Origin of the sequence: Confluentibacter sediminis (assembly GCF_003258355.1) — a bacterium.
In the GTDB taxonomy this organism is placed as follows: Bacteria; Bacteroidota; Bacteroidia; order Flavobacteriales; family Flavobacteriaceae; genus Confluentibacter; species Confluentibacter sediminis.
In genome coordinates this window covers 57,672-173,014 of sequence record NZ_QKPO01000005.1, presented here as the reverse complement: position 1 = coordinate 173,014, position 115,343 = coordinate 57,672, and the positions used below count along the sequence as shown (strand labels likewise).

Below are 115,343 nucleotides of genomic sequence, written 5' to 3'. Positions count from 1 at the left end.
AGGGTGGTTAGTTGCCAATGAAGGCGCATTAACAGTGGCTTTAGACATTACTATTACTGATGAATTACGAAAAGAAGGCATTGCAAGAGAACTTGTAAACCGTATTCAAAATTTGCGTAAAGATTCAGGTTTTGAAGTTACCGATCGTATTGATGTGATGCTTGAAAAAGATGAGAACATGGCACAAGCAGTACACTCGAATTTAGAGTATATTAAAACAGAAACATTAACAGAAGAACTTGAAATTATAGATCATATAAACAACGGTATAGAAATTACTTTTGATGATGTAAACACCAAGTTGTTTATACAAAAACACTAAAATTATGGCTATAGAAAATACAGTAAGGTACTCAGACAAAGATTTGGCAGAGTTTAAAGAGCTTATACAGGACAAAATAGTGAAAGCACAGCACGATTTAGACCTTATAAAAAGTGCTTACATGAATAATCTTAGTAACGGTACCGAGGATACATCGCCAACGTTTAAAGCATTTGATGAAGGTAGTGAGGTAATGAGTAAAGAATCTAATTCGCAATTGGCAATTAGACAAGAAAAATTTATTCGCGATTTAAAAAATGCTTTGATTCGTATTGAAAACAAAACCTATGGTATTTGTCGTGTTACAGGAAAACTTATCAATAAAGAGCGTTTAAAATTAGTGCCACACGCAACGTTAAGTATCGAAGCAAAAAATATGCAATAGTTTTAAATGAAGTTATATATTTGAAACATCCACTTTATAAGTTTAATTAAGGAATAGCATTATAATGGATGTTGCATGTAACCAAATTCAAAATATTAGAAATACATGAAACGTCTCGATTTAAACCGAGACGTTTTTATTTGTCATTTATGTTAAAGCAGGAAGCTATATTGTAATAAAAATTAATGTCTTTAAAAAAATCCATCTTTCTTATCATCATTGTTTTGCTTATTGATCAAATAAGCAAAATATATGTAAAAATGCACTTTCAACTTCAAGATAGCATTCAAGTTTTTAGTTGGTTTAAAATCTTTTTTATTGAAAATGAAGGCATGGCGTGGGGAACCAGAATTAGTGATTTTGTGTCGTTTGTGTCTGAGAGATCTGCAAAAACAGCATTAACCATATTTAGGATCATTGCCATTTTTGGTATTGGGTATTGGTTGTATGATGCTACAAAAAAGCAATCGTCTACCGTATTAGTAGTAGCTATTGCGTTAATCTTTGCAGGTGCTTTAGGTAATATTATAGATTCTGTTTTTTATGGTGTTTTTTTTAATGATAGTTATTTAAATGTTGCCACATTTTTACCTCGCGAAGGTGGTTACGACACTTTATTGCATGGGAAAGTAGTAGATATGCTTTATTTCCCTTTATACAAAGGCTATTTGCCTGAATGGTTGCCTTTTTATGGAGGTCAATTCTTTACGTTTTTTGAACCCGTTTTTAATGTGGCCGATGTAGCCATTAGCACTGGTTTTATTATGCTTATTGTCTTTAATAGAAAAGCATTTCCTAAAAAATAGTAAACCAAAATATTAGAAGTAAGTATTTTTCCTATATTTATATTTTAATAAAATTCTTTCAAACTCTCAATTAATGAAAGGTAAACTGCTATTCGCTATTTCATGCTTATTTTGTATTTCAAACCTAGCTTTGTCTCAAAACACATTCGATATTGTTTTTAATGCCAACGATAGAGACCAAAAATGTAAAGAGTGTATCAATGCATTCAACCAAAAACCAAAAGAAGTAAGTTATTCAATTTTAAGAGAAAATGATAATCTTTATTTTGAAGTAAACGATAAGAATTGGTTTAACTTACTGTTTAAAAATACAGATGATGGGATTGCTATAGATATTGTTTCGAAAGACAGATACGATTGTGGGATTGAATCTATTAGTAATACTCAGATAAAAGGAATTTTACTTAAACCTATATATTCTAAAGAATTGCAAAGTGGTTTAGAATCTACTATACAAAATACATTTAGAGTAAAAGTTGGTATCATACCTAAAGCTCTTCTAAAAGACGATTTAGAATATAATATACTTTTTTTAGGAAGAAAAAACCTCTGCCAATATTACATTACTTATGGTTTGGATTACTACTCATGGGATTTATTGGATATGGGAATGTATTTGGATTATTTAACCTATGACACAAAACAAATAAGATCATCGGCTCAAGATGGTTCTGCAATTAGAAATAAAACGTTAAAGTTTATAATACCTTTTGAGAAGAATAAATCCAATTATTCGCAAGCAGATATTAAACCAATTTATGACTCTTTAAGGACGACAGACTTTGATATTAAAACTTTAAATATTAAAGCATATTCATCTATTGAAGGAGTTTCCAGTCGTAATGCAGAGTTGCATGAACAACGAGCAAAAAGTATTGTTGCTGCATTGCAGGCATTTCAAAAGCCAACTATTAAAACAGTTGTTTCTTCATCTGAAAATTGGGTGGAATTTTTTAATGATATTGGGGAAACTAAATATGAGCATTTAAAGTTGTTAACTAAAAATGAAATTAGAAAAATTATGGCTGGCCCTATTTCAACAGATATGGAAAATATTTTAAAAAACCATAGAAAGGCAGTTGTTGAATTAGAGTTGGAAAAGAAAGAAAAAAATAAAGTAGAATCTGCAAATATGTTGTTAGCGGAGTTTAACAGTAGAATTGCAGAAGGAAAACTTGATAGAGCGAAAGAAATCCAAAATTCAATTTTTGAAAAAATCAAAGCACAAGAAGCTTCTGCTACTATTTTGCAAGACATGAAAATACCGAAGCAGGTTAAATATGCCAAAATAATCAATAAAAATATTACATATAAATATATCCTGAATGAAAGACAGGCTTTAATCGTTTATAATGAATTGCTTGATCTTGAAAAACTAGCGCCTAAGGAAGGAGAGCTAAAATATAACAGGGTAGCTATAGAGATTAAACTCTGGAGAAATAAGGCTATAGATATTGATGAATCTAAATTAATAAAGGACATAAACGATTTAAAAAAATATGGAATAGATAATTCGCTTATTTCAAGAATGATGGTAAACTTCCACATTGTAATCGCTGAAAAATTAATGAGAAACAGAGATTTTGACAATAAAGAAAAATCGGTTGATTATGTAAATGATAATTATAAAAATTTCTCTTTGTCTAATTATGATTATTTAAGTTTAGCTCAGTTTTTTAGTATCTACGGTAATTCTAATTTTGCCGTTAAATTATTGGAAAGAAAAGCAAGAAGTATTGATATTGATGAAGATTTATTGTTTTACTATTTAAATTTAACTTTAATTGATAAGAAGCTGACCCAAGATCCAAATTATAGAACAATTTTACTTAATGCCTATAATTTAAATAATCAACGATTTTGTAAACTGTTTAATTCTGTAGATAAGGGAGGCGTGACATTTCAGTTATTATCTAATGAATATTTACGAAAAACTTATTGTGAAAATTGTGAGAATTAAAATTTATATACCCGCTCAGGGGTTACACAATAATCTAATTTAATATCATTTTTAAAAACATCATCAATACTATCTTCGGCTTCAAAAAAAGAGAGTCCAACTTTAATAGTGTCAGGTTTGCAATCGTTTAAAAATCTATCATAAAAGCCTTTTCCGTAGCCAACACGGTTGCCTTTTTTATCAAACGCTAACAAGGGAACAAAAACGACTTCAATTTTGTTATTGGTGATTTCTATACCATCCACAGGTTCAGGAATGTTATATGCATTTTTTTTAATGACGGTGTTATCCGTTAGTAGATAATGTGTCATTAACATGGTTTCAAAATCACTTTTTGAGAGTACAATATGTTTATCCTTTCCCGAAAGAATATTCAAAATATAATCTGTATTGACTTCTTTTTGTTCTTCAATCGTTAAAAAAGTATGGTAAAAAGAAGCATCCCAAATAAACAGATAGAAACATCTTTTTTACGGTTTTTCCACAACCATAATTCTGCTTTTTTGATGAATTACATAAATTGAGACAATTTTTGTGTAAGAAAATAAAATATTGTTTTTAAGTTTACGGTATAGCAATCCTCTCTTAGATTATTAATAGCATAAAGATTTAAATAACCGACCTTTAATTTATGCTCATGAAATTTTACTTAAAAAATTACCTTAAAGTTGGAATTCTCTTTTTCGGAATTTCCTTAATTATCACCAATTGCCAAAAAGAAGATGTTAGACCAACAGAAACACAAAAAATTGAACAACCACCAGCCAGCATTTCAATAAACTATGTTCAAGGAGAAAACATCCCAAATATTCTAAGTCTTTTAGATCCTGATTATAGTTCTTATTCAAAGGCTAATAGCTCAAAATCCACTACCGTTCCCTCACCCTTTGGAAGTATTTCGATTGAAAATATCTTAGAGGTCATCGATACTCTGGGAAACCAAAATTATTCATTTTCGCTCATACCAATAACACCCAAGCCCAATTCCATTTTCAATCTTGTTGTAGGCAAATCAAATGAAGCTACTGATATGGCGATCGTGGAATACCGGATGTCCCCCGATTTTGCGGAAGCCTATTACAACGGCACTAAATCAATGGGAGAATTCACGGGAAGTATCATAACATTTCCTTTTAATGCCGCTGCTACTAACATGTTTTCAAAATCCAGTGGGAACACCTGTGTACAGAATATTGATGAAGTTGTTAACTGTGATCAAATCAATGTAGATAACGGCACTGTTGTTAGTTCAGGTGGTAGTGGCAATACTGGAACAACGGGAATCGGTGGCACCAATACCTACACTGGTGGTAACGGTAGTGATGTGACCCAAGATTATGGTGGAGGCTCTGCTTCTTGGGTTTGTTCATGTAATGAAACCCATGCCTCTCCGTCAGAGTGCAATTGTACAAATACAACTGGCGGTGCTGGAAGCCGAGGTGCCAGGGGCGCATGGATAATAACGCTTCCCGATAGCCACACAAGCAAATCCAGCAACACTAAGGGTAAGAGTATTACTGGCAGTTGTTGTGATGGTGCCAATTTAGATGGCAGCGTGGGGATTAATGCCTACAGGACAGAACTGGCCAATAGCATCTCGCTTATATTAAGGTTATTGAACACATCTGAGGAAGCCATTTGGCTAAACAACGATGCCACCGTGGGACAACTGACTTCAATACGTGATTTTTTAGCAAGCAACAAGGGTTCTGTTGAGGCTAAAGGGTTTGCTAAAGCCCAAATGGCTATTGAAATTTTGACCGATCCCCAAAAAATTAAGCTAGAACCTAAAAACGGAAAACTTAACAATAGAGATGACCAAGAATATACCCATTTCGGTTCAAATGGCACCTATAACGTCTACCAGTTAAAAGATGGATCTAGAGTCTTGAAAAGCCCGTGGCCGCTCAAAATAAATACAGATGGAAAACTTGTAAACGACACAAGTAATCAAGATACAGGAGAGTCTTGGTATATAAAGCCCATAGGAGAGTCTTTATGGTCAAATTACTTGTTAAAAGAGAGTATCAACCTATCCGAAGAACTAAGAAAAACAGCTTTACTAACAGGTACCGCATTAGCAAAGGCTATAGGAACTTACGTTTTGCCCATAGAAGACATCAAAATACTCATAACAGGTTCAGATTTTGACGGAGAACAAGTATCCCGCTTGCAAACTGGTGGCTTTATGATTGTTGGAGTTGTGCCTGGTGGAAAAGTTTTAAAACCTTTAAGCAAAGGTACAGGTAAAATATGGAAAATTGTTATCAAAAACGGCGATAAAGTTTTTTCCAGAAGCGTTAAAGAACTTACCGAAGAAACCATACAACATTTCGATAATTATGCAGAAGGTGCTAGAGACCTTCTACAAGAAGCCCTAAGAAAAGGCGATATTCTTGATGATGAAATTATTATTGAGATTGGACAGGAAATCTCAGACCTTTCTGCTAAAAAAGGTAGAAAACTTACTTGGGAGGAAGTTAAAGTCCTATTTAAACGTGGACAGGATTTTAATAATAAGGCAAGAGAATTACGTTGGTATAAGTATAATGAAGTTCATTTGACTAATGGTAAGCGGCTAGATGGTTATACCTTAAATAATGGAGGAGAAATTGTTTCACGAAAGGCAACAGATTTGGGCAATATTAAATTTTCTTCCTTTGAAAATTACCTAAAGGAAATGCGCCAAAAATACCCAACAGGAACACAAATTCGATCCAATAAGTACCCAGAGATAGATGGTCAATTTTTACTTGGAAAGCAAATATTGGAAATCCCTGCTAGTAATCAGAGTTTATCAAATATTCAGACATTTATTGATTTTGCAAAAAATAATTATCATATTACAATCCGATTTAGACCTGAATAATAATGGCAATAGAAAATAATATGATTAAATTGTATGATGATATAGACTTTTGTTCTAGATACAAAGACATCGCAACAAAATATAAAGTAGAAAACAGAGATAATCGATTAAAAAAAATTGACAAAAAAAAAGTTTTGGAAATCTTTGATAGCTTAGGTTATGAAGCTATTTTTAACACTAAAGAAAGTTTTTACAAAGTTAGGATTATTAAATTCGAATATGACTTCTATTTTCACGTAGATATTAGGTCAGGATTATATGAATTAATATTTGGTGTTATATGCAAAGACTCGAAGAAGCATATAGGTGGCGTAATAGCTGATGTATATGATGATATATTACGAGTAAAACAGATTGAAGAAGAATCAATGTCTTTACCTTCATTTAGTAATTACGAAGAATTAGAGTCAATGTTAAAAGAATCTTTGTCATTATTCGTGGATTTTAAGGTAGGAGTGCTAAAATTGAAACCTTAATATGAAGATAAACCACTTAGTAAATATGCTAGGTGGTTTTCTCTTATTTTCTTATGAAGAAAATCTATCCCGTAAACAAAACATCGGCAGATACTCATCCTCTAGCTAAAATTGCGTTTAATTCTGATAAATTTTATGACTTGCAAAAAGCTTTTAGTGTATCACAAAATTCATTAGAAAACGCATGGAAATCTGTAAATTCAGGAATCCCAATAAATTTACATCAACAAATAACGGGTAATCAAAATAGATTATATTCGGCTTTTGCTAAAAAAGCGAAATTTTAACAATTGAAAAAATGGCTGAAATAGAAATACAAGCACTCATAGATGCAAAGATTCCTAAAGATATAGCAACTGGTTGGGTAATAAAAGCTCTAGAAGATTTAAAAATACAAGGAGTAAAAGTAATAACCAATATTCCTTGGAACGGACTTAATTAATTAACATAATCATATGAATTCAAATCAAGAAATCTTAGATGACTTTGGTCGTCTTTTAGTTAAAGAAGTTTATGACGACCAACTAAGATTCATCAATAATGACATTAACGATCTAAAACAGACAAAGCAGTTTGAAAATTTATTTTATAATTTAAATGAGCAAGGTTTTAATGAATTAAAATTGTACACTAAAGAAATTTTAAGTGGTTCTTTATTTAATTTTTTAAGAGTCTTTGAAGAAAATGAACAATTCAAACTCTATTTTGAAGAAAATGAACAAAAAGTAAATTTAGTCAAAATTAGCGAAATGCTTAAAGCAGAACCTGCCATAGAGAATGGTTGGATAGAACGTTTTAGTAAAGAATTAAACAATGAAAAGTAATAATCCTTTAAAAGTGGGTATCATAAATGTGATACTCACTTTTCTTTTTTTGTCGTTATTAATTCTTTTTAGCAAATTAGAAAACACTATTCTTATCATAATCACTATACTTATTATTCTTTTAGCTACTTTTTCTAGCTTAAGAGGATTATTTTTATGCATAAAGAGCATTAAAAATGAAAGTATCTCAACACGTATTTTTTTGTTTGGTATGATATTAAATTTAACATGTCCCTTAATATTAGGATTGTTATTAATGGCTAACTTAACAGATATCATAAAATTATTTAGTTTATAATTGAGTAAAGGAAGAAATTGATTTCCATAATTATTGTAGACAGACTAAAAATGAAATTAACCTCTAAAAAGTTTTATGATATTTGGTAATACATAAAGCTTAACATATGATGCTTGGAATATATTACCTTTAAAAATAAAATATGAAAAATAAATTATTGACAGTAATTTTTGCTTTAGGAACCGTTATTGGATTTTCACAAAATAAGAATATTGAAATATTAAACACACAAAATGATAAAGGATTTATTGTTAGTGTGATTAATAATAGTAGCGTTCAACAAGAAGTTACACTAACAATAGTCCCTACAAATTTAACTGGGTATAAAGAGCCTATTACAAAGCTTGTGCCATCAAAAACCACAATAGAAATAATAAAACTTTTCTTTATAAAGAATAAAGGAGGAAGTTTTAGTACAAAATATAGTTATAAGCCTAGCTTGACCGAAAAGGAAAAAATAGCTTACAATAAGAAGCTTGAAGAAAAAATTAAAAATGATATAGGAAATATAGAAAAAGGAATAGTAGTATTTTCAAAGGATGGCTGTTCAAGATGCCATTATACAACTAGTTTTTTGCTCGATAACAATATTGATTTCAAATTAATTAATGTTACTAAAGACGATAAACAAAACCTGTTTATGTGGGAATTATTAAAAAAAGAAAACCCTATTATTAAGAACCTCACAATGCCAGTAATACTTCTAGACGGAAAGATTTCATATAATATTGATGACTTAAAGGGGTTTGTTGGTAAACTTAAAAATAATTAATTACTTTTTCAAAACCCATAAACCCCCTCAGGTGTTACACAATAATCCAGTGTGACATCACCTTTAAAAACATCATCAATAGCATCTTCGGCTTCAAAGAAAGAGAGTCCTATTTTAATGGTATCTGGTTTACAGTCGGCTAAAAATTTATCATAAAAACCTTTGCCATAACCAACACGATGGCCTTTTTTATCAAAAGCCAATAAAGGCACAAAAACCACTTCAATTTTATTATTGGTAATTTCTATACCATCAACAGGTTCGGGAATGTTGTAGGCGTTTTTTTTAATCACCGTATTATCCGTTAGTAAATAATGCGTCATAATATGAGTTTCAAAATCACTTTTCGAGAGTACTATATGTTTATCTTTTCCCGAGAGAATGTTTAAAATATAATCGGTATTGACTTCTTTTTGTTCTTCAATCGTTAAAAAAGTATGGTAAAAAGAAGCATCCCAAATGGGCAATTTTAAAAGTTTATTGGCAATGGACACACTTAAATGGTCAACATCATCCGTAGATAATTCAGAACGAAGTGCTTTATATTTTTTTCGTAATTCAGCTTTTAGCATGCTATTATTAACGTTTAAGTTTAGTGCTTATGTGAAATAAAGCATCTCCCTGATAAACAATGGGTGATTCGTTCACATTAATAATATAGCCAGTGTTATTGGCTTTTACAAAGTGATTAAACTTACCAAAAGGGTCGGTAATGGTGCCTAAAATATCTTTTTTATTTACCTTAATTCCAATTTTAACCGAAGGTTTAAACATGCCTGAGTATTTGGCACGTTTCCAAGTGCTTTCATTAATATAAATAGATTCTTTGGTGGGTTTTGTTACTTTAAAATTGGTCTTTAGCATACCAAAGTGTTGTAATATACGCTTAGCGCCTTTAATGCCCCAATTCGTAATGGTTTCGTCTATATGAAATGATTTACCACCTTCAAAGAGCAACATGGGTTTGCCTAATTTATGACAGGTATTTCTGAACGATTTATTTAAATTTTTAGAGTATAAAACAAATGGTGCTCCAAATATTTTTGACAAATCATTAAGTTCTTTATTTTCTTTGACGAAACGAAGTTGCGGCGCATTAAATCTACCGGCACTTCCTGTGTGGTAGTCTATAATTAAATCGACATGAGGAATGATTTCATGAACCAATTTATAAGCCACCCTACTAGCTAAGGAGCCATTTTCTGTGCCGGGAAAAACGCGGTTTAAATCTCTACCATCCGGGAACTCACGTTTTAAATTGATAAAACCAAAAATATTAATGACAGGAATACAAATAATAGTGCCGCATTTTGGTTTATTGATACCAGAAGCAATAAGTTGTCTTACAATTTCAACACCATTTACTTCATCGCCATGAATCCCAGCTGTAAATAAAATAGTAGGGCCCGGCAATTTAGAACGTTCCACAATAATAGGGACATCAACGGTTGAGGTGGTGTGGAGTTTGGCTAAATCTAAACTTATTTCTTTGCTTTCGCCTGGCATAATGGTTACTCCAAGAATATGTAAAACGTCATTTTTGGCTGTAATCATTTAAATATAAATTTTATGAATGTCTATTTCTTTCAATATAAGTAATGATGCTTTTCGCTATATTTTTACCACTGGCTTCTTCAATACCTTCTAATCCAGGTGTCGAATTGACTTCTAATAATAAAGGACCTCTAGCAGATTGTAACATGTCTACTCCGCAAACGGGAAGTTTTAAAACTTTTGATGCATTCATAGCTAACTTTAGCTCTTGCTCATTTAATTTTATAACATTGGCAGTGCCACCTCGATGTAAATTAGAACGGAATTCACCTTCTTTGCCTTGGCGTTTCATGGCACCAACCACATGCCCATCCACAATAAGCGCACGAATATCGGCACCTTTGGCTTCTTTTATAAATTCTTGAACGATCACCCGTGCTTCTAAACCATTAAAAGCTTCTAAAACAGATTCGGCAGCGTTTTTGGTTTCAGCCAGCACAACGCCCAAACCTTGTGTACCTTCTAAAAGCTTAATGATGACAGGAACACCACCTACATGTTCAATCACTTCTTCTACATCGCGGGAGTAGTTGGTAAAAACGGTTTTTGGCATACCAATGCCTGCTTTGCTTAAACGCTGTAAACTTCGCAATTTATCTCGTGAACGTTGAATGGCATCTGACGTGGCTATAACAAACACATTCATCATCTCAAATTGTCTTACTACAGCACAGCCATAAAACGTAATAGAAGCTCCAATTCTCGGGATAACCGCATCGACATAGTCTAAATAACGGTCTTTATAGTAAATGGTTGGCTTCTCTCTTTCTATGATAATATCGCATTTTAGAGGGTCAATAACTTCCATTTTATGACCTCTTTTTTCACCTTCTTCTATAAGCCTTTCGGTTGAGTATAGATTAGAGTTTCTGGATAGAATAACTATATTCATTGTGTTTTTAAATTAAAAGACATATGTTCTTTATCTACATCAACCATAAATTTGTTTTTTAAAAATTGCCTGCCTATAAGTACGGGAAATTTCATGTCGTCTCGTGTGCTTAAAGTTAAGTTAATCTTATATGTTTTTCCAAAAAATATAACTTCAGATTTTATCTTGTATCGGTTTTCTTTAAAACCATTGCTACTTTTAACGTTTGTTCTAGAAAAGGTTTGGAAAATGATTTCTTTGCCATTAAAATTAGCATGGCCTTTACTATAGAAAGTACATTTTAAAGTATTATTCTCTTCAACAATATCAGAACAATGAATAGCAGATGTATAAGCTCCAGTATCTATTTTAACATCAATATTGAATAAATCTAAATTAGGAAAGTCTACTTTGTCTACTCTGCCAATAATTTTTTTTTTCATGTGCTGTTCATTTAAAAAAGTTTGCGAAGGTAGCGAATTAGTAAAATGCAAAACTATTTATATTAAAAAGTTTAACGATTTAATACTTGGTTAAATTAACAATAAAAATTAAAATAATTACCTTTGAATGATGAGTGATTCTCCATTAGAAATACAGCTAAAAACCTTACCGGAGCAACCAGGTGTTTATCAGTATTACAATTCTGAAGGAACTATTTTGTACGTTGGAAAAGCTAAAAACTTAAAGAAACGTGTAAGCTCATATTTTAACAAAACGCACGATAATGGTAAAACCAGAATGCTGGTTAAAAAAATTGCAACCATAAAACATATTGTTGTAGAGACCGAAACAGATGCTTTGCTGTTGGAAAACAATCTTATTAAAAAGTATCAACCACGTTATAATGTGATGCTAAAGGATGACAAATCGTATCCTTGGATTTGCATAAAAAACGAGCGTTTCCCCAGAGTATTTTCTACCCGCAGGGTTATTAAAGATGGCAGCGAATATTTTGGACCTTACACCAGTATGAAAACGGTTCACACCTTATTAGATTTAATTAAAGGATTGTACCATTTAAGAACGTGTAATTTTCATTTATCTGAAGAAAAGATTGATGCGGGAAAATATAAAGTCTGTTTAGAATATCACTTAGGAAATTGTAAGGGCCCTTGTGAAGGTTTGGAAACAGAAGCCGAATACAATGAAAACATTAAAGCTATTAAGGAAATTTTAAAAGGAAACTTTAAAGACTCGCTGTTACAATTTAAAACTCAAATGAAGCATTATGCTGCAATGATGCAGTTTGAAGACGCTCAAAAAATAAAAGAGAAAATAGAAGTGCTTGAAAATTATCAAGCAAAATCAACCATAGTAAATCCTAAAATAAGCAATGTCGATGTGTTTTCTATTGTAAGCGATGAGACTTATGGATATGTGAATTTTTTGCAATTATCTTATGGTTCTATCATTCGCTCACATACCTTAGAAATTAAAAAGAAACTGGATGAAACGGATGAAGAATTATTAGAACTTGCTATTACTGAAATCAGGCAACGGTTCCATTCAAAATCAAAAGAAATATATGTGCCATTTAAGGTGGAATTGGGTGAAAATATAAAAGTAACGGTTCCACAATTGGGCGATAAAAAGCATATTTTAGATTTATCCATTCGTAATGCAAAATATTACAGAATGGAGCGATTCAAACAAGATAAAATTGTAGATCCCGATAGACATGCCAATAGAATCATGGCACAAATGAAAGCAGACTTAAGATTGCATGAAGAACCACGACACATTGAGTGTTTTGATAATTCTAATATTCAAGGGACAAATCCAGTAGCAGCCTGTGTGGTTTTTAAAAATGGAAAACCAAGTAAAAATGATTATCGCCATTTTAATATTAAAACAGTAGAAGGCCCAGACGATTTTGCTTCTATGGAAGAGGTGGTATATCGTCGCTACAAAAGAATGCTTGACGAAGAACAATCCTTACCACAACTTATTATTATTGATGGAGGTAAAGGGCAATTGTCTTCGGCATTAAAAAGTTTAGAGGCTCTTCATTTAAGAGGGAAAATAGCCATTATAGGTATTGCAAAACGTTTAGAAGAATTATACTATCCAAATGATCCAATTCCCTTATATTTAGATAAAAAAAGCGAGACTTTAAAAGTCATTCAACAATTGAGAAATGAAGCGCACCGTTTTGGAATTGAACACCATAGGAACAAACGCAGCAAAAGTGCATTAAATACAGAATTGGAAACGATTGCTGGGGTAGGAGAAAAGACGATTGTCGATTTATTAAAGCATTTTAAATCCGCCAAACGAATTGCCAACGCTAAATTAGATGAGTTGGAGACGGTAGTAGGGGTTTCTAGAGCAGAAAAAGTTTATAATTATTACCATAATAAATGAAGTATGTATTAATCATTTTAATGTTTTTTGTCTGTTTTGAGGGTTTTTCCCAAGATTCAGAAAAAAAAGACATTAAGGTAGGTTTGGTATTAAGTGGTGGTGGTGCTAAAGGATTGGCGCATATTGGTGTTTTAAAAGTCATCGATAGTTTAGGTGTTAAAATAGATTATATCGCTGGCACCAGCATGGGAGCTATTATTGGGGCTTTATATGCGTCTGGATATTCGGGAAAAAAAATTGATTCTATTTTCAGTGCTGTTGATTTTGATGACATTTTAAATGATAATTTACCAAGAGCATCAAGAACATTTTATGAGCGTGATAATTATGAAAAATATGCCTTCACATTACCTTTTAACCACTTTAAGGTTAAATTGCCCTCTGCTCTTTCAAGAGGTCAAAACACCTATGGAATGCTTTCAAAACTAACATTGCATGTTAATACTATAAATGATTTTAGCAATTTGCCAATCCCATTTTTCTGTATAGCAACAAATATAGAAACAGGAAAAGCAGTTGTGTTAGATAAAGGTAATTTATCGCAAGCCGTTATGGCCAGCGGTGCATTTCCGTCTTTGTTTCAGCCTGTTATTATTAACGATCAGGTTTTAATAGATGGTGGCGTTGTTAATAACTATCCTATAGATGAGTTAAGGGAAAAAGGTATGGATATTATTATAGGGGTAGATGTGCAGGATGGCTTAATGTCTCGAGATAAACTCACATCGGCACCAGATGTTTTACTCCAAATCAATAATTTTAGGACAATAAACGACATGAGGATTAAGGCGAAAAAAACAGACATTTATATAAAACCTGATATATCAAATTTTTCTGTAGTGTCTTTTAGTGAACTAAAAAAAATAACAAAAACAGGCACGGCGGCTTCATTAAATCACCTCCAAGCTTTAATTGACCTTGCTAAAATTCAAACAAAAAAGAGAAAACCAATACAAATAAAAACGGTTGATAGTTTAAAAATCAATTCTATTGATTTTTCTGGAGAAAGTAATTATACCAGATCCTATGTTTTAGGAAAACTAAAATTAAAGACTAATGAAAAAATAAGTTATGACGATTTTAATAAAGGGGTTAATAACTTAATAGCAACTAATAATTTTGACAGTTTTTTATATGAATTAAAACCATCAGACACGCTGGTTGGTTATGATATGAAAGCTGAGATAAAGGAAAGTAAAGAGACGACTTTTTTAAAATTAGGGATTCATTATGATGATTTATATAAAAGCTCTGCATTAGTAAATATTACTAGAAAAAAATGGCTGACAAAAAATGATTTGGCTTCTTTAGACTTCATTCTTGGTGATAATGTAAGATATAATTTTGAGTATTATATTGATAAAGGCTTTTATTGGAGCGTTGGTTTAAATTCCAGATACGATAGCTTTAGCAAAAATGTTGCAGCAGCAGCCATTTTAACCCCAGATGAATTAAATTTAATAAATGTAAACAAGCTAGCTATACAAGTAAGTGATTTTACCAATCAGTTTTATTTACAAACCCTTTTTAGAAAAGACCTCTCTTTAATTGTAGGGGCTGAGTATAAACGTTTAAAGATTACTTCTGAAACTATTTTGAATACAGCCAATAATGAAGAATCTGTATTTGAAAAAGGTAATTATATAAGTTTATTTGGAAAATTAAAATTTGACACTTATGATAATAAGTATTTTCCTAAAACAGGTATTTTATTTGATAGCGATTTGCATATATACTTGCATTCTTCTGAATTTAAAGATGATTTTTCCAGTTTTTCAATAGCAAAAGCAACTTTTGGTTTTTCACACTCATTTTCTAAAAGCTTTTCTGCAAATCTTACAACAGAAGCTGGTTTTAGGGTTGGCCAAGACACAAATCCATATCTTAATTTTGCCCTAGGAGGTTATGGAAGCCATATGATAAACAATTTAATGCCCTTTTATGGGTATGATTTTCTTTCAATAGGGGGAGACAGTTTTATAAAATCTGCATTAACATTAGACTATGAAATTTTCAAGAAAAACCATATAAACTTTGCAGTAAATATGGCAAATGTAGATAATAAGCTTTTTGAGAGCACAGATTGGCTTTCAAAAATAGATTATTCAGGTTATGCATTGGGCTATGCCTTAGAAACATTTATTGGTCCCATAGAAGTTAAATATTCATGGTCGCCAGAAAATAAAAAAAGTATTTGGTTTTTTAATGTAGGTTTTTGGTTTTAATTCGGCGATATATTTGTTTTTGTATTTCCATGAGTCAATAAAAACATTAATTTAACATTAATTTATTCTTTTAACAAGAAAACTCTATCAATTAATTTTGATGGAGTTTTTTTGTTTTAATACTTTTGGAACAGTAATTGTAATTTAGTAAATATTATAATAAATTAATAAACTAAGAGTTACAAGCAACTACGATGAGAATGAAAAAATATCTACTTATAATAATAGTGTTAATTACGCAGCTATCTTTTGCCCAGGAATCTGCATTCGACACAGGAGAATGGTTTAAATTTAAAATGAGCTATAGTAATTGGCTTAAAGCAGGTAATGCCACACTTACTGTAAAAGACGATAGGATTAACGGAAAAGATGTATATCATGTTGTAGGCAAAGGTTGGACAACAGGTATGATTAAATGGTTTTTTAAGGTGGAGGATAGGTACGAAACCTATTTTGATAAAAAAACAACGCTACCCTATAAATTCATTAGAAACATTGATGAGGGAGGGTATACAAAAGATATTGAAATTGATTTTGATCAAGTAAACAATAAAGCCTACAACAATAATAAAAAGGAAAAAACGAAAACGGTTTTTGATACTAAACCCAATATTCAAGATATGGTGTCAACATTTTATTATTTAAGAAATAATTTAAATACAGAAAACATAAAAGTTGGTGATGAGGTTAAGGTTGACATGTTTTTTGATGAAGAAACTTATGGGTTTAAGTTAAAATATTTAGGAAGAGAAACTATAACTACAGATTTCGGGAAAATTGATGCATTAATGTTCAGGCCTTATGTTATGGCCGGGCGTGTATTTAAAGAAGAGGAAAGTTTAACCCTTTGGGTTTCAAATGATAAAAATAAAATTCCTTTACGGATCAAGGCAGATCTTAGGATAGGATCATTAAGAGCCGATTTAGAAGCTTTTAAAGGCTTAAAGCATCCCTTTAAAATAATTGTAGAGAATTAAAATTTATCAAGAACCTTTCTTTTTTAAACTTATTGAATCTTTAGGGAGGGTATTGTTAAACTGTTGAAAAAAAGTAATAGATTAACAGTTTTTGAATATAAATACCAATAGGAATTTATTAGATTTACGAAATTTAATAATTAACTATAGTGAAGAGCTATACAAAAAAAATAAGGTTGGTAAATAAATATGTAATCTTGGCGCTACTAGCCATAAATATTTTTAGCTGTAAGGAAGGAAAAACAGAAATTTTAGAAAATCAATCGGAAGAACTAGCTTCATTTCCAGATATTTATGAGTTTGGTTTTAAATTAAATGACTTTATTGTTAAAAGAGATACCATAAGAAAAGGGGATAGTTTTGGTGAAATTCTGGAAAGAAATAGAGTCGGTTATCCAGATATATTTCAAATTGCCAATAAAGCTAGAGATACTTTCGATATTAGAAAACTTCAGATAGGCAAGCCATACACGCTTTTATGTGCTAAAGATTCTTTGGAAACCCCCAAAACGTTCATTTATCAACCCAATTTAGAAGAGTATGTAGTGATTAATTTTAGTGATTCCATTCATGCTTACACCAGTAGAAAACCTATTAAATATGTTGAAAAAACAATTACAGGAACCATTACAAGCAGTATATCCCAAACGTTAGATGAAAAAGGCATTAGTCCTATGTTAACTAACTTGTTGGCCGATCAAATTTATGCGTGGACTATTGATTTTAATAGATTGCAACCAGGAGATAGGTTCAAAGTTATTTATACGGATAAATATATTGATGATACCATTTATGCAGGAATTAAAGAGGTTAAAGCAACCATATTCGAACATAAAAAGGAATCATTTTATGCCTTCAAATTTGTAACAGATAGCGTTAAAGGATCCTATGATTATTTTGATGAAAAAGCTAAAAATCAAAAAAGGCCATTTTTAAAAGCCCCTGTACAATTTAGCCGAATTTCTTCCAGGTATAATTTAAATCGAAGAATAGCTTACTATGGTTTTGCTCTTCGCCCTCATAAAGGAACCGATTTTGCCGCAGCTGTCGGAACACCCATTATGGCTACTGCTAGTGGCATAGTTACAGAATCTAAATACAAAGGAGGAAACGGTAATTATGTAAAAATAAGACATAATTCTACTTATGAAACACAATATCTTCACATGCAAAAGCGAAAGGTAAAAGTAGGAGACCATGTTAAACAAGGTGAAATTATTGGATGGGTTGGTATGACGGGTAATACAGGAGGTCCCCATGTATGTTATCGTTTCTGGAAGAATGGCAAGCAGGTAGATCCATTAAAAGAAAAACTACCCCAATCTGAACCAATTTCAGAAAATTTGAAAGGAAAATATTTAACCTTCATTAAACCATTAAAAGAGCAATTGGATACTATTCCATTTGAAAAAGAAGTCTCTGATGAAAAACCAAAAGATAATTTAATTTCACTTAATCATTAATTTATGGCATTACCGAGCATAAATCCCACATCCACAAAATCATGGAAACAATTAGAAGAACATTACAAAACGATGCAGAATGTTCACATGAAAGATTTATTTTCTCAAAACAATCACCGTGCAGACAATTTTACTATTAAATGGGATGATTTTTATGTAGATTATTCAAAAAACAGAATTACCGAGGAAACTATAAAATATTTACTTCAATTAGCAGATGAGGTTAAATTGAAAGATGCCATTAAAAGTCAGTTTTCCGGGGACATTATCAATCAAACAGAAGGAAGAGCTGTATTACATACAGCCTTGAGAGCACCAAAAAATGCCGATTTCAAAGTAGATGGTATTAATGTGATGCCAGAAATATATCAGGTAAAACAAAAAATAGAAACGTTTACGAATGAAGTGGTAAATGGAGATAGAAAAGGGTTTTCTGGAAAAGCGTTTACCGATGTTGTCAATATTGGTATTGGTGGTTCAGACCTTGGTCCAGCTATGGTTGTAGAATCTCTCCAATATTATAAAAACCATCTAACAACTCATTTTGTTAGCAATGTAGATGGCGATCATGTTAATGAAGTCATTAAGAAATTAAATCCCGAAACCACACTTTTTGTTATTGTTTCAAAAACCTTCACTACTCAAGAAACACTTTCAAATGCCAATACCATTAAAAACTGGTTTTTAAAATCGGCTAATGAAACTGCTATTGCTAAACATTTTGTAGCAGTTTCTACCAATATTAAAAATGTAAAAGCATTTGGTATTGACGAAAATAATATTTTTCCGATGTGGGATTGGGTTGGAGGTCGTTTTTCTTTGTGGAGTGCTGTTGGATTAACGATTAGTCTAGCTATTGGGTTTAAAAACTTTGATAGCTTATTGCTAGGGGCTCATAAAATGGATGAACATTTTAAAAATGAAGATTTTAAAACAAACATTCCGGTGGTATTAGCACTTATAAGTGTTTGGTACAATAACTTTTTTAATGCCGAAAGTGAAGCTATTATTCCATATTCTCAATATTTAAGTCAGTTTGCAACCTATTTGCAACAAGGTATTATGGAAAGTAATGGTAAAAGTGTGGATAGAAATGGTAAGCCAGTAAATTACCAAACTGGAACTATCATTTGGGGTGAACCAGGAACGAATTCGCAACACGCCTTTTTTCAGTTAATACACCAAGGAACTAAATTAATTCCTGCCGATTTTATTGGTTTTGTTAAATCATTGCATGGTAATCAAGATCACCAAGATAAATTAATTTCAAACTTTTTGGCACAAACGGAAGCTTTATTAAATGGTAAAACAGAAGCTGAGGTAAAAGCTGAAGGGGCTTCTTCCGATTTACTCCCATTTAAAATATTTGAAGGCAATAAACCCACTAATACCATATTTATTAACAAGTTATCGCCTGAAAGTTTGGGTAAATTAATTACTATGTATGAGCATAAAATTTTTGTTCAAGGTATTATTTGGAATATTTTTAGTTACGACCAATTTGGAGTGGAATTAGGTAAACAATTAGCAACAAAAATTTTACAAGAACTTAACAATACAGCAACAAACGAGCATGATTCATCTACTCAAAATTTATTAAATTATTACAAACATTTTGCTTAAAATGTAATAAAAAATTCAATAAAAACACGAAAACACCCTGTTATGCTTAATTAGCAGGGTGTTTTTTTTATCAACAATTGTTAAATTTATTAACATATCCATAATACTAAAAGACTAATTATATGTATTTTTGCATTGACTAATTTCAAAAAATAATTAATTCTATTTAAAAAATCATGAAAAAAACTACTCAATTTTTAATGATGGCTGTGGCTTTTTTATTTACTACAGTTATTATGGCCCAAAGTACTGTTACAGGTACTCTTATAGATGCCGAACTGAATGCACCGCTTCCCGGGGCAAATATTGTTGAAAAAGGCACTACAAATGGAACGACTTCAGATTTTGATGGTAAGTTTAGTTTAAAAACAGAAAACAGATCAGGGCAAATTGTTGTTTCTTATGTAGGTTATGCCCCAGTAACATTATCTTTTAATGGAAATTCTAATGTAGGAAGTATTAAATTAGTATCAGATAATTCACTTGATGAAATTGTTATTGTAGGTTCAGGAGTTATCGATTTAGCTGAAGGAAGAAAAACTCCAATAGCGGTTTCTACAATTAAAGCAATTCAAATACAAGAAAAGACAGGAACTTCAGATTTGCCTGAAATTTTGAAATCAACACCTTCAGTGCAATCTGTTCAAAAAGGGGGTTTTGGAGAAGGACAATTGTTTTTGAGAGGTTTTGATCAAACTAATACTGCATTTTTGTTAAATGGTCAACCAATTAACGGTGTGGAAGATGGCAAAATGTATTGGTCCAACTGGTCTGGAGTATTAGATGTTGCAAAAGCTGTTCAAGTACAACGAGGTTTAGGGTCTTCTAAATTAGCTATTTCCTCTGTAGGAGGAACAGTTAATATTGTAACTAAAACTATAGATAAGAAAGAAGGTGGTTTTGTGCAACAAATGATAGGAAATGATAATTACACAAAAACAACAGCTTCTTATTCAACAGGTTTAATGGAAAGTGGATGGGCCTTTACTGCTTTATTAGGTCATTGGCAAGGAGAAGGTTATGCAGATCATACAGATGGACAAGGTCAAACCTATTTTTTGTCGTTAGGGTATAAACCAAATGAAAATAACATTTTTAACTTCATGGTAACAGGTGCTCCACAATGGCATGCTGCATCTGGTTATAATACATTGAAAACATATTTAGAAAAAGGAAGAAGATATAATTTCGCATATACCGGTGTTAATAGTCCAAATAATATTAGCGGAGGTTTTTACCCAACAGGTAGAAATGTATATCATAAACCAGTAGCTAATTTAAGCTGGGATTTAACCATAAATGATAAATCATCATTATCAACTGTACTCTATGCTTCTTTAGGAAGGGGGGGCTTTGGTTCAACTATGAGTTCATCGGGTGTGCCTACATATGTTAGAGGTTCTAATAATAACCATAATTGGTATGGTTTAGTGGCAAATTATAATAACCAATTAACGGAGAATTTAAGTTTAAACGCTGGAGCAGACGTTCGTTTGTATAATGGGATTCACTTTAGAGGTGTTAACGAATTTTTATCAATAAGTTCATTAAATTCATCTAGTGATTATAATGGAGGTAGTTATGTAATAACTAAAACCTATGGAGGTCTTAACCCATGGGGGTTATTGTTTAATCCAAATAACGACCACGCACAACGTATTCATGGTTATTATGATTATGAGGAAAAAATTAATTATACAGGGGTATTTGGTCAGTTAGAATATACTAAAGATCAGTTTTCTGCCTTTTTCCAAGGTTCTGCTTCTACTCAATCTCATTTTAGAACGGAATATGGTGAGGCTCAAAATAAAGGTCAGGCAGAAGACTCAGATAAGATAAACAATACTGGTTTTAATGCTAAAGCTGGTGCAGCATACAATATTAATGATAACAACATTGTTTTTGTTAATGCAGGTTATTATTCTAGACAGCCTTATCATAGCGATTTGTTCATTAATGATAGATCATCCAATCAATTAAATCCTTTTGTTGAAGGAAACCAAAAAATAACAGGGTTTGAAGCTGGATATAAACTTCTAGGAGACAAAGTTTCGGCTAATATTAACTTATATCATACTACTTGGGATAATAAAATCGATTATAGTTCTAGAGATACTGATAGTGACGGGTTAGCTGATGAATTCACTAAAACAAGTCCATTAAAACAAGTGCATATGGGAGCAGAGTTGGAAATATTCACACGTCCTGTTGATAAATTAAATATAAATGGATTTTTATCTATTGGTAATTGGGAGTACAGAGGGAACATAACAAGTAGAACTACTGATGATACAGGAGCTGTTATTGCAGAAGGAGATATTAGTTATATTGATGGCGTTAAAGTTGGAGAAGCTGCTCAATTCACGGCAGGTATTAGTGCGGACTATGAGTTTTTGCCTCGTTTAAAATTAGGTGCAAATTGGAATCAATATGATAATCTATATGGAGCAGCAGATTTTGGTTCTGCGGAGTTTAAAACCGAAAACAATAGAGGATCTATTAAGTTGCCATCTTATGATACTGTAGATGCAGGACTTAGTTATAAAATGTTATTAGGAAAAAACGATCAAAACTCTTTGCAATTTAGGGTTAATGTTAATAATGTTTTTGGAGAAGTATATATTGAAAATTCGAGAGATAATATTCATGTTGATTCTGGAGATGTTGCTTGGAAAGGAGTGAATGTGAAGAATGGAGTATGGTTTGGTTACGGAAGAACTTGGAACGTTAGTATGCGTTACAATTTCTAATAAAATAAAATTATAAAATGTCAAAACCGCTTCGTTTGAAGCGGTTTTTTTATGCTATAAATTATTACATTTGTTTATTCTAAAATTTAAATTAAATTATCATGTACAACACCGTTAAAATGCTACATTCTTATTGGGCTTATCTAGTACTTATCGTATTAATATTGGCAACATTTAATGCATTATATAAAACATTTGCAGATAAAGAATATGAAGCTAAAGATTTTAGAATCTCTTTATTCACGTTAATAACTTCACATATTCAATTATTAATTGGGTTCATATTATATTTTGTATCACCAAGATTACAAGCTTTTAGCGAATTGGGGATGGGTGGTGTTATGAAAGATTCCATTTATAGATTGTATCTTGTTGAGCATCCTTTTGTAAACATTGTAGCTGTTGCTTTAATCACTATAGGTTATTCAAAACATAAAAAGAAACTGACTTCAAAATCTAAATTAAAAACAATCGCTATTTTTTATAGTATAGCTCTTGTATTGTTACTGTCTAGAATTCCTTGGAGTATGTGGCTGGCTTAATTATTAACTTCTTTAATCACATAAACATATACAGGGAAGTGGTCGCTAAACCCACCTGAAAATCCACCATCAGACCAACTTCTAAAAGGATAACCTTTGTATGTGCCTTTGCTTGTTATTAAATATTCTTTATTATAAATACCAGCTTTATAAAATTGAAAAGAAGTATAATCTTTTTCCAATAAAGGTTTGGTTACCATTATCTGGTCAAATAGGCTCCAGGCATCTCTATAAGCCGTAGTTCCTAAACCATCTCTAAAGAAATTTTCGTATGGATTGTAAATGCCTTTAAAATCAACTTTGTCTTTGTCTTTTTGAGTACCCAACCCCTTTTTTATACTGGCATTTGTTGGGTCATCATTTAAATCCCCCATGATAAAAACTTTAGCATAAGGATCTATAACCTGTAGTGAATCTACTAAATGTTTACATAGTTTGGCAGCGGCCAAACGGTTGTATTTGCTTTTTGCTTCACCACCACTTCTAGATGGCCAATGATTCACTATAATATGAATAAGGTCTCCTTCTAAATTTCCGCTTACTAATAATTGATCCCTGGTGTAAATCCTTTTCCGAGTGATATGATCATAAATTTTGAGTTCATGGCTACTTGTACTAATAGGCGTAAAAAGTTGCTTTTGATAAAGTAACGCTACATCAATACCTCTAAGGTCAGGTGATGGATAATGGACAATACCATAATTTTTTTCTCTAAGTACAGAATCGCTTATAACATCTTCAATCACTTCTCGATTTTCAATTTCAGAAATTCCAATAATTGCTGGTGAATTGTTTGGAATTTCCTTTCCGATATCGCCTAAAACACGAGCCATATTTTTTACTTTCTTTTTATAGACTTCAGAACGATTTGCCTTTAATTCCATAATAGGACTTGATTCATCAAATTTATTAGGGTCATTTATGGTATCAAATAAATTTTCTAGATTATAAAAGGCAATGGTATGTATTTTAAAAGTTTTTTGTTCTTGAGCTTCAAGAATTGAAATAATCATAAAAAATAAACAGAATTTTAACAATCTCATAAATATTGGAAATGTATTATATAAATATAAAATAAATCCTATTAAGTATGTGGTTATTTCTTTCAATTTAAATTAATTTTTATTTTTTTTGTATTGTTTATTAATTTAGAGTTGAGAAAGTTAAACCTTATTTTTTTGTTTTACCTTGGGGTGTCCATACCTGCACTTGCACAAAAAACACTTGTGAAAGGCAGTGTTAAGCATGCGGTTTCTTTTGAGCCTGTTCCAGATGTAACCGTTACCATTCAAGAAACAAATCAAAGTACTAAAACGAATTCCTTAGGTGAGTTTGGGTTTTATTCCAATATACCTTTGGGAGAACAGATATTAATAATTTCTAAAGAAGGGTATATAACAGCTAAATATCCCATAACTGTTGATGAATTTCAAATAATTAATATCACAGACATGGTCATAGAGGCTGATTATTCTTTAAATCAAGATTTGTTTACTATTACCTTATCTGATGACGAACTCGATAATGATGAAAGTGGCTTGGGCAATATTTCGGGTTTACTGCAATCGTCATTAGATATGTTTCAACGTACGGCTGCTTTCGAGTTTAGTTCTTCATTTTTTAAAGTTAGAGGTTTGGATTCTGATAATGGTTCCCTGTTGATTAATGGAATTGAAATGAACAAAATCTACAATGGTAGACCACAATGGAGTAATTGGGGTGGGTTGAATGATGTGATGCGTCACCAAGAATTAACATCTGGATTAAAACCGTCAAGTTACCAGTTTGGAGGTGTTTTAGGAACCAGTAATATTAATGTTAGAGCATCACAAATGGGAGCGGGTGGACGTATTACATACTCCTCTAGCAATAGAAGTTATGCGAATCGTTTTATGGCAACCTATAGTTCAGGTTTGTTGAAGAATAATTGGGCTTATACATTGTCAGTTGGAAGACGTTGGGGAAATGAAGGGTATCAAGAGGCTTCATTATATGATGCTAATTCCATTTTTGTTTCGGCAGAAAAAGTTTTTAATGATAACCACAGTTTAAATATTACAGGAATTTATGCGCCAAACAAAAGAGGGAAATCATCACCAAACACTCAAGAAGTTTACGATTTAAAAGATATAAAATATAATGAATATTGGGGATGGCAAGATGGTAAAAAACGAAACTCACGTATTAAAGAAGTTGATGAACCTATTATCATGTTAAACCATTATTGGAACATAAATAAAAAACTTTCATTGAATACCAATATAGGTTATCAATTTGGAAAAACAGGAAATAGTCGATTGGGTTACGGCGGCACGACACGAGTTTTTACATCCGATGGTCAAGAATCTTTTGAAGGTGGAGGAACAAATCCAAGTCCGAGTTATTACCAAAAACTACCCAGTTATTTTGAGCGTAATTTTCCAGATGATTTGGAATTTGCATACGGAGCAGAACAATCTTTTTTAAATGATGGACAAATAGATTGGAATCAAATGTATGAAGCTAACACCGCCAATGCACAACAAGGAAAAAACGCTACCTACATGCTCTATGAAGATAGGGTAGATGATAAACAATTGACTTTAAATACTGTTTTAAATGGTGAATTAAACGAGCATATATTATTAGATGCTTCTTTGACTTACAAGAAGTTAAAATCGGAGAATTTTGCTGAGGTTTTAGACCTTTTAGGTGGCACAGGTTTTTTGAATGTGGATAGTTTTGATGGTATTCAGTTCGATTTAAATAATCCAAATGCTATTGTAAGTGTTGGCGATAAATATGCATACAATTATAATATGTTTGCCAATGTGTTTTCAGGATTTACCCAACTACAATTTAAATATAATAAGATCGATTTTTATGCTTCTACAAGTTTAACCAATACTCAATATCAACGAGAAGGTTTGTTTCAGTTAGAAACCTTTGCCAATAATTCCTTTGGGAAAGGTAAAAAATTATCCTTTATAGGAATCGGTACCAAGACGGGTTTTACCTATAAATTATCAGGAAAACATGTGTTTGATGTTAACATAGGTTACCTTACTAAAGCGCCATCCATAAGTAATAGTTATACAAATTCCAGGTCCAATCATAACATTGTTCCTAATATTTCAGAAGAGAAAATTAACAGTTTTGATGCCAGTTATATTTTCCGCTCAGCTATTGTAAAAGCAAAACTTACAGGCTTTTATACACAGCTTAAAAATGCTAACGAAATCTCTTTTTTCTTTGCAGATGGGATTGGTAATATTATCGCTGATTCTGGGACTCAACAATCTGGTTATGATGATACCGAATTTATTCAGGAAATTTTACAGGGCATCAATAAAAACCATTTAGGTGCAGAGCTTGGTGTTGAAGCTCAAGTAACCTCGCCTATTAAATTAAAAGGAGCGGCTTCTATGGGGCAATATACCTATGCCAATAACCCCGATTTATATGTGTCTTCCGACAGGTTTGAGAATGTGTATTTAGGTAAATCCTATTTAAAAAATTACAAACTAGCTGTGGGATCACAAGAAGCCTATTCCATTGGTTTTGAGTATCGCGACCCTGACTATTGGTGGTTTGGTGCGACGGCCAATTTTTTTAAAAACACCTATGTAGATGTAAGCCCACTCACAAGAACCAATAATTTTTATACCGATGTGGATGGATTTCCTTTTATAGATTATGATGAAAATTTAGCAATAAGCCTATTAAAACAAGAACGCTTTGATGATTATATGGTAGTAAATCTTACTGGTGGAAAATCTTGGAAAGTCAACCAGTATTATATCGGTTTTTTTGCGAGTGTGAATAATCTACTAGATGAAGTTTATAAAACAGGAGGCTTCGAACAAGGACGGAATGCTAATTACAGACAATTAAGAGATGACCAAGCATTACAAAAACCAGTGTTTGGTTCTAAATATTGGTATGGTAGAGGTACTAATTATTTTGTAAATGTATATGTTAGATTTTAACAATTAAAAATATGAAAATTAGGATTTTATTTTTGTTGGCTTTTGTTTCATCATGCGTAGATGATGGTAATTATAGTATTCCTATACCAAATGAAGAAAATAATATAACGATTCCAGCAGATAAATTAACCACCTTCAAAGCATTGTATGAAAGGTATGCCCAAGCGGTTGCAAATGGTAATACAATTGCTATTATTGGTGAAAATGAGGATGTATACATAGAAGGCTATGTAGTGTCTAGCGACTTAGCAGGTAACTTTTTTGAAGAACTTATTATTCAAAATAAAGTAGATGATAGCAACCCTGATAATGACCCAAGACTTGGCATTCGATTAGATATTAATGTAGGAAGTTTGTCTGATACTTACGAGTTTGGTAGAAAAGTGTATGTGAAATTAAGGGGACTAACCATAGGAGAATCAAATGGTGTCTTAACGATTGCGAAAGGTGAAGACCAAAGATTGGAGCAAATACAAGCCTTTGAATATAGGAACATAGTTATCAGAACATCCGAAGTAGTGACCATTACTCCCAAAATCATATCATCTTTAACGGAATTAATGGAAACCGATGAAAATACATTAGTTCAATTAAATAATATGCAACTCAATAGATTTGAATTAGGAGCCACTTTTGCAAGTGAATCCATTGATGAGTTTGATGGTTTTAGAGTATTGGAAAGTTGTGATTCTGGGATCTCAATATTCCTGCAAACAAGTATCTATGCTGATTTTAAATCATTGATTGTTCCCCAAAATAAAGGAAGTCTTACCGGTATTTTTAGTCGGGATTATGGTGACGATTTTAATGTCTTGATTTTAAACAGTGCTGCCGATATTATTTTTGAAGATACAAATCGTTGTGAACCTATGGAATTAAATTGTGGTATTGCAACCACATTGGGTTCAGGAAATTTGTTTTACGAAGATTTTGAAACACAAAAAAATAACCAATTAATAGTTGGTAATGGCTGGACGAATTATATAGAGGCTGGCTCGGTAGGTTGGGAAGCCTATTCTTCAACCTCGACCAATGCCTCTTTGGGTCGCTCTGCTAGATTTCAGTCAGCAAGTTCTGGAGACGACAGTAATATAGGTTGGTTAATAACACCTGCCATTGATTTAGATGCTCAAGAAGGTGAAACGTTGCGTTTTAAAACTTCCAATAGTCAAGCAGATAGTAGTTATTTAGAGGTATTGTATTCATTAGATTGGGATGGTACAGAAGCCAACATTATTACGGCTACCTGGGGCGTATTATCTGCAGCGTATGTGGTAAAAGATACCGATTCATTTGTGCCTTGGTTTAATTCTGGAACGATTGATTTATCATGTGCCACAGGAACCATGTATATAGCTTTTAAATACACTGGTGGTGGACAAGATAATTTTGATGGGGTTTATGAATTGGATGAGGTTAGTATTGATTATGTTCAATAAATAATTGAATAGTTTGTAATTTAGTGGAAAATGAAATAAAATAAAAACAAATAATGAATAAACCATTTAAACCCACAGGCTACAATTCTACGTCACCATATTTTATAGTTGATGGTGCACAGAAGTTTATAGAACAAATGAAAACCATTTTTGATGCGAAAGAATTAAGACGTTTTGAAAGATCCGACGGCACTATTATGCATGCAGAAATTCAAATAGATGATTCGGTTATTATGCTAAGTGATGCTACCGAAAAATATCCTGCCATTAAAATGGTGATGCATGTATATGTACCAAATGTGGACGACGTTTTTCAAAAAGTGGTTGCTGCTGGCTGTGAGATTATTGAAAAGCCAAAGCAAAATGAAGGAGACCCAGACAAAAGAGCCACGTTTACAGATTTAGCTGGAAACATGTGGTCTATTGGTACACAAATGTAAATTAAATTACTTCTTAAAAATAGCATACACCGGGAAGTGGTCGCTATATCCTCCAATATATTTTTTGCCGGCATAGGTTCTAAAAGGCGTGCCTTTAAATCTACCATTAAACTGCTTTAAAAAATCGGCATCAAAAATATTGGCTTGATAAAACTCTAATGCATTATTAGAAGTCTCAAAAAAATTAGTAGAGAAAATAATCTGGTCGAATAAATTCCATTGCCTAAAATGATTGGCGGAACCTCTGCTAAAAGACCTTAACGTTTCGGTAGCGTTATATAATTGGTTAGTTTCTACAAGATGTTTAATACTGTTGCTAGATGGGTCATCATTGAAATCTCCCATAACAACTATTTTAGCATGAACATCTTTTTGTCTTAAAGATGTTATAATCTCGGTAACCTTATTTGCAGAAGTCATTCGTTTATGCTCAGTTTCTTTTTCTCCTTCGCGTCTAGATGACCAATGGTTTACAATCACATGTATTTTTTCTCCATCTAACAAACCAGAAACTAACAAAATATCTCTGGTAAAATCTAAGGTGCCATCTAAAACATCTACCAAATTAATAGTAAACGTTTCAGAATGTAACACTTCAAAAGCAGTTTTATCATAGATCAAGGCAACATCAATACCACGCGCATCTAAGGAATTGTAATGTATATAACGGTAATCGTAGTCTTTTAAATGCTTAAATGCAATCAAGTCCTTAACCACTTTTGCATTTTCAACTTCTGCTAAACCAACAATGGCAGGTGGTTTGCCAGTTTCTGTTTTTCCAATGTTTGAAATCGCAAAACTTAATTTTCGAAGCTTATTTTCATAACGTGGGCGTGTCCATTTTTTTATTGAAGTTGGTAAGTAATCATTATCATTGGTTCGTTTATCGTCGTATACATCAAATAAATTTTCACAGTTATAAAATGCTATGGTTTGCATGTTGTGTCTTATCAAACTATCTTCCAAAGAATCAGCCATAAATCAAAAATTAGCTCTAAAAATATAAAAATTAAAATGGATGCAATTATGTAACTTTGTACATTAAATTTTTTTATGTTAGAAAAGAAAGATATTACTTTAGAAAGAGCTGTTTTAATAGGTCTTATTACTAAAGATCAGGATGAAGATAAATCTAAAGAGTATTTAGATGAGTTGGAGTTTTTAACGTTTACAGCTGGCGGAGATGTTATAAAGCGCTTTACACAAAAATTAGAGACACCAAATCCTAAAACGTTTTTAGGAACTGGTAAAATTGAAGAAATAAAGCAATATATTGATGATAATGATATTGGAACGGCCATTTTTGATGACGAATTATCGTCTGCACAAGAACGAAATATTAGTAAAATTCTTAACTGTAAAGTATTAGACAGAACTAATTTAATCCTCGATATTTTTGCGCAACGTGCTCAAACAAGTTATGCCAGAACACAAGTAGAATTGGCACAATGTGAATATTTATTGCCACGATTAAGAGGTATGTGGACACATTTGGAGCGTCAAAAAGGGGGTATTGGTATGCGTGGTCCTGGAGAGACTGAAATTGAAACAGATAGACGTATAGTGCGTGATAAAATTTCACTTTTAAAAGAGCGTATTAAAACCATTGATAAGCAAATGTCTGTACAACGAGGCAATCGTGGTGCCATGGTAAGAGTCGCTCTAGTAGGTTATACCAATGTAGGTAAATCAACTTTAATGAACGTGATTAGTAAAAGTGAGGTGTTTGCCGAAAACAAATTGTTTGCTACCTTAGATACCACCGTTAGAAAAGTAGTGATACAAAATTTACCTTTTTTGTTAAGTGATACCGTAGGATTTATTAGAAAATTACCAACACAATTGGTTGAAAGCTTTAAAAGTACGCTAGATGAAGTTAGAGAAGCTGATCTATTACTTCATATAGTCGATATTTCACATCCTAATTTTGAAGAGCATATCGAGTCTGTAAACAAGATTTTGGGAGAAATAAAAAGCAATGATAAGCCAACCATTATGGTGTTTAATAAGATTGATGCTTATGAGGCAGAACCTTTTGACAAAGATGATTTAATTGCTGAAAAAACTGAAGCCAATTATACCTTGGAAGAATGGAAACGTACTTGGATGGGTAGAGTGGGGAAAAATAATGCTTTATTTATCTCGGCGTTAAACAAACAGAATTTGGAAGATTTTAAAAAGCGGGTTTATGATGAGGTTAGAGAGATTCACGTAACTCGTTTTCCTTATAATAAGTTTTTGTATCCTGATTATAATTACGAACAAACGGAATGATTTTATACCTTTATTACTTTTTTACAGTGATAAATATATTCAGTAAAAAAGTTTTTGTTCGAGGTCATTTCACATTTTTCAAATACCTGCTGGAATTTTTTAAAGTTAAATTTTGTGTACAATACTTGACTGTAATAAGCATTGTTTTCTAAAAGATCATAGGCGTTTTGTATAATGGATAAACCTTTTTCTTTGCTAAAAAAGGAAAAGGGAATTGAAGATATTACAGCATTTATATCTTCTTTTATATGTAATTTAAGGTTTTCTGCTCCATCATTAATAATTATTAATCGATGATCTTTAATATTATTTTTAACATGGTTACAAAAACTTTTATTTACTTCAAAGGTATAAAGTTTAGAAGTAGGAGAGATGGTGTTGAGTATTTCCTGGGTAATATTTCCGTGTCCCATTCCGAACTCAACGATAACTTTGGAATTTTCTTTTGAAATATGTTTACAAATATCAATTTCAACTTGTCTGCTAGTTTCAGAAATAGCACCAGTTACTAATAAGTTTTTGGCGAATGCCAAAGAAGTTTTAAGTTTTTGATTCATTAAATTGTTTTGTGGTTTTTAAACGTATTTTAATTTATCTAAATAAAAAGTCCCAAGATAAGGAAAATGAATAGATCCAGAAATAAGAACCTGGATTAAAACTGATTTCTTGATGAGAAATACCAGCTTGAGCTCCCCAGAGATTACTGTTGTTTTGTGGTGAAAAGTAATAGCCTAAATTAAGTTTTTGGGATTGAAGGTTAATAATGGTTTTTTCATTCCCACCAAAATTGAACCTATTTTCTTCAGGGGAGAATCCAGCACCGACTTCAATACTAAAATAGTTATTTGCATCATTTCTATACTTTCTAAAACTTATGGTTCCAGATTTACTTGCTTTGGGGTCGCCTGGTGTAACATAGGCTCTAAAGGCCCAATAATTATTCTTTTGATACCAACCTATAGAGCCTGTGTAAATAGTTGTTGTACTGCTAAATTTTAAAGCTCTAAAGCCTAACGAAGCTTCTAAACCTTTAGGTAAAGATTTATATAATTCTGCACCATATCTAGTATCTGGGAATAAAAAAGAATTAGAAATTCCAAAATTAGTATATGCATATAGTCCTTTGGTTATTCTTGGATACATATCTATTTCAAATTGTATCCCATTTTCTTGAAATCTTCTATTTGCATTAATTTTAGCATGAATACTTCCATATTTTGTTGCCCTTGCATACTTAACTAAATAGTATTGCATAGGATCGAAAGTCTCTGAATATAAATCTACTGAAGCTTTTAATCCAATAGTATTTAAACTTAATTTATTTTTTAAACTTGTTTTGTAAGCAATAGATTTTTCATGATCTGGGTTGTTATTCAAAATAGTGTTTATGGTTAATAAAGCCTCTTCGGGATTATTGGTAGCATCCTCGGCACTGGCTTTCAAGTATAAAATTTCTGGATTTTCAGGAAAATGCTCTAAAGCTTTATTAGCCATTTCCAAAGCACTAAAAGGAGAGCTACTCCATAATTCATTTTTAATGGCTGCTTCCCAAGTATTTAATCTGTCAGGACTCTTTTCTAATATGTAATTGAACTCTTTTTTTGCTTTTTTATAATCTCCGTCCCATGAATAGGTGTTTCCTAGAAATGAACGAATATCATGATAATCTGGATATTTGGTCAGTATTAAAATTAAGGTGTCTTGTGCTTGTTTTCGTCGGTCGTTAAAAGCCATTTTCCTTGCTCTCTCAAAGGATGTGTCTGGGTTGCCGTTATAGGTAGTTTGTTGCGCATAAGCGAAACAACTTAAGAATAGTAAAAGCATGTATATATTTTTCTTCATAATTTAATATAACCCATGTTACAAGGTTTTTTTAAAGTTTAAATAGTCAACATTTTTACTATCTATGTTAATAATACTGTCCATTATTTTTTCTGCTTTAAACTTATTATTTAGTCTAGCATAAGCTTTGGCCATTTTAAAACCAACTTCTGGGTTGGTAATGTTGTTTTTTAAAGCTAAATTATATAAGATTTCAGATTTTTTTTCTTGGCTAGACCACCAATACATATCAAAAAGAGCCAGATAAGTATCGTCATAGTAAGGCGATCTTTTAAGGGCATTTAGTAATTCAATTTCAGAATCATTATATTTTTGTTCCCAAGCTAGCGTTCTACCTTTTAGTATTCTAGCATCTGTATAATTTGGAAATTCATTTAAAATGTAATCACATAATAAACGGGCTGTCTCATATTGTTTTTTATAGGCCAAATCATGAGCTGTAAATAACAATTCATCAAATGTTTTGTTTTTAGAAAATGTATTGATTTTAGCTAATTGTTCTTGAGAGAATTCAATTTTTGGAGTTATATAAATATTTAGAGAATCTGGAAATATTTTATTGCTTTGAGTAACGTATGCATTCAACTCTTTGAAAGCTGTTAATGAATCTGATATTGTTTTTAATATAGCCTCCTCATTTACTTTATATATGCCGAAATTCTCTTTTATTTTAAAAAGTTCGCCATCTGAAAATAAATAATCCTTATATATATAGTCATTTAAGCTTCCTTTGTATCGCATCAAAGGAATTTTATGGATATTCCTAAAGCTTTTTGTAGTGTCTAAACCATCCCCCATCCATGATGTTTTCTCCAAAGGTTTAAATTTGTAGTTATTTGTTAAAAAACTTAATAAACTGGGAGTGACATCCCAATGTGATGATATCGACTTAAATTTTTCAGGACGTTTTAATAACGGGCTATAAATTAAAAATGGAACATGAAATCTACAAAGTTTATCTTTTTGTGATATAGGTATAAGCCTGTGGTCACCTGTAATTACAAAAATAGTATTCGAGTAATCAGGTCTTTTTTTGTAAGCGTTCATAAAGTCTTTTATGGCGTTGTCGGTATATAAAAGACAGCCGAAAATATCTTTATGATTGTTAATTTGGGTTTTTAAAGATTCTGAAATATTAAGGTCTTGCAATTTTTTTTCTACAACATCCATATACCTTTCTTTATCTGGAAATTCAAAAGGTTCGTGTGAGGACAGTGTCATTATTATATCTAATCTCGGTTGCTTCTCAAGATTTAAAGACGATAAGGTCTTATTAAAAATTTCTTTATCTGGGTAACCCCATGAAAACCCACCGTCATTACTGGCTGTTTTTATATATCCAGGGCCATACTTGCTCTCATCTGTTAAATTGTCAATACCATTATACTCTAAAAAATTTATTTTTCTATCAAAGCTAGAAGGACCACCTGAATAATAATTTGTCTCATATCCATTTGATTTTAAAATACTAATTAATGAAGTATGCGATGGTGTTTTCTGTAGTTCTAAAAATCCTTTTTCTCCATATGGTAGTGACCCAAGCAAAGATGGTAAAATCCCGAACGATCTTCCAGTTGTACTTAAAAAGTTCTCCCAATATAGAGATTGAGGGATGAGAGAATCAATATAAGGGGTAAAGCCACTCAATAAATTATTGTTGACGAATTCACCACCTAGACCCTCTACTACAATAATAACTATGTTGGGTTTATCAGCGTTAATATTTAAAAAAGGGGATAAAACATCTTTTGTTTTTTTAGATGATTTTAATAATGGATAATCATTTCTATCTGAAAAACTATAAGTATTTAGTTTGCGTTTCTCATTTTGGAATTTAAGAATATCATTTACAAAAAAAGCTATCTTATTTTGATATTCAGCATCTGAGGAATTATGGAATATTAACTTTAAACTTCCAAACAGGACAATTGCTATTAAACCAATACCAATTAATTTTTTTCGTGTTAAATATTTTGTTGAAATAAATATTAGTATAAAAAACAATAAAGGAAAAACGATGAAAGGAATAAAATAGGTGACTGATATGGATTCAGAAACAGAAACTGTGCTAAAGGCATCATCGAATGAATATCCAAGAATGTCTGCGCCTAAATTCAACATAGTAGTTAAACTGTATTTTACTAGTGAAAATTGACCAAGTATTAATAATACATAAATAGTATTGACTAATATTAAAGCGTATTTTTTAATAATTATAATTAGGAATATGTATAATGGTAAAAGAATTAAGCCAATAAAAACACACGTCCAAAAATCATTTACAATTTTGAATAAAATATTTGTGCTAGTTGATTTGGTTGATAAAACCTCAAATAAACTAATAGACCAAAATACAATGAGTAATGAAATTGTAGCACAAGCGTATTTATGAATATCTTCATTTTTAAAATTAAGTTTCATTTTTAATCTTCATTAAGTTGATACTAAACCTTTGCGAACCATGGTCCCCCACTTCTTTTTCTTGTTGAAATAGTAATCATAGTTTCCTCTAATAGCTGCATATAATATAAATGGATGTAAAACAAAGGGTTCTAAAGCGCTTAACAATACTAATTTATATCCAGTGCCTTTCTTTTTGTATTCATGAAATGTTAACTCTTCTGAGTATATAGCAACAATTGAGAATAGTACAGAAAATAAATATGCCAGAATAAAAAATGATATCGCGAAATCCCATCTTACCTCTCTTAGAATAATTAGAATTGTAAAATAGATTAAGCCAATTACTTCAATTATTGGAGCTAATCTTTCAAATATTAACCAGTAAGGATAACTTATCATTCCAAACGAGCCATATTTTGGATTAAATCCTATTTTTCTGTGTTTTTTAAGGGTTTCAATAGTGCCGCGTGTCCATCTGTTTCTTTGTGATATAAAAATTTTATAACTATCTGGTGCTTCTGTCCAGCATAATGGGTCAGGTATATAGGATACCCTGTATTTTTCTTTTATTTCTTCCATATATCGTCTCATTCTAACAATAATTTCCATATCCTCACCAACAGTTTGAGTGTCATAACCACCAACGGCTATGGCAATTTCTCTATCCAATATTCCAAATGCTCCAGAAATAACTAATAAACCGTTTAATCTGCTCCAAGCCATTCTGCCCAACAAAAAGGCTCTTAAATATTCTAGAATTTGTGATTGAACAAGTAGCTTTTTTGGTAGGTTAATATCTATTAATTTTCCACCTCTAATAACACAGGAATTAGCAATTCTAATAACCCCTCCAGTGGCAATTACCCTAACATTTGTTTCTTCCAAAAATGGTTTTATCATTTTTTGAAGGGCGTCTTCTAATAGTAAACAGTCAACATCTATACATGCAACATACTTATTTTTACTAATATTTAGACCCATGTTTAAGGCATCTGCTTTCCCACCATTTTCTTTATCGACAACCATTAACTTTTCAAAAGCAGGGTTTTTAGATTTAAATACCCCGGCACGCAATGGCTGAGTTTTAATTTTACTATTAACTATAAAGTCAATTTTTTCTAAATCATAAGCTTCAATTAATTTTTCCAGACTGTTATCCTTACTTCCATCATTTATAATAATTACGTTATAATTAACATAATGGTTAGATAGTAATGATCTCACGTTTTCAACAATATTTAAACTTTCATTATATGCTGGAGCAATAATGGTAATTGAAGGTGAAACGGTTGATGATAAAATGTCTTTGTAATTAACAAAACTGTTTTTTTTAATGTATTCAATAGTTTCTTTTCCTGAAATTACCGATAATATTACATAGGATAGGACGGATAAAAAGGCATATCCGAAGAATAAGTAATGCAGTATGAGTAAAATTATTTTAACCGAGCTCGTATCCATAGTTTTAAATATTATTTACATATTCTATCATTTCTGAATTGTAATTGGTTTTAGCTGAATTGCTTAACCATTTAAACTTATCTACATTAATTGATTTTAATATTTTAAGAGCTAGTAATTGGATTTCAAAGTTTTTGTGAAAAAGGTGTTTTTCAACAAATGGTTCATCAGATGGTACAACTAGTTTTTCTAATAGTCCAAAGAAACTAATTTGCTCTTCTAAGCTCAATTCATTAAAGTTTGTCTTAAGGATTTCTTTTGCTTCAATACCGTATAAATGGCTTAGCACATCGATGGCTTTAACACGTATTTCTTTATTGCTATGAGATAGCAATTCGATTAAGCTATCTTTTACCTCAAATTGATTATATATCTGTGCTAATTTTAAAGCGAATAAAATAACCGTATTGTTTGTTGATTTCAACCACGGTTGAATATTGCAAATTTGTTGATCGTCGAATTTTTGTAATGTTTCTAATAATTGAACCTGAACCCATTCGGAGAGCGGCACGTTTAAATCATCTAAGAAATGAAGTCCGTTAAATCTAAATAAGTTAACTAAATATAACTGGGTTGCATTTCTAACTTCATTTCTAGGATGTTTTATAAATTTTGATATATGATCGTGTGCTTCAACAATATTGAACCTAGTAAGCTCGCCTATACCTTTTGCTATAGTATACCAGTTTTTATTTTTTAGTTTGGCTAAAGCATAATCTATTAGACCCGTTTTGTAATAAAATGTTTTTATAGATTCAGACATTTCTCCAGAGACTTCATTCATTAAATTGTATAAGACAGAAATAATGATTTTGCGTTCGGAAGCACTTTTTAAAGAGTTTTGAAGTTGTAAAATTATAGCTTCTTGTTCAGGGTTTAATTTCCTTGGATCGCTAGATGAATATAAATATGTGACCAATAAGCCTTCGTATTCAGTTTTAAATTTTACCTTCTCTTGATCTTTTTTTCTTAAGTAGGATCTAAAGATTTTTAAATAAATGGTGAGTAAAATAATTGTTAAAAATAAAACAAAGCTAAAAACCCAAACTACCTTTATAATTAGAGGTAATTCATTAAAATAATCAATACTATATTGAGAATTTATCATAGGTTGGGTATTTGGAATAGCTTGGGGGCTGTTTTTATGTTCTCTACATTAAAAGTCTTTTTACTCTAATTACTAATTCATTAGGACTAAATGGCTTTGCCATAAAGTCATTGGCGCCTAAATTAAATGCTTTAAGAACCATTTCTTCTTGACCTGCTGATGAAAAAACTATCACAGGAGTATCTAAATTCAATTTTAATCTTAAATGACTAATTACTTCTAAACCGCTCACAAAAGGCATCATAATGTCGGTTAAAATTAAATCAGGGTTCTCCGATATAATAAAACTAATTGCTTCATTACCATCCTTTGCGATGAGTAACTCATATCCTTCTTTTTCTAATCTAAATTTTAACAACAATGAAAGCGTGGAGTTGTCTTCAGCTAAAAGAATTTTTTTCTTAGTCATTAGTCATCAATTTAAGTTCGGTTTCAATTTCAAGAGTTACTTTTTTAAAAATATCTATAGTAGTATTCACTCGATCATCTACCGTATCTAGATTACGCTCATCTCTAAAATCATTTTCTAATTTTAAAATAACAGATTCCAATGATTGAATACCAAACATATTTATATTAGGCTTTATTTTATGGGTAGCCTTAAACAATTCGTGCCATTTTTTATTCGAAAGCTCTTTATTTAAAGTATCTATATATTCATCTATTAGTTCAAGAAATAATTCCATTATTTCTTTTTGAATATCAATATCATTAAATGTGTTTTCTTTCAATGATTCCAGATTTATATATTGATATTTTTGTTTTATCATACCACAGTTTTTATATTCTTTTTAACTTTTTAAAATAAAACTTATAGCAATAGTAATTATAATATCGATAAAACGCAAATATTTAAGATAAAATGTTTTTAATTGTAAGAAAATTAATTCGTTGTTCTGTGAATTTATGTTGTAATGAATAGACAAAGGTCAAAAAAAAGCACTTCTTATAAGAAGTGCTTTTTCAAATGTTAGTATTATTTATTTAAAACTTATAGCTCAATCCAACTACCCAATACGTCTGTAATTTGTTATTGATGCTTTCAAAGGTTGGAACTGGATTAGTACTTAAAGGATCATAGTTATCAACATAATACTTTAAAGCTTCCTGTTTGTTGTTTCTCAATCCAAAATCGAAACCTACACCTATCATGTTCCATAAAGTATATCCAAAAGAGTTGTTCCATGTCCAGTTAGATAGATTTGAAGTCTTGTAGCTTTGAAACATCGATAAATTGGTTTTAAAACTAATATCTTTTATTTGTCTGGTATAATCAACTAAGATTTTTGTACCATAAGATGATTGAAAAATAGCGTCTGTTTTACTAAATACAAGATTGTAGTTTAATGGATGCACTACAACAACTAAATCTTTAATTGGCGTCCAAGTAGCACCAACACCAATGTCTAAATATCCTGGATTATTAAAATTATTTAAAATGGTAGTTCTGTATTCTCCTAATCCAGATAGAGCAAATTTTTCGCTTAATTTCTGCCCGTATAAAGAGGATATATTGAAAACATCTGTAGCTTCTCGCCATTTTGTATTGTCATTAGGCTTGTCTTTATCGTCAAATTTTACCCACGATAAATTCATGTTTCCAGCATTTCTCCAAAAAAAATGTTCAGTATTTAAATTTGCAAAAGCATTGATCGTAAAGCCTAAATTACCAGACCTATTATTTGGTGATTTTTGAGCATACCAATTGCTAAAGTTTGAAATACTTCCACCAATAGTACCAAAAGCACCTTTTTTCCAACCAGGGATCGCATCAATTTTATTTTGGGTTGCATCTACTCGATTTTGAGCAGCTTTTAGTGAATCTTTTTGAATTGATAATGTTGCTTTAAGCTCCTCTAATGTTTGAGCAGTAACATTCATCAGTCCGATAAAAAAAGTTAGTAATAATAGTGTTTTTTTCATTTAGATATAATTTATACAAATATAACCACGAAGAATTATTTTTTATTGTTGTTGGTGAAATTTGTTGGAATTATTTATTTTTATAAAGAGGAACGGAAGAACAAGCTTCTCCATACATAATAGACTTTGCGACGGGTTTTAACTTGTTAGAAAGCATGATGTAAGCATTTTGAGGCACTGGTCTTTTTGAGCAACCTTTAATTATTAAAGGTTTGTCTTTAAACTCAGAAACATCTAAATTATTAATAATATCTTGATATATAGAAGTTTCTAAATTTTCAAGATTTCCAATGATTATTTTCTTCGCGTAAGGTTGTAATTGAATAGATATTAGCATAAATGCCCAAGCAGGAATAATAGCATCTGTGGAGCATGTTAAAGCCATATAACAACCTTGATATTGAGACCAATCATGTTGTGAAACTTGCTCTCTAAAATTTTTTTCACGCAAAACCAAACCTTCAAGCAGCCAATCTTTGATATCAAAAAGCACACGATTCCCTTTTGGATAATAATCCTCAAGGTCAACTGTTATTAATTTGCTATTCGCAACGCGATTTATGATTTCGTCTGACATTAATTTATTCAATTAAAAAATCTAACTCTTTGCTTGTTTTTGTGGGGATAAATTCTGTGATTTCATAGTCAGCCAACCTGTTTATTTTAAAAGGATCTTTGTCTATAATACTTAATAATTCTTTTTTATTTGATACTTTAGATAGAATAATGCCACCTGTTCTTGGAACTTTTCTTCCTGAGGCTATAAAATTTCCTAATTGATATTGTTTGTTCAAATATTCTATATGGTCATTTAAAAAGTAATCGATTTTTTCCAAAGCGACTTTATATGTTAGTGTTACAATAAACATTTATAAATACTATTGATCGTTTAAAGCATTCCCAACTCCAATTTTGCTTCTTCGCTCATCAAATCTTGTGTCCAAGGTGGATCGAAAGTAATTTCAACTTCAGCACTATTAACTTCGTTAATGGATTTGATTTTTTCTTCAACTTCCATAGGCAACGTTTCTGCAACCGGGCAGTTTGGTGTTGTTAAAGTCATCAAAATTTTTACATCAGAATCTTCATTAACAAATACATCATAAATCAATCCCAATTCATAAATATCTACGGGGATTTCTGGGTCATAAATAGTTTTTAAAACTCTAACTATTTTGTCACCTAATGTGTTATTTTCTATTTCTTGTTCGCTCATTTTTTAATGTTTATCTGTTAATTTGTTTAGTCGTTTAAAATAGGTTAAACAATTAAACGTAAACGATTTAACTATTTAAGTTGGGTTTGATAGGCGATAGCATATAATTTAAGTTGTTTTATCATACTTCCCAAACCATTGGCCCGTGTTGGTGATAAATGTTCTTTCAACCCAATTTTATCAATAAAATCAGTTTCAGCATCAATAATATCTTTTGGGTGCTGATTTGAAAATACACGAATTAAAATAGCAATAATACCTTTGGTGATAATAGCATCACTATCGGCAGTAAAAACCAATTTTTCATCGTTCATTTCGGCATGAACCCAAACTTTACTTTGACAACCTTTAATAATGTTGCTATCGGTTTTGTATTGGTCGTCAATTAATGGTAAATCTTTCCCTAAATCTATCATATATTGATAACGCTCTTCCCAGTCTTCAAACATGGAAAATTCGTCAATAATTTCGTTTTGTATATCTGTAATGCTCACAATCATAATTTTAAACAAAAATACAATAAGAACTGTTACTATTCAACGTTTTCTGAAATTGATAGTATTTCTTTAACAAGCGCTTCAATTTCACTAGGAGGTTTTCCATGATCGAAACTTGAAGATTCGTAAACCGTTCCGTTTTTTGTCACTTCTAATTGACCTATAGAGGCGCCATCGTAAAAACGCGCTTCTGTTGGCGCTTTTAAATTTGAAATACTATCTAAATTTATAGTTTCTAGAAGTGAATTTAACTGCTTCCAGTTTTCAGAAGTGATGGCTTTTGAAACAGGATTGGCTTTTCTATCTTTTGAAACGGAAATAAGAGAATCATTTACATGAATATCTAAAAATCTTCCTCTTGAAGTTGCTGAATAATTAAAGGAAATGGATGATTGATTATCTTGTTCTTTAAAAGCAGTTAAAATGATTTTGTCACCGTTTAAAAGTTTTAATAAATCATTTTCAATAATGATTTCACTAGCTTTAGATAATGCTTCTTGCATTTCAGATTCAACTTGCTGCATTTCTTGACAAAACATTCTTGTAGAAGCTAGAGGTCCAATTTTAATAGAATTAGCTTTTAAAACATAGCCACCACGAAACCTATTACAACCTGAAAATCCAGAAATTATTTGGTCTTTTTGATTAAAGGTTATGGTAAGATTGTTTTTTTCTAAATGATTGCCATTTAAAGTTTTAACATGATAAGTGCCGTCTATGTATAAAGCCTCTTTTTTATCTTCAATAATTGCAGATTTGTTCTGATGATTACAAGTGTTAAGAAAGGTGAAAAATGATAAAAGTACCAGAAATCTCATAATGTGATTTTTATTGTTAAATCAATATAACAAAAAGGAAGCCAAAGTTTTTAAGACAACATCGTCTTGGCCTTTTTTACACCTTCCACTAAAACATCAATTTCAGATTTGGTATTGTAAAAAGAAAATGAAGCACGAACGGTTCCTGGAATTTTATAAAAATCCATAATGGGTTGTGCACAATGATGCCCAGTTCGAACGGCAATTCCCAGTTTATCTAAAATAGTACCAACATCATACGGATGAATACCTTCTAAATTAAATGAAATAACAGCCGTTTTATGTTTTGAAGTACCATAAATTTTTAAGCCATCTATTTCAAGCAACTTATTGGTAGCGTATTCTAAAAGCTCATGTTCATATTTGGCAATAGTATCGAAGCCAATGGCATTCATATAATCGATGGCGGCACCAAAAGCGATGCCACCACAAATATTAGGGGTGCCAGCTTCAAATTTATGCGGAAGTTCTGCGTAAGTCGTTTTTTCAAAGGTGACTTCGGCAATCATTTCCCCACCGCCTTGGTAAGGCGGTAATTTTTTAAGCCAAGCTTCTTTGCCGTAAAGCATACCAACGCCTGTTGGGCCACACATTTTATGTGCGGAAACTACATAAAAATCGACATTTAAAGCTTGTAAATCGGGTTTTATATGTGGAGATGATTGTGCACCATCAACCAAAACAGCTGCACCAACGCCATGGGCTTTTTCAATAATATATTCTATAGGATTTACAGTTCCTAATGCGTTTGATACATGGTTTACAAAAACAAGTTTGGTTTTATCAGAAAGCAATTTATCAAATTCAGTCATGATCAATTCGCCATCTAAATTCATTGGAATGACTTTTAAAATGGCCCCAGTACGTTCACAAAGCATTTGCCAAGGCACAATATTACTGTGATGTTCTAAAGCTGAAACAATGATTTCGTCTCCTTTTTTTAAAAAAGATGAAAAACCATTTGCAATTAAATTAATGCCATGTGTTGTCCCCGATGTGAAAATGATTTCATGGGCAAGTTTAGCATTGAAGTGGGTTTGGATTTTTTTGCGAGCTTGCTCGTATTTATCGGTGGCTTCTTGGCTTAAGGTATGAACGCCACGATGAATATTGGCATTGTAGTTTGAATAATAATCTACAATAACATCTATGACTTGCTGAGGTGTTTGGGATGTAGCTGCATTATCAAAATACACCAAAGGTTTGCCATTTACTGTACGAGAAAGAATGGGGAAGTCTTTTCGTATATTTTCTACATTAAACATAATAAATGGTTTAGCCCCGATTGAGGCATTTATTGAAGCTCTTTTATTTCTGGATTCTTGCTAAGGCAGGAATCCAGAAATAAAAAGCGACAGCCGAAAGCGGGAAATTGCTTTAAATTATTTTACAAATCGAATCCCATATTTACACCCAATTTATTGGCTATAATTTTGGTAATGCGTTGTTTTATTTCTGGAATTTTAACCGAACTCATCACGGTATTGCTAAAAGCATACATTAAAAGCGCTTTGGCTTCCTTTTCTGGAATACCGCGCGAACGCATATAAAACATGGCACTTTCGTCTAATTGCCCAATAGTACAACCATGTGAACATTTTACATCGTCTGCAAAAATTTCCAATTGTGGTTTGGTATTTATAGTTGATTTATCGCTTACTAAAATATTGTTATTCGCTTGAAATGCATTCGTTTTTTGAGCTTCTTTATTGACAATGATTTTACCATTAAAAACCCCAGTAGAATTCTCGCCAAAAATACCTTTGTAATCTTGATGGCTTTCACAATTTGGCTCTATATGATGTACCAATGTGTTATGGTCTACATGTTGTTTCTCACCAATAATAGTAACACCTTTTAAAGTGGAATCGATACGTTCGCCATTTTGGTAGAAGTTTAAGTTGTTACGAATTAATTTTCCACCAAATGCAAACGTGTGAACCGATGCCACGCTTTCTTGTTTTTGATTTATGAAGGTATTGTCTATTAATGAGGCGTTTAGATTGTCATTTTGGATTTTATAATAATCGACAATAGCACGTTTATTGGCAAAAATCTCGGTAACGCTATTGGTTAATACGGCATTGTCGGTCAAACTTTGATGACGCTCGATAATTTGTACATGCGAATTCTCATCCACTACAATTAAATTACGTGGTTGTAACATCACTGCTGATTCATTTCCCGTTGAAAAATGTATAATTTGAATTGGCTTTGCAACCATTTTATTCTTTGGGATGTGAATGTAAGCCCCTTCTGTGGAAAAAGCCGTATTCAATGATGGTAAACTGTCTTTAGTGGCTACTTTATTAAAATAGTTTTCTATAACAATATGATATTTTGGTTTAGACATCGCTGCCGACATCAGGCAGATATCCATACCATCATGGGTGGTTTCAGAAAGATAGGAGGAGTATTTTCCGTCAATAAACACTATTTTATAAGAATCTATATCATGTATAAAATACTTTTTTACATCATTGAATTCCAAGGCATTTTCTTGTTTTGGAAACACCGTATAATCTTCTTTGATAACACTATTCAAAGACGTGTATTTCCAAGCCTCTTCCTTTTTAGACGGAAATCCTTTTTCTTCAAATATTTTTATAGCATTATTTCTAAGATTATTGAAATAGTCGTCTGAATCTAACTGATTTTCAAATACTAAAAATGATGATAATAATTTCTCTTTTAAATCCATGTTTTAAGTTGAAATGTTTAAAAGTTTGAAAGCAGAAAAGTTGAACAAAAGCCACTTTAAAACTTTATGAACTTTTTACTTTTTAACTGATTGTTTTAAGCGTTCACTTCTTCTTTAATCCAATCGTATCCTTTTTCTTCAAGCTCGTGAGCCAATTCTTTGCCACCAGATTTTACAATTCGTCCATTATAAAGAACGTGTACAAAATCTGGAACGATATAATCTAACAAACGTTGGTAATGGGTAATGACTAGTACCGCATTGTCTTTACTTTTTAGTTTGTTAACACCATTAGCTACAATACGAAGGGCATCAATATCCAAACCAGAATCGGTTTCATCAAGAATCGCTAATTGTGGTTCCAACATTGCCATTTGGAAAATTTCATTACGCTTTTTTTCGCCTCCTGAAAATCCTTCGTTTAACGAACGCGATAAAAATTTTCTATCGATTTCTAACAACTCCGATTTTTCACGAATTAGTTTTAACATGTCTTTAGCAGGCATATCTTCTAATCCTTTTGCTTTGCGAGTTTCGTTGATGGCTGTTTTCATAAAATTAGTCACCGAAACACCTGGAATTTCTACAGGATATTGAAACGATAAGAAGATGCCTTTGTGAGCGCGCTCTTCTGCAGCTAAATCCTCAATATCTTCACCATTAAAAACGATGTTACCTTTAGTAACTTCGTATTCTTCTTTCCCAGCAATAACGGAAGCCAAGGTACTTTTTCCAGAACCGTTTGGCCCCATGATAGCATGAACTTCTCCAGCTTTAATTTCTAAATTAATCCCTTTTAAAATACCTTTATCTTCAACACTTGCGTGTAAATTTTCAATCTTTAACATATTGATTTCTAATATTATTTTTGATTAGCCTACGCTACCTTCTAAACTTATTTCTAACAATTTTTGTGCTTCTACAGCAAACTCCATAGGAAGTTTGTTTAAAACATCTTTACTGAACCCATTTACAATTAATGCAATCGCTTTTTCAGTATCGATACCACGTTGGTTACAATAAAAAATTTGGTCTTCACCAATTTTACTAGTGGTTGCCTCGTGTTCTATTTTAGCAGTTTTATTTTTAGCCTCAATGTATGGGAAAGTATGCGCACCGCATTCATTACCCATTAACAAACTATCACATTGTGAAAAGTTGCGAGCATTATCGGCGTTCGGACTGATTTTAACCAATCCTCGATAACTGTTTTGTGATTTTCCAGCTGAAATTCCTTTAGATATAATGGTTGATTTAGTGTTTTTGCCTAAATGAACCATTTTAGTTCCCGTATCTGCTTGCTGAAAATTATTAGTAACGGCTATAGAATAAAATTCTCCAACAGAGTTGTCTCCTTTCAATACACAACTTGGGTATTTCCATGTAACAGCAGAACCAGTTTCAACCTGTGTCCAAGAGATTTTGGCATTCTTCTCACACAAACCACGTTTGGTTACAAAATTGTAAACGCCTCCTTTGCCTTCTGAATTTCCTGGATACCAATTTTGAACGGTACTATATTTTATTTCAGCATCATCCAAAGCAATTAATTCAACCACAGCTGCATGTAGTTGATTTTCATCTCGACTTGGAGCTGTACAACCTTCCAAGTAACTAACATAACTGCCTTCGTCTGCAATTAACAAGGTTCTTTCAAATTGTCCAGTCCCTGCTTGATTTATTCTGAAATAAGTAGATAGTTCCATAGGACAACGTACGCCTTTAGGAATGTAGCAAAAACTGCCATCGCTAAAAACAGCACTATTTAAAGCCGCATAAAAATTATCTCTTTGTGGTACGATCGTACCAATGTATTTTTTAACTAACTCAGGATGTTCTTTAATAGCCTCACTTATTGAGCAGAAAATAATACCTTTTTCTCCCAATGTTTTTTTGAACGACGTTGCTACAGAAACAGAATCCACTACCACATCCATAGCGACGCCAGTTAATTTTTTCTGTTCATCCAATGATATTCCCAACTTAGCAAATGTTGCTAATAATTCAGGATCTACTTCATCTAAACTATCATATTTTGGTTTGCTATTAGGAGCAGAATAATAAGAAATTGCTTGAAAATCTGGTTTCACATAATTTACATTGGCCCATTCGGGTTCTGTCATTTCTTTCCAAGCTTTAAAGGCTTCAAGCCTCCAATTGGTCATCCATTCTGGTTCACCTTTTTTAAGGGAAATTGCTCTTACTATGTCTTCATTTAAACCGATAGGAAACGTGTCAGATGCTATATCTGTATAAAAACCATATTCATATTCTTTGGTTTTAAGTTCTTCCCTTAAATCGTCTTCCGTGTATTTACTCATAATTAGTATTAATGTTGTAAAGTAAAAAGTTATAAAGTGGCGTTTAAATATTTTATTAAACCGCTAATTAACTTTTGAAACTTCATTTACTTTTAACTTTAATTTTTCAAATTCTTCTGAATTCAAGTAATTTATATCGTAAGCTAAGTATAATTGCGAGCGAAACTCTCCTGAGGATGCTTTTGCAATGTATAAAAAGCGAATGAATTCTTTTGTTGTTTCTCTTTCAAAACCTTCAGCAATATTTGAAGATATTGAAATGCATGAACGTCTTATTTGGTCTCTTAAACCAAAATCATTATTAAAATTTTTGTTTTCTTTTGTTATATGATAAATGTCTCTGTTTAATTCCCTTGCTTTTTGCCATGAAATAATTTCTTCAAAAGAATTAAACTTTGCCATTACTTTAAAACTTTTTAACTTTCAACCTTATAAAATTATAATGAAAATGATTCACCACAACCGCAAGTACGGTTGGCGTTAGGATTATTAAACACGAAACCTGTTCCGTTTAATCCTCCAGAATATTCTAAGGTGGTACCTACTAAATATAAGAAACTTTTTTTATCTACTATAATTCTAATGCCATTGTCTTCAAACACTTTGTCTCCTTCTTGTTGTTGGTTATCAAATTTTAAATCGTAAGACAAACCAGAGCAACCACCACTCTTAACACCTACGCGAACATAGTCTGTCGTAGGGTTAAAGCCATCATCAGACATAAGTTCAATGACTTTCTTTTTGGCTATTTCTGAAACTTTAATCATAATCGTTATATAGATTTTGTCTAAATAGACTGCAAATATACAATATATGTCATGGATTTTTACATAACCTAACATTATATTAGCATATAGTTTCATAGGTTTTTATTATAGATTTGAATAGAAAGATGGATATGTAAACAATGCTCCTTATTTTTGTAGCATGATAGAAGATAAAAACCAAGAAAGAACACCTTTAAGCCATTTGGGTGAATTCGCGCTTATAGAGCATTTAACTAAAAATTTTAGAATAAAACATACTTCGACTCTAAAAGGGGTTGGGGATGATGCTGCTGTGTTAGATTTTAAAAACAAAAAGGTTGTTTTAACAACAGATTTACTTGTTGAAAGCGTGCATTTTGATTTGAGTTATATGCCTTTAAAGCATTTAGGATATAAAGCCGTGATCGTTAATTTGTCTGATGTGTATGCCATGAATGCAACGCCAACACAAATTACTGTTTCCATTGCGGTTTCTAACAGATTTCCATTGGAAGCTCTTGAAGATTTATATGCTGGTATCGAAACGGCAACCAATATTTATAATGTTGATTTAATTGGTGGAGATACAACATCTTCTAACACCGGATTGTTAATTTCTGTTACTGCCATTGGTGAAGTTGAAGAAGGAAAAGAGGTTTACAGAGATGGAGCTAAACCAAATGATTTATTGGTTGTAAGTGGTGATTTAGGTGGTGCTTATATGGGTTTGCAGGTGCTAGAACGTGAAAAAGAAGTTTATAAAGTAAACCCAAGTTCTCAACCAGATTTAGAGCCTTATACTTATATCGTTGAACGTCAATTGAAACCTGAAGCCAGAAAAGATATTGTTAAATTGCTTAATGATTTGGATGTGAAACCAACGTCCATGATAGACATAAGTGATGGGTTGTCTTCTGAAATTATTCATCTGTGTAAGCAAAGTGGTGTAGGGTGTGATTTATATGAAGAAAAAATTCCTTTAGACCCAGCTGTTATTTCGGTTTGTGAAGAATTCAATATAGATAGTACAACGGTAGCTTTAAATGGGGGAGAGGATTATGAATTGTTATTTACAATATCTCAAGAAGATTTTCCTAAAATTAAAGCAAACCCAAATTTTACTGTCATTGGTTTTATGAAAGAAGCAGAATCAGGTATGCACTTGGTTACAAGATCGGAATCGAAAATACCTTTAAAAGCACAAGGTTGGAAAAACTTTAATGTTTAAAGACTAGTAACTTTGAATATGATTTTTTGCTTCTTGATTTTTTATCGCGTTTGTAGTGTATACGCTCTAAAACATCATTTATTTCTTTAAACTTAGGTGTAAGTTCTGTTAAATGACCATTGCTATTTGTGGTTAATTGTTTTTTGCAACGACTGCAGGTATATTCTTTAACATGATATGTAACATTTCTGGTCACATGATAATCATGACCAAACATTTTACATTGGATTTGTTTCATAAGATTCTTATACTTTAAATTAATTCAAATAGAGACCTTTTAAAGGTATAAAAATCAATTTAAAGTCATAAGCAGGCTATGAATAAATCGACGAAGCGAGCGTTTTTTCCTGTGAGCGTATAGTTCTTTTTGCATGAATGCGTTCTAAAATAGCGTTTATTTCTCTAAACTTAGGAGTAAGCTCTATTAAAAGACCATTACTGTTTGTGGTTAATTGTTTTTGGCAATGTCTACAAGTATATTCTTTGACATAGTAGGTCACTTTTTTACTTACTTCATAATCATGACCAAAAAGATTGCAGTATATTTTTGGAATGAAGGTTGATTTGTGGGTAGATTTTTGCATGGTTGTAATTTTTGGTTTTTTAAATGTAAAACAAAAATCCAAAAAAAACGACAAAACGTCATTAATTTTCGATGAAATACATGATTTCTTTTAATAAATCATGTGTATTTTCAATATGACTCATATGTCCATCAGGAAATTCTACGATTTTTACATTTGCAGGGGTAGTTTGCTCAATAAGTGAATCGTAATCTAAAACAGGATCTTTTTCACCAATAATCATCATTTTTTTAAACATATGGTTATGTAAAATACATGTTCTGTTTTTTCTAATCTTCATGCCCTCCAATGCAGCAACAATTCCTTGTAAGGGTGTTTGTAGTGCTTCATTGACTAATAATTTAATTTTTTCAGAATAAATGATTCTATTTTTAGGTCGGAAAAGGTTAACGATGGCGAGTCTTATAAATGTTTTATGGTTTTGCTTTACGGCAACAATGGCTCTATCTCTACTTAGTTTTTTTTCTTCACTATCTTCAATTGCTGTTGAATTCATTAAACATAACCCAATGATAGTTTCAGGGTGTTTTTCAGCAAGTGCAAGAGATACATACCCTCCCATGGAATGACCAATAAAAATAGATTTTTCAATGCCCAAATGGTTGAGAACAGCTTTAACCGTTTCTGCCATAAGTTCCATAGTATGAATGTAACCCAAGCATCCCGTTTTTCCATGTCCTAATAAGTCTATACAAATAACTCTATTATTTTGGGAGAGTTTTGGAATAAAATAATCCCACATAGTTGAGTTCTCCAAAAAACCATGAAGCAATACGATGCTTTCTCCTTTGCCATTATCTGTATAAAAAAGATCAATGCCTTTATATTCTAATACCATTTTAATTCTTTAATTTCTTAATAGCGGCAAATGCTTTATCTACAAACTCATCTTCAACTAAAATAGTAAACTCATTAGTAGTTGAGATAACTTCATATAAAACAATCCCTTCCCATGCCAATCGTTTAAAAAAGTGATAATATAATCCCGAAATTTTAGAATTATCTTGAGGTAAATTAATGCTAATAGCAGACAAACCATCTTGAGAAGCCAAAAAGGTTTCGTTTTTTAAATTTTCTTTGATGAACTCTTTTAAACTACTGGAAATAATAAAGTTACTTTCGTGAATGCCTCTGGTAAACGTGTAAAACAATTTGGATTCTTGATTTATACGATTTAAAATTTTAGCATGATTATCAATAATAGTTTCAGAATTCTTTATTGTAAAATCTGTTAAATTAGATCTAACGGTTATATCACCTAAATTCTGCATGTATTTTTTCATTTTCACAGAATTGCTCAACGCGGTGGGTGGATTGTATCTTCTTAAAGCCATCATAATGGCTCCCGGTTTCACATCTTTTTTCAACATAGTACTTATGGGCTCTGTAAGTTCGATAGCCAGTGCACTAAAGTTTATAATGTTTCTAGAGAGGGCTTCTTCTAGGTAGGGTTGTGTTATTAAAATGTCTTCAACACAGTTAGATACGGTCTTCATGTTAACTATTTAACAATTTGTGCTAAAATAAACTATTTTTTATAAAAATATAGTTTATTGGAAATGGAAGTATAGTTTTGTGCCTTATTTCTTTAAATATAAGGATGGAAGTATTAAAATTTGGCGGGACTTCAGTTGGTTCTATTGAAAATATAAAAAACGTAAAAAACATCATCAATGATGGTGAACAAAAAGTGGTTGTGTTGTCGGCTATGTCTGGTACTACTAATACATTGGTTGCAATTGCGAAAGATATAGAAAGTAAAGAACCAAATAAGGCAATAGATACGATTAATAAATTACATGGAAATTATTCTAGTGTGGTTGATGGACTTCTTACGAATCAATCCTTAAATAAAGAGACAAAAGAGTATATATCAAGTGTTTTTAATTTTTTGGTTGAATGTACTTATAAAAAGTTTTCCAAAGTTTTGGAAAATGCCATTCTTGCTCAAGGAGAATTGCTTTCTACGTTTATGTTTAATTGCTATTTACAGCAAGAAGGCGTTAGCTCGGCATTATTACCAGCTTTGGATTTTATGCGAATTGATAAGTTTAAGGATCCAGACTTAACATATATTAAAAAGAAAATAGCCGCCGTTATAAATGGTGTTCCAGAAGCACAAATTTATATCACTCAAGGATTTATTTGTTTAGATGATAATGGTGATATTTCAAATTTACAAAGAGGAGGAAGTGATTATTCTGCAACTATTATTGGAGCTGTTTTAAAAGCTGAGGAAGTTCAAATTTGGACTGATATAGATGGAATGCATAATAATGACCCAAGGTACGTTGAAAATACGCGACCAATTTCAAATCTATCATTTGATGAGGCGGCCGAATTAGCCTATTTTGGAGCAAAAATATTACATCCTCAAACTGTAACGCCTGTTAGGGAAGACAATATTCCAGTGCGACTTAAAAACACCATGAATCCCGATGCTTACGGCACATTGATTTCAAGCAATACAACCGAAAATGGTATTAAAGCTATTGCCGCTAAAGATAATATTACTGCTATAAAAATTAAGTCTGGCAGAATGCTTCAGGCTCATGGCTTTTTAAGAAAAGTATTTGAAATTTTTGAAGTTTATGAAACATCTATTGATATGATTACAACCTCAGAAGTTGCTGTTTCGTTAACTATTGATGATGATAAAAATTTAAATGAAATTATTGGAGAATTAGAAAAATTTGCTTCCATAGAAGTAGATAAAGACCAAAGCATTATATGCTTAGTAGGACATTCTATTGTTAAACATGAAGATACCTATAAAATGTTTCAAATACTTCAAGACGTAAAAATAAGAATGATTTCTTATGGAGGAAGTAATAATAATATTTCCTTATTAGTTCATTCAAAAGATAAAATCAATACGCTAAGTAAACTAAACGATTATTTATTTGAATTAGTCACTCTATAAATTACACTTCAATTTAGTAAATTAGCTATGAAGGATTGTTCTAACCAAACAATCCTTCTTTCTTTTTATGAATGCATCAAATCTTCAATCTCTTCAGCTTCAATCGGGATGTTTTTCATCAAATTAAATGGAGCTCCTTTTTCTTGAATAACAACATTGTCTTCAAGACGAATACCAAATCCTTCAGCAGGAATATAAATAGCTGGTTCTACAGTAAATACCATATTGGCTTGCATAGGTTCGGTTAAAATACCATAATCGTGGGTATCTAAACCCATATGATGCGACGTGCCATGCATAAAGTATTTTTTATAGGCAGGCCATTCAGGATTTTCATTTTGAACATCTGCTTTATCGAGCAATCCTAATCCCAATAATTCAGAAGTTATAAGTTTGCCAACCTCAACATGATAATCTGCCCATAAAGTGCCTGGAGTCAACATGTTTGTAGCGTCTTTTTTTACTCGGTTTACAGCATTATAAACATCTTTTTGTCTAGCTGTGAATTTTCCTGAAATAGGAATGGTTCTTGTCATATCACTAGAATAGTTGGCATATTCTGCAGCGACATCTAATAATAATAAATCGCCCGCTTTACACTGCTTATTGTTTTCAATATAATGTAATACGTTAGCATTGTTGCCTGATGCAATTATAGGGGTGTAAGCAAACTTTTTTGAACGATTTTTTATGAATTCATGAATAAATTCTGCTTCAACTTCATATTCCCAAACATTGGGTTTTACAAAATTTAAAATACGACGAAATCCTTTTTCAGTAATATTACATGCCTGTTGAATCAAGTCAATTTCAATAGTGTCTTTTACAGAACGTAATCTTTGTAAAATAGGATTACTTTTCGCTACCGAATGTGCAGGATATTTGTTTTTAAGCCATTTAGTAAAACGGTCTTCTCTGGTTTCTGTTTCAACGGAAGTTCTATAATGTTCGTTTGTGTTTATATAAACAGTTTCACATTGTGACATAAGTTCACGAAACACCTTTTCCAAATCTTGTAGCCAATAAACGGTTTTTATGCCACTAGTTTCCAATGCTTTTTCTTTAGTTAGTTTTTCGCCTTCCCAAATAGCGATGTGTTCATTGGTTTCTTTTAGAAATAAAATTTCTCGATGTTGTTCTTTGGGACAATCTGGGAACAAGACCAAAATACTCTCTTCCTGGTCTACACCACACAAATAGAAAATATCTCTATGTTGCTCAAAAGGCAAGGTGCTATCAGCGCTTATGGGATAAATATCATTAGAATTAAAAACAGCCAAACTATTTGGTTTCATTTTAGCTGTGAAATTTTTACGATTTTTTATGAATAGTAAATTATTTATAAGATTGTATTTCATGGTATTTTTTTGATACCATAAAATTATAAAAAACAAATAGACTAGTGGTATTTTAAGATAAATAATGTTTTGTGTTTAACATGAAAAATCATTTAAAATCATTCTAAATAACAAAAACATGACAAATGTTTGTTGTCTAAAACCTTAACCTAGCTTACCTTTGTGTTCTTATCAAATAACTTCAAAATAATGAGCGGATTTTTTAAATCTTCAATTGGAAGAAAGGTAGCCATGGCACTTTCGGCTTTTTTTCTTATGATATTTTTATTAATGCATGTTTCTGTAAATTTATTATCTGTATTTAGTGAAGACACATTTAATGCAGCATCACATTTTATGGGAACAAATTGGCTGGTTCAGTTTATTATGCAACCCATTTTAATTTTTGGAGTCATATTCCATTTTGTTATGGGGTTTGTACTCGAAATTAAAAATAGGAAAGCCAGAAATGTAAGCTATGTTAGTAATAATGGTGCTGCCAATTCCACTTGGATGAGTAGGAATATGATTTATAGTGGATTGGTTATTTTAGCTTTTTTAGTTTTACATTTTGCTGATTTTTGGATTCATGAAATTAATGTAAAATACATTGCAATGCATCCTGAAGACCCAACTCGGTATTTTCATGAATTACAAGAAAAATTTGTGCCTATTTGGAGAGTAGCGGCATATGTGATAGCATTTGTCTTATTAGGGCTGCATTTAGCACACGGGTTTACATCGGCATTCCAATCATTAGGGGCTACTGCTAGCAGAAAAAAAACGTTACAAAATATAGGTAAAGCATATTCAATTTTAATTCCATTAGGATTTATATTCATAGCTTTATATCACCATTTTAACCATTAATCTTAAAGATATCATGGCTTTAAATTCGAAAATACCAGAAGGTCCAATTAAAGATAAATGGACAAATTATAAAGATCATATCAACTTAGTTAATCCTGCAAATAAGCGCCATATAGATATTATTGTTGTTGGAACAGGTCTTGCGGGTGGTTCTGCAGCAGCAACTTTAGCAGAATTAGGATACAATGTAAAAGCATTTGCTTATCAAGATTCTCCACGTCGTGCACACTCTATCGCTGCACAAGGGGGTATCAATGCTGCTAAAAACTACATGGGTGATGGTGATTCTACATACAGATTGTTTTATGATACCGTAAAAGGTGGCGATTACCGTTCCCGTGAAGCTAACGTATATCGTTTGGCTGAGGTGTCTGCAAATATTATAGATCAATGTGTGGCTCAAGGAGTTCCTTTTGCTCGTGATTATGGCGGACTATTAGATAACCGTTCGTTTGGAGGGGTATTGGTTTCCAGAACTTTTTATGCTAAAGGTCAAACAGGTCAACAATTATTATTGGGTGCTTATTCAGCCATGAATAGACAAATTGCTCGCGGTAAAATAGAGATGTTTAACCGTCATGAAATGCTTGATGTTGTTAAAGTTAATGGTAAAGCTAGAGGTATTATTGCCCGTAATTTAATTACTGGTGAAATCGAGCGTCATTCAGCCCATGCTGTTGTTATTGCTTCTGGGGGTTATGGTAATGTATACTATTTATCTACCAATGCGATGGGGAGTAATGCCACTGCAGCTTGGAAAATTCATAAAAAAGGTGCGTATTTCGCAAATCCTTGTTTTACACAAATTCATCCAACTTGTATTCCGCGTTCCGGAGATTATCAATCTAAATTAACTTTGATGTCTGAATCGTTACGTAATGATGGGCGTATTTGGGTACCAAAAAACATTGAAGATGCTAAAGCACTTCAACAAAGAAAAATGAAACCAACGGATATTCCTGAAGAGAACAGGGATTATTTCTTGGAAAGAAGATATCCTGCTTTTGGTAATCTTGTTCCTCGTGATGTGGCTTCAAGAGCAGCTAAAGAACGTTGTGATGCTGGCTTTGGTGTGAACGCAACGGGAGAAGCTGTGTATTTAGATTTTGCTTCAGCTATTGAACGCTACGGAAAAACACAAGCAAAAATCCATAATTTAGAAAATCCTTCCAAAGAAAAAATTTATGACTTAGGGAAGGGCATTGTAGAAGAGAAATATGGAAACTTATTTCAGATGTATGAGAAAATTGTAGATGAAAATCCATACAAAACACCTATGATGATATATCCTGCAACACATTACACAATGGGCGGTATTTGGGTTGACTATAACTTAATGACTACCGTTGATGGTCTATATTGTATTGGTGAGGCAAACTTTTCTGAACATGGAGCTAATAGATTAGGAGCTTCTGCTTTAATGCAAGGGTTAGCAGATGGGTATTTTGTATTACCGTATACCATAGGCGATTATTTATCTAATGAAATTAGAACAGGAAAAATACCTACAAACACACCGGAATTCGATGAGGCTGAAAAAGATGTTAAGGAACGACTACATTTCTTTATAAACAATAAAGGTGAACATTCTGTAGATTACTACCATAAGAAATTAGGTAAAATTATGTGGGATAAAGTAGGGATGTCTAGGAATGAGAAAGGACTTATTGAAGCGATGGCCGAAATTAAAGAACTTCGAGAAGATTTTTGGAAGAATGTAAAAGTGCCTGGAAATCTATATGAAATGAACCCTGAATTAGAAAAAGCTGGACGTGTAGCAGATTTTCTTGAGCTAGGTGAGTTGTTTGCTAAAGACGCCTTGCATAGAAATGAATCCTGTGGGGGGCATTTTAGAGAAGAATCAGTAGAACTTGATGGCGAGCAAAAAGGTGAAGCTAAGCGTAACGATAAAGATTATGCTTATGTAGCTGCATGGGAATATAAAGGCGAACCCGCTGCGGCCGTTTTACATAAAGAACAATTAGAGTTTAAAGATATTGAACTAAAACAACGTAGTTATAAATAGTTGCTGGTTTGTGGTTGGTAGTTGATGGTTTTAAACATATCGAACAGCTAGCAGCCAATGACCAACAACCAACAACTAAAGAATATGAATTTAACACTTAAAATTTGGAGACAAAAAGACTCAAATGCAAAGGGTCAAATGGTGGATTATAAAGTTACTGATATTTCCGAGCATATGTCTTTTTTAGAAATGATGGATGTTTTGAATGAACAGCTAGTGAATTCTGGAGAAGACCCAGTTGCTTTCGATCATGATTGTCGTGAAGGTATTTGTGGTATGTGTTCCATGTATATAAATGGTGAAGCTCATGGGCCAGATAGGGGCGTAACAACTTGTCAATTACACATGCGTATGTTCAAAGATGGTGATACCATAACTATCGAACCGTTTAGAGCATCAGCTTTTCCAGTATTAAAGGATTTGGTGGTTGATAGAACTGCTTTTGAGCGTATTCAACAAGCTGGGGGGTATATTTCTGTAAATACTTCAGGAAATACTCAAGACGCTAACTCTATTCCAATTTCTAAACATGCTGCCGATGAAGCCATGGATGCTGCAACTTGTATTGGTTGTGGTGCTTGTGTTGCAACGTGTAAAAACTCTAGTGCGATGTTATTTGTTGGAGCGAAAGTATCTCAATATGCTTTATTGCCACAAGGACAAATAGAGGCTGCCGATCGTGTGCGTAACATGGTAGCGCAAATGGATTTAGAAGGCTTTGGAAATTGTACAAATACAGGTGCATGCGAAATTGAATGCCCTAAAGGTATTTCTTTGGATAACATTGCTAGAATGAACAGGGAATTAATGAAAGCTTCTATTTAAGATAATAAAATATTTAATTCAGTATATAAAAAAGAAAGTGCGACTTGAGAAAGGTCGCACTTTTGATTTAAAACAGTTTTAGTGACTAATTAAAATTAGAAAAAATTAACCACAATATTAATTGTGATTATAGCAATTACCAAGACAATCAAAGAAGTTATAAAGAGTGCATTTATGAATTTGCTTTTCTTTTCCATAGATAATTTTAATTAGGTAGCTTTTTGGATTATCCTAAAATTAAATTTTTTGAAAACTCTGTACCTTTACGGTACAGAGTTTATTTAAAAAATTCTCTCTCTAAGAATTTATTAATAGCGATGTAAAATTATATTTTAATTAGATCAAATAAAATACGTACTTATGAGTATTTTTTGTTCCATTTATAAAAGATTTTAAAAAAAAGAAAGCCCTAGATTATTTTAATCTAGAGCCTTCAATAATTCTCCCTAAGAACTAATTAATAGCAGTGTAAAGATATATCTTATGAAGATTAAAAAAAATACGCACTTCTGCGTATTTTTAAAAAAAGTCCTTATTTAAATTTGCCCAAATAGATAAAGACGTTGGTTTGTTATCAAGTTCTAGCTTAGCTACAATATGGCTTCGGTGTTTATGAACTGTTTTTATTGATATGGAAAGTTCATCAGCTATTTCTTGACTTGTCTTATTCTCAGCGATAAGTTTAACTATTTTTAATTCAGATTTAGTCAATATGTCTAAGCAATCTGTTTTGTGTGCTATATTATTTGTGTTTAAGTGGTTTGCAATTTCTTTACTAAAATAGGGTTTATTTTGTATGGCGTTTTTAATACAAGTTTCTATTTCTTCTACAGCAAATTCTTTAAGTATATAGCCAAATACATTAAGCTCTTTTGCCTTATCAAATAACTCTTCTTCCTTATCAAAGGTTATCAAAATAATTTTAGTTTTCAGATTATTTTTTTTGCATGCTTCCGCAATTTCTAAACCTGTTTTATGTGGCATTCTAATATCAAGTATAGCTATATCAGGCTTATGCTTAACGATTAAATTATATGCCGTATTGCCATCTTGGGCACTTCCTACAATATTAAAATTTTTAGAAGTTAAAAAATCTGTTAAACCTCTAAGCATAAGAGGGTGGTCGTCTGCTATTACTATAGAGATACTCATTAGTTTTCGGGATAAATTGCTATTATAATATAAAAATAAGCTTTTTTTGAAAGGTATGTTTTATAACTTTAAATAAAGGTGTTTTTTTTCATAATCAATAATGGCTTTCCCCTTTTTTAAAATATCTGCACCAATAATACCATCAACTGGTTTGGATTTATGATTTGTAAGAGCCGTATTTACATGAGTAAGATTAAATAAAATGAGAGCAGTTTTATTACTGCGCCATTTTCCAATTTTCACTTTATTTTTGATTGACATTTTAGTATCCATATTTACAGCCCCAGCCCCAGCAGCTTTAATTTCAGAATCTTCTACATGTAATTTAAAAGTCTCAATGGCTTCAAATCCGACACAAGAACTGGAGGCACCAGTATCTAAAATAAACAATCCTTTACGACCATTGATAGTTGCTTTAACTTCAAAATGATTGGTCTTTGTTAAATGAAGTTTAACTTTTATATAGCCTTTTGCAATAAGGAATTGCTGAAGTGTTTTGGTCATTACTTTTTAAAATTTAGTACTAAAAATATAGCAATCGATAGAATTAGTATGCCAAAAATAATATAAAATAAAGTGTTAGATGTTTTTTGAGGTTCTAGGGAACCATAAAAAACAAATGCACTCCAATAATAAGGCGATTTTTTTTCGTTACTGATAGATTCGTTTTCTAAATAGTCTATTTTCGAAAAATGATTTGCAAAATAGGCTGATTGGTGTTGGACGTAATTTTTATAAAAGGATTGCATTATCTGTGAGGTAGATAAATCGTTTATTTGCCATAAAGAAAATAAAAGATTTTGCACACCAGCATATTGAAATCCGCGTGCAATGCTCATAGATCCTTCGCCCTTATAAAGCCTTCCTATCCCTGTTTCACAAGCACTTAAAACCACTAGGTTGCTGTTTAAATTTAAAGAGTACAGTTCGTTTAAAAGCATAGTGTCCTCATAGAATTCAATATGTGCAGGAATTACAAAATCGCCACTACTGGCATGTGTAGAGAGGTGAAGGATGCCATATTCTTTTGCATTTTCTATAAAATGATTTTTAGTTGCCTGAGTTTTTAAAAGGATTTTTGATCTCAGTACATTTTCAATAGCTTTTGCTTCATTTAACGAGAAAGATAATGGTTGCTGGCTATTTTCAAAAACAGGAAAAATACCCAATAGCTTATTGTTTTCATATGATGTAGATGAATTTAAATAAAGTTGTGAACTAGAATTATAAGCAATGGTTTGACTTTTAACCACAAAAGGCATTTTTGAATATGACGATGTATTGGTGGGTTCGGACAAAAGGGCTTCAAAAGGTATAAAATTGAGTAAACCATCTGGAATGATTATGACATTCTTTCGGGTATCAATGTCATCAAAATTTAGAAATTGAAATAGTTTGTAAGCCTGTGCGGTAAACTTGCCGATATCATTATTTATTGCTGATGGATTTTCAAAAAAATGAATGAAATTCACGATGTTTTTCTTGGCTTCATCATTTAAGTCAATGTCTTCAAGTATGATGTTGTTTTCTGTGATAATGAATTGGTACAGTGTGTTTTTTCCATAGAAGTATTCCACTAAAACAGCTTTGTCATTTTTTAATTTTTGCTGAAGTTCTTCAATTGAAATAGGATCACTTGCTAAAGGATGTTTTTTTGAAATGATCGTTTTTAATGTTTTAAGCTGAACGGAAATAGATGTTAATTCTTGGCTTAAACTATTAATTGTTGCTGCTTTTGCATTACCCAATTGCTCTTTTATAAGCAAACTTGTTTTAAGTTCTTGTTCTTTTAAAAGATTGAATTCTTTAATCAATAAACTGTCATTTGGATACCGTTGAAGCTGCATCTTTTTTCGGAAAATTTCTTTTAAAACCGAAGCTTTATTGTTTTCGGCATATTGAAAAGCTTTTATAATAAAGTCTTTGTTTTTTGTAAGGTGGTATTCGTTAAAAAGGATATCTATATATTTTTCACTTCTAATTCTATCGTCAGACTGATTTCTTATTTTGTTTTCCTGCGATGTCCAATTATTTTGTAGCAATTCTGACACATAAAAACTTAAATCAAGACTTTCCAGAGCTATTTTAGGGTTTGTTTGTAGTGTGGCATATAAATCGAAAATATCAATAAAGGTGTTTTCTGCATATAAATACTCTTTGTTTGGTAACTCATTTTCATTAAAGTTTGGCAATAATGTTTTAATGGCTTTATGCAAACTTAATATAGCTTCTTTATTGTTTTTAAGTAAGTAGTATAATTGTGCTTCTTCAAAATAAGTTTTTGCTAAATCTCTAGCTGGTAAGTCTTTGTTTTGTAAAAGTGAAGCTTTAACGTTTTTAAAATAAGAAAAAGCCGTTGTGTAATTGCCTTTGTCTAGTTCTATTTTGTATTTAGTTATATCTTTTAATGTGTTGGGAATATCGTCGTAACTTGAAATATGCTTGAGAGCTATTTGGCTAGCTGTATTTATAGCCATTAGCTTTTGTCGTTGAGATTTGTTAATAGTTGAATGGTTTAGGTATGTATCGGTAATTTTAATAACCATTCCATGTTCGCCCTTAGATTGATAAAGTTTGGCTAAATTTATAATGCCACTTGTTTGTTGGGTTTTATTATTGTTGGTTTCTGCTAAAAGAATATATTTGTTAATGGTGCTTATTGCATTAGTGAAATCCCCAGTCTGTGTATATAAATTGCCCAAGGGTTTTAAACAACTTTCTGTAATATCAAAGTCTGAAAGCGTAGAAAGCTGATTTTCAAAAAAACGTTTTGAGGCCTCTTCATAGGAGGTAATGGCATCTTTTAAATGTCCAGTGTCTTTTAAATAGTAGGCTTTATTACATTGCAAAAAAACTAAAGCGAGTTGCTCATCTTTTGTTTTTACCTTAGTTTTAAATGTAGTTTCTGCAGTATTTAAAAGTTTTAAAGAAGTGTCGTTTTTATTGCTAATAAATGTTTCGGCAGCTTCATAAATAGCTTCTTCTAGGTTTTGAGAAAAGGAAATTCCGCTGAAAAAATATAGCAGAATGATGATGGCTTGTCTCATAATCAAATTAATATTCTTTAAAACTTCCAAATAGCGTAAAACTGCCAATAATTAAAATCATTTTCAAAATTCATAATATAACGAGCTCCCAAACTAGGACCAATTCTGGCAAAACCTGCGGTGGCCTCAAACAACAAACCTGATCTTAAATGGGTAAATGTATTGGTTTGGCTGGAAGTGTCTTCTTTGGAAGAAATGACCGGATTGGTGGATACATCACCTTCAAACTGTTCAATTAAAATGGTTCGCTTTTGTTTTTCACTAAGGGAGATGGTGTTTTGTACACCTGCTCCAAGTCCTATATAATTATTAAGGTTATAGCGAATTAATACAGGAACATCCCAATCAATATTTTCAAAAGAATGGTTTGTTGTAGTACGCTGTAAAAAACGAACACCTTGTGCATCTGAAACAAACTCTTCATTTATATCTGTTTGGTCATCATAATTGTGAAAATTATTCATAAGCTCTATTTGCCAATACCAACGATAGGATTTATAGGGAGACAGTGTTGCACCAAAAAAGTAGCTTTCAGAATTGTTTAAATTTGAAAATGAATTAACCCCAACTTTAGCACCAATAGAAATTCCTGGTAAAAAACGTGTGGTAGAATAATTGGTGACAATAGGATCGTTTTTATCAAAAATAATGTTAGTTCTACTTTTTGTTTTTTTCTTATGGAAATCTTTAGCAAATTTAATGCTGTATTTCACAAAGCCTTTGGTAGAATCATATGCTTTTATGTTTTTTTGTTCACTTCCAGGAAGATAAATATTTTTAAACGTGAAGATGGCTTGGGTTTTTGTGAATGTTGTGTCCAAGCAGCTATATAAAACATCGTATTTGGGACAAATTTCGCATTTTGGATACATATCTAAAACTTTTAAAGTCGATTTGTCTAACATCTCCGGAATATCGGTTTCTAGCTTGATTGTATTTGCAGGCCCTTCACCATTATTTTGAAATTTGATTTTATATTTTAAGGTTTTAAAGCGAACCAATCTGTAATTTAAAAATGTTCCATTTGATGACATTTTATTTGGATCGTGAGAGGTAACAATTTCCATTTCCATGTCTTTTACTTTATGGTTATCGTAACTACTATCTGGTACATAAATGCCTCTTATCGAAATAATGGCACTAGTATCTTTAACCATTTCAGGTGTGGTTTTTAAACTGAAAAAGAGGTTACGTTCTTCTTGTGGTTGCATGTTGTTAAACTCTAAAATGCTCCAGTTTTTATATAAGTCTTCAGATTCAGCAATGGTTAAAGGCAAGTTTGTCTTATATGTGGAATCTTGTAAAACGGTTCGAGTTTCAATGAAATCATTATTTGAAGACGCCAAATAAGTGCCGTCGTTATCAATAGTATTACTGAAAGCAAACCCAGAATTTGAAACATTTTTTTCGTTGTGGTACATTCGGGTTTCTATAAGCTCAAAATTATTTGCCTTGAATTGATGTTCATTATAAAATAAATATAGTTTACCGTTGGTCGTATAATCTTTAGTGTTTTTATAGCTCATAATGACCACCATTTCTTCATCGGGGACAGGTTCTCTATTTCGTTTTAAAATAAAGTCCTCATCCATAGAAGCCACATCGTTATAAGGAGTAGTGATTTCATTTATAGCAATTTTTTTTGGTCTTGTGGTGGGTGGTTTTCCTGTGTCATAATTATTGGTAGCCCATAGCTTTACTTCATATTCACCGGTCTTTTTATAGGTGTGTTTAGGTTTTTTTTCTGTGCTGTAATGGCCATCGCCAAATTCCCAATAATGGGTGTAAAATGATTTTGGTGCACCTGCAATTTGATTTAATTCTGGGGTTTCGGGCGTAAATAAAACGGCATTACCAGTGGTTGTGTTTTTAATGGTTGCAACCCTAGTAACCGTATCGTTTACAATTTGTTTTTGTGCATAACAGTAAACACCAATTAAAAATAAACAGATAAAAGAAAACCATTTGTTCATAATAATGAGGTTTAAATAAGTTTTAAATATACAAAAAGAGATATTTATTAAATTAGTTTTAATAGGTTTCTGTTTTTTGTTATTGTGGTAAATTAGACAAGATCATGTTTATGTTGGCGCAGATAATTAATAAAATAAATAGTATTATAATAAATATAAAAAGATTCTTTTTCATAATATGTTATGTTTATTCTTAGATAAATAAAGCTGGTGTTTTGTTACCCGTTTAATTAAAAATCCCAGAAACCACGGTTTCTGGGATAAAAAGCAGGTTAAGGATTTTAGGAAACCATAACTTTTAAGTAGGTAATAACATCGTAGATTATTTATGGTAAACCATTTATAATCGTTTTAAGTTCTGCTTCGGTTGCTAAGGCTGTTTCACCTTCGGTAAATGTGTATATATCATTGTCTGCAATGGTTACCGCTTTTATGGCATATTTCCAGTCTCCATTGTATTCGGTTACAAAAATGATATGACATTCTAAACCTATTGGAATTTGGCCGTAGTGTTCACTAAACAGTCCTGTTCCTGCATTGTAAGTATCTAAATTTGCTAAACCCGTATTTTCGCCGTCGTAAGACAAAAATATGGAACAATTTGTGTTGTCATAACCTTCTGGAACACCTACTAGAATAGTGGTTTTTGAGCGTGGGTCATTGTAAAATCTATCTACGTTCGACCAGCCAAAGTCTCCCAAAAAGGCATAATACTGGTTGCCTTCTGCAAAAACACCACCTTGACCGTTTGTATTGTCGCGTTTATCTTCAGTCCAAGCCAGATTTCCATCTTCATCAATAGTCCCAGTCCAAAGAGTCATTTCATTATCCACCCCACCTGTTAAACCAACGGGTATTCCTAATTGGATATCGCAGGTAGTTTCTAGAGTCTCACCATTTTGGGTAGCCTGTACAAAAAACTCACCTCCAGAGATTAAAAGAGCTTTATCACCATTAGGTAGTCTTCCCATAGTTGGTTTGTTAGTGACAAGCATGTTCCCTTTATCGAACAATTCTACAAATTCTAAATCTACTGTTCCAGTTACCGCGTTTCCATTTAAGGTCAAGCACGCTGGGTTGATATTTATGGTTACACCTTTATCTGATGTTAAACTTACATAGCTATCTTCGGCATTAAATTGAAAAGTTTGAGTTAAGTCTGCCAGAGATTGTTCTCTAATGGCATTAAATTCTTCTGCAGTTGCTACAGAGCATAAACCATCGCAATCGTCGTCTTTTACATCCGATTTGCTACAGCTAGTAAATAATAAAACCGTTAATAAAAGAGTTCCTAAAATGTGTTTTAAATTTTTGCTCACGCTGTTTAAATTGTTAAACGGTACGTGAAAGTGTTTTGTAATTTTCATGATAAATTGGTTTTAAATTGTTGTTCATTGTTATATAAACAGGGTAACTATTTTGTTACCCTGTTATTCGTAGTTTTTTTATTGTTGAGGCTGGCTGAATATTATTTTTGAAACTACAGCATCGCCAGAGGCTACAAGGGCAATCATTTTATTGGCATAATCTTCAGAAGAGGCATAGCCTTTTGCAAATCCAGAAGCTGTTTCAACTTCCCAGAAATAATTTCTTTTTATGTTCACTTCACTTTTTAAAACAAAATAACTTGTGACTTGTATTCCTGTAATAATTTCGCCTGAGCTGGATAAAGCAATCATTTCTTTGGCTCTTTCAAGCGTAAGAGACGTTCCTGAGTAGGTTGATTTGTTTGTTTCAACTTTCCATTCAAATACATGGGCAATATTATCTTTTGTAATAGTTGCAACTTCATTTGCAGGGTTGAAATGTTTTTTTTCATTTGCAGCATTTAAGTTGAATATTGATAACACTGCGGTTCCGATAATTAGAATTGATTTCTTCATGATTTCTAAATTTTATGATTTATTAAATTTTTCGTTTTTGTAATTTTTGTTGTTACACCCTTATATCAAAACCATTTAAAATTTGTTACCCATTTATTTTAAAGTTTTTTTACATTAGCAGTAAATACAAGGGGTAATGAGCGAAAAAAAATTACATGAAGACCAGAAATATATAGATGGATTGCTACAAAACAACTCCTTTATTATACAGGCCATTTATGATAAGTTTGTGCCTAAGGTTATTAATTATATTAAGCAGAATAGCGGAAGTGTTGATGAAGCCCAGGATATTATTCAAGATACTTTGCTAACTATATATAATCAAGCAAGTGAAAAGAAGTTGGAATTAACCTGCCCGTTTGATGCCTATTTCTTTTTATTATGCAAACGCAAGTGGTTAAATAAACTAAAAAAATCTTCTAATAAAGAGGTAACAATTAACGAAGAGGTTTTATATAAAGATGACGAAGCTCAACAACTGGCTTTTGAAACAGATGTATTTGGTGAAAAACAAGAACTATTTACAGAAATGTTCAACAAACTAGGCAATGCTTGTAAAGAATTATTAACAGCAACTTTTAAAATAAAATCGATGGAAGAAGTGGCTGCTAGTTTAGGTGTTACATACGCTTATGCTAGAAAAAAGAAATCTTTATGTATTGGAAAATTGACTGAGCTGGTTCAAGAGTCGCCAAAATTTAACCTACTTAATAATTAACTGCCATGACCGATCAAGATTATATATTGTTTGAAAACTACCTTTTAGGAGATGTTTCTGAAGAAGAGAAAAAAACTTTTGAAATTCGATTAGAAGAGGATTCAAAGTTCAAAGAAAGCTTTAATACTTATAAAGAACTATCTTCTTATTTAGAGCATACATTTGAAAATGAAGACGCTTCAAAAGCATTTAAAGCAAATCTTCAAAAGATTTCAAAGGTATATTTTGATAAAAATAAAGATTCTGTAAAAATTGAAGGATCAAAAAACACGTATCATTTCTACAAATATGCTATGGCAGCCTGTGTTGTTCTGTTTTTAGGTATTTTTATGTTCAATCAGTTTTCAAACCCGTCTTATGCTGATTTTGCCCATTATGATACCATAAGTTTAACAGTAAGAGGTGAGCAAGATGCCTTATTAAAAACGGCTGAAAATGCTTTTAATAACAAGGATTTTGCCAAGGCTGAAGATGCTTTCAGCAAATTATTGAAAGTTGATAAAGATAATTCTGAATTAAAACTTTACAGAGCTATAGCCAATATTGAATTGAACCATTTTGAAACCGCAGACGCCTTACTTTTTAATCTGCAAGAGGGTCAGTCGGTTTACAAAAATAAAGCCACATGGTATTTAGCATTAAGTAAATTAAAACAAAAACAATATGCAGCATGTTTGGACATTTTAAAAACCATACCGGAAGATGCAGATAATTATAAACAAGTTAAAAACCTTATTAATAAATTGGACTAAAAGCATTCTATTATAAAATACCAATGAAGAAGTCACTTTTTAAAGGTGACTTTTCTATTTTTACAGCATGATTATTACAGATACACATACCCATTTATATAGTGAAGCCTTTGATGAAGACAGAAACGAGATGATTAGTCGGGCGATTGAGCAGGGTGTTTCCCGGTTTTTTGTTCCAGCAATTGATTCTACTTATACAGAAGCAATGATTAATGTTGAAAAAGAATATCCAGAAAATATTTTTTTAATGATGGGTTTGCATCCCACTCATGTAAAAGACAATTATAAAGAGGAACTGAATCATGTAGAAGACATGTTGAATAAAAGACCATTTTATGCAGTTGGTGAAATTGGTATTGATTTATATTGGGACAAATCAACTTTAAAAATTCAACAAGATGCCTTTAAATTTCAAATTGCCTTAGCCAAAAAACATAAATTACCAATAGTTATTCACTGTCGAGAAGCCTTTAATGAAATATTTGAAATTTTAGAAGAAGAAAAAAGCGATCATTTATTCGGGATTTTCCACTGCTTTACAGGAACACTAGAACAAGCAGAGAAAGCAATTTCCTATAACATGAAATTAGGAATAGGTGGCGTGGTTACATTTAAAAACGGTAAAATAGATCAGTTTTTAAATGAAATTGATTTAAAGCATATTGTTTTAGAAACAGATGCTCCTTATTTAGCTCCCGTTCCATTTAGAGGTAAAAGAAACGAAAGTGTATATATTAATAAAGTGCTAGAGAAATTAGCAGATATTTATAAGGTATCCATTGAAGACATTGCAGGCATTACAACCCAAAACTCTAAAGACATTTTTAAAATATAAAATATGAATCAAACCAAACCAAACATATTATTAATATATACTGGGGGTACAATTGGAATGATACGAGACTCTAAAACGAAATCTTTGAGAGTTTTTGATTTTAAAAATCTGTTGGATAAAATTCCAGAATTACAGCAATTAGAATGTAATATAGATGCTTTTTCATTTAAAGAACCCATAGATTCAAGTAATATGAATCCTGCTTATTGGATTCAAATTGCAGAAATAATAGAATCTCGTTATGAATCTTTTGATGGCTTTGTGATACTACATGGAAGTGACACCATGAGTTATACCTCGTCAGCACTAAGCTTTATGTTAGAAAATTTAGCTAAACCAGTTATTTTTACTGGCTCTCAATTGCCCATTGGAGATTTAAGAACGGATGCTAAAGAAAATTTAATAACGGCCGTTCAATTGGCATCATTACAAAAAGAGGAAAAACCAATAATCACAGAAGTGTGTTTGTACTTTGAATATAAATTGTATAGGGCTAATAGAACAACAAAAGTCAATGCAGAAAATTTTGAAGCTTTTGCATCATCAAATTACCCTGAGTTAGCAGAATCTGGAGTTCATTTAAAGGTTAACGAACAATATTTATGGAAGCCTAATTTCATCAAACCTTTGAAAGTTCATAAAACATTACATACTAATATCGCTTTAATCAAATTATTTCCTGGAATAACAGAAGCTGTGATGACATCCATATTAAACACCTCTGGTTTAAAAGGAGTAATTATCGAAACTTTTGGAGCGGGTAATTGTATAACCGATGTTTGGTTCATTAATTTATTAAGAGAAACCATTTTAAAAGGCATACATATTATTAATATTACTCAATGTATTGGTGGGACTGTTAATATGGGACATTATGAAACTAGTAGTCAACTAAAAGAAATAGGTGTCATTTCGGGAAAAGACATGACTACCGAGTCTGCTATTTGTAAACTTATGTATATGCTTAATGGTGAAATTTCTTATAAAGACTTCAAAACAAAGTATGAAATGTCTTTACGTGGAGAAATGTTGTAAAATTAACTTTTAAAGTTTTAACATGTAACAATTTTTTTGTTATTTGCTTGCCTAAATAAAAATACAGAATAAAGAGAGGTGGCCGAGTGGTCGAAGGCGCACGCCTGGAAAGTGTGTATACGCCAAAAGCGTATCGAGGGTTCGAATCCCTTCCTCTCTGCTGATATTTTTATTTTTTAATTATATTTTTTTATATCTTTAACACTTTAACTAATAAATTTAAGATTTGAACATGAAAAGATTATTTTCTATCCTTGCCATATCAGGAATAATGGCTTTTGGAACTGTTAATGCCAATGCAACTACAACTACAGCCGTAACCACTGTAGCTAGTGCAACACAAGATGAAGCTCCTGTAGCTGAAGAGCTGGGATTTCATCAAGAATTAAAGAAAAGGTTTATTGAAGGTGGCCCAGCCTTTATGGGAATTGTATTATTATGTTTAATTCTTGGTTTAGCGATTGCTATAGAGAGAATTATCTTTTTAAATCTTTCTACGACAAACACAAAAAAATTAACTCAAGATGTAGAAGATGCATTGGCCTCAGGTGGTGTTGAAGCAGCAAAAGAAGTTTGTAGAAATACAAAAGGACCTATCGCTTCTATTTTCTACCAAGGTTTAGATAGAACAGATGAAAGTATCGAAGCTGCTGAAAAAGCTGTGGTAGCTTATGGTGGTGTGCAAATGGGACAATTAGAGAAAAATGTGTCTTGGATTTCATTATTCATCGCATTAGCTCCTATGCTTGGATTCATGGGTACAGTAATCGGGATGATTGATGCATTCGATAAAATTGAGGCGGCAGGAGATATGAACCCAGCCTTAGTAGCAGGAGGTATTAAAATTGCCCTTTTAACGACTGTATTTGGTCTTATTGTTGCTATTATACTTCAAATATTTTACAATTACATCATTGCAAAAATTGATAGCATTGTTAACGACATGGAAGATGCTTCTATTACGTTAATGGATTTGTTAATCAGACAAAAGAAGTAATAATTAAACAATAAAAAAAATTATGAATTTACATAAAATATTCAAAATTTTAGCTATCATCCTTAGCGTTATTGGTGCAGCATTTGCATTAGTAATTATAGCAGCTTCAGATGAAGATACAGCAAAAAGTATGAGTGGTAATATGTTAATAGTTGCTTATGTGATTTTAGCAATTGTACTAGTGCTAGTTTTAATATATGTAATAAAAGGATTGTTTTCTGGAGATATTAAAAAGACATTAATGTCCGTTGGGGCATTTGTAGCAATCATTCTTATATCATATATCTTATCATCTGGTACTGATTTAGACTTAACACCATTTAATAGTAAAGGATTAGGAATTACAGAAGCCGTATCAAAAAATGTGGGTGCAGGATTAATTGCATTTTACATATTAGGCTTTTTGGCTATTGCTTCCATGATCTTTTCTGGATTTAAAAAAATATCTAAATAATTATGGCAAAAAGAGCAGCACCAGAAGTTAATGCAGGCTCAATGGCCGACATTGCCTTCTTATTATTAATATTTTTCTTAGTTACAACAACCATTCCTAAAGATTCAGGGATAAGCAGGAAACTGCCTCCAATTGATCCTAATGATCAAAAACCACCTATCATCAAGGAGAAAAATATCTTTGCAGTATCACTGAATGGTAAAGATCAATTGTTAGTAGAAGATGAACTTATGGAGGTTAAAGATTTAAGAGCAGCTGCTGTTGAATTTTTGGATAATAATGGCGATGGAACTTGTAGCTTTTGTAAAGGTAAAAAAGATCCAACTTCTTCTGATAATCCAGATAAAGCGGTTATATCTTTAAAGAATGAAAGAGAAACCTCTTATGCTAAGTATATATCAGTTCAAAATGAATTGGTAGCAGCCTATAATGATTTAAGAAACAGAAGGGCCCTAGAAATAGGTTCTCAAAAAGGATTTCCTAACATGAACTTTATTGAAATGCAGGCTAAATATGATGATGTGAGATGGAGTGGCAATAAAACTAAGTTAAAAGAAGTTATTGATCAGATACAAAAGGAGATTCCCCAAAAATTATCTGAAGTTCAATAATAATTTTATCTAGAAAAAATAACAATTATGGCTAAATTTAATAAAAAAAAGGATGGAGAATTACCTCCAGTAAATACAGCAGCTTTGCCTGATATTGTATTCATGTTGTTATTCTTCTTCATGGTGGCTACAGTAATGAGAGAAAATACTCTTAAAATAGCAAATACGTTACCAGTAGCAAACCAAGTAGAGAAACTAGACAAGAAGAATCCAATAAGTTATATCTATATTGGTAAGCCTAGCGAAAACTATGCTTCTAAATTTGGTACAGAAGCAAGAATTCAGTTGAATGATGATTTTGCTGATGTAGATGAAATAGTGCCTTTTATAAACCAAGAGAGATCTGCTTTGAGAGAAGAGCTTATTCCTTACTTAACAGTCTCTTTAAAAGTTGATAAAAAGTCTAACATGGGTATCGTTGGAGATGTAAAGCAAGAATTGAGAAAAGCTAATGCTTTAAAAATAAACTATACAACAGGAACAGGTGATGTGTCGGCAAATGAAAATTAATACAATTTTATATTAAGCATAAAAAAAGGCATTCCTAAAAGGGTGCCTTTTTTTATGCTTAATATTTTGACAGGTGTAAAATTGTATATTTGCTATTAAAAAATGGTATGTTGTTATTAAGTAATAGGTTATTATAGATGAAAGGGTATTTAGTTTTAATAGGTGTTATTTTTTTCGGTTTCATTGAAGCTCAAGAAACAATTACTAAGACTGTAGATTCTTTGTATAAGGAAGATCAGTTTTATGCTGGGATTACTTATAATTTAATTGGAAATATACCAAAAAACCTATCCCAAAATGGGTTTTCTTTAGGATTTCATGCAGGATTTATAAAGGATATTCCCCTAAATAAAGATAGAGATATTGCTATAGGCATTGGATTAGGGTATTCTTCTAATTCATTTAATGAAAATTTGCTTATCATGAAAGATGATATGGGACATATCAACTATAGTCTTATTGATAATAATAACATGTCATTTTCCAAAAATAAATTTTCCCAGCATTTAATGGAACTTCCCATTGAGTTTAGATGGAGAACATCAACTCCTACAGACTATAACTTTTGGCGTATTTACGCAGGTTTTAAAATAGGCTATGTGTTTGCTAATACTGCCAAGTTTAAAGGAGATTTAGGAAGTTTTAAATACACTAATATCGAAGACTTTAATAAGTTCCAATATGGATTAACAGTAAGCATGGGTTATAATACGTGGAATTTATACTTATATTATGCCTTAAACCCAATTTTTTCCAATGATGCGAAATTAAATGGAGAGTCTATTGATATGAATGCCATAAAAATAGGATTGATGTTTTATGTTTTATAGCCAATAATTAATAAGCATTAATTGAGGTATCAAACCGACAAAAAAACCTAAAATGAGTTCTTTATAGGTGTGAGCATTAATGTGTAGTCTAGAAGTTGCAATGGCACCGATAACAATACTCATTAAAGCTAATAAACCATTAATATTAATGCTGAAGTGTATACTTAAAGCAATGAAAAACATAAATAATCCAGATACACCAATCATGTGGATGCTAGCTTTAAATTTAACGATAGCAAGAACCAAACACGTGAGAGTTGATATTAATATTCCCAAAAAGAAATAATAAAGTTCAGTAATTTGATGATTACTTATAACCCGTTGTAGAACTAATAGAATAACAAGGCAATTAATAGACAAAGGTATAATACGTTCTTTGGTTGTTTCAAGTTCTATCGAATTTACTTTACCTAAAGTTTTTAATAAAAAATAAAGTAAAATGGGTAAAACAATGGTTAAGATAAGAAGTGATATTATTTTGGCATAAATAATGTCTTGAGGTAAGTATTTTGGACTTATTTTAAAATAAAAAATAACCCCTATTAAAGGCATTAACAAAGGGTGGAATATATACGAGATACTGTGTAAGATACGGTTTATCATATCTTTTTTCGTAATCGTGCCACAGGAATGTCTAATTGTTCTCTGTATTTAGCAACGGTGCGTCTGGCAATTGGGTAACCTTTATCTTTTAAAATGGAAGCTAAGGTATCATCAGTTAAAGGTTTTCTTTTATCTTCTTCTTCTATAACTGTTTCTAGAATTTTTTTAATTTCCCTTGTTGAAACATCTTCTCCTTGGTCATTTTTCATTGATTCAGAGAAGAAATCCTTAATGAGTTTAGTGCCATAAGGCGTATCTACATATTTGCTATTGGCAACCCTGGAAACCGTTGAAACATCCATAGAGATTTCGTCTGCAATATCTTTAAGAATCATAGGTTTTAAGTTACGTTCATCGCCTGTTAAAAAGTATTCTTCTTGGTAGTGCATGATGGCACTCATAGTAATGAATAAGGTCTGTTGGCGTTGTTTTATTGCCTCAATAAACCATTTGGCGGCATCTAATTTTTGCTTTATGAATATAACAGCATCCTTTTGGGAATTCGATTTATCTTTAGAATCTTTGTAGCCCTTTAGCATATCATTATATTCCCTAGACACATGAAGTTCTGGAGCATTTCTCCCGTTAAGTGTTAATTCCAGTTCGCCATCAACAATTTTTATAGCAAAATCAGGTACCACATGTTCTACAATTCTATTATTGCCCGAGTAAGACCCACCCGGTTTAGGGTTTAAATGTTCAATTTCCCTAATAGCATCTTTTAGTTGAAGTTCACTAATATCAAATTTCTGTATGAGCTTATCATAATGTTTTTTAGTGAATTGATCGAAAGCGTTATCTATAATATCAATAGCTAATTCGACATCTGGATTCTTTTCTTTTCTATGTAGCTGAATGCTTAAACATTCTTGTAGGTTGCGCGCACCAACACCAGCAGGGTCTAATTGATGCACCATTTTTAAAACATGTTCAATGTTGTCTTCGGTGGTGTAGACGTTTTGAGTAAATGCTAAATCGTCCATAATATCTGTTACAGACCTTCTTATATACCCACTTTCATCTACATTACCAACCAAAAACTCTGCAATATTATATTCTTCGTCAGTTAATCTATAAGTATTTAATTGACTGATTAAATGTTGAGTAAAAGAGGTCCCTGCTGCATAGGGCATGGTTTTTTCTTCATCATCACTACTATAATTATTTACTTGGGTTCTATAATCTGGTATTTCATCATCACTTAAATATTCGTCTACATTAATTTCATCATTACCTATCTTTTCACTATCATCATAATCGTCTGTAGTATTGTCCAAATCGGCGTCATAATCATTTTCAATGTCTTCTTTACCACCTTCTAGCGCTGGATTTTCTTCCAATTCTTGTTTTAATCGTTGTTCAAATGCCTGAGTAGGCAACTGAATCAATTTCATTAACTGAATTTGCTGTGGAGAAAGTTTTTGGGATAATTTGAATTGTAAATGTTGTTTAAGCATTTGTATGATTTGGTTTCAGATAAAAATATAAAAATTATACTAACAATATGGTTTTAAAAAAACTATTATCTTAAGAATAATATTAAAATTCTGCATTCTGTGGTGTTCTAGGAAACGGTATAACGTCTCTAATATTGCTCATTCCGGTAGCGAACATAACCAAACGTTCGAAGCCTAACCCAAAACCTGAGTGGACTGCAGTTCCATATTTGCGTAAATCTAGATACCACCATAAATCTTCTTCAGGAATATGGATGGCTGCCATTTTTTTCTTAAGGACATCTAAACGTTCTTCACGTTGAGCTCCACCAACAATTTCGCCTATACCTGGAAATAAAATATCCATTGCCCGCACTGTTTTACCGTCATCATTTAAACGCATATAGAATGCTTTAATATTTGCAGGATAATCATATAGTATTACTGGACATTTAAAGTGTTTTTCAACTAGAAAACGCTCATGTTCACTTTGTAAATCGGCGCCCCAATCTTCAATTATGTACTTAAATTTCTTTTTCTTATTTGGTGTGCTGTCTCGTAAAATATCGATAGCTTCTGTATAACTTAAACGCGTAAAGTTATTTTCTGTTACAAAGTTTAACTTTTCAATTAAACTCATGTCACTTCTTTCGGCTTGAGGCTTGGTTTTTTCCTCATCTAAAAGTCTCTGATTTAAAAAGTCTAAATCTTCCCGGTTATTGGCCAAAATATATTTTATAACAGATTTTAAAAAACTTTCTGCTAAATCCATGTTGCCCGCCAAATCCATAAAAGCGACTTCAGGCTCAATCATCCAAAATTCGGCAAGATGTCTAGATGTATTTGAGTTTTCGGCTCTAAATGTTGGTCCGAAAGTATATACCTTTCCTAAAGACATGGCATAAGTTTCTGCTTCTAATTGTCCCGATACTGTCAAATTTGTTTCTTTTCCAAAAAAATCTTTTGAATAATCTATCTGTCCGTTTTCCGTTAAAGGCGGGTTCTTGCCATCTAAACTGCTTACCCTGAACATTTCTCCAGCCCCTTCGGCATCACTGCCTGTAATAATAGGTGCATGCATGTAGTAAAATCCATTCTCATTAAAATACTTGTGAATGGCAAAAGACAGGGCAGAACGCAAACGCATCACCGCACTAAATGTATTGGTTCGGGTGCGTAAATGGGCATTTTCTCTTAAAAATTCGAAGGAGTGTTTTTTAGGTTGAATAGGGTAGGTTTCAGGATCTGAATCTCCCAAAATTTCAATATGCTTCACATTAATTTCTACACTTTGTCCTTTTCCAAGACTTTCAACCAAATCACCTTTAATATGAATCGCAGCACCCGTTGTAATGCGCTTTAAAATGCTTTCATCGGTGTTTTCAAAGTCAACAACACATTGAATATTATTTAGGGTAGAACCATCATTTAAAGCGATAAATCTATTAGCCCTAAAGGTTCTTACCCATCCTTTAATATCAACTTCTGGATTCGCGATTTTTTGCGATAATAATTCTGAAACAGTACGTATTTGCATGTATATAAAATTTAAACGTAAATATAAAAAAGACTTTTGGGTTTTAATTAAGTGTGCCTGAAAAACGAATTAAAATAATAAACTTAAAAGAATAGGATTTCTAATTAAAAGTTTGAATTGTCATCATCTACATCTTCATCATCATCTTCTGGAATAATGTTAATGGCTGGCTCTTTCAGTACTTCTTTGTTGGCGATGCTTCTTTCCAAAGACAATAAAAGAGAAGGTAAAAGAATTAAGTTTGATAGCATAGCAAATAATAAGGTTGCAGAAACCAAAGCACCTAAAGCAACAGTGCCACCAAAACTTGAAATAGTGAATACTGAAAAACCAAAAAACAAAACAATTGATGTATAAAACATACTGACTCCTGTTTCACGTAAAGCACCATAAACAGATGTTTTTATTTTCCAATTATTCGCCTGTAACTCTTGTCTGTATTTTGCAAGAAAGTGAATGGTATCATCTACAGAAATACCAAAGGCAATGCTAAACACTAGTATGGTTGAAGGCTTGATAGGAACACCCAAATACCCCATCAAACCAGCAGTAATTAATAAAGGCAACAAGTTTGGTATGAGCGATACAATAATCATTTTAAAAGACCTAAACATGAATGCCATAAATAAGGATATTAATAAAATGGCAAGTGTTAGGGAAACAACTAAATTGTTGACCAGGTATTTGGTGCCTTTTTGAAACACCAAAGCTTTACCAGTCATAGTAATATTATATCTGTCTTTTGGAAATACTTTATTTATTTTTGTTTGAAGATTTTCTTCAATACGCTCCATTTTATCGGTACCAATATCTTTCATAAAGGTGGTAATTCGGGCGTATTGACCCGTGCTATCAACAAAATTGTTTGTCAGATTAATGTTTGAGGTTGAGTTTTTTGCATAGGATAAAATGAAGCTACTTTCTTGTGATGTTGGTAACTGATAATGTAGCGGATTTCCATTGTAATAAGCCTGTTTAGAATACTTAACCAAGTCAACAACCGATATGGGTTTTGAAAGTTCTGGTGTTTCAATAATTACATCTTCCAACTCATTCATGCGTTTCAGGGTAGACAATTTCATAACCCCCTTTTTCTGTTTGGTATCTACCATAATTTCAAGAGGCATGATACCGTTAAATTCACGCTCGAAAAACCGAATATCTTCAAAAAACTCAGCTTTTTTGGGCATGTCTTCAATAAGACTACCCGAAATCCTGATTTTATAAATACCAATAATACTCACTATTAGTAATATAACAGATGTGGCATAAATAGCAATACGCCTATGTTTTACAACCCATTCTATCCAGTTAACAAAACCACCAATCCAACGTTTATTTAAATGTTCTAAATGACGATCTTTTGGATAAGGTAGGAATGAATATATTATAGGAATGATTAATAAGCATAGCATAAAAATAGCAACAATACTTAAAGAAGCTACTGTACCAAATTCTTTTAAAAGTTTGCTTTCGGTTAATATAAAGGTAGCAAAACCAGAAGCAGTCGTTAAATTGGTCATTAATGTAGCATTCCCAATTTTTGTAATAACGCGCTGTAATGATTTTACTTTATTACCATGTAATTTTACTTCTTGCTGATATTTATTAATTAAAAAGATGCAATTAGGAATACCAATCACTATGATTAATGGTGGAATAAGAGCTGTTAAAACAGTTATCTCATAATTTAAAAACCCAATGATCCCTAATGTCCACATCACGCCAATACAAACCACTATAAGCGAGATGAATGTGGCTCTAAAAGACCTGAAAAAGAAAAAGAATATTAAGGAGGTTACTACCAGAGCCGCTAGAATAAACAATCCAATCTCATCAACAATATTTTGTGCATTTAGAGTCCTTATATAAGGCATTCCTGAGATTCTTACATCTAAATTGGTAGTCTTTTCAAAAGCTTCAATTTTTGGTAATAAAATATTGATTACAAAATCTTTTCTAGCAGAAGTGTTTACAATATCTTTTTTTAAATAAATAGCAGAACGAACAGTTTTTGTTGTTTTGTTGAACAAGAAATTATCATAAAAAGGATATTTGTTAAACAATTCATCTTCAAGTGTTTTTATTTGTTTAAATGAAGAAACAGAATCTTTTATAAAAGGACTTAAAGTAAATTTTCCATTAATAGTATCTTTTACAAGTTTTTGAAGATCTTTTATTGAAATTACCGATTCAACAGCATCATATTTTTTGAAATTATCGGATAAATTATTCCAAGCATTTAATTTTTCAACAGTAAATAGAGTAGAATCTTTAACACCAATGACAATAAGATTGCCTTCTTCTCCAAAGGTTTTTAAAAAATTATCGTAAGTAATATTAATGGGGTCATCATCAGGCAATAGATTGGCTTCCGTATAAGTGAAGCGCATATGTTTCCATTGGGTACTAAATAAAACAGTGATGATTAAAATACCAATAAGAATGGCGATTTTATTCCGTAAAATAAGTCTTGCAGTAACCGCCCAAAAATTTGTTGTAAAAAGCTTAAACATGCTTTAGTTTAAAGTTGCGCAAAGGTAGAAAAAACAATGAATTAAGCGATTAATAGATTTAGAATGTTACGTTAAATGTAAATTTAAAGGCCACATTATCATCAAAGTTTGGTAAATGGTAAGCTCCATATCTGTAAGCAAAACTCAATCCGAAACCAAATAGCAGTTTATTTATTTCAAATCCGGATTCTGTATACCCCTTTTTTAATGAACCAAAAGTTATATCTTGGTGTCTTTCCACATGGTCAATATCACCAATGGCGAACCTGGTTATCAATACTAATTGCGGTTTATAACGATCAGATATATTAAAAGGTTTTATGGCATGCTTTAATTGAAGGGTCGCAAATTTATCTGAAAAAAATTCATTGAAAAACATGGTTTCGAAACTATTCGTCCCTGCAACAGAAAAGCGTCTTAAAATCTTTTCTTTATTAATATTATTTGGATAAGTGTGATATAAATGTGTTAATGGCGTGTTACCATTGGCGATGCCAGAGACTAAAGTGATTTCAGAAAAGTTATCATTTATATGCTTTATTTGCTGAATAGCTTTAAATTCAAATTTCGAAAAATTGAAATCACTTTTAAAAACATCCTTAAAACTTTTGGTATATTGAAAGGTGAATTTAGGATAACCGTTTTTAATTTCCTTTACATCTCCATTATCATTCATCTCAAAATCACTAAACGGACTCCATTGGATGGCTAATTTCATCATGCTTAAATTAAATGAATGATAATTATCGCCATTTAACACAAACTCATAAGGATATGTTGGGTTTATATCATTAAAAGAAAATTGGGTTTCAGTTAATATTTTCGGACTTAGTTCATGCTCTAAAGAGATAGATTTAGAAATGATTTTATGAAATAAACTGATGTTTAGTAATCTGGGTTCAAAGAATGAGAAAAAGCGTTTGTCTGTCAAAAACGTTGAGCTACCAGTCTCTTGTAAGTCGTCTGTATAGGATGCATTTAACCAGGTATTTGTGTTTTTAGAAAGTCTTAAGCCCCCACCAAAACTATATTTGAAACGCTGGTCTCCAAATCCATAAACCACATAGGTGTTGAGTCTAAATTTTTCTGAAAAAGCATCATTTGTTATACCGCCCAATCCCGTTCTTAAGGCTTCATATTGATTATATTTAATAAGATATCTTAAATCAAAATTGAAGTATTTGGTGGGCAAATAACCGTCCCCCAATTGTTTTAAAAATTGTCTTTTTTTAATAGAATCCTGAATGGGTTCAGAATTACTTTCTGCCATAGATTGTCCTGTCATCAACCAAGAAAATAGTGAAAAAAAAGCGAGAGTACAGAATTTTGCCATTAAAGGATGGTGTAAGTAAGCTAAAGTTTATAAAAAAGAAGCGACAAATTTGTCGCTTCCAGAATTTATACGGTCATAATTTCTTTTTCTTTAAGCTCGAACATATCGTCAATTTTTTTAACGTATTTATCGGTCATTTGTTGTATGTCTATTTCTGCATTCTTTTTAAGATCCTCGGAAATATCATCAGATTTTTTTATGTCGTTATTAGCATCTTTACGAGCACTTCTAACTCCAATTTTAGCGTCTTCAGCTTCAGCTTTAGCTTGCTTGGCTAAATCTCTACGACGCTCTTCTGTTAAAGGTGGTACATTAATAATAATAGTGTCGCCGTTATTCATAGGATTAAAGCCGAGATTGGCATACATAATGCCTTTTTCAATTTCTTGAAGCATATTTTTTTCCCAAGGTTGAACCGTAATAGTTCTACCATCTGGGGTATTTACATTGGCTACTTGATTTATTGGTGTTTGATTCCCATAATAATTTACAAGTACGCTTCCTAACATGGCAGGGCTTGCTTTACCTGCTCTAATATTTACTAGTTGCTTTTCTAAATGTCTAATAGCATTATCCATTGCTTCTTTTGCAGTGTCTAATATAAATTCTGTTTCCTCGTTCATCGTTTTAAACTTTAATGGTCAATTATTGTTCAAAAATTACGCAATATTATATGTTTACTTCTGTGCCAATTTTTTCTCCAGAAACTACTTTTAAAAGGTTTCCTTTTTTGTTCATATCAAATACTATGATAGGCAAATTGTTTTCCTGGCTAAGCGTAAAAGCGGTTGTATCCATTACTTTTAATCCTTTTTTTAAAACTTCATCAAAAGATATAAAGTTGAATTTAACAGCTGTGCTATCTTTTTCAGGATCTGCGTTGTATATACCGTCCACTCGGGTACCTTTTAAAATAACGTCCGCTTCAATTTCTATAGCTCTCAAAACAGCCGCAGAATCTGTTGTGAAGTAAGGGTTTCCTGTGCCTCCACCAAAAATAACAACACGCCCTTTTTCTAAATGGCGAATGGCTCTTCTACGGATAAAAGGTTCGGCAACTTCATTTATTTTTATAGCAGATTGTAATCTTGTTTGAATACCAGCATTTTCTAGAGCACTTTGTAGAGCTAATCCATTAATAACGGTTGCCAACATCCCCATATGATCGCCTTGAACACGATCCATACCTTTACTGGCTCCAGAAACACCTCTAAATATGTTACCGCCACCTATAACGATAGCAACTTCAACGCCTTTGTCTGTTATGGTTTTAATATCTTCGGCGTATTCTGCCAAACGCTCTGGGTCTATACCGTATTGGCGATTTCCCATTAGGGCTTCACCAGATAACTTGAGAAGGATTCTTTTGTATTTCATTTTTGCTTTTGAAAGTTTAGCAAAGCTACATAAAAAATTTATTTTATAAATTTTTATAAAACTGAATTGAATAAAAAAGCCACTATAAGGGTTTATAGTGGCTTGAATATATTCTATACGTTTCTTATCCTAAAGATACACGTTTAAAACCAGTGATGGTAACATCTCCATAAGACGCTACATATTTAGCAACATTTATTTTATCGTCTTTAATAAAGTTTTGATCTAATAAACATTGTTCTTGGTCTAAAGTCGTGTTATCTGAAATGAAACGCTCTAATTTACCTGGTAAAATTCTATCCCAAATTTGTTCTGGTTTACCTTCTGCTTTAAGTTCAGCTTTTGCAGCTTCTTCCGCTTTAGCCAAAACTTCAGGGGTTAATTGAGCCATAGAAATGTATTGAGGTACATTTTTTAATGTTTTACCTAAACGTGCTAATTCTTCATTATCTTTTTCAATAACAGCGATTCTAGCTTCAAGTTCTGATGCGATAAAAGCTGGATCAAAATCTTTGTAAGATAATGTTGTTGCTCCCATTGAGGCTATTTGCATAGCAACATCTTTAGACAAGATTTCTGCATTTTTTACGTTAGCAGATAAACCTACTAATGCAGCAATTTTGTTAATGTGAACATAACTGCCCACGTATGGTGCTTCTAATTTTTCAAAAGCGGTGATGTCTAATTTTTCACCAATAACACCCGTTTGTTCAATTAATTTTTCAGCAACGGTCATACCACCAAAATCGGCTGCTAAGAACGCCTCTTTAGTATCGTAGTTAAATGCTAAATCTGCTAATTGATTTGCTAATGCTACAAAATTTTCGTTTTTACCAACAAAATCAGTTTCGCAACCCAATACGATGGCTACACCTACGGTGTTGTCTGCATTTACTTTCGCGATAGCAGCACCTTCAGAAGATTCGCGATCTGCTCTATTTGCAGCCACTTTTTGTCCTTTTTTACGCAAGACATCAATCGCTTTATCAAAATCGCCTTCAGCTTCAACTAAAGCTTTTTTGCAATCCATCATTCCAGCACCTGTTGCTTGTCTTAATTTGTTTACTTCTGCTGCTGTTATTTGTACTTTAGCTTCCATATATGTTTTAATTTAAAAAGTCGTTCAATAAATTTCCAACAAAGAAAAGAACTAAACGACTTATTTATGTTGTATTAATGTTATTTATTCTTCTTCGTCGGCTGCAACTTTGACAGTTTTAGCTTTAGACTTTGTTTTTGTTACGATTTCTTCAGACTCATCAGAATCTTCAAAACCATCTTTTTCAGCTTTACGCTCTGCTAAACCATTGGCAATAGCAGTAGTTACGTGAGATAAAATTTTATCAATCGATTTTGAAGCGTCATCGTTTGCTGGGATAACATAATCAACTTGACGTGGGTCTGAGTTGGTATCTACCATAGCAAAAATTGGAATGTTTAATTTTTGAGCTTCTTTTATCGCGATATGCTCACGTTTGATGTCTACAACAAACAATGCTCCTGGTAAACGAGTCATATCGGCTATAGAACCTAAGTTTTTCTCTAACTTAGCTCTTAGACGATCAACTTGTAAACGTTCTTTTTTAGATAGTGTTAAGAACGTACCATCTTTCTTCATTCTATCAATAGAAGCCATTTTTTTAACCGCTTTTCTAATAGTAACAAAGTTAGTTAACATACCACCTGGCCATCTTTCAGTGATGTAAGGCATGTTAATTGCGCCTGCTTTTTCAGCAACAATATCTTTTGCTTGTTTTTTTGTTGCAACGAATAAAATTTTACGGCCTGAATTGGCGATTTTGCTTAAAGCCTCACTTGCTTCTTCAATTTTTACCGCTGTTTTATAAAGATTAATAATATGGATACCGTTGCGTTCCATATATACGTAAGGGGCCATATTTGGATCCCACTTACGAGTAAGGTGACCGAAGTGTACACCTGCTTCAAGTAATTCTTTTACTTCTACTGCCATTTTGTAATAGTTTACGTTCTGTTGATTAGCAATGATTAAGTGGTCATTTTTCAAATCGCCTTAACCATTTAGATGCTTAACTAAATCCTGACTTTTAAAGGTCATGGACAACAATAACTGGTTTAAATTTTTCTTTGTACTGAAAATTAATTCAGCAATAATATTAACGTTTAGAGAATTGGAATTTCTTACGCGCTTTTTTCTGACCGAATTTTTTACGCTCTACCATTCTTGGGTCTCTTGTTAATAAGCCTTCTGGTTTAAGTGTTAATCTGTTTTCTGCATCTACTTCGCACATAGCACGAGAGATCGCTAAACGAACAGCTTCTGCTTGACCAGTAATTCCGCCACCTAATACACTTACTTTAATATCAAAGTTACCTTCGTTATTAGTCATTGCTAATGGTTGGTTAACTTTATACTGTAAAGTAGATGTTGTAAAGTAAGCGTTTAATTCTTTTTTGTTTACTGTGATGTTCCCTTTTCCTGGGGCAACATATACACGAGCAACCGCCGTTTTTCTACGACCAATTTTGTGAATTACTTCCATTACTTGAATTCGTTTAAGTTAATTGTTTTTGGTTTTTGTGCAGCATGTGTGTGTGCAGAACCAACAACAACATTTAAATTACGGAATAAATCTGCACCTAATTTGTTTTTAGGTAACATTCCTTTTACCGATTTTTCTACGACTCTTGCTGGATCTTTTCCAAACAATTCTGTAGCTGTTAAACTTCTTTGACCACCTGGATACCCTGTGTGACGAATGTATGTTTTATCATTCCACTTGTTTCCTGTTAAGTTGACTTTTTCTGAGTTGATAACAATCACGTTATCTCCACAATCAACGTGTGGTGTGAAGCTAGGTTTATGCTTACCTCTTAAAAGTTTTGCAACTTTTGAAGCTAAGCGACCCAAAGATTGACCTTCAGCATCCACTAAAACCCACTGCTTATCTGCAGTCGCTTTATTAGCTGAAATCGTTTTGTAGCTTAATGTGTCCACGTTATTAATTTTTTCTTATTAAACATTCCTCTCTCAAAAAGAGTTTGCAAATTTACAATTATATATTTGATTACCAAATACAGACGAATATTATTTATAGTTAATTTATTAGGTGATTATTAAGGTTTAATATCTTTATTTAAGTTTGAGTAATTGGAGACTTTTTTTTAAATATAATAGACTGTAATCTATTGTGAATTTTTTAAATTGAAATATTAAAAAAATCTACTTAATGGATTGATTTCAATCCACAAACCCCATCAAAGCATACACCAAAGCACCTTGCCAATTAATAGCTATTTCATTGAGGCTATAAGATTCTTGGTCATCAATCCAATCGGTTGCTGTGTGTCCGCCACCAACCAAATACCCTGGCCAGGGTGCTTCAATACCATCAGCACCAGATCGGCGGTCGTGTGGATGCATGGGTGGGTTGATGCCCAAACCAGTTACAAACGACCGATTATAGAAATTGTTTCCAAAAATATGGTCAACAATACCAACGGCGGTGTCTATATATTCTTTTTTTGGTTGTAGCTTGTTGGCAATTTGTAAATTCATCGTTTGGCGCGCGACCGTACCATTACAGCCCCAAAAATAGATCCCACCAAGCGCACGGGCATATACATCTGTTTTGCCTTTTTCAACCAAGGCATCTGCATTATGGATGATGTTGTTTTTAATCAATTTATCAATTTCAGGATTTTTGTCTTTTCTTTTTGAAAGGGCATAGGTGAACATGCCCAGATTAGACACATTTCCCCAATCCCAATTTTCTTCCATCTTGAAATCCATAGTAGCTGCTCTTTTTTCAAAATCGGCAAGTGCCGTTTTATCCCCTGTGGTTTCCCATAGTTCTGCGGCTGCCCATAATCTATCGTCGGCATCTCTGGTTTGGTAGCCCCCCGTTTTAAAGTCGCCTTGAACAAAACGTTTTTCTTCTGGATTTTGCTGTAAAAAGCGATAGCTTATCCAAGCGGCATCCAAACATTTTTTGGCATACGCCGCATCATAAGGTTCAAAATAGCGTGCGGCCATAGCCATCATCGCTACAAAATCGGCAGTGGCGGCAGAACTCCATTCTGTAAAATAGCGTTTCTCATCATCTTTATCGGCCATAATAAATGGTGCAAAGTTTATACGTGTTAATTTATGCGATACTTTTCCAGAACCATCTGGATATTGCATTTTCAAAACCCAGTCGGTTTCCCATTTTATTTCTTCAAGAAAATCAGGCAATCTAGTAGCTGTTTTTGGAAGGTCTAAATGTAATTTTTCAATTTTTGGTTTAAAATGCTCCCATGCCATGAAAAGCATACCGACAGTGATACCCGCATTCACAGTGTATTTTCCGTAATCACCTGCATCATGCCATCCGCCAGTTCCATCACGTTGAAAGCCACTATTTCCTATATAGTCATCAAATCCATCTTTTAAATGACATGCGTCCTGATGATACTGGTTTCCATTGAAATCATCTTCAACAACCATACCACAACGCCATAAATAAAAGGCACGCATGCTTGTTTTTGCAGCAAAATTAAACGTATCGTCGGCTATTTTAAATGGTATAGATTTCCCAACATTTGGTATTTCTAGAATATAGTCTCCAGACTTTGTGAATTCTGAAAAATCGGCGTTCCAAATATTTTGATCTACATCTTTTTGGTAAATAGGACCCGTAGTTTTTCCTGAAAACACAAGATGGCCTTTCAAATCTAGAATATTAAATGCGGTACATTCTTTTGAAATGGTTGCAGATTTTTTAAGATTGGTCAGGAAGCCAAGAGAGTTAACATGAATATCTTTAGATTGTGCTTTACTACAAACGGTTGAAATGAAACAGATAGTGATAAAAATAATTTGCTTTTTCATTGCCTGTAGTGGTTTGGGTTTAGAAGGTTATAGGTCATGTATTCTGTTCAGGCTAAGCTAATCATAATTTTTTTATTGTTTTGAAATGATTCCTTTTTTAACTTGATTGTAGTAACTTTTTTATCAAAACAATTTGTCCTAGATGATAGTAGCAATGTTCAGTCATACCTTCAATATTTCGATGATATGTTCCGTATTTTTCATCTACAAAATTTTCGTTTAACTTTTCTTCAGACATTTGTTCAACCAAATTGGCAAATTCGTCTGTATCGGCCCATAATTTTTCTAAAAATAATTCCCAATCACTCTGTGATGCAATTGGAGGGAAATCAAAACTAAACGAGTCTTTAATATCTAGATTCCCACCCTTGAATACATTTTTTATTCCATTAATATAATAATGGATATGCTGAGCTAAAACAGAGATTGCATTTAATGCCCCTAATTTTTTATTCGCAATGTCCAAACGTGTATTTGTCAATTGGTCTTTGTAATTTGTATTTGCTATCCAAGTTCCGTTTAAAATAACTTCTCTAAAGCGGTTTGCTAAGCCATGGCTTTTTTCCATAGTTTGATTTTTACTAGTTAGTCTTTAATATTCAGGGCCTTTTTTAAAGCGCTATGTATTATTGCAGGTTCTACATCTGTACCCGTCCAATGTTTAATACCAATCACACCTTGATTTACCAACATTTTTAATCCGTCAATTGTTTTACAATTTTTTGCCATTGCTGTTTGAATTAAATGGGTTTTCGGGGGATTGGGAATGCAATCTGCAACTAACATATTGGTTTTAATAGAGTTGAAATCTATAGGTAATTGCTCATTGATATTGGGATACAAACCGATACTTGTAGCGTTAATAACAATATCTGTAGTGGTTTCGACAGCGTATTCGTTTGTCCAAGGATGATAAACGGCTTTTGTCTCAGTCTTTTTATTTAATAATTCTACAACCTTTTCAGCTCGTTCTTTGCTTCGGTTAACAATAGTGATTAATGAGGCTCCTGCTAATGCCAATTCTACAGCTATAGCTCTTGCAGCCCCGCCAGCTCCAAATAAAGTAACATGTTTATTAACAGGATTGACTATTTCTTTAAGTGCCTGTACAAAACCTTTACCATCCGTGTTTTCACCAATCCATTTATCCCCTTGTTTTACAACGGTATTTACGGCACCTATTAATTGAGCAGATTCTCCGAGTTCGTCTAAATATTTGATGATTTCAACTTTATGAGGTAAAGAGCAATTAAAGCCTGCCCACCCCATCGCTTTGGCACCATTTACTGCAGCTTCCAGGTTTTCAGGGCTTACTTCACAAGTGATATAACGAAAATGCAATCCATGATGTTCATAGGCTGCTTCTACCATTGCTACGGTAGGGTTTTCGGCAGCAGGTTGTGCAAAACAAGCTGTCAATTGAGGCAAAAAATCAGGATGTGGGTTCAATTCTTTCATTTTATGTTTTACGCTTTTGTTTTGAAAAAGAGATGTTTAATTGTTTTTTTTATGGTTTTATTTAGTTCTAATAGTTCTAAGAATGGGTCATTTAAAGTGTTACTGCAAGATAAGTTGTTTAGCTCTTAAATAATAATTTTTTTAGTATGGATAAGAGAACTAGAAGATTCATAAAGTTTATTTAAAGACCTGTTAATGTTAGGTTAAACTCCCTAAAGCATTCGTTATAATTGTTTGTTTTCCTTATATTGAGGATGAGCATTTATTAATTAAAAATTAAAATAAAAATGGAAAATTTAGAAAGAAAGACCGTTGCTATATTAGCAACTGATGGATTTGAAGAAAGTGAATTAACAGAACCAAAAAAAGCCCTAGAGAAAGCTGGAGCAGATGTACATATAGTATCTATAAAATCTGGGGAGATCAAAGGATGGTCTGATGGAAATTGGAGCAATTCTTATAAAGTTGATAAAACTTTAGAGGAGGTGTCTCAAAGTGATTATCATGCCTTAATGCTACCAGGCGGTGTTATAAATCCTGATTTATTAAGAAGAAATGTTAAAGCAGTAAAGTTTGTTAAATCATTTTTTGAAAATAAAAAACCTGTTGGAGCGATATGCCATGGTCCATGGCTATTGGCTGAAGCAGATGTTTTAAAAGGACGTAAAGTAACATCTTTTAGTTCCATAAAAACAGACATTATTAATGCAGGAGCGCATTGGGTAGATCAAGAAGTTGTTGTCGATGAAGGATTGGTTACGAGCCGTTCACCGAAAGATTTACCGGCATTTAATGCTAAATTAGTAGAAGAAGTGTACGAAGGTAAACATAACATGCAAACTGCATAATATGATTTGATCATATAAAAAAGGGTGGGATTCCATCGAATCCCACCCTTTTTTATATGTTAATTTTCAAATTAATGTGCTTCTAACCAATCATAGCCAACACCCAAATCTACATCCAATGGGACTTCAAGTGTATAGGCATGTTCCATTTCGGTTTTTACCAAAGTTTTAATAGTCTCTAGTTCGGGTTTGTAAACATCAAAAACCAACTCATCATGTACTTGTAGTAGCATTTTGGTTTTGTAATGACCAGCTTTTAGTTTATTGTAAATATTAATCATAGCCATTTTAATAATATCGGCGGCGCTGCCTTGTATCGGTGCATTAACCGCATTGCGTTCCGCAGCTCCTCTTACCACAGCATTTCTGGAATTAATGTCTTTTAAATAACGGCGACGGCCTAAAACGGTTTGAACATAGCCGTTGTCGCGAGCAAAATCTATTTGCTCACTTATAAAACTTCTTAGTTTTGGGTAGGTTGCATAATAAGTGTCAATCAATTCTTTCGCTTCGCTTCGTGTTAGGTTGGTTTGATTGCTTAAACCGAAAGCTGATACCCCATATATAATACCAAAATTCACGGTTTTAGCATTGCTACGTTGCTCACGAGTCACTTCATTTAAAGGCACATTAAACACTTTAGATGCTGTTGAAGCATGAATGTCTTCGCCATGTTTAAAAGCATTTATCATGGTTTCTTCTTTACTTAAAGCGGCTATGATACGAAGTTCTATTTGAGAATAATCGGCAGATAATAGCGTGTAATCATCATTTCTTGGAATGAATGCTTTTCGTACTTGGCGACCCCGCTCTGTTCGAATGGGGATGTTTTGAAGATTTGGGTTGTTGCTACTTAAACGTCCAGTAGCAGCAACTGTTTGCATATAATCTGTGTGTACTCTCCCCGTAATTTTTAAAACTTGATGCGGTAAAGCATCCACATAAGTGCTTTTTAGTTTTGATAAGCCTCTAAAATCTAAAATATGCTGGATGATTTCATGGTCTTTTGCCATGTAACTTAAGATATCTTCCGATGTGGCGTATTGCCCTGTTTTGGTTTTTTTAGGTTTATCAACCAATTTCATTTTATCAAAAAGAATCTCTCCTAATTGTTTTGGCGAGGCAATATTAAATGTTTCGCCAGCTTCTTTATAGATGTTTTCTTCTAAAGTTTTGATGTCATTATCTAATTCAACCGACAATGATTTTAAAAAGTTTTCATCTAAATTTATACCTTCCAATTCCATCGCTGCCAACACGCGCAATAATGGAATTTCAATGTCATAAAACAATTTTTGTGTATTAGCTTCCCCTAATTCTTTTTCAAAATGTTCTTTAAGTTGAAGCGTTATATCGGCATCTTCAACAGCATATTCCGTTTGCTTTTCTAAAGGCACCTCTCGCATGGTTATTTGATTCTTCCCTGTTTTACCAATCAGTTCCGTGATGGAAATAGGGGTATAGTTCAAATAAGTTTCAGCCAACACATCCATATTGTGGCGCATATCGGGATTGATTAGATAATGGGCCAACATGGTATCAAATAATTTGCCTTTTACATCGATGTTGTATTTAGCCAACACTTTAATATCATATTTTAAATTCTGACCAATTTTTTCAATAGATTCATTTTCAAAAAACGGACGCAGTTGCTCAACTAATGCTTGTGCATCGTTTTTGTCTTCTGGAAATGGTAAGTAAAAGCCTTTGCCAGTTTCCCAAGAAAAAGCAATACCAACTAATTCGGCTATAATGGGGTCTATATTGGTTGTTTCGGTATCAAAACAAACGCTTTTTTGAGCCATTAAATTTTTAATGAATAATTTAGTAGCCATACCAGAAACCACGCTTTGATAAAAGTGTGATGTGTTTCCAGAAGTGTTTCTAGAGCTGTAATTTTTTACAACTTCTGCATCACCATCATTCCCAAATAATGAAAATTGACCAGCACCTGCTGAGGATTTTGATTCTTTCTTTTCTTTTGGTTTTTCTTCGGAAATGGATTCACTATTCTGACTTTCCATTGAAGCCATTTCTGCTTCAATAGCAAATGTTTTTACAAAGTTTGTTAGTAATTGTCTGAATTCTAATTCTTCAAAAATGGCTGTTACTTTTTCAATATCGGGTTGGTCTAATTCAAAATCTTTGGCATTAAATTCAACAGGCACATCTAGCATGATAGTCGCCAGTTTTTTAGAAAGTAAGCCGAGTTCTTTATTGGCTTCAATGTTTTCTTTCATTTTTCCTTTTAGCTCATGGGTATTTGCCAAAAGGTTTTCCATGCTACCATATTCCGCCAATAATTTTTTTGCTGTTTTTTCGCCCACACCTGGCAAACCTGGAATATTATCACTAGAGTCCCCCATCATTCCTAAAAAATCAATGACTTGTAATGGGTCATCCACTTCAAATTTTTTCTTTACTTCATCAATGCCCCAAGTTTCGTAACCACCGCCGAAAACCGGGCGATACATAAAAATATTATCAGAAACTAATTGAGCAAAATCTTTATCGGGTGTTACCATAAAGGTTTTGTAACCTTCTTTCTCCGCCTGTTTGGAAAGCGTTCCTATAACGTCATCGGCTTCATAACCTTCTTTCACCATAATAGGAATATGCATGGCTTTTAAAATGTCTTGAATATAAGGAATGGCAATTTTTATGGCTTCAGGGGTTGCATCACGGTTGGCTTTGTAGGCTTCAAACATTTCCACTCTATCAACACTGCCACCTTTATCAAAACAAACGGCTAAATGGTCGGGGCGTTCTCTTTTTATCACATCTAAAAGAGAATTCATAAATCCCATGATAGCAGAGGTGTCTGTGCCTTTGGAATTGATTCTAGGGTTTTTTATAAAAGCATAATAACCTCTAAAAATTAGGGCATAGGCATCAACTAAGAAAAGACGTTTTTTATCGGACATTTGATTGGTTTTGATAGAAAATCAAAACTACAAAAAGTTAATGGTAAAATTGAAATTATTGAAAGCCCTATTTGGTTTTTGCATTTTGTAGTGAAAGGAAAACGAATTAACCTTAACTAATAGTTAAATAAAATTCGCTTGTCGCCTATTAATTTATAATACTATTATCTTTGAAAAAAATAAACCTATGATTCGTTGGATTATCTTCCTTATCATCTATGTTGTTGTAGATTTTTACGCTTTTCAGGCATTTAAAACGGTTTCAAAAAATAATTGGATATATCTTTTATATTGGGTATTATCTTTACTTGTTATCGGGAATTTCCTATTTAATTATTATGAGTTTAATAGAAACAATGGCTTCTCTAAAAATCAAGCCTTTGCTTTTGGATTTTTAATTGCCGCATTGGTTCCTAAAATGGTTTTATTGTTAATCATGTTTGGGGAAGATATTTTTAGAATACCACAGGCTATTTACAGATATTTTACTGAGGGCGGTAGTGCTAAAGGAAATTATTTTCCAGCAAGGCGCCAATTTTTAAGTAAAATGGCAATCGGTTTGGCTGCTATTCCGTTTGCTTCTATTATTTATGGCATTTATAAAGGTAAGTATAATTTTAAAGTGTTGAAATATACGTTGACTTTTGAAGACTTACCTAAAGCTTTCGATGGTTATAAAATCACACAAATAAGTGATATTCATTCAGGAAGTTTTGATGATATGGATAAAGTTAAATACGCTATCGATTTAGTGAATGAACAACAAAGTGATGTTATCCTGTTTACTGGAGATATGGTTAATAATAAAGCAGAAGAAATGCATCCTTATATGCATGTTTTTGATAAGCTTTATGCTAAGGATGGTAAATATTCTGTATTGGGGAATCATGATTATGGTGATTATGTGTCTTGGGAATCAGAACACGCAAAGCATCAAAATTTAGAAGATTTAAAAAAGGTTCAAAAAGAATTGGGCTTTGATTTATTATTGAATGAAAGCCGTTATCTAGAAAAAAATGGCGAACGCATTGCTTTAGTGGGGGTTGAAAATTGGGGCGTAGGAGGCTTTAAAAAGGCGGGTGATTTAAAAAAGGCTGAAAAAAATATAGATAAGAATGATTTTAAAATATTAATGAGCCACGATCCATCGCATTGGCAGTATGAAGTTATTAAAGCAGACTATCATTATCATTTAACATTAAGCGGACATACCCATGGGATGCAATTTGGTATTGAAATTCCAGGATGGATTAAATGGAGCCCTATAAAATGGCGTTATAAATATTGGGCAGGTATATATAATGAAATGGGTAAATACATTAATGTAAACCGTGGTTTCGGGTATTTAGCATTTCCTGGTCGAGTCGGTATTTGGCCAGAAATTACAGTTATAGAACTTAAAAAGGCCTATAGAGATGCTTAATTAGTTTTCGCCTGTAATAATTATGAAGAAATTATGTATTTTTATCTTAGTAAATTGACAAATACGTTATAAACTATTGCAAATATTTGTAATATTAAAAAAATACGTAGGTTTGTATAAGTTATTTGGCTAATAAAGAATTAAGTATGTCAAAATTTGGGGAACTTATCGATGTAGACATTCCTGTTTTGTTAGATTTTTTTACAGAATGGAACGAGCAATCAACTGCCATGCATGCGGTATTAAGAGATGTTGCCGCAGCTCTAGGTGATAAAGCTAAAGTTATTAAAATTGATGTTGAAAAGAATGAAGAATTGGCAGAAGCACTTCGGGTAAAAGGATTACCTACATTAATAATCTATAAAAATGGCGAAATGAAATGGCGCCAAAGCGGTGAACAAGATGCCAATACCCTTATAGGCATCATTCAGCAGTATATTTAAAAAATTAAAGGTCTAAAGTTATAACCTTTGTCACTAAAATATTCCAAGGTTTTTGGTAGGGTGTATTGCATGTTTTTTGATGCTTTTACACTATCGTGAAAAACAATAACACTTCCGCTGGTCGATTTGGAGATTACATTTTTTAAACAAGTATCTTCACTTATAGTCTTATCCCAATCAAAAGATATAATATCCCACATAACAATTTTATATCCTAAAAGCATCAATTCTTTTCCTTGTTTAGGTGTTATTTGTCCGTAAGGTGGGCGAAACAGATTAACTTTTGAGGAAAGACTATTATTCATTTGAGAATTTATCATGTCTTGTGTTTTTTTAATATCTAATAGATAGTCAGCTGCTTTTGTTTTCCAACCTTTTATATGGTTGTATGTGTGGTTTCCAATAGCATGTCCATCATTTAAAACATTTTGAAAGATATCAGGGTGGTTTGCAATATTTTTACCAATACAAAAAAAAGTGGCTTTTGCGTTAAAAGCTTTTAAAGTGTTCAATGTCCAATCGGTGATTTCTGGTGTAGGGCCATCATCAAAAGTAAGATAGAGGATTTTGTCTTTAGTTGGGATGTCCCAAACATAGTTTGGGAACATCTTTTTCGCAACTAATGGTATTTTTACAGGTGCAAAGGTCATACCTTACTCCGGGGTTACATCTATACTGCTATCTTCTACAGGAACGTCTTTGTCTGTTTTGGGTTTTATTTCATCTTCGGACGGGTTTTCATAAAAATGTTTAAATAACTTTAAATTGTTATTGAAAACCTCACTCTCAGTTTCAGCAAATTTAGGGTCATATTTCATTAAAACATCAACCAGTCCTTTATAACGTTGTATGTCAGTATAAATGTCTTCAAATAATTTTTCTTGATTCTTTATTTTTAAACTACTATAGTATGCTAAATTTTCCTGATATTTTTTAGAGACTTCTTTAAATAGTTTCTGAGCTTTTTCTTTATTTTCTACTTCATAGTATGCACTAATATAAGGCTCTAAAAGCGTATAATAGCCAAAATATTCAACTGGCATATTAGTCATGGCTATATCTGCTATCTCTTCGGCTTTCTTTAATTTATTCTCATTAATTAATTGCTCAATCAATCTGGCTAAATTACCTCTGTATGTAATGGAGTTTTTTCTGGTTTCTGTATCATGATAAATATTTTTACCACTGTTGCCCCAATCCCAATGTTTTACTTTTTCATACATAAGGTCACTATCTACACGCCCCATGTCAAATGGGTTGGCTTCATTAACAGGCGTTTTTATAGGTACTAGCTTATAGCACATACCGTCTAGCTGTAAGTAATCTTTCATCCAGATATAATCGTCGTCACCAAAACTGCCGCCTGTAAAATAAATAGGGCGTTTCCAATCGTTATTGGCAACAATATCCAACATAAGCAATCTGTTTTTTAATAAAGCACCTCCTGTAAGATGAATATCAATATAAGGTACTATTTTGTCAGCATCCTTAGGTTTCACAATGCCATATTTTAATGCGTTTTCCTTATTTACGGGAATCCTTAAATTGGAAGTTGGCACATAATTGGCATTTAAATCTTGGCTTCTTACTTGCTTTAGGTCTGTAGCATCGTAACCCTTTTGCTCAAGAATGAACTTATACTTTGTTTTAGGATTGTTACTTTGTATGATATTCAATAATTCTTTTACTTGTAATGTGTCTCTAATAACATTTTCAATTTGAAGAAATTCATTAGTGCCAAATTTGTAATCGTTATGGGTGAGCTGTGAAGGAATTGGGTCACTTTCATAAGCTTTACGTTTCATTTGGTCTATATACCAATCTGTTTGGAATAAACTGGTGTTTACCACACGAACATCGGTTCTGTAACCTTCAATTTCTTGGGCATACCATAGGGCGAAGGTGTCATTATCTCCAATAGTGAATAGAATACCATCTTCTGCACAGGAATCTAAATACATTTTCGCCATGGACTTGGCCGTATATTTATCAGATCTATCATGATCATCCCAATTGTTCGCGGCTAAAATTCCAGGAACCAATGCTAAGCATACAACAGTTACTAGACTAGCAGTTACATTTGCGGGCAAATATTTTTTTAGGGCATCAAATAAAGCATAAACCCCGAAGCCAATCCAAAGTGCGAATACATAAAATGAACCCACAACAGAATAATCCCGCTCTCTAGGCTCAAAAGGACGAACATTGGTGTAAAACTGAATGGCTATTCCTGTAAAGAGGAAAAACACCAGCATCACCCAAAATAATTTTTTGTCTTTATTGAATAAAAAGAAAAAGCCTATTAACCCTAATATAAAAGGCAATAAGTAATAGGTGTTTCTGGCTTTGTTGTTTTTAACATCACTAGGCAACTTGTCTTGAGACATGCCTAAAAGTTTTTCGTCTAATGGTTTTATACCAGTAATCCAATTTCCATGGTTGTCATACCTGCCTTGTATGTCGTCTTGCCTTCCTGAAAAATTCCACATAAAATAACGAAAATACATATACCCTAGCTGATATTCAAACATGTAGGTAATGTTAGACCATAAAGAAGGTTTTTCAACATCAATATAACCTTTGTAGCGTTTTAAAAATTTATTATAACCTTCATAATCTACATTTCCTTTGGCTACATTGCTTTTGAAATCGTTCACCAAAGTTCGAAGTTCATTCTGCATTTGGTATTCTGGTTTTAATTTGAAATTTAAAAACCCTGAATACATCATATAATTTTCGGCATGTTCGGCACTCCACATTCTTGGAAGTATGGCAGCATGCTTGGAATTATAATTTTGTTTGCCATTTTTATAATCATTTACAATAACATACTTGCCTTTAGCGTCATCTTTTTCATATTTAGGCTTGTCGTCTGAATACGGATTATTTTCATCTAAAGAAGCATATTGGTCTGTAAATAAAGGACCGTAAAATAAATAGGACTCTGGGTATTGTTCTAAATTATAATAAGCCAATAATTCTCTGGCACTCGATGGATTATTTTCATTAATGACTACATTAGCATTGGCGCGAATAGGAAGCATTAACCATGTAGAAAAACCAATAATAATATAGGTTAAACATAAAATACTTGTGTTTAAATGGGTATAATTTTTCTGTTTAGTATATTTTAATGTATAGTAAATTATGGCAATTAATAAGATGCCTGCGATGATGGATCCTGAATTAAAAGGGAGTCCGATGCTGTTGACAAAAAAGATTTCAAAAGCACTAAATATTTTAAGAATGTTAGGGGCTAGTAATTTGAATATAAACAATAAAACAGCCACTGAAACAATATTAGCTATGATGAAATTTTTTATGGTTACGGTTTTATAGTTTTTAAAATAATAAACAAGACCAATAGCAGGGATGGTTAATAAACCCATAAAATGCACCCCAAAAGATAAGCCGATAACAAATGAAATTAAGATAAGCCATTTATTGCCTCTGGGTTTGTCCATGTCCTGTTCCCAACGTAGTCCAAGCCAAAATAATACAGACATAATTAACGTGGCCATAGCGTATACTTCAGTTTCAACAGCATTAAACCAAAAAGAATCTGTAAATGTAAATGCTAACCCGCCGACAAGCCCACTTCCTAAAATAGCTATGTATTGTTGTTTAGTTAAAGAAACTTCAGTTGCATTGTTGTTGACGTCTTCTTTATTGGAATTAGAGTAAATCACTAACTTTTTAAGTAGCAATGTAATCGTCCAAAACATGAAAAGAATGGTGAAAGCACTAGAGACAGCACTCATCATATTCATCATCCACCCAATTTGCGAAGGCTCTAAAGCGAACATTGAGAAAAAGGCTCCAAGCATTTGAAATAAAGGTGCTCCTGGCGGATGTCCAACTTGCAGTTTTGAAGAAGTTAAAATATATTCTCCGGCGTCCCAAAAGCTTACAGTAGGCTCAACAGTTAAGCTATACGTTATTAAAGCTATTAAAAAAGCGAACCAGCCTGTTATGGTGTTCCATTTTTTAAAGTTAAAATCTGTCATGAAAATGTTTGTTTTTTACTAGGGCGAATTTAGTAATAAATCTGCAATAGCATCATGCTTTTAAGTAAACGTTAAGGATTCAAGATTATTTTTAAAGAAAATGCTTGTTCAAATAAAACTTTGTATTAAATTTGCACCCTCAATTACACATTGGCTTATGGTGTAACTGGCAACACGTCTGGTTTTGGTCCAGAAGAGTCTAGGTTCGAGCCCTAGTAAGCCAACATGATTGTTAATCCTGATTCTATTTGAGTCAGGATTTTTTTTGTTTAAATTTTAAACGTAAGAACGGGTCTTTTGGCATGGTTTACTAAATCTTCACTAATACTGCCATTAAAGAAATGGGATATGCCTTGTCTTCCATGGGTGCTCATGCCAATCAAATCTGCTTTTATGGATTGTGCAAAATTCATGATGCCTGCTTCAATGGTCTCATCGTTGTATATGTTTATCGTGAAATTTTTAAAATCAACACTTTCCGTAAAGTTTTTTATTCTTTCTTCCGCTTCTATGGTTGTCATAAATTTGTTTGGAGTATTAACCAGTAGTAAATGTACCTTAGCTTTTAATAAGGCAGCAAAATCAATAGCTGTTTTATAAGTAGCTTTGCTTTCATCATTAAAGTCCGATGCAAATACAAATGTATCTATGTTAAAATTTTCATGTTCTTTTTTAATAACCAGCACAGGAACATCAGATGTGCGAACCACTTTTTCTGTATTAGAGCCTATAAGCATTTCGGTAAGCCCATTGGATCCTTTAGATCCCATGATTATCAAGTCAATTTTTTCTTTTTCACACAGCGCCATAACGCCTCTAAATATGTCGTCAAACTCCACGTGTTCATGAATTTTAATGCCTGTTAAGTAATTTTTTCGAGTTAATTGTTCAAATCGTTTACGAGCTAATTTCATAAAATAAATAGCTTCAGGCAAATCGTTGTAGGGGATTATAGGATCCACTTTATGAAGTGGTAATTCAATAATATTTAATAAGTGAATGTCACAATGGTGTTTTTTTGCAAGTTGTGCTGCTACTTTTAAAGCGTTTTCGGCCTGTGGGGAAAAGTCGGTGGGAACAAGTAGTTTTTTCATGGGTATTAAGGTTAAGTTTCCTATAAATTTATATATTATTACTTTAAAAATCAATTAAAATATTATATATTTGCGCCGTTGTTAGGCAAAAAAGATATATGAGGGGACAAGAAGTCCCCTCTTTTTATAATAAAAAATGTTTAAAACTACTGTTGAAAATTTATTGGAAAAAGCCTTGTTGGAACGAAGCGATTTGTTTCTTATCGATTTTTCTATTCAAGGAGATAATCACATAAAAGTTGTCATCGACGGAGATCAAGGTGTTTCTGTAGAAGACTGTATGTTTGTTAGTAGAGCTATTGAACATAATTTGGATAGAGAGGAAGTTGATTTTTCTTTAGAAGTGATGTCTGCGGGGGCTACAAGTCCTTTAGTAGATAAAAGACAGTATAAAAAAAATATCAACAGAGAACTTACGGTAAGTACAGCTTCTGAAAAAATAGAAGGGGTACTTGCCAAGGTAACGGAAACTGATATTACATTGGAATGGAAAGTGAGAGAACCAAAGTCTGTAGGTAAAGGTAAAGTGACTTTGAAAAAGCAAGCGAATATTGCTTATCAAGATATTATTGAAGCAAAAGTGATGATTAAATTTTAATTCAAAAGGAGTATGGAAAATATTGCGTTAATTGATTCTTTTTCAGAATTTAAAGACGATAAGTTAATTGATCGTGTAACGTTAATGGCGATTTTAGAAGACGTTTTTAGAAACGCTTTGAAGAAAAAGTTTGGAGATGACGATAATTTTGATATTATTGTTAATCCTGATAAAGGTGATTTAGAAATTTGGAGAAATAGAGTTGTTGTTGCTGATGGCGCTGTAGAAGAGCCTAATCAAGAAATTTCGTTGTCTGAAGCTCGTAAGATTGAGCCGGATTTTGAGGTAGGTGAAGATGTGTCTGAAGAAGTAAAATTGGTGGATTTAGGTAGAAGAGCTATTTTGGCATTGCGCCAAAACTTAATTTCTAAAATTCATGAACACGATAATACCATAGTTTATAAGCAATTCAAAGATTTAATAGGTGAAATATATACTGCTGAAGTACATCACATTCGTCACAGGGCGGTTATTTTATTGGATGATGAAGGCAATGAGATAGTGTTGCCAAAAGAAAAGCAAATTCCATCTGATTTTTTTAGAAAAGGAGATAATGTAAAAGGTGTTATAGATAGCGTTGAGCTTAAAGGAGCAAAGCCTACTATAATTATGTCTAGAAGTTCCCCTGCATTTTTAGAGAAATTGTTTGAACAAGAAATACCAGAGGTGTTTGATGGACTAATCACTATAAAAAACGTTGTGAGAATTCCTGGAGAAAAAGCAAAGGTGGCTGTAGATTCTTATGATGATAGAATTGATCCTGTTGGAGCTTGTGTAGGTATGAAAGGATCCAGAATTCACGGAATTGTTCGCGAATTAGGAAATGAGAATATCGACGTTATCAATTATACAAACAATTTACAACTCTACATTACTAGAGCTTTAAGCCCAGCTAGAGTAACCTCTATTAAAATAAATGAAGCAACAAAACGTGCTGAGGTTATATTAAAACCTGAAGAAGTTAGTAAAGCTATTGGTAGAGGTGGACATAATATTCGTTTGGCTGGTCAGTTGACTGGTTACGAGATAGATGTGTTTAGGGAAGGTGCAGAAGAAGATGTGGAATTATCTGAGTTTTCTGATGAAATTGAAGCATGGATTATTAAAGAATTTAGTAAAGCTGGACTGGATACTGCTAAAAGTATTCTTGAGCAAGATGTTCAAGATTTAGTAAAAAGAACAGACTTAGAAGAAGAAACAATTAATGACGTTATTAGAATTCTTAGGGAAGAATTTGAAGAATAACATATATTTGAGTATTTTAAAGGCAATTTATGGCTGAAACAGTAAGATTAAATAAAGTATTAAGGGAACTCAATATTTCTATTGATCGCGCAACGGAGTTTTTAAAAGACAAAGGCGTAGAAATAGAAAAGAGTCCGAATACCAAAATATCAGAGGAGATTCATATACTTCTTTCCAATGAATTTCAAACAGATGCAAGCAAAAAAGTAGCATCTATTGAAGTTAGTGAAGCAAAATTAAAGGAGAAAGAGGTGTTGCGTGAACAACGTGAACGTGAAATCGAAGAAAAACAAAAAGAAGCCGCCAAAAGAGAGGAGATTTACAAAGCTACTAGAACGCTTTCGGGACCTAAGCAAGTTGGAAAGATAGATTTAGAGCCACAGAAGAAGGAAACAAAGCCGGAGCCAGAGCCTAAAAAGGAGGAAGTTGTAAAACAAGAAGTCGTTAAGCAACCAGAACCTGTTAAGGAAGTGTTGAAGGAGGTTAAAGCAGATCCAGTTGAACCAGAAGTTAAGAAGCCTGAAACAGTTGTTCCCAAAACTGATCCTAAACCTATTGTTAAAGAGGTTCCAAAAGAAAACAGAGATACAAAAGCTGCTCCAGAAGAGGAAACGTTAAAAACAAAATACCAAAAGCTTACTGGACCAAAAATATCTGGTGATAAAATTGATTTGAGTCAATTTAATAAACCAAAGAAGAAAAAAGAAGATAAAAAGACAGATACAAAACCTAATGATGCGAATGCTGCCAATAAGAAAAAGCGTCGTAGAATTAGTAAAGTAGGAGGGCCATCAGGCAATAATCAAAACAGACCAGATGCTTCACCTAGACCACATTCAGGTTCAAATGACAGATTTAAAGGTAAGCCTGGTCAAGCAAGACGCCCTATTATAAAAGAAGAGCCAAGTGATGAAGATGTAAAAAAACAGGTAAGGGAAACACTTGAAAAATTACAAGGCAAAGGTTCTAAAGGAAAAGGAGCTAAGTATAGAAGAGAGAAAAGAGATTATCATAGAGATCAAACAGAAAGAAATTTAGAGCAAGAGGCAGCGGAAAGTAAGATTCTTAAAGTTACTGAGTTTGTTACTGCTAGTGAGGTTGCTACCATGATGGATGTGCCAGTAACTCAAATTATTTCTGCATGTATGTCACTAGGTATGATGGTGACTATGAATCAGCGATTGGATGCAGAAACATTGTCTATTGTAGCTGATGAGTTTGGTTATAAAGTAGAATTTGTAACTGCCGATATTGAAGAATCCATCGAGGTAACAGAAGATTCAGAAGAAGATTTATTACCTAGAGCACCTATTGTAACCGTTATGGGTCACGTAGATCATGGTAAAACATCGTTATTGGATTATATTCGTCAAGAGAATGTAATTGCAGGAGAATCTGGAGGGATTACCCAACATATTGGTGCTTATGGTGTAGTATTAGAAGGTGGTCAAAAAATAGCTTTCTTAGATACGCCAGGTCACGAAGCGTTTACAGCGATGCGTGCACGTGGAGCTCAAGTAACAGATTTAGCTATTATTGTAGTAGCGGCCGATGATGATATTATGCCACAAACTAAAGAAGCTATTGCGCATGCACAAGCTGCTGGGGTACCAATCGTTTTTGCTATCAATAAAATAGATAAGCAAGATGCAAATCCTGAAAAAATTAAAGAAGGATTAGCGCAAATGAACTTATTGGTTGAAGATTGGGGAGGAAAAATCCAATCACATGATATTTCAGCAAAAAAGGGAACTGGTGTTAAAGAATTATTAGAAAAAGTATTGCTTGAGGCTGAATTATTAGAACTTAGAGCCAATCCAAATAAAAATGCAACTGGAACTGTTGTGGAAGCATTCCTTGATAAAGGTAGGGGTTATGTAGCAACTATATTGGTACAGGCAGGAACATTACGAGTTGGTGACTATGTGCTTGCTGGTAAAAATAGTGGTAAAGTAAAAGCGATGCATGATGAGCGTGGTAAGGATGTTGTAGCCGCTGGACCATCAACTCCAGTATCTATTTTAGGATTAGATGGAGCACCACAAGCCGGTGATAAATTTAATGTATTTGATGATGAACGTGAGGCAAAACAAATTGCTTCTAAACGAGCGCAATTGCAACGTGAACAATCTGTTAGAACACAACGACATATAACACTTGATGAGATTGGTCGTCGTATCGCTTTAGGAGATTTCCAAGAATTGAATATTATCCTTAAAGGAGATGTGGATGGTTCTGTAGAAGCACTAACGGATTCGTTCCAAAAATTATCTACTGAAGAAATTCAAGTTAATATTTTACACAAAGGTGTTGGGGCCATTACGGAAAGTGATGTGCTATTAGCTTCGGCATCCGATGCTATTATAGTAGGTTTTAATGTGAGACCTGTTGGAAATGCCAGATCTATTGCAGATAAAGAAGAAATTGATATCAGAACATATTCTATTATTTATGATGCCATAAACGATCTTAAAGATGCAATGGAAGGTATGTTATCTCCAGAGCTTAAAGAAGAGATTACTGGAACTGCTGAAATTAGAGAGATATTTAAAGTTACTAAAATTGGTAGTATTGCAGGATGTATGGTAACCAATGGTAAAATATTTAGAAACTCCAGCGTTCGTTTAATTAGAGATGGTGTAGTTGTTCATACGGGTGAATTAGCTTCATTAAAACGATTTAAAGATGACGCTAAAGAAGTTACTAAAGGTTTTGATTGTGGTATGCAGATTAAAAATTACAATGATATTCAAGAAGGAGATATCATCGAGGCATTCCATGAAGTTGAGGTTAAAAAGAAACTTAAATAATTAAAAATTTTATAATAAAAACGACTCATTCGAGTCGTTTTTATTTATACCATCATTTATTTTACTTTTTAGGTTTAAAAATAAAAGCACTTGAAAACTTCTGTTTTATTTCTTTTAAAGCTTTATCTGCCTCCAAACGAGTTCTAAAGTTTCCTGCCCAGGTTTTAAAGTTTGGTTGTTCGTAAACAACTGTTGGACTCCAATCTTTGAATTTTGAATTAAATTCTTCTTGAGCGGCATAAGCACCAGACCTATTTCCATTATAAATTTGAATTTTATAACGATCTGTTGCATTTTCATTTTTATTCATATCCTTCCTTATATCTAATAAGGTGGTTATTTTTTTATCTTGATTTACAGATGCAGAGCCTTGTTGGGCATAGCAATGTATTGATAAAGAAACAATAGCGATAAAAGCTAATGAGGTGATTTTTAAATTTGATGTTTTCATTTTCAAATATATTAATACATATGTATACGTTACAAACTTAATTATGGCTCATTTTATTATTTAGAATCCCTCTAAATTAACAATTAACGCTTATCTAACATTTCTAAAATCGACTTTTAATATTACTTTTGCCTGAGATTTTATAACTGCGTTTTTTCTATTATTGAAAGAAAAAATCATACCAAAGTTTAGAAGTTAATTTAACCAACAATATGGAACAGGTGATTCACCGTAAGTTAAGTAAAAGCATTCTTAGTTTAGGCTTAATTATTTTATTAGCGTTTACAACATCGCTTTCTGCTCAAGAAGGAGATCCAGCAAAAGGAAAATCATTGTTTAATGCCAATTGTGCTGCATGTCATCAATTAGATAAAAAAATGACAGGTCCTGCTTTGCGTAATATTGAGGCACGTTTGGCAGATGAACAAGGCCTGGATAGAAATTGGATAACCAATTGGATTCATAACAGTCCTGGGTTGATTAAGTCTGGTGATGCTTATGCCAATAAAATTTACAATGAATTTAATAAAACTGCTATGACTGCATTTCCGCAGTTGTCAGACCAAGATATAAGCGATATTTTAGCTTATACGGCAGAGGTTAAAGAGGAAGCTCCTGCTCCAACAGCAGGAACAGAACAAGCTGCTTCTGGTGCTGCGTCAACTGGCGGTATTTCGAATGAAATTATTCTTGGAGCTTTAGCTATACTATTTATATTGTTAGCATGTGGTTTGTATTTAGTAAACAAAACATTGCGTCGTTTTGCAGCGATTCAAAATATAGAATTACCAGAAGAAACTAAAAGAACACCATTGTGGAAAGCTTTTGTTAAAAACCAATTTTTAATGTTGGTGGTTGCTATTTTCTTCTTATTGACAAGTGCTTATTTTATGTATGGTTATTTAATGCAAATAGGGGTGGATCAAGGATATCAGCCAGTGCAACCTATCCACTTTTCACATAAAATACATGCTGGTGATAATGGTATAGATTGTAAATACTGTCACTCTTCAGCTAGGGTTAGTAAAACATCAGGAATTCCGTCATTGAATGTATGTATGAATTGTCATAAATCTATTTATGAATACAAAGGAGAAACAAGTCCAGAATATCCAAAAGAGTTTTATGATGGAGAAATTAAAAAATTATATGCAGCAGCTGGGTGGGATGATGCTGCTCAAAAATACACAGGCAATTCACAGCCGGTTAAATGGGTTCGTATTCATAATTTACCTGATTTTGTTTATTTTAATCACTCTCAACATGTTACCGTAGCGGGTGTGGAATGTCAAACCTGTCACGGGCCTATTCAAGAAATGGAAGTTGTGTCTCAATTTGCTCCCCTAACAATGGGTTGGTGTGTTAACTGTCATAGAACCACTAATGTTAATATGAAAGACAATGCTTATTATGAAAAAATACATGAGCAATTGGCTAAGAAATATGGTGTTAAAGAAGTTACTGAAGCTCAAATGGGTGGTTTAGAATGTGGTAAATGTCATTATTAATTTATTAAAGAAGTAATTCAATTATATAATATGTCATCAAACAAGAAATACTGGAAAAGTGTTGAAGAGCTAAACGAGAATAGCTCTATTGTTGAGACGCTAAAACAAAACGAGTTTGTAGAGCAAATACCTACTGATGAATTTTTAGGCGATAAAAGTTTATTAGATGCAACATCTACAACCCGACGCGATTTCTTAAAATTTGTAGGTTTTAGTACGGCAGCAGCATCTCTTGCTGCATGTGAAGGGCCTGTGGTTAAGTCTATTCCTTATGTTGTTCAGCCGGAAGAAATTATCCCAGGAGTTGCTAATTACTATGCAACTACTATTGCTGATGGATTTGATTTCGCAAGTGTTTTGGTAAAAACTCGTGAGGGTCGTCCGATTAAAATCGAAAACAATGCTATGGCAACTACCAATGGTGGTGCAAACGCCAGAGTGAATGCTTCGGTTTTAGGATTGTATGATAGTTTAAGAGTTCAAGGTCCCACTAAAGATGGAAAATCTATTTCTTGGAGTGCATTTGATTCGGAAACAAATCAAAAATTAACTGATATAAAGGTTTCTGGAAAACAAATTGTATTACTTACACAAACTTTTGCGAGTCCTTCTACTAGTAAGTTGATTTCAGAATTTAAAGAAAAGTATGGTAATGTTAGTCATGTGGTGTACGATGCTGTTTCAGAATCTACTGCCCTTGACGCTTATCAAGCAAAATATGGTGAACGTGGTTTAGCTAATTATGATTTATCTAAAGTTATGACTATCGTTTCCGTAGGAGCAGATTTCTTAGGGGATTGGCAAGGAGGTGGTTTTGACTCTGGATATTCTAAAAATAGAATACCACAAAATGGTAAAATGTCCCGTCATATTCAGTTTGAGTCAAACATGACATTAACCGGAGCCAATGCAGATAAACGTGTATTGTTAACGCCAACTCAACAAAAAATAGCATTAGCTAAATTATATAGTTATGTAGTTGGTGGTTCTGTTTCTGGAAGTTTGCCTGATGCAGTTGAAAAAGCGGTTAAAAGTGCTGCAGCTGAAATTAAAAAAGCAGGAAGCAATGCTGTTGTATTAACAGGTATTCAGGATGTGAATGCTCAAACAGTTGTTTTAGAAATCAATGCCTTTTTAAACAGTAAAGCGTTTGATGCTTCAACACCAATAAAAACAAGACAAGGTAATGATAAAGAGGTTGCTTCTTTGGTTGCAGATATGAAAGCAGGTAAAGTGGGTGCCATCATCATGAGTGGTGTGAATCCTTTATACACCCTACCAAATGCTTCAGATTTTGCTGAAGGATTGAAAAAAACAGAATTATCCATTGCGTTTTCTCTTAAAGCAGATGAAACGTCTTCTGAATGTCAATATATAGCTGCGGCACCTCATTATTTAGAATCTTGGGGAGATGTGGAAATTAAAAAAGGACATTATGCTTTAACACAACCAACCATTCGTCCGTTATTTAATACCAGACAATTTCAGGAAGGTTTGTTAAAATGGAATGGAAATGACATGTCTTACCATGATTATATTAAAGATGCTTGGGGAACCACTATTTTAGGGGGAAGTTCTTTTAATCAAGCATTACACGATGGTATTTTTTCTGGAAGTATTGCTACAGAAACCATAAGTACAGCATCAAATTCAAACGAAACAGTTGAGGCACCTTCTGGAAATGCTTCAAGCGCATTAGCAAGTTCTGCTAAATCGAATGGAGGATATGAATTAACTTTATATACCAAAATAGGTATGGGTGATGGGCAACAAGCCAATAACCCTTGGTTACAAGAGTTCCCGGATCCCATTACAAGAACATCTTGGGATAACTATTTAACAGTTTCTAAAGCTGATGCAGAGAAATTAGGCTTGGTAAATACCCATGTTGCAAATGGTGCTTTAAATGGTAGTTATGCTAAGATTACTGTGAATGGAACGTCTGTAACTGCACCAGTAATGATCCAGCCAGGACAGGCAAACGGTTCGGTTGGTTTAGCACTTGGTTATGGGAAAACAAAAGGTTTAAAAGAAGAAATGCAAACAGGTGTTAATGCTTATGCATTGTACCATAATTTTAATAATGTTCAAAACGTAACTATAGAAAAAGTTGCAGGCGAACATGAATTTGCATCTGTTCAGTTACATAATACATTAATGGGGCGTGGTGATATTATTAAAGAAACCTCTTTAGTAATATTTAACACTTATGATAAAGAAGATGAAGAACATGGATGGAATCAAGTTCCTAAAGTATCTTTAAATCATGAAGAAGTCCCGGTAACATCTCCTGAAGTAGATTTGTGGGATGAGTTTGACCGTTCTATTGGGCATCATTTTAATTTATCTATAGATTTAAATGCTTGTACAGGTTGTGGTGCTTGTGTTATTGCTTGTCATGCAGAAAATAATGTCCCTGTAGTAGGTAAAGCGGAAGTTAGAAAAAGCCGTGACATGCACTGGTTACGTATTGACAGATATTATTCATCTGAAACATCTTTTGAAGGTGATGATGAGAAAAAAGATACTATTTCAGGGTTAGGAAGCTCATTAAGTGAATTTGGTGAATTGGAACATGCGTCTGAGAATCCTCAGGTTGCTTTCCAACCAATCATGTGTCAACATTGTAATCATGCACCTTGCGAAACGGTTTGTCCTGTAGCTGCAACATCACATGGTCGTCAAGGTCAAAACCATATGGCTTATAACCGTTGTGTTGGTACTAGATACTGTGCAAACAACTGCCCTTATAAAGTACGTCGTTTCAACTGGTTCTTATACAATGGAAACGATGAATTCGATTATCATATGAATGATGATTTAGGACGTATGGTATTAAATCCAGATGTGGTAGTACGTTCTCGTGGAGTTATGGAAAAATGTTCAATGTGTATTCAAAAAACACAAAAGACCATTCTTGATGCTAAACGTGATGGACGTGAAATTAAAGATGGTGAATTCCAAACAGCTTGTTCAGCAGCTTGTAATAATGGTGCTATGGTTTTTGGAGACATTAATGATAAGAGTAGTAAAGTTGCAAAACTTAAACAAGATAATCGTATGTATCACTTGTTAGAACACGTTGGAACAAAACCAAATGTGATGTATCAAACAAAAGTGAGAAATACAACAGAAGCATAAAATTAATTAAGAAACACTTATAAAAGGATTATGGCGTCTCATTACGAAGCACCTATTAGAAGACCTTTAGTTACAGGCGAAAAATCATATCACGATGTTACTGTCGATGTGGCTAAGCCTATAGAAGGACAGGCCAATAAACAGTGGTGGATAGTTTTTTCTATTGCACTTGCCGCTTTTCTTTGGGGAATTGGATGTATTATTTATACAGTATCTACGGGTATTGGAACTTGGGGTTTAAACAAAACCGTTGGATGGGCTTGGGATATTACTAACTTCGTTTGGTGGGTTGGTATCGGTCACGCAGGAACGCTTATTTCAGCTGTACTTTTACTCTTCCGTCAAAAATGGAGAATGGCAATTAACCGTTCAGCTGAAGCTATGACGATTTTTTCCGTAGTTCAAGCAGGTTTGTTTCCAATTATTCACATGGGTCGTCCATGGTTAGGTTATTGGGTATTACCAATTCCAAACCAATTTGGTTCGCTTTGGGTAAACTTTAACTCCCCATTACTTTGGGACGTATTCGCCATCTCAACCTATTTGTCTGTATCATTAGTTTTCTGGTGGACTGGTTTGCTTCCAGATTTTGCTATGATTCGTGATAGAGCCGTTAAGCCTTTCCAAAAGAAAATATATTCATTATTAAGTTTTGGATGGTCTGGTAGAGCTAAAGATTGGCAACGTTTTGAAGAAGTATCTTTAGTTCTTGCAGGTTTAGCAACACCACTTGTACTTTCTGTACATACGATTGTATCGTTTGACTTTGCAACATCGGTTATACCAGGATGGCATACAACCATTTTCCCTCCATACTTTGTTGCTGGAGCAGTATTCTCAGGATTTGCTATGGTAAACACATTACTTATCATCATGAGAAAAGTATGTAACCTTGAAGACTACATCACGGTACAACATATCGAATTAATGAACATCGTAATCATGATTACGGGATCTATTGTTGGTGTGGCTTACATTACTGAGTTATTTATCGCTTGGTATTCTGGAGTAGAATATGAACAATATGCTTTCCTTAATAGAGCAACAGGACCTTACTGGTGGGCTTATTGGTCAATGATGACATGTAATGTATTTTCTCCACAATTTATGTGGTTTAAGAAATTAAGAACAAGTATCATGTTTTCATTCTTTATATCGATCATTGTAAACATAGGTATGTGGTTTGAGCGTTTTGTTATCATTGTAACATCATTGCACAGAGATTATTTACCGTCTTCTTGGACCATGTTCTCTCCTACATTTGTTGATATAGGGATTTTTATTGGAACTATTGGATTCTTCTTTGTCTTATTCTTACTATACTCAAGAACATTCCCAGTAATTGCCCAAGCCGAAGTTAAAACCATTTTAAAATCTTCAGGTGAACGCTATAAAAAGATTAGGGAAGCAGGCGGAAGTTTAGTAGGAACTGGTGCTGATGCAAGAACCTCTGGAGATTCAATTAATGAAATAAAAAATAACAAGTAGCATATGGAAGCTTCAAAAGTAATTCACGCTATTTATACGGATGATGATGTATTAATGTCCGCTGTTAAGAAAGTTAAGGCAGAAAGATATCATATAGAAGAAATTTATACACCTTTTCCAGTTCATGGACTAGATAAGGCTATGGGATTAGCTCCTACACGAATTGCCATTACATCATTTATGTATGGTCTTGTAGGGTTAACAGTAGCTATAGTTATGATGAATTTCATAATGATTAAAGATTGGCCGCAGAATATTGGTGGAAAACCAAGTTTTAGTTACTTACAAAATATGCCCGCTTTTGTGCCGATTATGTTTGAGTTAACGGTGTTTTTTGCGGCACATTTAATGGTTATTACTTTTTATTTAAGAAGTAGAATGTGGCCGTTTAAAAAAGCTGAGAATCCTGACCCTAGAACAACAGATGATCATTTTTTAATGGAGATTGCTGTTGATGGGAATGAAGTAGAACTTGAAAATTTGCTTAAAGAAACAGGTGCAGTAGAAATTAATTTAGTTGATAAAGCCCATTAATATAAATATGAAAAGCTTAATTAAAATAGCAGCAATAGTAATCGTTTTATTATCTATTGTGTCTTGTAAAAAAGATACGAGACCTAACTATCAGTTCATGCCCAATATGTATGAGCCTGTAGGTTACGAGACGTATTTAGAAAATAATATGTTTGAGAATGGCATGGAAGCTAGAGTACCTGCTGAAGGATCTATTGCAAGAGGATTTGTGCCTTTTGATATAGATAATACATCTGAAGGATATGATTTGGCAAAAGCGACTTTAAAAAGTCCGCTTGATTCCACTCAAGTAGATTTAGGAAAGGGAAAAGTTTTATATGAAATTTATTGTGCTATTTGCCATGGAAATCAAGGTAATGGTCAAGGAAATTTAGTAAAAAGAGAAAAAATATTAGGTGTTCCAGCTTACAACGATGCCGGTAGAGCTATTACAGAGGGCAGCATTTATCATACTATTCATTATGGTAAAAATGCTATGGGGTCGTATGCTAATCAACTTAGTATTGAAGAACGTTGGCAAGTTGTAGCTTATGTGTTACAGTTAAAAGCAGATTTAGAAAAGTAAGATTATATAAGATATGTACACATTTTCAAATAAATTAAAGACATTTTCTTTCATTCTAATTATATTAGGAGTATTAGGAGTGGGATATGGTTTTATGACATCTCATAAATCTTTTGAAGAAGTTGAAACCTTACTTGCAGAAGAATTACATCATGAAGGCGGTCATTCAGAAGTCGCTGTAAATGAAGAAACAACTCATAATGAACATGGACAAGTAGATGAGCACAAAAAACACATCGAACATGTACAGCATCAAATAGCTAACAGACCTTGGTCTGCACTTTATGTGGCGGCTTTTTTCTTTATGATGATTGCCTTAGGTATTTTAGCATTCTACGCTATACAATTTGCTGCGCAAGCAGGTTGGTCTCCAGTTTTGTTTAGGGTTATGGAAGGTATCACTGCCTACTTATTGCCTGGAGCTTTAATTGTTCTCGCTATTGCGGTGGCATCTGGAACTATTGGACATTATAATTTATTTACCTGGATGGATCCAGAAGTGGTAGCCCACGATAAATTAATTCAAGGGAAGTCAGGGTTTTTAAATATTGGTTGGTTTGCAGTACGAGGTATTATATTTATAGCTGGATGGAGTGTATATAGGCATTTTGCACGTAAATTTTCTATTGCCCAAGATACTGCTGAAGATAATAGTAACTTCAAAAAAACGTTCCGTATTTCAGCTGCATTTTTAGTGTTCTTCATTTATACAGAATCCATGATGTCCTGGGATTGGATAATGAGTGTCGATCCACACTGGTTTAGTACATTGTTTGGATGGTATGTATTTGCATCTATGTTTGTAAGTGGTATTACCGTTCTTGCTTTGATAACTATATATTTGAAATCTAGAAATTACTTAGAATTTGTTAATGAAAACCATTTACATGACGTTGCAAAATTCATGTTTGCATTCAGTATTTTCTGGACTTATTTGTGGTTCTCTCAATTCATGCTTATTTGGTATTCAAATATACCGGAAGAGGTAACTTATTTTATAACTCGTTTTAATGATTACAAATTACCATTCTTAGGTATGGTTGTAATGAATTTTGTATTCCCAATTTTAATGTTGATGAATGCCGATTATAAACGTATTCCTTGGTTTGTAGTTATGGCGGGATTAGTCATATTAGTTGGGCATTACATTGATATTTTCAATATGATTATGCCAGCAACGGTGGGTGACAGATGGTTTATAGGTATACCCGAAATAAGTTCTATTTTATTATTCGCTGGACTGTTCATATTTGTAGTATTTACAGCTTTGACAAAAGCTCCATTACTTGCAAAAGGGAACCCACTTATAAAAGAAAGTAAAGATTTCCATTATTAATAAGATATAAATAGAGAAGAAAGAGAACAATGACTACTTTATTAACAATTATAGTTTTAATATTCATTTTAGTTGCAATTTGGCAAATGGTAAAGATATTTGACCTAGCACAAGCTAAAAATGAAAATTCTCAAGTTGCGAGCGACAAGGACAATAGAATGAATGGATACTTAATGATGTGCTTTTTGGCTTTCATTTATATCATTACTATCGTAAGTTTTATTAAATGGGGTGATTTGCCTTTATTGTCAAATTCGGCATCAGAGCATGGGTCTAGAATAGATAATTTAATGATTGTCTCATTAGTGCTTATATTTACAGTACAAATAATTACACAGTTTTTACTTCATTATTTTGCATATAAATATAAAGGTGAAAAAGGAAAAAAAGCACTATTTTTCGCAGATAACAATAAGTTAGAATTCATTTGGACTATCATTCCAGTAATTGTTTTGGCTGGTTTAATTATATATGGATTGAGTACCTGGATTAATATTATGGGAGTAGATGAAAGTGATGACCCTATAGTGATTGAACTGTATGCTCAACAATTTAATTGGACGGCTCGTTATGCTGGAGAAGATAATACTTTAGGTAAAGCGAATGTTCGTTTAATAGATATAGGGCGTGCGAATATTTTAGGAATCGATGAATCGGATTCTTATGGTCAAGATGATGTTATAACTAAAGAATTACATTTACCAGTTGGTAAACCTGTTTTATTTAAAATGCGTTCTCAAGATGTATTACATTCTGCTTACATGCCACATTTTAGAGCTCAAATGAACTGTGTTCCAGGAATGATTACCCAATTTGGTTTTACACCGACAGTAACGACTGCTGACATGCGTCAAAATCCAGATATAGTTGATAAAGTTGCTAACATTAATAGAATTAGAGTTGCAGAAAGTGAAACTTTAGTGGCAAAAGGCGAAGAAGCTTTATCACCTTATGAATTTGATTATCTATTATTATGTAATAAAATTTGTGGTAAATCTCATTACAATATGCAAATGAAAATTGTTGTTGAAACTCAAGAAGAATATGACGCTTGGATGAAAGAGCAAAAAACATTTAAAAATTCTCTAAATTAACTAATTTAAAAAGATAAATACGATATAAGATTATGTCAGCACACGAAGATAATCACGCTCACGAAGCTCACGACGACCACGGACATCATCATAAAGAAACGTTTGTAACTAAATATATATTTAGTCAAGATCATAAGATGATTGCTAAACAGTATCTAATTACAGGTACTATTATGGGAGTCATTGGTGTATTAATGTCTATGATGTTTCGTATGCAAATTGCTTGGCCAGAACAACCGAACGTCTTATTTGAAGCTTTGTTAGGGAAATGGGCACCTGAAGGTGTTATGGATGCAGATATTTATTTAGCTTTAGTGACCATTCATGGTACCATCATGGTATTTTTTGTGTTAACCGCAGGTTTAAGTGGTACGTTTAGTAATCTATTAATTCCATTGCAAATTGGAGCAAGAGATATGGCTTCTGGATTCCTTAATATGGTTTCTTACTGGTTATTTTTCTTGTCTAGTGTTATTATGTTAACTTCTTTATTTGTTGAAGCTGGGCCTGCAGCAGCTGGTTGGACAATTTATCCGCCATTAAGTGCCTTACCAATGGCTCAAGGTGGTTCAGGAATGGGTATGACTTTATGGTTAGTATCTATGGCTATATTTATAGCTTCTTCGTTACTAGGCTCTTTAAACTATATTGTAACAGTTATTAATTTACGTACAAAAGGAATGTCTATGACCAGACTTCCATTAACAATTTGGGCGTTTTTTATTACTGCTGTTATTGGTGTTATATCATTCCCAGTATTATTGTCTGCAGCTCTATTGTTAATTATGGATAGAAGTTTTGGAACATCATTTTTCTTATCAGATATTTTCATTCAAGGTGAAGTGTTGCATTATCAAGGAGGTTCTCCGGTATTATTCGAACATTTGTTTTGGTTCTTAGGTCATCCAGAAGTATACATCGTTATTTTACCTGCAATGGGTCTGGTTTCTGAAATTATGGCAGCAAACTCCCGTAAACCAATTTTTGGTTACCGAGCCATGATTGCTTCTATATTAGCAATTGCATTTTTATCGACTATAGTTTGGGGCCACCATATGTTTGTTTCTGGTATGAATCCATTTTTGGGATCGGTATTTACATTTACCACCTTATTAATTGCGATTCCATCAGCTGTAAAAGCATTCAACTGGATTACTACATTATGGAAAGGTAATTTACAGATGAATCCAGCCATGTTATTCTCAATTGGTTTTGTGTCAACATTTATAACAGGCGGTTTAACAGGTATTATTCTTGGAGATAGTGCTTTAGATATTAATGTTCACGATACATATTTTGTGGTTGCTCACTTCCATTTAGTAATGGGTATATCGGCGCTTTACGGTATGTTTGCTGGTATTTATCATTGGTATCCTAAAATGTTTGGTAAAATGCTTAATAAAAATTTAGGGTATATCCATTTTTGGATAACGGCAGTTTGTGCCTATGGTGTATTCTTCCCGATGCACTTTATAGGTATGGCCGGATTACCACGTAGATATTATACAAATACAAACTTTCCTTTATTTGACGACTTGGCAAATGTGAATGTTGTAATTACTGTTTTTGCTTTAATTGGAGGTGTTGTACAAATAATTTATTTATACAATTTCTTTAGTAGTATTTTCTTTGGAAAGAAAGCAACACAGAATCCTTGGAAATCTACTACTTTAGAATGGACGACTCCTGTAGAACACATTCATGGTAACTGGCCAGGTGATATTCCTCATGTATACCGTTGGGCTTACGATTATAGTAAACCAGGGCATGATGTTGATTTTATCCCTCAAAACATTCCATTAAAAGAAGGAGAAGAAGAACTTCAACACTAAAGTATCTTTTTAAAATCAACGAAATAGAAAATAAACGTGTCAATCAAAAAATTATTTTG

104 protein-coding genes, 2 tRNA genes and 1 pseudogene (1 of these 107 only partly in view) are annotated in these 115,343 nt (G+C 32.6%); 51 read left to right on the top strand and 56 right to left on the bottom strand.

All coding sequences use genetic code 11. The annotated features are described in order from the left end of the window. The 4 genes from ileS to DKT72_RS05785 form a co-directional block, all read left to right on the top strand. Nucleotides 1-322 carry the final stretch of an isoleucine--tRNA ligase gene (gene ileS, locus DKT72_RS05800; RefSeq protein ID WP_111307864.1) on the top strand. The gene continues 3,083 nt to the left of window position 1, outside the view, so the window shows 322 of its 3,405 coding nt (coding positions 3,084-3,405); its start codon lies beyond the left edge, outside the window; the stop codon is at nt 320-322. Nucleotides 323-326: 4 nt separating this feature from the next. Continuing rightward, a complete protein-coding gene (locus tag DKT72_RS05795) occupies nt 327-707 on the top strand; it encodes a TraR/DksA family transcriptional regulator (RefSeq protein ID WP_111307782.1) in 381 nt (126 codons plus the stop codon). A 185-nt stretch (nt 708-892) separates the two neighbouring features. After that, nucleotides 893-1,513 carry a lipoprotein signal peptidase gene (locus DKT72_RS05790; protein WP_111307781.1) on the top strand — a complete coding sequence of 207 codons (621 nt, stop codon included), beginning with the start codon at nt 893-895 and terminating at the stop codon, nt 1,511-1,513. A gap of 73 nt (nt 1,514-1,586) precedes the next feature. Next, nucleotides 1,587-3,473, top strand: coding sequence for a hypothetical protein (locus DKT72_RS05785; protein ID WP_111307780.1), 1,887 nt, complete (start codon nt 1,587-1,589; stop codon nt 3,471-3,473). On the opposite strand, the pseudogene DKT72_RS05780 reads toward DKT72_RS05785, so the two are convergent. Continuing rightward, a pseudogene (locus tag DKT72_RS05780) lies at nt 3,470-3,922 on the bottom strand (5-formyltetrahydrofolate cyclo-ligase); the annotation flags it as partial. The gene DKT72_RS05785 and the pseudogene DKT72_RS05780 sit on opposite strands and share 4 nt — an antisense overlap. 188 nt (nt 3,923-4,110) lie before the next feature. Here DKT72_RS05780 and DKT72_RS05775 point away from each other — a divergent pair. The 6 genes from DKT72_RS05775 (at nt 4,111) to DKT72_RS05750 (ending at nt 8,712) form a co-directional block, all read left to right on the top strand. After that, the gene (locus DKT72_RS05775) at nt 4,111-6,342 is read left to right on the top strand and encodes a hypothetical protein (protein ID WP_111307778.1); all 2,232 of its coding nucleotides are present in this window, start codon (nt 4,111-4,113) and stop codon (nt 6,340-6,342) included. Nucleotides 6,343-6,344: 2 nt separating this feature from the next. After that, nucleotides 6,345-6,818: a hypothetical protein gene (locus DKT72_RS05770; protein ID WP_111307777.1), complete on the top strand. Its 474-nt coding sequence runs from the start codon at nt 6,345-6,347 to the stop codon at nt 6,816-6,818. Between the two features lie 53 nt (nt 6,819-6,871). Beyond that, nucleotides 6,872-7,105, top strand: a complete 234-nt coding sequence (locus DKT72_RS05765; protein WP_111307776.1) for a hypothetical protein — start codon at nt 6,872-6,874, stop codon at nt 7,103-7,105. 11 nt (nt 7,106-7,116) lie between these two features. Then, nucleotides 7,117-7,260, top strand: a complete 144-nt coding sequence (locus DKT72_RS18180) for a hypothetical protein (protein WP_162623246.1) — start codon at nt 7,117-7,119, stop codon at nt 7,258-7,260. Between the two features lie 13 nt (nt 7,261-7,273). After that, the gene (locus DKT72_RS05760) at nt 7,274-7,642 is read left to right on the top strand and encodes a hypothetical protein (RefSeq protein WP_111307775.1); all 369 of its coding nucleotides are present in this window, start codon (nt 7,274-7,276) and stop codon (nt 7,640-7,642) included. Nucleotides 7,643-8,082: 440 nt separating this feature from the next. Beyond that, nucleotides 8,083-8,712, top strand: a complete 630-nt coding sequence (locus DKT72_RS05750) for a glutaredoxin family protein (protein WP_111307773.1) — start codon at nt 8,083-8,085, stop codon at nt 8,710-8,712. A gap of 8 nt (nt 8,713-8,720) precedes the next feature. Here DKT72_RS05750 and DKT72_RS05745 read toward each other — a convergent pair whose 3' ends face one another. From DKT72_RS05745 to DKT72_RS05730, 4 genes are read right to left on the bottom strand one after another with little or no spacing between them, the layout of a single operon-like run. Continuing rightward, nucleotides 8,721-9,284: a 5-formyltetrahydrofolate cyclo-ligase gene (locus DKT72_RS05745; protein WP_111307772.1), complete on the bottom strand. Its 564-nt coding sequence runs from the start codon at nt 9,282-9,284 to the stop codon at nt 8,721-8,723. 7 nt (nt 9,285-9,291) lie between these two features. After that, nucleotides 9,292-10,266 (bottom strand): succinylglutamate desuccinylase/aspartoacylase family protein, encoded by a 975-nt coding sequence (locus tag DKT72_RS05740; RefSeq protein WP_111307771.1) that lies wholly within the window; start codon nt 10,264-10,266, stop codon nt 9,292-9,294. 13 nt (nt 10,267-10,279) lie between these two features. After that, nucleotides 10,280-11,158 carry a 30S ribosomal protein S6--L-glutamate ligase gene (gene rimK, locus DKT72_RS05735; protein ID WP_111307770.1) on the bottom strand — a complete coding sequence of 293 codons (879 nt, stop codon included), beginning with the start codon at nt 11,156-11,158 and terminating at the stop codon, nt 10,280-10,282. Then, entirely contained in the window at nt 11,155-11,580 is a 426-nt protein-coding gene (locus tag DKT72_RS05730; protein WP_111307769.1) for an ATP-dependent zinc protease family protein, read from the bottom strand. The genes rimK and DKT72_RS05730 overlap by 4 nt, the downstream gene beginning before the upstream one ends. 130 nt (nt 11,581-11,710) lie before the next feature. Here DKT72_RS05730 and uvrC point away from each other — a divergent pair, with 130 nt between their 5' ends. The 7 genes from uvrC to DKT72_RS05695 all read left to right on the top strand — a co-directional run bounded on the left by uvrC (nt 11,711) and on the right by DKT72_RS05695 (nt 23,084). Further along, entirely contained in the window at nt 11,711-13,504 is a 1,794-nt protein-coding gene (uvrC, locus tag DKT72_RS05725) for an excinuclease ABC subunit UvrC (protein ID WP_111307768.1), read from the top strand. Next, nucleotides 13,501-15,729 carry a patatin-like phospholipase family protein gene (locus DKT72_RS05720; RefSeq protein WP_111307767.1) on the top strand — a complete coding sequence of 743 codons (2,229 nt, stop codon included), beginning with the start codon at nt 13,501-13,503 and terminating at the stop codon, nt 15,727-15,729. The genes uvrC and DKT72_RS05720 overlap by 4 nt, the downstream gene beginning before the upstream one ends. 200 nt (nt 15,730-15,929) lie before the next feature. Then, entirely contained in the window at nt 15,930-16,706 is a 777-nt protein-coding gene (locus DKT72_RS05715) for a DUF3108 domain-containing protein (RefSeq protein ID WP_111307766.1), read from the top strand. Between the two features lie 197 nt (nt 16,707-16,903). Continuing rightward, on the top strand, nt 16,904-18,169 hold the full coding sequence (locus DKT72_RS05710; protein ID WP_370445571.1) for a M23 family metallopeptidase: 1,266 nt from the start codon (nt 16,904-16,906) through the stop codon (nt 18,167-18,169). 3 nt (nt 18,170-18,172) lie between these two features. After that, a complete protein-coding gene (pgi, locus tag DKT72_RS05705; RefSeq protein ID WP_111307765.1) occupies nt 18,173-19,792 on the top strand; it encodes a glucose-6-phosphate isomerase in 1,620 nt (539 codons plus the stop codon). Between the two features lie 176 nt (nt 19,793-19,968). Beyond that, complete coding sequence (locus DKT72_RS05700; RefSeq protein WP_111307764.1) at nt 19,969-22,542, top strand: TonB-dependent receptor; 2,574 nt, start codon at nt 19,969-19,971, stop codon at nt 22,540-22,542. A gap of 101 nt (nt 22,543-22,643) precedes the next feature. Next, on the top strand, nt 22,644-23,084 hold the full coding sequence (locus DKT72_RS05695; RefSeq protein WP_111307763.1) for a hypothetical protein: 441 nt from the start codon (nt 22,644-22,646) through the stop codon (nt 23,082-23,084). Here the strand turns inward: DKT72_RS05695 and DKT72_RS05690 are convergent. Beyond that, complete coding sequence (locus DKT72_RS05690) at nt 23,081-24,097, bottom strand: endonuclease/exonuclease/phosphatase family protein (protein WP_111307762.1); 1,017 nt, start codon at nt 24,095-24,097, stop codon at nt 23,081-23,083. The genes DKT72_RS05695 and DKT72_RS05690 overlap by 4 nt on opposite strands. Nucleotides 24,098-24,262: 165 nt before the next feature. Between DKT72_RS05690 and DKT72_RS05685 the strand changes: the two genes are divergently transcribed. From DKT72_RS05685 to DKT72_RS05675, 3 genes are read left to right on the top strand one after another with little or no spacing between them, the layout of a single operon-like run. Further along, nucleotides 24,263-27,052 carry a TonB-dependent receptor gene (locus DKT72_RS05685; RefSeq protein ID WP_235841623.1) on the top strand — a complete coding sequence of 930 codons (2,790 nt, stop codon included), beginning with the start codon at nt 24,263-24,265 and terminating at the stop codon, nt 27,050-27,052. A gap of 11 nt (nt 27,053-27,063) precedes the next feature. Then, complete coding sequence (locus DKT72_RS05680; protein ID WP_111307761.1) at nt 27,064-28,491, top strand: DUF5689 domain-containing protein; 1,428 nt, start codon at nt 27,064-27,066, stop codon at nt 28,489-28,491. 53 nt (nt 28,492-28,544) lie between these two features. Beyond that, nucleotides 28,545-28,931, top strand: coding sequence for a VOC family protein (locus tag DKT72_RS05675; protein ID WP_220628086.1), 387 nt, complete (start codon nt 28,545-28,547; stop codon nt 28,929-28,931). A gap of 6 nt (nt 28,932-28,937) precedes the next feature. On the opposite strand, the gene DKT72_RS05670 is transcribed toward DKT72_RS05675, so the two are convergent. Then, complete coding sequence (locus DKT72_RS05670) at nt 28,938-29,909, bottom strand: endonuclease/exonuclease/phosphatase family protein (RefSeq protein ID WP_111307759.1); 972 nt, start codon at nt 29,907-29,909, stop codon at nt 28,938-28,940. Between the two features lie 75 nt (nt 29,910-29,984). Between DKT72_RS05670 and hflX the strand changes: the two genes are divergently transcribed. After that, a complete protein-coding gene (hflX, locus tag DKT72_RS05665; protein WP_111307758.1) occupies nt 29,985-31,205 on the top strand; it encodes a GTPase HflX in 1,221 nt (406 codons plus the stop codon). Nucleotides 31,206-31,207: 2 nt separating this feature from the next. On the opposite strand, the gene DKT72_RS05660 is transcribed toward hflX, so the two are convergent. The 19 genes from DKT72_RS05660 to DKT72_RS05570 form a co-directional block, all read right to left on the bottom strand. Beyond that, entirely contained in the window at nt 31,208-31,762 is a 555-nt protein-coding gene (locus DKT72_RS05660; protein ID WP_111307757.1) for a class I SAM-dependent methyltransferase, read from the bottom strand. Nucleotides 31,763-31,796: 34 nt separating this feature from the next. Beyond that, the gene (locus DKT72_RS05655; RefSeq protein ID WP_111307756.1) at nt 31,797-33,047 is read right to left on the bottom strand and encodes a YaiO family outer membrane beta-barrel protein; all 1,251 of its coding nucleotides are present in this window, start codon (nt 33,045-33,047) and stop codon (nt 31,797-31,799) included. 18 nt (nt 33,048-33,065) lie between these two features. Continuing rightward, on the bottom strand, nt 33,066-35,468 hold the full coding sequence (locus tag DKT72_RS05650; protein ID WP_111307755.1) for a sulfatase-like hydrolase/transferase: 2,403 nt from the start codon (nt 35,466-35,468) through the stop codon (nt 33,066-33,068). Nucleotides 35,469-35,480: 12 nt separating this feature from the next. Then, the gene (locus DKT72_RS05645) at nt 35,481-36,911 is read right to left on the bottom strand and encodes a glycosyltransferase family 2 protein (protein WP_111307754.1); all 1,431 of its coding nucleotides are present in this window, start codon (nt 36,909-36,911) and stop codon (nt 35,481-35,483) included. 4 nt (nt 36,912-36,915) lie between these two features. After that, nucleotides 36,916-38,019: a HEAT repeat domain-containing protein gene (locus DKT72_RS05640; protein WP_111307753.1), complete on the bottom strand. Its 1,104-nt coding sequence runs from the start codon at nt 38,017-38,019 to the stop codon at nt 36,916-36,918. A 43-nt stretch (nt 38,020-38,062) separates the two neighbouring features. Continuing rightward, nucleotides 38,063-38,428 (bottom strand): response regulator transcription factor, encoded by a 366-nt coding sequence (locus tag DKT72_RS05635; RefSeq protein ID WP_111307752.1) that lies wholly within the window; start codon nt 38,426-38,428, stop codon nt 38,063-38,065. After that, nucleotides 38,421-38,789, bottom strand: coding sequence for an Hpt domain-containing protein (locus DKT72_RS05630; RefSeq protein ID WP_111307751.1), 369 nt, complete (start codon nt 38,787-38,789; stop codon nt 38,421-38,423). Before DKT72_RS05630 ends, DKT72_RS05635 begins: the two co-directional genes overlap by 8 nt. A gap of 214 nt (nt 38,790-39,003) precedes the next feature. Further along, entirely contained in the window at nt 39,004-39,942 is a 939-nt protein-coding gene (locus DKT72_RS05625; protein WP_111307750.1) for a DUF3078 domain-containing protein, read from the bottom strand. Nucleotides 39,943-40,012: 70 nt separating this feature from the next. After that, nucleotides 40,013-40,519, bottom strand: a complete 507-nt coding sequence (locus DKT72_RS05620; protein WP_111307749.1) for a DUF2480 family protein — start codon at nt 40,517-40,519, stop codon at nt 40,013-40,015. 4 nt (nt 40,520-40,523) lie between these two features. Next, nucleotides 40,524-40,811, bottom strand: coding sequence for a YciI family protein (locus DKT72_RS05615; protein WP_111307748.1), 288 nt, complete (start codon nt 40,809-40,811; stop codon nt 40,524-40,526). Nucleotides 40,812-40,831: 20 nt separating this feature from the next. Further along, nucleotides 40,832-41,158 carry an SUF system Fe-S cluster assembly protein gene (locus DKT72_RS05610; protein WP_111307747.1) on the bottom strand — a complete coding sequence of 109 codons (327 nt, stop codon included), beginning with the start codon at nt 41,156-41,158 and terminating at the stop codon, nt 40,832-40,834. 71 nt (nt 41,159-41,229) lie between these two features. Then, entirely contained in the window at nt 41,230-41,652 is a 423-nt protein-coding gene (locus DKT72_RS05605; protein WP_111307861.1) for a SufE family protein, read from the bottom strand. A gap of 38 nt (nt 41,653-41,690) precedes the next feature. Then, nucleotides 41,691-42,473, bottom strand: coding sequence for an META domain-containing protein (locus tag DKT72_RS05600; protein WP_111307746.1), 783 nt, complete (start codon nt 42,471-42,473; stop codon nt 41,691-41,693). A gap of 50 nt (nt 42,474-42,523) precedes the next feature. After that, nucleotides 42,524-43,738 carry an aminotransferase class V-fold PLP-dependent enzyme gene (locus tag DKT72_RS05595; RefSeq protein ID WP_111307745.1) on the bottom strand — a complete coding sequence of 405 codons (1,215 nt, stop codon included), beginning with the start codon at nt 43,736-43,738 and terminating at the stop codon, nt 42,524-42,526. Between the two features lie 122 nt (nt 43,739-43,860). Continuing rightward, on the bottom strand, nt 43,861-45,174 hold the full coding sequence (sufD, locus tag DKT72_RS05590) for a Fe-S cluster assembly protein SufD (RefSeq protein WP_111307744.1): 1,314 nt from the start codon (nt 45,172-45,174) through the stop codon (nt 43,861-43,863). 95 nt (nt 45,175-45,269) lie between these two features. Beyond that, nucleotides 45,270-46,022, bottom strand: a complete 753-nt coding sequence (gene sufC / locus DKT72_RS05585; protein WP_111307743.1) for a Fe-S cluster assembly ATPase SufC — start codon at nt 46,020-46,022, stop codon at nt 45,270-45,272. Nucleotides 46,023-46,046: 24 nt separating this feature from the next. Further along, on the bottom strand, nt 46,047-47,495 hold the full coding sequence (gene sufB / locus DKT72_RS05580; RefSeq protein WP_111307742.1) for a Fe-S cluster assembly protein SufB: 1,449 nt from the start codon (nt 47,493-47,495) through the stop codon (nt 46,047-46,049). Nucleotides 47,496-47,558: 63 nt separating this feature from the next. Further along, nucleotides 47,559-47,897, bottom strand: a complete 339-nt coding sequence (locus DKT72_RS05575; protein WP_220628085.1) for a four helix bundle protein — start codon at nt 47,895-47,897, stop codon at nt 47,559-47,561. Nucleotides 47,898-47,932: 35 nt separating this feature from the next. Next, entirely contained in the window at nt 47,933-48,262 is a 330-nt protein-coding gene (locus DKT72_RS05570) for a HesB/IscA family protein (protein WP_111307741.1), read from the bottom strand. Between the two features lie 160 nt (nt 48,263-48,422). Between DKT72_RS05570 and thiL the strand changes: the two genes are divergently transcribed. Further along, nucleotides 48,423-49,469 carry a thiamine-phosphate kinase gene (gene thiL, locus DKT72_RS05565; RefSeq protein ID WP_111307740.1) on the top strand — a complete coding sequence of 349 codons (1,047 nt, stop codon included), beginning with the start codon at nt 48,423-48,425 and terminating at the stop codon, nt 49,467-49,469. Here the strand turns inward: thiL and DKT72_RS05560 are convergent. The 4 genes from DKT72_RS05560 to DKT72_RS05545 form a co-directional block, all read right to left on the bottom strand. After that, on the bottom strand, nt 49,459-49,707 hold the full coding sequence (locus DKT72_RS05560; protein ID WP_111307739.1) for a DUF1660 family phage protein: 249 nt from the start codon (nt 49,705-49,707) through the stop codon (nt 49,459-49,461). The genes thiL and DKT72_RS05560 overlap by 11 nt on opposite strands. Before the next feature lie 76 nt (nt 49,708-49,783). After that, nucleotides 49,784-50,053 carry a DUF1660 family phage protein gene (locus DKT72_RS05555; protein WP_111307738.1) on the bottom strand — a complete coding sequence of 90 codons (270 nt, stop codon included), beginning with the start codon at nt 50,051-50,053 and terminating at the stop codon, nt 49,784-49,786. 61 nt (nt 50,054-50,114) lie between these two features. Beyond that, nucleotides 50,115-50,891, bottom strand: coding sequence for an alpha/beta fold hydrolase (locus tag DKT72_RS05550; RefSeq protein WP_220628084.1), 777 nt, complete (start codon nt 50,889-50,891; stop codon nt 50,115-50,117). A 1-nt stretch (nt 50,892) separates the two neighbouring features. Beyond that, nucleotides 50,893-51,549 (bottom strand): hypothetical protein, encoded by a 657-nt coding sequence (locus tag DKT72_RS05545; RefSeq protein WP_111307736.1) that lies wholly within the window; start codon nt 51,547-51,549, stop codon nt 50,893-50,895. A 104-nt stretch (nt 51,550-51,653) separates the two neighbouring features. Here DKT72_RS05545 and DKT72_RS05540 point away from each other — a divergent pair, with 104 nt between their 5' ends. Then, the gene (locus tag DKT72_RS05540; RefSeq protein WP_111307735.1) at nt 51,654-52,976 is read left to right on the top strand and encodes an aspartate kinase; all 1,323 of its coding nucleotides are present in this window, start codon (nt 51,654-51,656) and stop codon (nt 52,974-52,976) included. A gap of 65 nt (nt 52,977-53,041) precedes the next feature. Here the strand turns inward: DKT72_RS05540 and DKT72_RS05535 are convergent, their stop codons facing one another. Continuing rightward, the gene (locus DKT72_RS05535) at nt 53,042-54,334 is read right to left on the bottom strand and encodes an aminopeptidase P family protein (RefSeq protein WP_111307734.1); all 1,293 of its coding nucleotides are present in this window, start codon (nt 54,332-54,334) and stop codon (nt 53,042-53,044) included. A 189-nt stretch (nt 54,335-54,523) separates the two neighbouring features. Here DKT72_RS05535 and DKT72_RS05530 point away from each other — a divergent pair, with 189 nt between their 5' ends. The 3 genes from DKT72_RS05530 (at nt 54,524) to DKT72_RS05520 (ending at nt 58,034) form a co-directional block, all read left to right on the top strand. Next, nucleotides 54,524-55,183, top strand: a complete 660-nt coding sequence (locus DKT72_RS05530) for a succinate dehydrogenase cytochrome b subunit (RefSeq protein WP_111307733.1) — start codon at nt 54,524-54,526, stop codon at nt 55,181-55,183. Nucleotides 55,184-55,196: 13 nt separating this feature from the next. Then, nucleotides 55,197-57,209 carry a fumarate reductase/succinate dehydrogenase flavoprotein subunit gene (locus tag DKT72_RS05525; RefSeq protein WP_111307732.1) on the top strand — a complete coding sequence of 671 codons (2,013 nt, stop codon included), beginning with the start codon at nt 55,197-55,199 and terminating at the stop codon, nt 57,207-57,209. An 84-nt stretch (nt 57,210-57,293) separates the two neighbouring features. Further along, nucleotides 57,294-58,034 (top strand): succinate dehydrogenase/fumarate reductase iron-sulfur subunit, encoded by a 741-nt coding sequence (locus tag DKT72_RS05520; protein WP_111307860.1) that lies wholly within the window; start codon nt 57,294-57,296, stop codon nt 58,032-58,034. 519 nt (nt 58,035-58,553) lie between these two features. Here the strand turns inward: DKT72_RS05520 and DKT72_RS05515 are convergent. From DKT72_RS05515 to DKT72_RS05490, 6 genes are all read right to left on the bottom strand, one after another. Then, nucleotides 58,554-59,186, bottom strand: coding sequence for a response regulator (locus DKT72_RS05515; RefSeq protein ID WP_111307731.1), 633 nt, complete (start codon nt 59,184-59,186; stop codon nt 58,554-58,556). A gap of 60 nt (nt 59,187-59,246) precedes the next feature. Then, nucleotides 59,247-59,690 (bottom strand): retropepsin-like aspartic protease, encoded by a 444-nt coding sequence (locus DKT72_RS05510; protein ID WP_111307730.1) that lies wholly within the window; start codon nt 59,688-59,690, stop codon nt 59,247-59,249. Then, the gene (locus DKT72_RS05505) at nt 59,690-62,233 is read right to left on the bottom strand and encodes a CHAT domain-containing protein (RefSeq protein WP_111307859.1); all 2,544 of its coding nucleotides are present in this window, start codon (nt 62,231-62,233) and stop codon (nt 59,690-59,692) included. The genes DKT72_RS05510 and DKT72_RS05505 overlap by 1 nt, the downstream gene beginning before the upstream one ends. A gap of 17 nt (nt 62,234-62,250) precedes the next feature. Continuing rightward, nucleotides 62,251-64,206, bottom strand: coding sequence for a DUF7849 domain-containing protein (locus DKT72_RS05500; protein WP_111307729.1), 1,956 nt, complete (start codon nt 64,204-64,206; stop codon nt 62,251-62,253). 326 nt (nt 64,207-64,532) lie between these two features. Further along, nucleotides 64,533-65,573: a hypothetical protein gene (locus tag DKT72_RS05495; protein ID WP_111307728.1), complete on the bottom strand. Its 1,041-nt coding sequence runs from the start codon at nt 65,571-65,573 to the stop codon at nt 64,533-64,535. Between the two features lie 78 nt (nt 65,574-65,651). Beyond that, on the bottom strand, nt 65,652-66,089 hold the full coding sequence (locus DKT72_RS05490; protein ID WP_111307727.1) for a hypothetical protein: 438 nt from the start codon (nt 66,087-66,089) through the stop codon (nt 65,652-65,654). A 136-nt stretch (nt 66,090-66,225) separates the two neighbouring features. Here DKT72_RS05490 and DKT72_RS05485 point away from each other — a divergent pair, with 136 nt between their 5' ends. The 10 genes from DKT72_RS05485 to DKT72_RS05440 all read left to right on the top strand — a co-directional run bounded on the left by DKT72_RS05485 (nt 66,226) and on the right by DKT72_RS05440 (nt 72,831). Continuing rightward, nucleotides 66,226-66,807, top strand: coding sequence for an RNA polymerase sigma factor (locus tag DKT72_RS05485; protein WP_111307726.1), 582 nt, complete (start codon nt 66,226-66,228; stop codon nt 66,805-66,807). Between the two features lie 5 nt (nt 66,808-66,812). Further along, a complete protein-coding gene (locus tag DKT72_RS05480) occupies nt 66,813-67,559 on the top strand; it encodes a tetratricopeptide repeat protein (RefSeq protein ID WP_111307725.1) in 747 nt (248 codons plus the stop codon). A gap of 67 nt (nt 67,560-67,626) precedes the next feature. Beyond that, nucleotides 67,627-68,394 (top strand): TatD family hydrolase, encoded by a 768-nt coding sequence (locus DKT72_RS05475; RefSeq protein ID WP_111307724.1) that lies wholly within the window; start codon nt 67,627-67,629, stop codon nt 68,392-68,394. A 3-nt stretch (nt 68,395-68,397) separates the two neighbouring features. After that, a complete protein-coding gene (locus DKT72_RS05470; RefSeq protein WP_111307723.1) occupies nt 68,398-69,429 on the top strand; it encodes an asparaginase in 1,032 nt (343 codons plus the stop codon). A 72-nt stretch (nt 69,430-69,501) separates the two neighbouring features. Then, nucleotides 69,502-69,589, top strand: a tRNA-Ser gene (locus DKT72_RS05465). A gap of 72 nt (nt 69,590-69,661) precedes the next feature. Beyond that, nucleotides 69,662-70,426, top strand: coding sequence for a MotA/TolQ/ExbB proton channel family protein (locus tag DKT72_RS05460; protein ID WP_111307722.1), 765 nt, complete (start codon nt 69,662-69,664; stop codon nt 70,424-70,426). Between the two features lie 22 nt (nt 70,427-70,448). After that, the gene (locus DKT72_RS05455; protein WP_111307721.1) at nt 70,449-70,880 is read left to right on the top strand and encodes a hypothetical protein; all 432 of its coding nucleotides are present in this window, start codon (nt 70,449-70,451) and stop codon (nt 70,878-70,880) included. Nucleotides 70,881-70,882: 2 nt separating this feature from the next. After that, entirely contained in the window at nt 70,883-71,491 is a 609-nt protein-coding gene (locus tag DKT72_RS05450; protein WP_111307720.1) for an ExbD/TolR family protein, read from the top strand. 27 nt (nt 71,492-71,518) lie between these two features. Further along, on the top strand, nt 71,519-72,001 hold the full coding sequence (locus tag DKT72_RS05445) for an ExbD/TolR family protein (RefSeq protein WP_111307719.1): 483 nt from the start codon (nt 71,519-71,521) through the stop codon (nt 71,999-72,001). A gap of 137 nt (nt 72,002-72,138) precedes the next feature. After that, complete coding sequence (locus DKT72_RS05440; RefSeq protein WP_111307718.1) at nt 72,139-72,831, top strand: porin family protein; 693 nt, start codon at nt 72,139-72,141, stop codon at nt 72,829-72,831. Here DKT72_RS05440 and DKT72_RS05435 read toward each other — a convergent pair. The 14 genes from DKT72_RS05435 to aroE form a co-directional block, all read right to left on the bottom strand. Continuing rightward, on the bottom strand, nt 72,826-73,383 hold the full coding sequence (locus DKT72_RS05435) for a hypothetical protein (protein ID WP_235841622.1): 558 nt from the start codon (nt 73,381-73,383) through the stop codon (nt 72,826-72,828). The two genes, DKT72_RS05440 and DKT72_RS05435, sit on opposite strands and share 6 nt — an antisense overlap. Nucleotides 73,384-73,430: 47 nt before the next feature. Beyond that, on the bottom strand, nt 73,431-74,891 hold the full coding sequence (gene rpoN / locus DKT72_RS05430) for an RNA polymerase factor sigma-54 (RefSeq protein WP_111307716.1): 1,461 nt from the start codon (nt 74,889-74,891) through the stop codon (nt 73,431-73,433). A gap of 82 nt (nt 74,892-74,973) precedes the next feature. Beyond that, the gene (asnS, locus tag DKT72_RS05425; protein ID WP_111307715.1) at nt 74,974-76,407 is read right to left on the bottom strand and encodes an asparagine--tRNA ligase; all 1,434 of its coding nucleotides are present in this window, start codon (nt 76,405-76,407) and stop codon (nt 74,974-74,976) included. Between the two features lie 104 nt (nt 76,408-76,511). Then, complete coding sequence (locus DKT72_RS05420; protein WP_111307714.1) at nt 76,512-78,923, bottom strand: efflux RND transporter permease subunit; 2,412 nt, start codon at nt 78,921-78,923, stop codon at nt 76,512-76,514. Between the two features lie 58 nt (nt 78,924-78,981). After that, on the bottom strand, nt 78,982-80,256 hold the full coding sequence (locus tag DKT72_RS05415) for a DUF5686 family C-terminal domain-containing protein (protein ID WP_111307713.1): 1,275 nt from the start codon (nt 80,254-80,256) through the stop codon (nt 78,982-78,984). A 65-nt stretch (nt 80,257-80,321) separates the two neighbouring features. Continuing rightward, the gene (frr, locus tag DKT72_RS05410) at nt 80,322-80,879 is read right to left on the bottom strand and encodes a ribosome recycling factor (RefSeq protein ID WP_111307712.1); all 558 of its coding nucleotides are present in this window, start codon (nt 80,877-80,879) and stop codon (nt 80,322-80,324) included. Nucleotides 80,880-80,925: 46 nt separating this feature from the next. Continuing rightward, complete coding sequence (gene pyrH / locus DKT72_RS05405) at nt 80,926-81,633, bottom strand: UMP kinase (RefSeq protein ID WP_111307711.1); 708 nt, start codon at nt 81,631-81,633, stop codon at nt 80,926-80,928. A gap of 124 nt (nt 81,634-81,757) precedes the next feature. Continuing rightward, nucleotides 81,758-82,732 (bottom strand): translation elongation factor Ts, encoded by a 975-nt coding sequence (gene tsf / locus DKT72_RS05400; RefSeq protein WP_111307710.1) that lies wholly within the window; start codon nt 82,730-82,732, stop codon nt 81,758-81,760. An 84-nt stretch (nt 82,733-82,816) separates the two neighbouring features. Next, nucleotides 82,817-83,605, bottom strand: coding sequence for a 30S ribosomal protein S2 (rpsB, locus tag DKT72_RS05395; protein WP_111307709.1), 789 nt, complete (start codon nt 83,603-83,605; stop codon nt 82,817-82,819). 163 nt (nt 83,606-83,768) lie between these two features. After that, the gene (gene rpsI, locus DKT72_RS05390) at nt 83,769-84,155 is read right to left on the bottom strand and encodes a 30S ribosomal protein S9 (RefSeq protein ID WP_111307708.1); all 387 of its coding nucleotides are present in this window, start codon (nt 84,153-84,155) and stop codon (nt 83,769-83,771) included. Beyond that, a complete protein-coding gene (rplM, locus tag DKT72_RS05385; RefSeq protein WP_111307707.1) occupies nt 84,155-84,610 on the bottom strand; it encodes a 50S ribosomal protein L13 in 456 nt (151 codons plus the stop codon). Before rplM ends, rpsI begins: the two co-directional genes overlap by 1 nt. Before the next feature lie 243 nt (nt 84,611-84,853). Further along, nucleotides 84,854-86,485, bottom strand: a complete 1,632-nt coding sequence (locus DKT72_RS05380; RefSeq protein ID WP_111307706.1) for a glycoside hydrolase family 9 protein — start codon at nt 86,483-86,485, stop codon at nt 84,854-84,856. Nucleotides 86,486-86,582: 97 nt separating this feature from the next. Further along, nucleotides 86,583-87,053 carry a DUF1572 domain-containing protein gene (locus DKT72_RS05375; RefSeq protein ID WP_111307705.1) on the bottom strand — a complete coding sequence of 157 codons (471 nt, stop codon included), beginning with the start codon at nt 87,051-87,053 and terminating at the stop codon, nt 86,583-86,585. Nucleotides 87,054-87,070: 17 nt separating this feature from the next. Next, entirely contained in the window at nt 87,071-87,943 is an 873-nt protein-coding gene (gene aroE / locus DKT72_RS05370) for a shikimate dehydrogenase (RefSeq protein ID WP_111307704.1), read from the bottom strand. A gap of 287 nt (nt 87,944-88,230) precedes the next feature. Between aroE and DKT72_RS05365 the strand changes: the two genes are divergently transcribed. Further along, nucleotides 88,231-88,791, top strand: a complete 561-nt coding sequence (locus DKT72_RS05365) for a type 1 glutamine amidotransferase domain-containing protein (RefSeq protein WP_111307703.1) — start codon at nt 88,231-88,233, stop codon at nt 88,789-88,791. A 71-nt stretch (nt 88,792-88,862) separates the two neighbouring features. Here the strand turns inward: DKT72_RS05365 and polA are convergent, their stop codons facing one another. After that, complete coding sequence (gene polA, locus DKT72_RS05360) at nt 88,863-91,715, bottom strand: DNA polymerase I (protein WP_111307702.1); 2,853 nt, start codon at nt 91,713-91,715, stop codon at nt 88,863-88,865. A 187-nt stretch (nt 91,716-91,902) separates the two neighbouring features. Between polA and DKT72_RS05355 the strand changes: the two genes are divergently transcribed. Together DKT72_RS05355 and DKT72_RS05350 are read left to right on the top strand one after the other, a co-directional pair. Continuing rightward, on the top strand, nt 91,903-93,138 hold the full coding sequence (locus tag DKT72_RS05355; RefSeq protein ID WP_111307701.1) for a metallophosphoesterase: 1,236 nt from the start codon (nt 91,903-91,905) through the stop codon (nt 93,136-93,138). A gap of 146 nt (nt 93,139-93,284) precedes the next feature. Next, on the top strand, nt 93,285-93,581 hold the full coding sequence (locus DKT72_RS05350; RefSeq protein ID WP_100610177.1) for a thioredoxin family protein: 297 nt from the start codon (nt 93,285-93,287) through the stop codon (nt 93,579-93,581). Here DKT72_RS05350 and DKT72_RS05345 read toward each other — a convergent pair. Together DKT72_RS05345 and DKT72_RS05340 are read right to left on the bottom strand one after the other, a co-directional pair. Beyond that, nucleotides 93,578-94,231 (bottom strand): polysaccharide deacetylase family protein, encoded by a 654-nt coding sequence (locus DKT72_RS05345; protein WP_111307700.1) that lies wholly within the window; start codon nt 94,229-94,231, stop codon nt 93,578-93,580. The genes DKT72_RS05350 and DKT72_RS05345 overlap by 4 nt on opposite strands. A gap of 3 nt (nt 94,232-94,234) precedes the next feature. Then, nucleotides 94,235-97,588, bottom strand: coding sequence for a glycosyltransferase family 117 protein (locus DKT72_RS05340; RefSeq protein WP_111307699.1), 3,354 nt, complete (start codon nt 97,586-97,588; stop codon nt 94,235-94,237). A 151-nt stretch (nt 97,589-97,739) separates the two neighbouring features. On the opposite strand from DKT72_RS05340, the gene DKT72_RS05335 reads away from it, so the two are divergent. After that, nucleotides 97,740-97,812: transfer RNA gene (locus tag DKT72_RS05335), tRNA-Gln, on the top strand. Nucleotides 97,813-97,857: 45 nt separating this feature from the next. Here the strand turns inward: DKT72_RS05335 and DKT72_RS05330 are convergent. After that, a complete protein-coding gene (locus DKT72_RS05330) occupies nt 97,858-98,682 on the bottom strand; it encodes a universal stress protein (protein WP_111307698.1) in 825 nt (274 codons plus the stop codon). Between the two features lie 136 nt (nt 98,683-98,818). Between DKT72_RS05330 and rimP the strand changes: the two genes are divergently transcribed. The 3 genes from rimP to infB are packed head-to-tail and all read left to right on the top strand — an operon-like array spanning nt 98,819 to nt 103,335. Then, nucleotides 98,819-99,280: a ribosome assembly cofactor RimP gene (gene rimP / locus DKT72_RS05325; RefSeq protein WP_111307697.1), complete on the top strand. Its 462-nt coding sequence runs from the start codon at nt 98,819-98,821 to the stop codon at nt 99,278-99,280. A 12-nt stretch (nt 99,281-99,292) separates the two neighbouring features. Beyond that, nucleotides 99,293-100,525, top strand: a complete 1,233-nt coding sequence (nusA, locus tag DKT72_RS05320) for a transcription termination factor NusA (RefSeq protein ID WP_111307696.1) — start codon at nt 99,293-99,295, stop codon at nt 100,523-100,525. Nucleotides 100,526-100,554: 29 nt separating this feature from the next. Further along, entirely contained in the window at nt 100,555-103,335 is a 2,781-nt protein-coding gene (gene infB / locus DKT72_RS05315; RefSeq protein WP_111307695.1) for a translation initiation factor IF-2, read from the top strand. Between the two features lie 61 nt (nt 103,336-103,396). Here infB and DKT72_RS05310 read toward each other — a convergent pair whose 3' ends face one another. Then, nucleotides 103,397-103,786 carry an SPOR domain-containing protein gene (locus DKT72_RS05310; RefSeq protein WP_111307694.1) on the bottom strand — a complete coding sequence of 130 codons (390 nt, stop codon included), beginning with the start codon at nt 103,784-103,786 and terminating at the stop codon, nt 103,397-103,399. Between the two features lie 212 nt (nt 103,787-103,998). On the opposite strand from DKT72_RS05310, the gene DKT72_RS05305 reads away from it, so the two are divergent. Genes DKT72_RS05305 through DKT72_RS05270 form a run of 8 tightly spaced genes read left to right on the top strand, consistent with a single transcriptional unit; the run spans nt 103,999 to nt 115,284 of the window. Then, complete coding sequence (locus DKT72_RS05305) at nt 103,999-105,294, top strand: cytochrome c3 family protein (RefSeq protein WP_111307693.1); 1,296 nt, start codon at nt 103,999-104,001, stop codon at nt 105,292-105,294. A 30-nt stretch (nt 105,295-105,324) separates the two neighbouring features. Further along, nucleotides 105,325-108,435, top strand: a complete 3,111-nt coding sequence (locus DKT72_RS05300) for a TAT-variant-translocated molybdopterin oxidoreductase (protein WP_111307692.1) — start codon at nt 105,325-105,327, stop codon at nt 108,433-108,435. Nucleotides 108,436-108,465: 30 nt separating this feature from the next. After that, nucleotides 108,466-109,923: an NrfD/PsrC family molybdoenzyme membrane anchor subunit gene (nrfD, locus tag DKT72_RS05295; protein ID WP_111307691.1), complete on the top strand. Its 1,458-nt coding sequence runs from the start codon at nt 108,466-108,468 to the stop codon at nt 109,921-109,923. 3 nt (nt 109,924-109,926) lie between these two features. Next, nucleotides 109,927-110,457, top strand: coding sequence for a DUF3341 domain-containing protein (locus DKT72_RS05290; RefSeq protein ID WP_111307690.1), 531 nt, complete (start codon nt 109,927-109,929; stop codon nt 110,455-110,457). A gap of 7 nt (nt 110,458-110,464) precedes the next feature. Further along, complete coding sequence (locus tag DKT72_RS05285; protein ID WP_220628083.1) at nt 110,465-111,022, top strand: c-type cytochrome; 558 nt, start codon at nt 110,465-110,467, stop codon at nt 111,020-111,022. Between the two features lie 13 nt (nt 111,023-111,035). Continuing rightward, a complete protein-coding gene (locus tag DKT72_RS05280) occupies nt 111,036-112,358 on the top strand; it encodes a quinol:cytochrome C oxidoreductase (RefSeq protein WP_111307689.1) in 1,323 nt (440 codons plus the stop codon). Nucleotides 112,359-112,387: 29 nt separating this feature from the next. Further along, nucleotides 112,388-113,452: a cytochrome c oxidase subunit II gene (locus DKT72_RS05275; protein WP_111307688.1), complete on the top strand. Its 1,065-nt coding sequence runs from the start codon at nt 112,388-112,390 to the stop codon at nt 113,450-113,452. A gap of 32 nt (nt 113,453-113,484) precedes the next feature. Further along, complete coding sequence (locus tag DKT72_RS05270; protein WP_111307687.1) at nt 113,485-115,284, top strand: cytochrome c oxidase subunit I; 1,800 nt, start codon at nt 113,485-113,487, stop codon at nt 115,282-115,284. Nucleotides 115,285-115,343: the final 59 nt, after the last annotated feature.

Coding starts and splice junctions, on each gene's coding strand:
- frr (WP_111307712.1), bottom strand. CDS start 80,879: ATGAACGAGGAAACAGAATTTATATTAGACACTGCAAAAGAAGCAATG.
- DKT72_RS05375 (WP_111307705.1), bottom strand. CDS start 87,053: ATGGAAAAAAGCCATGGCTTAGCAAACCGCTTTAGAGAAGTTATTTTA.
- DKT72_RS05650 (WP_111307755.1), bottom strand. CDS start 35,468: ATGAAACTTAATTTTAAAAATGAAGATATTCATAAATACGCTTGTGCT.
- DKT72_RS05775 (WP_111307778.1), top strand. CDS start 4,111: ATGAAATTTTACTTAAAAAATTACCTTAAAGTTGGAATTCTCTTTTTC.
- DKT72_RS05340 (WP_111307699.1), bottom strand. CDS start 97,588: ATGACAGATTTTAACTTTAAAAAATGGAACACCATAACAGGCTGGTTC.
- nusA (WP_111307696.1), top strand. CDS start 99,293: ATGGAAAATATTGCGTTAATTGATTCTTTTTCAGAATTTAAAGACGAT.
- DKT72_RS05510 (WP_111307730.1), bottom strand. CDS start 59,690: ATGACCAAAACACTTCAGCAATTCCTTATTGCAAAAGGCTATATAAAA.
- DKT72_RS05630 (WP_111307751.1), bottom strand. CDS start 38,789: ATGATAAAACAAAAATATCAATATATAAATCTGGAATCATTGAAAGAA.
- DKT72_RS05760 (WP_111307775.1), top strand. CDS start 7,274: ATGAATTCAAATCAAGAAATCTTAGATGACTTTGGTCGTCTTTTAGTT.
- DKT72_RS05695 (WP_111307763.1), top strand. CDS start 22,644: ATGTACAACACCGTTAAAATGCTACATTCTTATTGGGCTTATCTAGTA.
- DKT72_RS05355 (WP_111307701.1), top strand. CDS start 91,903: ATGATTCGTTGGATTATCTTCCTTATCATCTATGTTGTTGTAGATTTT.
- polA (WP_111307702.1), bottom strand. CDS start 91,715: ATGTCCGATAAAAAACGTCTTTTCTTAGTTGATGCCTATGCCCTAATT.
- rpsI (WP_111307708.1), bottom strand. CDS start 84,155: ATGGAAGTAATTCACAAAATTGGTCGTAGAAAAACGGCGGTTGCTCGT.
- DKT72_RS05440 (WP_111307718.1), top strand. CDS start 72,139: ATGAAAGGGTATTTAGTTTTAATAGGTGTTATTTTTTTCGGTTTCATT.
- DKT72_RS05680 (WP_111307761.1), top strand. CDS start 27,064: ATGAAAATTAGGATTTTATTTTTGTTGGCTTTTGTTTCATCATGCGTA.
- uvrC (WP_111307768.1), top strand. CDS start 11,711: ATGAGTGATTCTCCATTAGAAATACAGCTAAAAACCTTACCGGAGCAA.
- DKT72_RS05525 (WP_111307732.1), top strand. CDS start 55,197: ATGGCTTTAAATTCGAAAATACCAGAAGGTCCAATTAAAGATAAATGG.
- DKT72_RS05455 (WP_111307721.1), top strand. CDS start 70,449: ATGAATTTACATAAAATATTCAAAATTTTAGCTATCATCCTTAGCGTT.
- DKT72_RS05445 (WP_111307719.1), top strand. CDS start 71,519: ATGGCTAAATTTAATAAAAAAAAGGATGGAGAATTACCTCCAGTAAAT.
- DKT72_RS05310 (WP_111307694.1), bottom strand. CDS start 103,786: ATGAAAACATCAAATTTAAAAATCACCTCATTAGCTTTTATCGCTATT.
- DKT72_RS05745 (WP_111307772.1), bottom strand. CDS start 9,284: ATGCTAAAAGCTGAATTACGAAAAAAATATAAAGCACTTCGTTCTGAA.
- DKT72_RS05790 (WP_111307781.1), top strand. CDS start 893: ATGTCTTTAAAAAAATCCATCTTTCTTATCATCATTGTTTTGCTTATT.
- sufD (WP_111307744.1), bottom strand. CDS start 45,174: ATGGATTTAAAAGAGAAATTATTATCATCATTTTTAGTATTTGAAAAT.
- DKT72_RS05770 (WP_111307777.1), top strand. CDS start 6,345: ATGGCAATAGAAAATAATATGATTAAATTGTATGATGATATAGACTTT.
- DKT72_RS05500 (WP_111307729.1), bottom strand. CDS start 64,206: ATGAACAAATGGTTTTCTTTTATCTGTTTATTTTTAATTGGTGTTTAC.
- DKT72_RS05540 (WP_111307735.1), top strand. CDS start 51,654: ATGGAAGTATTAAAATTTGGCGGGACTTCAGTTGGTTCTATTGAAAAT.
- aroE (WP_111307704.1), bottom strand. CDS start 87,943: ATGAAAGAATTGAACCCACATCCTGATTTTTTGCCTCAATTGACAGCT.
- DKT72_RS05625 (WP_111307750.1), bottom strand. CDS start 39,942: ATGAAAAAAACACTATTATTACTAACTTTTTTTATCGGACTGATGAAT.
- hflX (WP_111307758.1), top strand. CDS start 29,985: ATGTTAGAAAAGAAAGATATTACTTTAGAAAGAGCTGTTTTAATAGGT.
- DKT72_RS05615 (WP_111307748.1), bottom strand. CDS start 40,811: ATGTTTATTGTAACACTAACATATAAAGTCGCTTTGGAAAAAATCGAT.
- DKT72_RS05530 (WP_111307733.1), top strand. CDS start 54,524: ATGAGCGGATTTTTTAAATCTTCAATTGGAAGAAAGGTAGCCATGGCA.
- DKT72_RS05655 (WP_111307756.1), bottom strand. CDS start 33,047: ATGAAGAAAAATATATACATGCTTTTACTATTCTTAAGTTGTTTCGCT.
- DKT72_RS05635 (WP_111307752.1), bottom strand. CDS start 38,428: ATGACTAAGAAAAAAATTCTTTTAGCTGAAGACAACTCCACGCTTTCA.
- DKT72_RS05550 (WP_220628084.1), bottom strand. CDS start 50,891: ATGGTATTAGAATATAAAGGCATTGATCTTTTTTATACAGATAATGGC.
- rpsB (WP_111307709.1), bottom strand. CDS start 83,605: ATGGCAGTAGAAGTAAAAGAATTACTTGAAGCAGGTGTACACTTCGGT.
- DKT72_RS05730 (WP_111307769.1), bottom strand. CDS start 11,580: ATGAAAAAAAAAATTATTGGCAGAGTAGACAAAGTAGACTTTCCTAAT.
- DKT72_RS05740 (WP_111307771.1), bottom strand. CDS start 10,266: ATGATTACAGCCAAAAATGACGTTTTACATATTCTTGGAGTAACCATT.
- DKT72_RS05515 (WP_111307731.1), bottom strand. CDS start 59,186: ATGAGTATCTCTATAGTAATAGCAGACGACCACCCTCTTATGCTTAGA.
- tsf (WP_111307710.1), bottom strand. CDS start 82,732: ATGGAAGCTAAAGTACAAATAACAGCAGCAGAAGTAAACAAATTAAGA.
- DKT72_RS05660 (WP_111307757.1), bottom strand. CDS start 31,762: ATGAATCAAAAACTTAAAACTTCTTTGGCATTCGCCAAAAACTTATTA.
- DKT72_RS05640 (WP_111307753.1), bottom strand. CDS start 38,019: ATGATAAATTCTCAATATAGTATTGATTATTTTAATGAATTACCTCTA.
- DKT72_RS05535 (WP_111307734.1), bottom strand. CDS start 54,334: ATGAAATACAATCTTATAAATAATTTACTATTCATAAAAAATCGTAAA.
- DKT72_RS05765 (WP_111307776.1), top strand. CDS start 6,872: ATGAAGAAAATCTATCCCGTAAACAAAACATCGGCAGATACTCATCCT.
- DKT72_RS05750 (WP_111307773.1), top strand. CDS start 8,083: ATGAAAAATAAATTATTGACAGTAATTTTTGCTTTAGGAACCGTTATT.
- DKT72_RS05415 (WP_111307713.1), bottom strand. CDS start 80,256: ATGGCAAAATTCTGTACTCTCGCTTTTTTTTCACTATTTTCTTGGTTG.
- pgi (WP_111307765.1), top strand. CDS start 18,173: ATGGCATTACCGAGCATAAATCCCACATCCACAAAATCATGGAAACAA.
- DKT72_RS05520 (WP_111307860.1), top strand. CDS start 57,294: ATGAATTTAACACTTAAAATTTGGAGACAAAAAGACTCAAATGCAAAG.
- DKT72_RS05475 (WP_111307724.1), top strand. CDS start 67,627: ATGATTATTACAGATACACATACCCATTTATATAGTGAAGCCTTTGAT.
- infB (WP_111307695.1), top strand. CDS start 100,555: ATGGCTGAAACAGTAAGATTAAATAAAGTATTAAGGGAACTCAATATT.
- DKT72_RS05690 (WP_111307762.1), bottom strand. CDS start 24,097: ATGATTATTTCAATTCTTGAAGCTCAAGAACAAAAAACTTTTAAAATA.
- DKT72_RS05470 (WP_111307723.1), top strand. CDS start 68,398: ATGAATCAAACCAAACCAAACATATTATTAATATATACTGGGGGTACA.
- DKT72_RS05380 (WP_111307706.1), bottom strand. CDS start 86,485: ATGAAAAAGCAAATTATTTTTATCACTATCTGTTTCATTTCAACCGTT.
- DKT72_RS05720 (WP_111307767.1), top strand. CDS start 13,501: ATGAAGTATGTATTAATCATTTTAATGTTTTTTGTCTGTTTTGAGGGT.
- DKT72_RS05490 (WP_111307727.1), bottom strand. CDS start 66,089: ATGAAGAAATCAATTCTAATTATCGGAACCGCAGTGTTATCAATATTC.
- DKT72_RS05600 (WP_111307746.1), bottom strand. CDS start 42,473: ATGAGATTTCTGGTACTTTTATCATTTTTCACCTTTCTTAACACTTGT.
- DKT72_RS05345 (WP_111307700.1), bottom strand. CDS start 94,231: ATGACCTTTGCACCTGTAAAAATACCATTAGTTGCGAAAAAGATGTTC.
- DKT72_RS05420 (WP_111307714.1), bottom strand. CDS start 78,923: ATGTTTAAGCTTTTTACAACAAATTTTTGGGCGGTTACTGCAAGACTT.
- DKT72_RS05480 (WP_111307725.1), top strand. CDS start 66,813: ATGACCGATCAAGATTATATATTGTTTGAAAACTACCTTTTAGGAGAT.
- DKT72_RS05330 (WP_111307698.1), bottom strand. CDS start 98,682: ATGAAAAAACTACTTGTTCCCACCGACTTTTCCCCACAGGCCGAAAAC.
- DKT72_RS05570 (WP_111307741.1), bottom strand. CDS start 48,262: ATGATTAAAGTTTCAGAAATAGCCAAAAAGAAAGTCATTGAACTTATG.
- rpoN (WP_111307716.1), bottom strand. CDS start 74,891: ATGCTTAAACAACATTTACAATTCAAATTATCCCAAAAACTTTCTCCA.
- DKT72_RS05545 (WP_111307736.1), bottom strand. CDS start 51,549: ATGAAGACCGTATCTAACTGTGTTGAAGACATTTTAATAACACAACCC.
- DKT72_RS05595 (WP_111307745.1), bottom strand. CDS start 43,738: ATGTTTAATGTAGAAAATATACGAAAAGACTTCCCCATTCTTTCTCGT.
- thiL (WP_111307740.1), top strand. CDS start 48,423: ATGATAGAAGATAAAAACCAAGAAAGAACACCTTTAAGCCATTTGGGT.
- sufC (WP_111307743.1), bottom strand. CDS start 46,022: ATGTTAAAGATTGAAAATTTACACGCAAGTGTTGAAGATAAAGGTATT.
- DKT72_RS05365 (WP_111307703.1), top strand. CDS start 88,231: ATGGAAAATTTAGAAAGAAAGACCGTTGCTATATTAGCAACTGATGGA.
- DKT72_RS05485 (WP_111307726.1), top strand. CDS start 66,226: ATGAGCGAAAAAAAATTACATGAAGACCAGAAATATATAGATGGATTG.
- pyrH (WP_111307711.1), bottom strand. CDS start 81,633: ATGAAATACAAAAGAATCCTTCTCAAGTTATCTGGTGAAGCCCTAATG.
- asnS (WP_111307715.1), bottom strand. CDS start 76,407: ATGCAAATACGTACTGTTTCAGAATTATTATCGCAAAAAATCGCGAAT.
- DKT72_RS05285 (WP_220628083.1), top strand. CDS start 110,465: ATGAAAAGCTTAATTAAAATAGCAGCAATAGTAATCGTTTTATTATCT.
- sufB (WP_111307742.1), bottom strand. CDS start 47,495: ATGAGTAAATACACGGAAGACGATTTAAGGGAAGAACTTAAAACCAAA.
- rimP (WP_111307697.1), top strand. CDS start 98,819: ATGTTTAAAACTACTGTTGAAAATTTATTGGAAAAAGCCTTGTTGGAA.
- DKT72_RS05280 (WP_111307689.1), top strand. CDS start 111,036: ATGTACACATTTTCAAATAAATTAAAGACATTTTCTTTCATTCTAATT.
- nrfD (WP_111307691.1), top strand. CDS start 108,466: ATGGCGTCTCATTACGAAGCACCTATTAGAAGACCTTTAGTTACAGGC.
- DKT72_RS05460 (WP_111307722.1), top strand. CDS start 69,662: ATGAAAAGATTATTTTCTATCCTTGCCATATCAGGAATAATGGCTTTT.
- DKT72_RS05505 (WP_111307859.1), bottom strand. CDS start 62,233: ATGAGACAAGCCATCATCATTCTGCTATATTTTTTCAGCGGAATTTCC.
- DKT72_RS05715 (WP_111307766.1), top strand. CDS start 15,930: ATGAAAAAATATCTACTTATAATAATAGTGTTAATTACGCAGCTATCT.
- DKT72_RS05575 (WP_220628085.1), bottom strand. CDS start 47,897: ATGGCAAAGTTTAATTCTTTTGAAGAAATTATTTCATGGCAAAAAGCA.
- DKT72_RS05555 (WP_111307738.1), bottom strand. CDS start 50,053: ATGCAAAAATCTACCCACAAATCAACCTTCATTCCAAAAATATACTGC.
- DKT72_RS05300 (WP_111307692.1), top strand. CDS start 105,325: ATGTCATCAAACAAGAAATACTGGAAAAGTGTTGAAGAGCTAAACGAG.
- DKT72_RS05700 (WP_111307764.1), top strand. CDS start 19,969: ATGAAAAAAACTACTCAATTTTTAATGATGGCTGTGGCTTTTTTATTT.
- DKT72_RS05670 (WP_111307759.1), bottom strand. CDS start 29,909: ATGGCTGATTCTTTGGAAGATAGTTTGATAAGACACAACATGCAAACC.
- DKT72_RS05350 (WP_100610177.1), top strand. CDS start 93,285: ATGTCAAAATTTGGGGAACTTATCGATGTAGACATTCCTGTTTTGTTA.
- DKT72_RS05560 (WP_111307739.1), bottom strand. CDS start 49,707: ATGAAACAAATCCAATGTAAAATGTTTGGTCATGATTATCATGTGACC.
- DKT72_RS05645 (WP_111307754.1), bottom strand. CDS start 36,911: ATGGATACGAGCTCGGTTAAAATAATTTTACTCATACTGCATTACTTA.
- DKT72_RS05795 (WP_111307782.1), top strand. CDS start 327: ATGGCTATAGAAAATACAGTAAGGTACTCAGACAAAGATTTGGCAGAG.
- rimK (WP_111307770.1), bottom strand. CDS start 11,158: ATGAATATAGTTATTCTATCCAGAAACTCTAATCTATACTCAACCGAA.
- DKT72_RS05290 (WP_111307690.1), top strand. CDS start 109,927: ATGGAAGCTTCAAAAGTAATTCACGCTATTTATACGGATGATGATGTA.
- DKT72_RS05275 (WP_111307688.1), top strand. CDS start 112,388: ATGACTACTTTATTAACAATTATAGTTTTAATATTCATTTTAGTTGCA.
- DKT72_RS05450 (WP_111307720.1), top strand. CDS start 70,883: ATGGCAAAAAGAGCAGCACCAGAAGTTAATGCAGGCTCAATGGCCGAC.
- DKT72_RS05785 (WP_111307780.1), top strand. CDS start 1,587: ATGAAAGGTAAACTGCTATTCGCTATTTCATGCTTATTTTGTATTTCA.
- DKT72_RS18180 (WP_162623246.1), top strand. CDS start 7,117: ATGGCTGAAATAGAAATACAAGCACTCATAGATGCAAAGATTCCTAAA.
- DKT72_RS05620 (WP_111307749.1), bottom strand. CDS start 40,519: ATGTCAGACGAAATCATAAATCGCGTTGCGAATAGCAAATTAATAACA.
- DKT72_RS05305 (WP_111307693.1), top strand. CDS start 103,999: ATGGAACAGGTGATTCACCGTAAGTTAAGTAAAAGCATTCTTAGTTTA.
- DKT72_RS05495 (WP_111307728.1), bottom strand. CDS start 65,573: ATGAAAATTACAAAACACTTTCACGTACCGTTTAACAATTTAAACAGC.
- DKT72_RS05270 (WP_111307687.1), top strand. CDS start 113,485: ATGTCAGCACACGAAGATAATCACGCTCACGAAGCTCACGACGACCAC.
- DKT72_RS05435 (WP_235841622.1), bottom strand. CDS start 73,383: ATGCCTTTAATAGGGGTTATTTTTTATTTTAAAATAAGTCCAAAATAC.
- DKT72_RS05675 (WP_220628086.1), top strand. CDS start 28,545: ATGAATAAACCATTTAAACCCACAGGCTACAATTCTACGTCACCATAT.
- DKT72_RS05610 (WP_111307747.1), bottom strand. CDS start 41,158: ATGAGCGAACAAGAAATAGAAAATAACACATTAGGTGACAAAATAGTT.